Annotated in this window: 101 protein-coding genes, 1 tRNA gene and 1 pseudogene (1 of these 103 cut by a window edge); 61 read left to right on the top strand and 42 right to left on the bottom strand. The window is 66.7% G+C overall.

The window, feature by feature from the left end; translation table 11 throughout:
* On the bottom strand, positions 1–1055 hold the 5' portion of the coding sequence (locus tag CLG96_RS10340) for a DUF885 domain-containing protein (protein ID WP_107967807.1). 778 nt of this gene lie to the left of the window's left edge; the window shows 1055 of its 1833 coding nt (coding positions 1–1055); it begins with the start codon at positions 1053–1055; its stop codon lies beyond the left edge, outside the window.
* A gap of 74 nt (positions 1056–1129) precedes the next feature.
* Between CLG96_RS10340 and CLG96_RS10335 the strand changes: the two genes are divergently transcribed.
* The 3 genes from CLG96_RS10335 (at position 1130) to CLG96_RS10325 (ending at position 5826) form a co-directional block, all read left to right on the top strand.
* Positions 1130–2188 carry a quinone-dependent dihydroorotate dehydrogenase gene (locus CLG96_RS10335; RefSeq protein WP_107967806.1) on the top strand — a complete coding sequence of 353 codons (1059 nt, stop codon included), beginning with the start codon at positions 1130–1132 and terminating at the stop codon, positions 2186–2188.
* A gap of 73 nt (positions 2189–2261) precedes the next feature.
* Positions 2262–3932, top strand: a complete 1671-nt coding sequence (ggt, locus tag CLG96_RS10330) for a gamma-glutamyltransferase (RefSeq protein ID WP_107967805.1) — start codon at positions 2262–2264, stop codon at positions 3930–3932.
* Between the two features lie 115 nt (positions 3933–4047).
* A complete protein-coding gene (locus CLG96_RS10325) occupies positions 4048–5826 on the top strand; it encodes an AMP-dependent synthetase/ligase (RefSeq protein ID WP_107968079.1) in 1779 nt (592 codons plus the stop codon).
* Here CLG96_RS10325 and CLG96_RS10320 read toward each other — a convergent pair whose 3' ends face one another.
* The 6 genes from CLG96_RS10320 to CLG96_RS18750 form a co-directional block, all read right to left on the bottom strand.
* Positions 5827–6222, bottom strand: a complete 396-nt coding sequence (locus tag CLG96_RS10320; protein ID WP_107967804.1) for a hypothetical protein — start codon at positions 6220–6222, stop codon at positions 5827–5829.
* Between the two features lie 32 nt (positions 6223–6254).
* A complete protein-coding gene (locus tag CLG96_RS10315) occupies positions 6255–6680 on the bottom strand; it encodes a hypothetical protein (protein ID WP_107967803.1) in 426 nt (141 codons plus the stop codon).
* Positions 6681–6725: 45 nt separating this feature from the next.
* Positions 6726–7454, bottom strand: coding sequence for a hydroxyacylglutathione hydrolase (gene gloB / locus CLG96_RS10310; RefSeq protein WP_107967802.1), 729 nt, complete (start codon positions 7452–7454; stop codon positions 6726–6728).
* Position 7455: 1 nt separating this feature from the next.
* A complete protein-coding gene (locus CLG96_RS10305) occupies positions 7456–7872 on the bottom strand; it encodes a VOC family protein (RefSeq protein ID WP_107967801.1) in 417 nt (138 codons plus the stop codon).
* 86 nt (positions 7873–7958) lie between these two features.
* A complete protein-coding gene (locus CLG96_RS10300; protein WP_107967800.1) occupies positions 7959–9230 on the bottom strand; it encodes a peroxiredoxin family protein in 1272 nt (423 codons plus the stop codon).
* A 194-nt stretch (positions 9231–9424) separates the two neighbouring features.
* Entirely contained in the window at positions 9425–9586 is a 162-nt protein-coding gene (locus tag CLG96_RS18750; RefSeq protein WP_165799618.1) for a hypothetical protein, read from the bottom strand.
* 227 nt (positions 9587–9813) lie between these two features.
* On the opposite strand from CLG96_RS18750, the gene CLG96_RS10290 reads away from it, so the two are divergent.
* Complete coding sequence (locus tag CLG96_RS10290; RefSeq protein WP_107967798.1) at positions 9814–10395, top strand: ANTAR domain-containing response regulator; 582 nt, start codon at positions 9814–9816, stop codon at positions 10393–10395.
* Positions 10392–11603 carry a CmpA/NrtA family ABC transporter substrate-binding protein gene (locus CLG96_RS10285; protein WP_107967797.1) on the top strand — a complete coding sequence of 404 codons (1212 nt, stop codon included), beginning with the start codon at positions 10392–10394 and terminating at the stop codon, positions 11601–11603. The genes CLG96_RS10290 and CLG96_RS10285 overlap by 4 nt, the downstream gene beginning before the upstream one ends.
* A gap of 295 nt (positions 11604–11898) precedes the next feature.
* Here the strand turns inward: CLG96_RS10285 and CLG96_RS10280 are convergent, their stop codons facing one another.
* A complete protein-coding gene (locus CLG96_RS10280) occupies positions 11899–13596 on the bottom strand; it encodes a bifunctional protein-serine/threonine kinase/phosphatase (RefSeq protein ID WP_107967796.1) in 1698 nt (565 codons plus the stop codon).
* A 71-nt stretch (positions 13597–13667) separates the two neighbouring features.
* Between CLG96_RS10280 and CLG96_RS10275 the strand changes: the two genes are divergently transcribed.
* The 5 genes from CLG96_RS10275 to cobA all read left to right on the top strand — a co-directional run bounded on the left by CLG96_RS10275 (position 13668) and on the right by cobA (position 21454).
* On the top strand, positions 13668–14876 hold the full coding sequence (locus CLG96_RS10275) for a nitrate/nitrite transporter (RefSeq protein WP_107967795.1): 1209 nt from the start codon (positions 13668–13670) through the stop codon (positions 14874–14876).
* A 382-nt stretch (positions 14877–15258) separates the two neighbouring features.
* Positions 15259–17724 (top strand): nitrite reductase large subunit NirB, encoded by a 2466-nt coding sequence (gene nirB, locus CLG96_RS10270; RefSeq protein WP_207796667.1) that lies wholly within the window; start codon positions 15259–15261, stop codon positions 17722–17724.
* Positions 17725–17735: 11 nt separating this feature from the next.
* Positions 17736–18071 (top strand): nitrite reductase small subunit NirD, encoded by a 336-nt coding sequence (gene nirD, locus CLG96_RS10265; RefSeq protein ID WP_107968077.1) that lies wholly within the window; start codon positions 17736–17738, stop codon positions 18069–18071.
* Positions 18072–18075: 4 nt separating this feature from the next.
* Positions 18076–20661: a nitrate reductase gene (locus CLG96_RS10260; RefSeq protein WP_107968073.1), complete on the top strand. Its 2586-nt coding sequence runs from the start codon at positions 18076–18078 to the stop codon at positions 20659–20661.
* Positions 20648–21454 carry a uroporphyrinogen-III C-methyltransferase gene (cobA, locus tag CLG96_RS10255; protein ID WP_107967794.1) on the top strand — a complete coding sequence of 269 codons (807 nt, stop codon included), beginning with the start codon at positions 20648–20650 and terminating at the stop codon, positions 21452–21454. Before CLG96_RS10260 ends, cobA begins: the two co-directional genes overlap by 14 nt.
* A 327-nt stretch (positions 21455–21781) precedes the next feature.
* Here the strand turns inward: cobA and CLG96_RS10250 are convergent, their stop codons facing one another.
* From CLG96_RS10250 to CLG96_RS10230, 5 genes are all read right to left on the bottom strand, one after another.
* Positions 21782–23191 carry an ammonium transporter gene (locus tag CLG96_RS10250; protein ID WP_107967793.1) on the bottom strand — a complete coding sequence of 470 codons (1410 nt, stop codon included), beginning with the start codon at positions 23189–23191 and terminating at the stop codon, positions 21782–21784.
* Between the two features lie 17 nt (positions 23192–23208).
* Entirely contained in the window at positions 23209–23547 is a 339-nt protein-coding gene (locus CLG96_RS10245) for a P-II family nitrogen regulator (RefSeq protein ID WP_107967792.1), read from the bottom strand.
* A gap of 148 nt (positions 23548–23695) precedes the next feature.
* Complete coding sequence (locus CLG96_RS10240) at positions 23696–24592, bottom strand: patatin-like phospholipase family protein (RefSeq protein ID WP_107967791.1); 897 nt, start codon at positions 24590–24592, stop codon at positions 23696–23698.
* 5 nt (positions 24593–24597) lie between these two features.
* Positions 24598–26028, bottom strand: coding sequence for a metalloprotease TldD (gene tldD, locus CLG96_RS10235; RefSeq protein WP_107967790.1), 1431 nt, complete (start codon positions 26026–26028; stop codon positions 24598–24600).
* Between the two features lie 18 nt (positions 26029–26046).
* Entirely contained in the window at positions 26047–26262 is a 216-nt protein-coding gene (locus tag CLG96_RS10230; protein WP_107967789.1) for a zinc-finger domain-containing protein, read from the bottom strand.
* 103 nt (positions 26263–26365) lie between these two features.
* Between CLG96_RS10230 and CLG96_RS10225 the strand changes: the two genes are divergently transcribed.
* Together CLG96_RS10225 and nadB are read left to right on the top strand one after the other, a co-directional pair.
* Complete coding sequence (locus CLG96_RS10225; RefSeq protein WP_107967788.1) at positions 26366–27304, top strand: ABC transporter ATP-binding protein; 939 nt, start codon at positions 26366–26368, stop codon at positions 27302–27304.
* On the top strand, positions 27297–28886 hold the full coding sequence (gene nadB, locus CLG96_RS10220) for an L-aspartate oxidase (RefSeq protein WP_107967787.1): 1590 nt from the start codon (positions 27297–27299) through the stop codon (positions 28884–28886). The genes CLG96_RS10225 and nadB overlap by 8 nt, the downstream gene beginning before the upstream one ends.
* A gap of 42 nt (positions 28887–28928) precedes the next feature.
* Here nadB and CLG96_RS10215 read toward each other — a convergent pair whose 3' ends face one another.
* Entirely contained in the window at positions 28929–29810 is an 882-nt protein-coding gene (locus tag CLG96_RS10215) for an alpha/beta fold hydrolase (protein WP_107967786.1), read from the bottom strand.
* Positions 29811–29892: 82 nt separating this feature from the next.
* Between CLG96_RS10215 and polA the strand changes: the two genes are divergently transcribed.
* Genes polA through CLG96_RS10200 form a run of 3 tightly spaced genes read left to right on the top strand, consistent with a single transcriptional unit; the run spans position 29893 to position 35433 of the window.
* A complete protein-coding gene (polA, locus tag CLG96_RS10210) occupies positions 29893–32640 on the top strand; it encodes a DNA polymerase I (RefSeq protein WP_107967785.1) in 2748 nt (915 codons plus the stop codon).
* On the top strand, positions 32637–34172 hold the full coding sequence (locus CLG96_RS10205) for a lipopolysaccharide biosynthesis protein (RefSeq protein WP_107967784.1): 1536 nt from the start codon (positions 32637–32639) through the stop codon (positions 34170–34172). The genes polA and CLG96_RS10205 overlap by 4 nt, the downstream gene beginning before the upstream one ends.
* Before the next feature lie 43 nt (positions 34173–34215).
* A complete protein-coding gene (locus CLG96_RS10200) occupies positions 34216–35433 on the top strand; it encodes a UbiH/UbiF/VisC/COQ6 family ubiquinone biosynthesis hydroxylase (RefSeq protein ID WP_107967783.1) in 1218 nt (405 codons plus the stop codon).
* Positions 35434–35469: 36 nt separating this feature from the next.
* Here the strand turns inward: CLG96_RS10200 and CLG96_RS10195 are convergent, their stop codons facing one another.
* From CLG96_RS10195 to CLG96_RS10150, 10 genes are all read right to left on the bottom strand, one after another.
* Positions 35470–35649 (bottom strand): Trm112 family protein, encoded by a 180-nt coding sequence (locus tag CLG96_RS10195; protein WP_107967782.1) that lies wholly within the window; start codon positions 35647–35649, stop codon positions 35470–35472.
* Positions 35646–36269, bottom strand: coding sequence for an LON peptidase substrate-binding domain-containing protein (locus CLG96_RS10190; protein ID WP_107967781.1), 624 nt, complete (start codon positions 36267–36269; stop codon positions 35646–35648). Before CLG96_RS10190 ends, CLG96_RS10195 begins: the two co-directional genes overlap by 4 nt.
* Complete coding sequence (locus CLG96_RS10185; RefSeq protein WP_107967780.1) at positions 36269–37165, bottom strand: tetratricopeptide repeat protein; 897 nt, start codon at positions 37163–37165, stop codon at positions 36269–36271. The genes CLG96_RS10190 and CLG96_RS10185 overlap by 1 nt, the downstream gene beginning before the upstream one ends.
* Positions 37166–37249: 84 nt before the next feature.
* Positions 37250–38281, bottom strand: coding sequence for a Holliday junction branch migration DNA helicase RuvB (gene ruvB, locus CLG96_RS10180; protein ID WP_107967779.1), 1032 nt, complete (start codon positions 38279–38281; stop codon positions 37250–37252).
* Between the two features lie 64 nt (positions 38282–38345).
* A complete protein-coding gene (ruvA, locus tag CLG96_RS10175) occupies positions 38346–38942 on the bottom strand; it encodes a Holliday junction branch migration protein RuvA (protein ID WP_107967778.1) in 597 nt (198 codons plus the stop codon).
* A complete protein-coding gene (gene ruvC, locus CLG96_RS10170; RefSeq protein ID WP_107967777.1) occupies positions 38939–39436 on the bottom strand; it encodes a crossover junction endodeoxyribonuclease RuvC in 498 nt (165 codons plus the stop codon). Before ruvC ends, ruvA begins: the two co-directional genes overlap by 4 nt.
* A gap of 34 nt (positions 39437–39470) precedes the next feature.
* Positions 39471–40214 carry a YebC/PmpR family DNA-binding transcriptional regulator gene (locus CLG96_RS10165; RefSeq protein ID WP_107967776.1) on the bottom strand — a complete coding sequence of 248 codons (744 nt, stop codon included), beginning with the start codon at positions 40212–40214 and terminating at the stop codon, positions 39471–39473.
* An 84-nt stretch (positions 40215–40298) separates the two neighbouring features.
* On the bottom strand, positions 40299–40619 hold the full coding sequence (locus CLG96_RS10160; protein ID WP_107967775.1) for a heavy metal-binding domain-containing protein: 321 nt from the start codon (positions 40617–40619) through the stop codon (positions 40299–40301).
* Positions 40620–40709: 90 nt separating this feature from the next.
* On the bottom strand, positions 40710–40952 hold the full coding sequence (locus CLG96_RS10155) for a DUF2312 domain-containing protein (RefSeq protein ID WP_107967774.1): 243 nt from the start codon (positions 40950–40952) through the stop codon (positions 40710–40712).
* Positions 40953–41055: 103 nt separating this feature from the next.
* Positions 41056–41364 (bottom strand): DUF1244 domain-containing protein, encoded by a 309-nt coding sequence (locus CLG96_RS10150; protein WP_107967773.1) that lies wholly within the window; start codon positions 41362–41364, stop codon positions 41056–41058.
* An 82-nt stretch (positions 41365–41446) separates the two neighbouring features.
* On the opposite strand from CLG96_RS10150, the gene pyk reads away from it, so the two are divergent.
* Entirely contained in the window at positions 41447–42904 is a 1458-nt protein-coding gene (gene pyk, locus CLG96_RS10145) for a pyruvate kinase (protein ID WP_107967772.1), read from the top strand.
* Between the two features lie 170 nt (positions 42905–43074).
* On the opposite strand, the gene ykgO is transcribed toward pyk, so the two are convergent.
* On the bottom strand, positions 43075–43200 hold the full coding sequence (ykgO, locus tag CLG96_RS10140) for a type B 50S ribosomal protein L36 (protein ID WP_004210176.1): 126 nt from the start codon (positions 43198–43200) through the stop codon (positions 43075–43077).
* Between the two features lie 173 nt (positions 43201–43373).
* Between ykgO and CLG96_RS10135 the strand changes: the two genes are divergently transcribed.
* From CLG96_RS10135 to CLG96_RS10115, 5 genes are all read left to right on the top strand, one after another.
* Positions 43374–43970, top strand: a complete 597-nt coding sequence (locus CLG96_RS10135; protein ID WP_107967771.1) for a DUF4136 domain-containing protein — start codon at positions 43374–43376, stop codon at positions 43968–43970.
* The gene (locus tag CLG96_RS10130; RefSeq protein ID WP_107967770.1) at positions 43967–45091 is read left to right on the top strand and encodes a M14 family metallopeptidase; all 1125 of its coding nucleotides are present in this window, start codon (positions 43967–43969) and stop codon (positions 45089–45091) included. Before CLG96_RS10135 ends, CLG96_RS10130 begins: the two co-directional genes overlap by 4 nt.
* 167 nt (positions 45092–45258) lie before the next feature.
* Positions 45259–45945 carry a 2,3-diphosphoglycerate-dependent phosphoglycerate mutase gene (gene gpmA, locus CLG96_RS10125; protein ID WP_107967769.1) on the top strand — a complete coding sequence of 229 codons (687 nt, stop codon included), beginning with the start codon at positions 45259–45261 and terminating at the stop codon, positions 45943–45945.
* Between the two features lie 33 nt (positions 45946–45978).
* The gene (gene purE / locus CLG96_RS10120) at positions 45979–46434 is read left to right on the top strand and encodes a 5-(carboxyamino)imidazole ribonucleotide mutase (protein WP_107968072.1); all 456 of its coding nucleotides are present in this window, start codon (positions 45979–45981) and stop codon (positions 46432–46434) included.
* The gene (locus CLG96_RS10115) at positions 46431–47513 is read left to right on the top strand and encodes a 5-(carboxyamino)imidazole ribonucleotide synthase (protein ID WP_107967768.1); all 1083 of its coding nucleotides are present in this window, start codon (positions 46431–46433) and stop codon (positions 47511–47513) included. The genes purE and CLG96_RS10115 overlap by 4 nt, the downstream gene beginning before the upstream one ends.
* Before the next feature lie 36 nt (positions 47514–47549).
* On the opposite strand, the gene CLG96_RS10110 is transcribed toward CLG96_RS10115, so the two are convergent.
* The 3 genes from CLG96_RS10110 to CLG96_RS19325 all read right to left on the bottom strand — a co-directional run bounded on the left by CLG96_RS10110 (position 47550) and on the right by CLG96_RS19325 (position 51839).
* Positions 47550–47858, bottom strand: coding sequence for a hypothetical protein (locus CLG96_RS10110; protein ID WP_341476949.1), 309 nt, complete (start codon positions 47856–47858; stop codon positions 47550–47552).
* A complete protein-coding gene (locus CLG96_RS10105; protein ID WP_107967766.1) occupies positions 47855–50701 on the bottom strand; it encodes a M16 family metallopeptidase in 2847 nt (948 codons plus the stop codon). Before CLG96_RS10105 ends, CLG96_RS10110 begins: the two co-directional genes overlap by 4 nt.
* Positions 50702–51050: 349 nt before the next feature.
* Positions 51051–51839: a cold-shock protein gene (locus CLG96_RS19325; protein ID WP_107967765.1), complete on the bottom strand. Its 789-nt coding sequence runs from the start codon at positions 51837–51839 to the stop codon at positions 51051–51053.
* 279 nt (positions 51840–52118) lie between these two features.
* On the opposite strand from CLG96_RS19325, the gene CLG96_RS10095 reads away from it, so the two are divergent.
* From CLG96_RS10095 to CLG96_RS10060, 7 genes are all read left to right on the top strand, one after another.
* On the top strand, positions 52119–52928 hold the full coding sequence (locus CLG96_RS10095; RefSeq protein WP_107967764.1) for a TerC family protein: 810 nt from the start codon (positions 52119–52121) through the stop codon (positions 52926–52928).
* A 102-nt stretch (positions 52929–53030) separates the two neighbouring features.
* Complete coding sequence (locus CLG96_RS10090) at positions 53031–53648, top strand: ribonuclease D (RefSeq protein ID WP_107967763.1); 618 nt, start codon at positions 53031–53033, stop codon at positions 53646–53648.
* Between the two features lie 23 nt (positions 53649–53671).
* Entirely contained in the window at positions 53672–54319 is a 648-nt protein-coding gene (locus tag CLG96_RS10085; protein ID WP_107967762.1) for an LPS export ABC transporter periplasmic protein LptC, read from the top strand.
* Positions 54316–54855 carry an LptA/OstA family protein gene (locus CLG96_RS10080; RefSeq protein ID WP_107967761.1) on the top strand — a complete coding sequence of 180 codons (540 nt, stop codon included), beginning with the start codon at positions 54316–54318 and terminating at the stop codon, positions 54853–54855. Before CLG96_RS10085 ends, CLG96_RS10080 begins: the two co-directional genes overlap by 4 nt.
* A 106-nt stretch (positions 54856–54961) precedes the next feature.
* Positions 54962–55735, top strand: a complete 774-nt coding sequence (gene lptB / locus CLG96_RS10075; RefSeq protein WP_107968070.1) for an LPS export ABC transporter ATP-binding protein — start codon at positions 54962–54964, stop codon at positions 55733–55735.
* A gap of 91 nt (positions 55736–55826) precedes the next feature.
* Positions 55827–57341 (top strand): RNA polymerase factor sigma-54, encoded by a 1515-nt coding sequence (gene rpoN, locus CLG96_RS10070; protein WP_107967760.1) that lies wholly within the window; start codon positions 55827–55829, stop codon positions 57339–57341.
* Between the two features lie 320 nt (positions 57342–57661).
* Positions 57662–58843 (top strand): hypothetical protein, encoded by a 1182-nt coding sequence (locus CLG96_RS10060; protein ID WP_207796659.1) that lies wholly within the window; start codon positions 57662–57664, stop codon positions 58841–58843.
* Positions 58844–59119: 276 nt separating this feature from the next.
* Here the strand turns inward: CLG96_RS10060 and CLG96_RS10055 are convergent, their stop codons facing one another.
* Entirely contained in the window at positions 59120–60532 is a 1413-nt protein-coding gene (locus CLG96_RS10055; protein ID WP_107967758.1) for a helix-turn-helix domain-containing protein, read from the bottom strand.
* 100 nt (positions 60533–60632) lie between these two features.
* Here CLG96_RS10055 and CLG96_RS10050 point away from each other — a divergent pair, with 100 nt between their 5' ends.
* The 5 genes from CLG96_RS10050 to CLG96_RS10030 are packed head-to-tail and all read left to right on the top strand — an operon-like array spanning position 60633 to position 67721.
* Positions 60633–62165, top strand: coding sequence for an acyl-CoA carboxylase subunit beta (locus tag CLG96_RS10050; RefSeq protein ID WP_107967757.1), 1533 nt, complete (start codon positions 60633–60635; stop codon positions 62163–62165).
* Positions 62166–62210: 45 nt separating this feature from the next.
* Positions 62211–62630 carry a methylmalonyl-CoA epimerase gene (mce, locus tag CLG96_RS10045; RefSeq protein WP_107967756.1) on the top strand — a complete coding sequence of 140 codons (420 nt, stop codon included), beginning with the start codon at positions 62211–62213 and terminating at the stop codon, positions 62628–62630.
* Positions 62617–64755, top strand: a complete 2139-nt coding sequence (gene scpA, locus CLG96_RS10040) for a methylmalonyl-CoA mutase (RefSeq protein ID WP_107967755.1) — start codon at positions 62617–62619, stop codon at positions 64753–64755. Before mce ends, scpA begins: the two co-directional genes overlap by 14 nt.
* Positions 64752–65747 carry a biotin synthase BioB gene (gene bioB, locus CLG96_RS10035; protein WP_107967754.1) on the top strand — a complete coding sequence of 332 codons (996 nt, stop codon included), beginning with the start codon at positions 64752–64754 and terminating at the stop codon, positions 65745–65747. The genes scpA and bioB overlap by 4 nt, the downstream gene beginning before the upstream one ends.
* 3 nt (positions 65748–65750) lie before the next feature.
* Complete coding sequence (locus CLG96_RS10030) at positions 65751–67721, top strand: acetyl-CoA carboxylase biotin carboxylase subunit (protein ID WP_107967753.1); 1971 nt, start codon at positions 65751–65753, stop codon at positions 67719–67721.
* A 22-nt stretch (positions 67722–67743) separates the two neighbouring features.
* Here the strand turns inward: CLG96_RS10030 and CLG96_RS10025 are convergent, their stop codons facing one another.
* Together CLG96_RS10025 and CLG96_RS10020 are read right to left on the bottom strand one after the other, a co-directional pair.
* On the bottom strand, positions 67744–68478 hold the full coding sequence (locus tag CLG96_RS10025) for a tetratricopeptide repeat protein (protein ID WP_107967752.1): 735 nt from the start codon (positions 68476–68478) through the stop codon (positions 67744–67746).
* Positions 68475–69209, bottom strand: coding sequence for an alpha/beta fold hydrolase (locus tag CLG96_RS10020; protein WP_107967751.1), 735 nt, complete (start codon positions 69207–69209; stop codon positions 68475–68477). Before CLG96_RS10020 ends, CLG96_RS10025 begins: the two co-directional genes overlap by 4 nt.
* Positions 69210–69322: 113 nt before the next feature.
* Between CLG96_RS10020 and CLG96_RS10015 the strand changes: the two genes are divergently transcribed.
* A complete protein-coding gene (locus CLG96_RS10015; protein ID WP_107967750.1) occupies positions 69323–70237 on the top strand; it encodes a sulfite exporter TauE/SafE family protein in 915 nt (304 codons plus the stop codon).
* Complete coding sequence (locus CLG96_RS10010; protein WP_107967749.1) at positions 70234–70989, top strand: TIGR02186 family protein; 756 nt, start codon at positions 70234–70236, stop codon at positions 70987–70989. Before CLG96_RS10015 ends, CLG96_RS10010 begins: the two co-directional genes overlap by 4 nt.
* Positions 70990–71048: 59 nt before the next feature.
* On the opposite strand, the gene CLG96_RS10005 is transcribed toward CLG96_RS10010, so the two are convergent.
* Complete coding sequence (locus CLG96_RS10005) at positions 71049–72590, bottom strand: M23 family metallopeptidase (protein WP_107967748.1); 1542 nt, start codon at positions 72588–72590, stop codon at positions 71049–71051.
* A gap of 193 nt (positions 72591–72783) precedes the next feature.
* Here CLG96_RS10005 and CLG96_RS10000 point away from each other — a divergent pair, with 193 nt between their 5' ends.
* The 5 genes from CLG96_RS10000 to CLG96_RS09980 all read left to right on the top strand — a co-directional run bounded on the left by CLG96_RS10000 (position 72784) and on the right by CLG96_RS09980 (position 77723).
* Positions 72784–75303 (top strand): helicase-related protein, encoded by a 2520-nt coding sequence (locus CLG96_RS10000; protein ID WP_107967747.1) that lies wholly within the window; start codon positions 72784–72786, stop codon positions 75301–75303.
* Positions 75303–75620: an RNA-binding S4 domain-containing protein gene (locus CLG96_RS09995; RefSeq protein WP_107967746.1), complete on the top strand. Its 318-nt coding sequence runs from the start codon at positions 75303–75305 to the stop codon at positions 75618–75620. The genes CLG96_RS10000 and CLG96_RS09995 overlap by 1 nt, the downstream gene beginning before the upstream one ends.
* A gap of 60 nt (positions 75621–75680) precedes the next feature.
* Complete coding sequence (fdxA, locus tag CLG96_RS09990) at positions 75681–76019, top strand: ferredoxin FdxA (protein WP_107967745.1); 339 nt, start codon at positions 75681–75683, stop codon at positions 76017–76019.
* A 318-nt stretch (positions 76020–76337) separates the two neighbouring features.
* On the top strand, positions 76338–76856 hold the full coding sequence (locus CLG96_RS09985; protein ID WP_107967744.1) for a CarD family transcriptional regulator: 519 nt from the start codon (positions 76338–76340) through the stop codon (positions 76854–76856).
* Between the two features lie 162 nt (positions 76857–77018).
* Entirely contained in the window at positions 77019–77723 is a 705-nt protein-coding gene (locus CLG96_RS09980; RefSeq protein WP_107967743.1) for a head GIN domain-containing protein, read from the top strand.
* A gap of 7 nt (positions 77724–77730) precedes the next feature.
* Here CLG96_RS09980 and CLG96_RS09975 read toward each other — a convergent pair whose 3' ends face one another.
* Positions 77731–78135 carry a DUF1489 family protein gene (locus CLG96_RS09975; RefSeq protein WP_107968068.1) on the bottom strand — a complete coding sequence of 135 codons (405 nt, stop codon included), beginning with the start codon at positions 78133–78135 and terminating at the stop codon, positions 77731–77733.
* Between the two features lie 37 nt (positions 78136–78172).
* The gene (mgtE, locus tag CLG96_RS09970; protein ID WP_107967742.1) at positions 78173–79579 is read right to left on the bottom strand and encodes a magnesium transporter; all 1407 of its coding nucleotides are present in this window, start codon (positions 79577–79579) and stop codon (positions 78173–78175) included.
* A 202-nt stretch (positions 79580–79781) separates the two neighbouring features.
* On the opposite strand from mgtE, the gene CLG96_RS09965 reads away from it, so the two are divergent.
* Entirely contained in the window at positions 79782–80249 is a 468-nt protein-coding gene (locus tag CLG96_RS09965) for a peptidylprolyl isomerase (protein WP_107967741.1), read from the top strand.
* Positions 80250–80286: 37 nt separating this feature from the next.
* Here CLG96_RS09965 and CLG96_RS09960 read toward each other — a convergent pair whose 3' ends face one another.
* On the bottom strand, positions 80287–81168 hold the full coding sequence (locus tag CLG96_RS09960) for a LysR substrate-binding domain-containing protein (RefSeq protein WP_207796658.1): 882 nt from the start codon (positions 81166–81168) through the stop codon (positions 80287–80289).
* A gap of 297 nt (positions 81169–81465) precedes the next feature.
* Here CLG96_RS09960 and CLG96_RS09955 point away from each other — a divergent pair, with 297 nt between their 5' ends.
* Positions 81466–83757 (top strand): CDC48 family AAA ATPase, encoded by a 2292-nt coding sequence (locus tag CLG96_RS09955; RefSeq protein ID WP_107968064.1) that lies wholly within the window; start codon positions 81466–81468, stop codon positions 83755–83757.
* Positions 83758–84009: 252 nt separating this feature from the next.
* Positions 84010–84633 (top strand): class I SAM-dependent methyltransferase, encoded by a 624-nt coding sequence (locus tag CLG96_RS09950; protein WP_107967740.1) that lies wholly within the window; start codon positions 84010–84012, stop codon positions 84631–84633.
* 28 nt (positions 84634–84661) lie between these two features.
* On the opposite strand, the gene CLG96_RS09945 is transcribed toward CLG96_RS09950, so the two are convergent.
* Complete coding sequence (locus tag CLG96_RS09945) at positions 84662–85849, bottom strand: phospholipase D-like domain-containing protein (protein ID WP_107967739.1); 1188 nt, start codon at positions 85847–85849, stop codon at positions 84662–84664.
* Positions 85850–85986: 137 nt separating this feature from the next.
* On the opposite strand from CLG96_RS09945, the gene rpoZ reads away from it, so the two are divergent.
* The 3 genes from rpoZ (at position 85987) to CLG96_RS09930 (ending at position 90486) form a co-directional block, all read left to right on the top strand.
* A complete protein-coding gene (gene rpoZ / locus CLG96_RS09940) occupies positions 85987–86328 on the top strand; it encodes a DNA-directed RNA polymerase subunit omega (protein WP_107967738.1) in 342 nt (113 codons plus the stop codon).
* A gap of 91 nt (positions 86329–86419) precedes the next feature.
* Positions 86420–88525 (top strand): RelA/SpoT family protein, encoded by a 2106-nt coding sequence (locus tag CLG96_RS09935; RefSeq protein ID WP_107967737.1) that lies wholly within the window; start codon positions 86420–86422, stop codon positions 88523–88525.
* 224 nt (positions 88526–88749) lie between these two features.
* The gene (locus CLG96_RS09930) at positions 88750–90486 is read left to right on the top strand and encodes a sensor domain-containing diguanylate cyclase (RefSeq protein ID WP_165799617.1); all 1737 of its coding nucleotides are present in this window, start codon (positions 88750–88752) and stop codon (positions 90484–90486) included.
* Here CLG96_RS09930 and CLG96_RS09925 read toward each other — a convergent pair.
* From CLG96_RS09925 to CLG96_RS09915, 3 genes are all read right to left on the bottom strand, one after another.
* Positions 90480–94670 (bottom strand): translocation/assembly module TamB domain-containing protein, encoded by a 4191-nt coding sequence (locus CLG96_RS09925; protein WP_107967735.1) that lies wholly within the window; start codon positions 94668–94670, stop codon positions 90480–90482. The genes CLG96_RS09930 and CLG96_RS09925 overlap by 7 nt on opposite strands.
* Positions 94670–96703, bottom strand: coding sequence for an autotransporter assembly complex protein TamA (locus CLG96_RS09920; protein WP_107967734.1), 2034 nt, complete (start codon positions 96701–96703; stop codon positions 94670–94672). The genes CLG96_RS09925 and CLG96_RS09920 overlap by 1 nt, the downstream gene beginning before the upstream one ends.
* 191 nt (positions 96704–96894) lie before the next feature.
* Positions 96895–97584, bottom strand: a complete 690-nt coding sequence (locus CLG96_RS09915; protein ID WP_133175389.1) for a hypothetical protein — start codon at positions 97582–97584, stop codon at positions 96895–96897.
* 246 nt (positions 97585–97830) lie between these two features.
* On the opposite strand from CLG96_RS09915, the gene CLG96_RS09910 reads away from it, so the two are divergent.
* From CLG96_RS09910 to CLG96_RS09895, 4 genes are all read left to right on the top strand, one after another.
* On the top strand, positions 97831–98538 hold the full coding sequence (locus CLG96_RS09910; RefSeq protein WP_107967732.1) for a response regulator transcription factor: 708 nt from the start codon (positions 97831–97833) through the stop codon (positions 98536–98538).
* Positions 98538–99893: an ATP-binding protein gene (locus CLG96_RS09905; protein ID WP_341476948.1), complete on the top strand. Its 1356-nt coding sequence runs from the start codon at positions 98538–98540 to the stop codon at positions 99891–99893. The genes CLG96_RS09910 and CLG96_RS09905 overlap by 1 nt, the downstream gene beginning before the upstream one ends.
* Positions 99894–99959: 66 nt before the next feature.
* Positions 99960–100652 (top strand): carbonic anhydrase, encoded by a 693-nt coding sequence (locus CLG96_RS09900; protein ID WP_107967731.1) that lies wholly within the window; start codon positions 99960–99962, stop codon positions 100650–100652.
* Positions 100649–102169 carry a SulP family inorganic anion transporter gene (locus CLG96_RS09895; RefSeq protein ID WP_107967730.1) on the top strand — a complete coding sequence of 507 codons (1521 nt, stop codon included), beginning with the start codon at positions 100649–100651 and terminating at the stop codon, positions 102167–102169. The genes CLG96_RS09900 and CLG96_RS09895 overlap by 4 nt, the downstream gene beginning before the upstream one ends.
* On the opposite strand, the gene pdeM is transcribed toward CLG96_RS09895, so the two are convergent.
* Complete coding sequence (gene pdeM, locus CLG96_RS09890) at positions 102170–102832, bottom strand: ligase-associated DNA damage response endonuclease PdeM (protein ID WP_107968061.1); 663 nt, start codon at positions 102830–102832, stop codon at positions 102170–102172.
* A gap of 172 nt (positions 102833–103004) precedes the next feature.
* On the opposite strand from pdeM, the gene infA reads away from it, so the two are divergent.
* The 11 genes from infA to CLG96_RS18500 all read left to right on the top strand — a co-directional run bounded on the left by infA (position 103005) and on the right by CLG96_RS18500 (position 111770).
* Positions 103005–103223 (top strand): translation initiation factor IF-1, encoded by a 219-nt coding sequence (gene infA, locus CLG96_RS09885; RefSeq protein WP_107967729.1) that lies wholly within the window; start codon positions 103005–103007, stop codon positions 103221–103223.
* A 16-nt stretch (positions 103224–103239) separates the two neighbouring features.
* Complete coding sequence (locus CLG96_RS09880; RefSeq protein WP_107967728.1) at positions 103240–103812, top strand: Maf family protein; 573 nt, start codon at positions 103240–103242, stop codon at positions 103810–103812.
* The gene (locus tag CLG96_RS09875; protein ID WP_107967727.1) at positions 103805–104809 is read left to right on the top strand and encodes an Rne/Rng family ribonuclease; all 1005 of its coding nucleotides are present in this window, start codon (positions 103805–103807) and stop codon (positions 104807–104809) included. Before CLG96_RS09880 ends, CLG96_RS09875 begins: the two co-directional genes overlap by 8 nt.
* Positions 104781–104996, top strand: a complete 216-nt coding sequence (locus CLG96_RS09870; RefSeq protein ID WP_107967726.1) for a DNA gyrase inhibitor YacG — start codon at positions 104781–104783, stop codon at positions 104994–104996. The genes CLG96_RS09875 and CLG96_RS09870 overlap by 29 nt, the downstream gene beginning before the upstream one ends.
* Before the next feature lie 22 nt (positions 104997–105018).
* Positions 105019–105094 (top strand) — tRNA-Phe (locus tag CLG96_RS09865).
* 294 nt (positions 105095–105388) lie between these two features.
* The gene (locus CLG96_RS09860; protein WP_107967725.1) at positions 105389–106402 is read left to right on the top strand and encodes a phytanoyl-CoA dioxygenase family protein; all 1014 of its coding nucleotides are present in this window, start codon (positions 105389–105391) and stop codon (positions 106400–106402) included.
* A gap of 131 nt (positions 106403–106533) precedes the next feature.
* Entirely contained in the window at positions 106534–107142 is a 609-nt protein-coding gene (locus CLG96_RS09855; RefSeq protein ID WP_107967724.1) for a hypothetical protein, read from the top strand.
* A 141-nt stretch (positions 107143–107283) separates the two neighbouring features.
* Positions 107284–108912, top strand: coding sequence for a capsular polysaccharide export protein, LipB/KpsS family (locus tag CLG96_RS09850; RefSeq protein WP_243395730.1), 1629 nt, complete (start codon positions 107284–107286; stop codon positions 108910–108912).
* Complete coding sequence (locus tag CLG96_RS09845) at positions 108909–110147, top strand: capsule biosynthesis protein (RefSeq protein WP_107967722.1); 1239 nt, start codon at positions 108909–108911, stop codon at positions 110145–110147. The genes CLG96_RS09850 and CLG96_RS09845 overlap by 4 nt, the downstream gene beginning before the upstream one ends.
* 26 nt (positions 110148–110173) lie before the next feature.
* On the top strand, positions 110174–111403 hold the full coding sequence (locus CLG96_RS09840; protein ID WP_243395729.1) for a glycosyltransferase family 4 protein: 1230 nt from the start codon (positions 110174–110176) through the stop codon (positions 111401–111403).
* Positions 111404–111557: 154 nt separating this feature from the next.
* Positions 111558–111770 carry a hypothetical protein gene (locus CLG96_RS18500; RefSeq protein WP_133175388.1) on the top strand — a complete coding sequence of 71 codons (213 nt, stop codon included), beginning with the start codon at positions 111558–111560 and terminating at the stop codon, positions 111768–111770.
* Positions 111771–112404: 634 nt separating this feature from the next.
* Here CLG96_RS18500 and CLG96_RS09830 read toward each other — a convergent pair.
* Together CLG96_RS09830 and CLG96_RS09825 are read right to left on the bottom strand one after the other, a co-directional pair.
* A pseudogene (locus CLG96_RS09830) lies at positions 112405–113370 on the bottom strand (IS481 family transposase).
* A 49-nt stretch (positions 113371–113419) separates the two neighbouring features.
* Positions 113420–113698: transposase (locus CLG96_RS09825; protein WP_133175387.1), on the bottom strand; the 279-nt coding region annotated here is incomplete at its 5' end.

The raw sequence follows: 113698 nt of genomic DNA, 5'->3' as shown, positions 1-113698 counted from the left end.
TTGGAGACGTAGAAGCCCTTGTCATCCCGCATATGCGCGAAAAAGGCCTGGAGATCGCCCTTGAAGCCGACCCGCTTCATGATCTCGCGCATCTCGCCATGGATGCGCGCGACATTGTCGAGCCCGACCTGGTGGATCTGGTCCGGCGTCATCGCGGTGGTGGTATAATTGGCCAGCCGCTCGGCATAATAGTCCGCGCCCCTGGGGAAGCGCCACACGCCGTCGTCGCTGCCGGCAAGCTTCTCCTGCCGCTCCATCTCGGCGATCAGCCGCACATAAGCAGGCTTCACCGATTTCAGCAGAGCATCGGTCCCTGCCGCCAGCAGCGCATCCTTCTCCGCCTGCGACATTGCGAGCTTGCCGACCTTCGCCTTCAGATCGGCATAGAGCGGTGCCTCGGTCGCGATCCGGGTGAAGGGAAAGCCCGAAATCACATTCTTCGCGTCGGAGAGGATATAGGGATAGACCCATTTGGGCGGCATCAGCCTCTGATCCGCGCGCTTGGCCGATTCCGCGACAAGCTGGTCGATGGCGGGGCCGAGGCCGTTCAGCCGGCTCACATAGGCTTCGGCATCGCTCTTGCTGTCGACCCGATGGATGTTGATGAGGAAGGCCGGGAACTGGCTCTGCGCGCCGTTCATCTGGTCGAAGACATAGTCGTAATCGCGAAATTGATAGGCTTTCGCGCTGCGCTCGATCTTCTTTTCGAACAGGCTGTAGGAAAGCCGTCCCTCCGCATCGAGCGTCGCCGGATCGAAGCGCGCATGCAGATCCTTCAGCGCCGCCCGATCGGCCTGATAGTCGCGCTCCTCGGCAGCGTCGCTGAACTCGTCCCACTTGCCATAATCGCCATCCTTGATGCCGCGATAGGATTTGGCGAGCGGCGAACGGGCGAGCTGGGCATCGTCATAGGCCTGGAAGAAAGCGGCGAGCGCCGCCTTCTGGTCGGCGGGCGCCACATGTGGCGCGGCGGTTTCGGGCGCCGCGACGGGCGCGGCAACGGTCGTGCAGCCCGCGACGAGCACCGTCGTCGCCAGCAGGAATGGGCGCAGCATCGAATATCCCCCTTTGATCAGGACGTTGCGCGCGACCCTAGCGGCCTCGCCCGGCCGGTGCCATAGGCGAGGCCATGTCGCTCTATCCGCTCCTCCGCCCGCTCATCTTCCGCCTCGATGCCGAACGCGCGCATCGCCTGACGATCAATGCGCTGAAGATCCTGCCCGCGGGCGCTCCGCCGGCGACCGATCCGGTGCTGGGCATCCGTGTGGCGGGGATCGACTTTCCCAATCCGGTCGGGCTGGCCGCGGGCTTCGACAAGGATGCCGAGGTGCCCGATCAGATGCTGGGCCTGGGCTTCGGCTTCGTCGAGGTGGGCACGCTCACCCCGCTTCCCCAGGCGGGCAACCCCAAGCCCCGCCTGTTCCGGCTGGCGGAGGACCGGGCAGTGATCAACCGCATGGGATTCAACAATGGCGGGCAGGCGGACGCGCTGGCCCGGCTCGACGCGCGGGGTGACCGGCCGGGCATCGTCGGCGTCAATATCGGCGCGAACAAGGATGCCGCCGATCGCATCGCAGATTATGCGGCGGGCGTGCGGGCGATGGCAGGCGTGGCCAGCTATCTGACGGTCAACATCTCCTCCCCCAACACGCCGGGCCTGCGCGCGCTGCAGGACAGGCAGGCGCTCGATGCGCTGCTCGTCGCGGTGGCCGAGGCGCGGGGGGCGGGCGGCCCGCCCGTCTTCCTGAAGGTAGCGCCCGATCTCACGCCGGCGGATGTGGACGATATCGCGCAGGTGGCGATCGAACGCGGCATAGACGCGCTGATTGTGTCCAACACGACCATCGCCCGCCCGCCGCTGAAATCGGCGCATGCGGGCGAGAGCGGCGGACTTTCCGGCGCGCCGCTCGCGGATGCCGCGCTCGAACGGCTGCGCGATTTCCGCCGCGCGACGGGCGGGCGGCTGCCGCTGATCGCGGCGGGCGGGATCGGCGATGGAGCGGCCGCCTATGCCCGCATCCGCGCGGGCGCGAGCCTGATCCAGCTCTATTCGGCGCTCGTCTATGAAGGGCCCGGGCTCGCCCGCCGCATCGCGCGCGAGCTCAAGACGCGGCTCCTGCGCGACGGCTTCGCGACGCTCGCCGATGCGGTCGGCAGCGAGGAACAGGATCGATCGGCGGCAGCGTGACCGCCAGCCGCCGGAATATTTTCGTAGGTGAAACGGCTTGCCGCACGGGCAAAGCTGGCTAGTCTGCGGCTTCATGCTGAAGCGTATCCTGATCCTCCTCGCCGCAGCCCTGCTGCCTACCGCCGCGATCGCAGAAGGGGGCGTCGTCGCCGCCGCCGATCCCAGAGCCTCCGACGCCGGCCGCGAAATATTGCGTGCGGGCGGCAGCGCCACCGACGCGGCAATGGCGATGATGCTGGCACTGACGGTGGTCGAGCCGCAATCTTCCGGCATTGGCGGCGGCGGCCTGCTGCTTCATCATGACGGCAAGACCGGCCTGATCGGCACGATCGACGGGCGCGAGACCGCGCCCGCCGCCGCCCGGCCCGATCGCTTCATGGGGCCGGACGGCAAGCCGCTGCCCTTCGTGGAGGCCTTTCCCGGCGGCAAATCGGTAGGCGTGCCCGGCAATATCCGGCTAATGGCGCGCGCGCATCAGCGCTGGGGCAAGCTACCCTGGGCCCGGCTGTTCGAGCCCGCGATCCGCCTGGCCGAGAACGGCTTCGAGGCATCCACCTATACCAGCAAGGCGAGCGGCCCCGTCTCCAAGCTATGGGGCGATTTCCCGGAGATCGCGGCGCTCTATAGCGATAATGGCACCCCCAAGGCGGCCGGCACGAAGATCAGCAATCCCGCGCTCGCTACATTGCTGCGCCGCATCGCCGCCGAAGGACCCGAAGCCTTTTACAGCGGCGCCAATGCCGATGCGATCATCGCCGCGACCGCCAATGCGAAGCGCAATCCCGCGCCCATCACCGCCGCAGACCTCGCCGGCTATCAGGCGAAGGAGCGGCCGGCGGTGTGCGGCCATTATCGCGGCTACAAGATTTGCGGCATGGGGCCGCCCTCCTCGGGTGCCACCACCATCCTCCAGATGCTGGGCATGCTCGAACGCTTCGACATGAAGAAGCTCGGCAAGGATTCGCCCGTCGCCTGGCATCTGATCGCGGAGGCGATGCAGCTCGCTTATGCCGATCGCGAAAAATATCTGGGCGATCGCGATTTCGTGTCCGTGCCGCTCGCCGGCCTGATCGATCCGGCCTATCTGCGTCAGCGCTCGAAGCTGATCTCGCCGGTGCGCTCGCTTAAAAAATATGAGGCAGGCACGCCGCCCGGCGCCGAGCCCCGCACCGCCGCCATTTCGGGCGAGGTGTCCGGCACCACCCATTTCGTCGCGGTCGACGGCAATGGCGACGTCGTGTCGATGACGTCCACGGTGGAAGGGCCGTTCGGCAGTCAGCTCATCGCAAATGGCATGGTGCTCAACAACGAGCTCACCGACTTCACCTTCGCGCCCGAGAAGGACGGCGCCCCCGTCGCCAACCGGGTCGAGCCCGGCAAGCGTCCGCTCTCCTCCATGGCGCCGACGATCGTTTATGACCCTGAGGGCCGGGCGGTGCTGGCGATCGGATCGGCGGGCGGCAAGCGCATCATCATGCATGTGATGAAGTCGCTGGTCGGCGTGATCGACTGGGGCCTGCCCGCGGGCGAGGCAATCGCGCTTCCCAACATCTTCTTCGGCGGCGGCGCGGTGCTGGTCGAAAAGGGCACGGCGCTGGAGGCGATGGCGCCCGCGATCGAGAAGCTCGGCCAGACGGTGACGCCTTCGGAACTGGTCTCCAAGCTCGCCACGGTCCAGCGCACGCCCAGCGGCTGGGTCGGCGCGGCAGACCCGCATTTCGGCGGCGTCGCGCTGGTGGAGTAAGCTTCCTCCCTCATCCCTGCCTTCGCAGGGATGAGGATGCGATTCCCTTCCCGCCAGCCGAAGGCTAAAACTTCCACTCGGGCGACGCGGCGAAGCCCGCGCGGCAGGAGTGGATATGCGGACGTTCGGGCCCTTCCCCAATCTCGTGGAGATGTTCTTCGCCCGCGCGGCCGAGCGGGGCGACGCGCCATTCCTCTGGTCCAAGCAGGACGGGAAATGGGCCGCGACGAGCTGGGCCGAGGCCGCGCGCAAGGTGGCGGCGCTCGCCGAGGGGCTGAAATCGATCGGTCTCGAGCGCGGCGACCGGGTAATGCTCGTCTCCGAGAACCGGCCCGAATGGTGCTTGTCCGATCTCGCGATCATGACCGCCGGCTGCGTGACGGTGCCGACCTATGTCACCAATACCGAGCGCGACCATGCCCATATCTTCGAGAATAGCGGCGCCCGCGCGCTGATCCTTTCCACCGCCAAGCTCGCCAGGACGGTGCTGCCGGCGGCGATGCGATCGGCCTGCGAGCATGTGATCGGGATCGAGCCGATGCGCATCGGCCAGAATGGTACGCTGCGCGTCCATGACTGGGCCGATCTGATCGCCGGCCAGCCAGGCGACGTCGCCGCCGCCCGCGCTGGCGCGGCCTTCACGCGCGACGATCTCGCCTGCATCATCTATACCAGCGGCACGGGCGGCGCACCGCGCGGCGTGTGCCAGCATCATGGCGCGATCCTCCATAATGTCGCCGCCTGCATCGAGATCATCGAACAGGATTTCGGCTGGGGCGAGGAGATATTTCTGAGCCTGCTGCCGCTCAGCCATTCCTATGAGCATAGCGGCGGCCAATTCCTGCCGATCGGGCTGGGTGGGCAGATCTATTATGCCGAAAGCCTGGAAAAGCTCGCCGCCAATATCGAGGAAGTGGGCCCGACGATCATGGTGGTCGTCCCCCGCCTGTTCGAGCTGCTGCGCCAGCGCATCCTGAAGGCGGTGGAGAAGCAGGGCGCGCTGCCCCGCTGGCTGATGGCGGGCGCGATCGGCCTAGGCGCCAAGAACAAGGTCGGGCTGGCGGACATGCCGCTCGATTTCCTTCTCTCGCGCACGCTCCGGCCGAAGATCGCCAGGCGGTTCGGCGGGCGGCTGAAGGCGATGGTCTCGGGCGGCGCGCCGCTCAATCCGGAGGTCGGCAATTTCTTCCGCGCGCTCGGCATCACCTTACTGCAAGGCTATGGCCAGACGGAGGCGGCGCCCGTCATTTCCTGCAACCGGCCGCGCGCGGGCATAGCGCTGGAAACGGTCGGCCCCCCGCTCAAGGACACGGAAGTGCGCATCGCCGAGGATGGCGAGATATTGGTACGCGGCGAAAATGTGATGCACGGCTATTGGCGCAATCCGGAGGAGACGGCGCGCGTGCTGGTCGACGGATGGCTCCACACGGGCGACATTGGCCATCTCGACAATGCCGGCCGGCTGATGATCACCGATCGCAAGAAGGATCTGATCGTCAACGACAAGGGCGACAATATCGCGCCCCAGCGGATCGAAGGCATGCTTACGCTCGAGCCCGAAATATTGCAGGCGATGGTGGCAGGCGACCGGCGGCCCTATCTGGTCGGGCTGATCGTGCCCGATCCCGAATGGGCGGCGACATGGGCGAAGGCAGAGGGCGTATCGGCCGATCCCGCGACGCTCGCCGCCAATCCCGCCTTTCAGCGCGCGCTGTCGGCGGCGGTCGACCGGGTCAATGCCGGGCTGTCGGTGATCGAGAAGCTGCGCCGCTTCCTGATCGCCGACGAGCCCTTCAGCATCGCCAATGAGGAGCTGACGCCTTCGCTCAAGATCCGCCGCCACATATTGCGCAAGCGCTATGGCGAGCGGCTGGACGCGCTCTACCGGAAATAATCACTTCACCTTGCGATAGGGCACGAAGTCGCCCAGCACGCAGCTTCCGAACTCCATTGGGCTCGGCGGATCGATCACGCGCACGATATCGCCGCGGCAGAGCTGGTTGGTCGGCGTGCGCGTGACGATCGCGCGATCGCGACGCAGCGACGTGCAGCTGCCATGGTCCGGCCGGTTGACATACCAGAGCCGCGACGTGTCCTCATAGATGATCGCCGTTTCATCGATGATCTGCGAACGCAGCGTGGGCCGGAGCGTGATGCAGCTCCTCGGCTTTTCGGCGACCCGGCCCTTCAGCGCTTCCGTGAGTTTCGCGGAGGGCGGCGGTACCTTCTCGGCCGCCATGGCGGGAACGGCAAGGGCGAGCAGCAGCGGCAGGGTGAACAGGATGCGCATGGATTTGGCTCCTCTCGATCTTCGGCCGGAGCCTACTGCTTTTCCGCCTGCCCGCCATCCGGCTTCACCTTGCGATAGGGAGTGAAGTCGCCGAGGATGCAGTAGCCGAATGGGATACTGCCCGACGGCTCGACCATCTCGACGAGATCGCCCCGGCAGAGCTGGCTCGAAAAGGCGCGCGTGACGAGGATGCGATAGTGGCGCAGCGACGGACAACGCCCCTCGCTCGGGCGGTTGACATACCAGAGCCGGCTCGATTCCTGATAGATGATCGCCGTCCCGTCGATGATCCGCGTGCCCGTCTGGGGGTTCATCGAGATGCAGCTTTGCGGCTTTTCCGCGACACGGTCCTTCAGCGCCTCATCCAGCTCGGGCGAGGGCGGCGGCGCTTTCTTGGCAGCGGGGGCCGCGCCTGCCGCGATCAGCAGCAGGGCGGGAAACAATAGCAGGCGGCGCATTACATGGACTCCTTATCTTTCCTCACGCCCCCGATTTCCCCTGCTTCACCCCCGAAACGCGTCCTTCGCGGCGCGGCGGCGGCCCAGCTCGGCGGCGCTGCCGGCGCGCATGAAGGGATTGGTGGCACGCTCCAGCGCGATCGTCGTCGGCACCGTCGCCTCGCCCGCCGCGCGCGCCCTATCCACGGCCTGCATCCGCTCAACGATCGCCCGATTGTCCGGCTCCGCCACCAGCGCGAAGCGGCCGTTCGATTGGGTATATTCATGCGCGCAATAGACGAGCGTCTCGGGCGGCAGCGCCGCGAGCCGGACCATATTCGCCCACATCTGCTCCGCCGTCCCCTCGAACAGCCGGCCGCAGCCCATGGCGAACAGCGTGTCGCCGACGAAGGCGATGCCCGCATCGGGCAGATGATAGGCGATATGCCCCGCCGTATGCGCGGGCACCTCCATCACCACGCCTTCATGCCGGCCGATCCTCACCCGGTCGCCCTCGCCGACCGACCGGTCGAGCCCCGGAATCCTGTCCGCCTCGGCGGCGGGACCGGTGACGGTGCAGCCCGTCGCCGCCTTGATCGCCAGATTGCCGCCGACATGGTCGCCATGCCAATGGCTGTTCCAGATCTGGCCGATCCGCCAGCCCCGCGCATCCGCCTCGGCAAGCACCGGCTCGGCCACGGCCGGATCGACCGCGACCGTGTCGCCACTCTCCATATCATGCGCCAGCCAGACATAATTGTCGCTGAGCACGGGGATGCGGACGACCTCGATCATCTCACCAGCTGCCTATGTTGGGCATCGACGCCCAGGGCTCGGCGGGGGCGAGATTGTCGCCCGCCTGGAGGAGCTCGATCGAGATATTGTCGGGCGTGCGGACGAAGGCCATGTGGCCGTCGCGCGGCGGCCGGTTGATGGTGACGCCAGCATCCATCAGCCGCTGGCAGGTCGCGTAGATATTGTCGACGCGATAGGCGATGTGGCCGAAATTGCGGCCGCCATCATAGCCCTTTTCATCCCAATTATGGGTAAGCTCGACCTGCGCATCCTCATCGCCGGGCGCGGCGAGGAAGATCAGCGTGAAGCGCCCCTGCTCATTGTCGAAGCGGCGCACTTCCTTCAGCCCGAGCAACTCGAAAAAGGCGACGGTCGCGTCCGGATCGGATATGCGGATCATGGTGTGGAGATATTTCATGGCTCCACAGTCTAGAGCCTGTTCGGCCCGAGTTGAACACCTCGTCATCCCTGCCTGCGCGGGGATGACGAGGGGATGAATTTCGCTCAGGCCTTCTCCGCCAGCAGCTCGCTCACCAGCGCGTCGAACTCTGCGGTCGCCTTCTTGTTGAGCTCGCCCGTCGCGGGGCCGGCATAGCCGGTGTGGATGGTGCGCAGCCGGCCCTTGCGGTCGATGAACAAAGTGGTCGGATAGACCCGCACGCCATCGAGCTGCGGCAGCGCCTTCTTGCTCCCCTCCGCCCCGGACTTGCCCGCGATCAGCAGCGGATATTCGATATTGTAGCGCTGGGCGAAGCGCCGCGACTGGGCGGCCGAGCGCGCCGGATCGTCGGTATATTCGAGCTGCAGGCCGATCACCTCCAGCCCCTCCGCCTTGCGCCGCTTGGCATAGGGCGCGAGGAACAGCGCCTCGTCATGGCAATTGGGGCACCAGGTGCCGCCGATCGCGACGACCACCACCTTGCCCTTATATTGCGGGTCGGAGAGCGAGACGGGCTTGCCGTTCGCGTCCGGGAAGGTGAAGTCGATCCGCTCGACGGGCGGCTTTTCCTCGCCGATCGCGACAACCTGATCGGCGGGCGCGGCGCTTTGCGGGTGCGCGATCCACTTGGTGGGCGTCTTGGCGGTCGCGCCGAAATTCTCGCCCCGAAGCGTGCCGTCGGCGAACCGCTTGCCGCGCCACACCGATCCCTGATTGCCGTCGAAGGTGGAGAGCGCGAATTCGTCGCCGGAAACCTGGCCGGCCAGATAGCGCACGTCGCCGGTGGGGAACTGGATCGTGCCTTCCAGCACGCCGTTCGTCTCCTTGACCAGCAACAGGCCCTTTTCCGGCTCGTCGCCCTGCGTCTCGAGCAGCCAGGTGCCGCCGATCGCCCCCGTCGCCGCAGCCGGCGTCTCGTAGAAGCGCCAGGCCTGACCCGGCACGGCGGCGAACTTCACCGGCACCGGCCCGTCCTTGCGCCGCAGCGTGGCGGTGCCGGAAAGGCTGCCGTCGGGCTGCGCCTCCGCCACCAGCGTCGAATCATAGGAAGGGAAAGCGAGCGTCAGGCGATTGCCCTCGACGGTCGTGCTCTCCGCCCGGGTGCGATTCCCGCCATTGACGAGATAGGCGGTGATCACGCCCCCTTCCTCGACCAGATCGAGGCCCACGGGTAGCTGGCCGACGGGGAAATCCAGCGTCAGCCGATATTGGCCCGGCTTCACCCCTTCGGCCTGCTTCGCGCCCGAACAGGCGGTGAGCAGCAGGAGCAACGCGGCAAGCGCCGCGGCCACGACGAGCAGCGTGAAGGGGCGTTGGCGGGCAAGCGATCGGTTCATGGATGAAACGACTCCGAAAATAGCGGCATGCGGCTAAAGCAAATCGGTAGAAAATACAAAAAGGGACCCGACCGGCGCTCAGGCGCGGGTCGGGTCCAGATGTAGGGAGTGATCGGAAAGCATGATCGGCCCCCAACTGGCCGGACCGAAAACGGGGAGTCTGCCGGCCAGGAACGGTGAATCTCAGGTGAAACTCAGCGGCCGGCGTCGAGCCGGGCCCAGAATTCGTCGAGCGAGAGGGGGCCGGGCGCAGCTGGGGCGCTTTCGGCACGGGCATCGGTGCGGGCCGGCCGGACCGCGCGGGACGGCGCGGCGGGGCGCTGATCGGCAGGCTGGATAGCATGGGCAGCCGACATCGGCATCTCCTTCGCAAACGGCATGGCAACGTCCATGCCTGTATTTCCTACTTAATGAGTAGAGATATGGCCGCGCCACAATAGTTTTCTTCATGCCGACATAGCCGGGCTGTTACCGATCGGTCCGTGCGGTTTGCCGCACATGCCGCGCCGCGCCCGCTTCATGCCATGTTGACGGCCCCCTTCTTGCGCAGCATTTTCGCCGCCGGGGCCGGCGGAGAGCGCATTTGCGAATTGCGATCGTAGATGAAAGCGGCCTGCGCGCGACGATCCTGGAGGAAGGCCTGCGCGAGGCGGGCTATGACGATATAGAGGTGGTGCCGCCGCGGGGGGCCTTCGTCGCCCGACTCGAACGACTCGCGCCCGATGTGGTGCTGATGGATCTCGGCACGCCCAGCCGCGATTCACTGGAAGAGATGCTCGCCGTCAGCCGGGCGCTGGCGCGGCCGATCGCGATGTTCGTCGATCAGTCGGACGAGGCGATGATCGGCGCCGCGATCGATGCAGGCGTATCGGCCTATGTCGTCGATGGCCTGCGCAAGGACAGGGTGAAGCCGATCCTCGATCTCGCCGTCCGCCGCTTCAACGCCTTCGCGACGCTCAAGGCGGAGCTGGACGAGGCGCGCACCGCGCTCGCCGATCGCAAGACGATCGATCGCGCCAAGACGATCCTGATGGACAGCCGCAATCTTACGGAAAGCGAGGCCTATGCATTGCTGCGTTCGACCGCGATGAATCAGGGGCGCAAGCTGGTCGACGTGGCCAATGCGCTGATCACCGCCAGCGCGCTTCTGGGAGGCACGAAATGACGACCCCGCTCGCCATCGCCTTCCTGCCCCTCACCGACAGCGCCGTGCTCGTCGCGGCGAAGGAGATGGGCTTTGCCGAGGCCGAGGGAATCGATCTCAGGCTGGTCCGCGATACGAGCTGGGCCACGGTGCGCGACCGGCTGGTCTATGGCCAGGTGCAGGCGGCGCATCTGCTGGCGCCGCTCGCCGTCGCGGTGACGCTCGGGCTCAGCCAGCATCCCGCCTCGATCGCCGCCCCCTTCAAGCTCAACGTCAACGGCAATGCGCTGACGCTCGCCGCCGAGTTCGCCGCGGCGCTCGATCCCCATCCGGCCAATCGCATCGCCGATCCGATCGCCACCGCGCATGATTTCGCGGGCGCGATCGGCCTTCACCGGCGCAAGCCCGTGATCGGCATCGTCCATCGCTTTTCCAGCCATGCGCTGATGCTGCGCTACTGGCTCGGCTATGCCGGCGTCGATCCGGATCGGGACCTGAACCTGCGCGTGCTGCCGCCCTCGCTGATGGTGGAGGCATTGCGCGCGGGCGAGCTGGACGGCTTCATCGCGGGCGAGCCATGGAGCAGCGTCGCCGTTGCCGAGGGGCTGGGCGAGATCGCGGCGGTCGGCTGCAACATCTGGCAGCGCGGGGTCGAGAAGGTCGTCGGCGTGCGCGAGGCATGGGCGGACGCCAATCCCGAGCTGCTCGACCGGCTGCTCCGCGCGCTCGACGCGGCTGCCCTCTGGTGCGACCATCCCGCCAACCGCGCGACGCTCGCCACGATGCTGGCGGACCCGGCCTATGTCGGCCAGCCTGCCGCCCTGATCGAGCAGGCGCTTGCCGGCCGCATGGTGCTGCGCCAGGGCGAGGCGCCGGTCGACATACCCGATTTCCTGCTGTTCCATCGCGAGGCCGCCAATTTTCCGTGGCGCAGCCAGGGCTTATGGATCTATTCGCAGCTCGTTCGCTGGAAGATGGTGGAACCGAGCGCCGCGGCCGAGCGGGCATCGGCCGGGGTGTTCCGGTCCGATCTCTATCGCCGGGCGCTGGCGGGCGGCACGACGCCGATGCCGGGCGCCAGCCTGAAACTCGAAGGCGCGCTCAGCCAGCCGCTCGGTGTCGGCACGAATCGCGGCGCGCTGACGCTCGGCGCGGATCGCTTCTTCGACGGACGGATCTTCGATCCCGACGCGATCGAGGCCTATCTTCAAGGATTTGGCCGGCGCTGACCGGCTTTTTCATTTTGCACTTGCGAAAAAGGCGCGAATCAGAAATCCTATAAGCGAAATCGGATGGCCGCCCGACGATGGGGCCGGCCCTCCACCGACAGACAGCAAAGCCGCTGTCCGGCCACCGCATCCAGGCGGGGGGCCGGAGGCGGCTTTTTTCGTGCCCGCGAAACATCGGGCAACGAGGGAAAGCGCTTTGGCGAAGGCCGTTGAATCCAGCTTCCATCGCCCCCGCGAAGGCAGGGGCCCATGTCTCTCGCCACTCGGGACAGCCGATGTGGAGGGAGATATGGGCCTATCGCATCGCCAGCGCGATGAACATGCCCAGCGCGAGGAGCAGGCTCACCCCCTGCCAGAAACGCACCGGATGCCGCTCGATCAGCGGTGCGCGCGGCCGGGGCGTGATCGCCCGGGCGTTGCCGCTTTCCAGCACATGCACCAGTTCGGTCACATCGCCGAAACGGTCGGCAGGATTGACTGCCACCGCGCGGAGCAGCGCCGCGCCGAGCCAGGCGGGCATGTCGCCGCGATGGCGCGATGCGGGCAGGGGCGGCCGATCGAAGCGCGGCCGGCTGAACGCCTCCGGCTCGCCATAAGGAAAGCGCCCGGTGAACATGCGATAGAGGGTGACGCCCAGCGCGAACTGGTCGCTCACCGCGTCGCCCGGCTGCCCGTCATACAGTTCGGGCGCCATATAGCCCGGCGTGCCGGGAATCTCCTCGGGCGCGAAATCGGGCAGGCGCGGCAGGCGCGCGACGCCCAGGTCGATCAGCTTCAGCCCGCCCTCGGCGGTCAGCATCACATTGTCCGGCTTGATGTCGCGATGGACGACCTCCAGCCGGTGGAGCGCCGCGACGCCCTTCGCCAGCCGGATCGCTATCTCCACACCCTGGCGGATGGTGACGGGCGCGCGCGTCAGCCGCGCCTCCAGCGTCTCGCCCGAGTGGAAGGGCATGGCGATGTAGAGCCGGCTCTGCCGCTCGGGCGCGATCGCGATCGTGCCGCCGACGAAGGGGCTTTCCACGCGCCGTCCGATCAGCGTCTCGCGCAGGAAGGCGCGCCGCGCGCCGCTTTCGGAAAGCAGCGCGGGCTTCGGGAATTTCAGCACCAGCGGATCGCCCCTCCCCTCATCGCGGGCGAGGAAGATACGGCTGTAGCGCCCGTCGGACAGCAATCGTTCGAGCGTGAACCCGTCCACCGCATCGCCCGTCTTGGGCGGCGGCTCGACCGGCAGCCGCTCCGCCTCCGCGCCGATCGCATCCTGGTCGATCGCGGGCAGCCGGATCAGGTCGATCAGCACCACGGTCGAATTGTCCTGCGTGCCCGCCGCGATCGCCGCATCGACGATCGCCGCCGCATCGGCCTCGGGCGAGCCATGTGCCGCGAGCAGCCGGGCGAGCGCCCGGTCGGACAGCGCATTATGCACACCATCGGTCGCCAGCAGCAACCGATCGTGCGGTTCCAACACGATCCGGCCGATATCGATCCGAAGCTCCGGCTCGATTCCAAGCGCGCGATAGAGCACATGGCGCAGCTCGGGCTGGGGCAGCACATGGTCCTGCGTCAGCCGGCGGACCATGCCGCCGCGATAGAGCCAAGCGCGGCTGTCGCCGACATGGAACAAGGTCGCCTCGCGTCCCCTCAGCACCAGCGCGGTGAAGGTGGTCGCCGCCCCCTCCATCGTGGAGTCGGTGCGCGCGCGATCGTTCAGCCAGCGATTATAGCTGGCGAGCGCGCGGATGCCGCCCGCCTCCACGCCGATCGTCGGGCTCTGCGCGGGATAGCCCTCGATGAAGCTGCGCACGGCGAGTTCGGCGGCGATGCGCCCGCCCTTGGCGCCGCCCACTCCATCCGCCACCGCGGCGATGATGCCATGGCTGAGTTCCTCGGCCGCGCTGCCGCGATGGACCGCGCCGAAATCCTGATTGTCGGGTCGCGGCCCCTGCGCCGTCGCGAATCCGGCCGCGATCTCAAGCCTGCCTTCGGGCCGCATGCCTCTCTTCTCCTCGGCGCGACTTGCGCTCCGGGGTCCTTTCACGTCAAGCCAGCAGCGGGAGTTGATCCATGAAATCGAGTTTCTGGAGCGCGGGCCACAGGCCGACGCTCATCGCCGCCTTCCTCTATTTCGACGTGGCCTTCATGTGCTGGGTGCTGCTCGGCCCGCTCGGGCCGGAAATCGCCCGCGATCTCGGCCTCTCGCCCGCTGAGAAGGGGCTGATGGTCGCGGTGCCGACGCTTGCGGGCGCGGTGCTGCGGATGGTGAACGGCCTGTTCGTGGATCGGATCGGGCCGAAGCGCACCGGCGCGATCAACCAGCTCATCGTCATATTCGGCCTCGCTGCCGCCTGGATCCTGGGCATCCACAGCTTCGGCGCGACGCTCCTCACCGGCGTCATCCTGGGCTTTGCGGGCGCCAGCTTCGCCATCGCGCTCCCGCTCGCCAGCCGCTGGTATCCGCCCGAGCATCAGGGCAAGGCGCTGGGCATTGCCGGCATGGGCAATTCGGGCACCGTCTTCGCAGCCCTATTCGCGCCGACGCTTGCCAAGCTGTTCGGCTGGAATGCGGTGCTGGGCCTTGCGGTGATTCCGCTCACCATCGTCTTCCTGGCCTATATGGCGCTCGCCAAGGATGCGCCCAACCCGCCCGCGCCCAAGCCGATCGTCGCCTATCTCGAGCCGTTGAAGATGGTCGATGCCTGGTGGTTCATGCTCTTCTACGGCGTCACCTTCGGCGGCTTCGTCGGCCTCTCCTCCTCGCTCACAATCTATTTCACCGATCAGTTCGCGCTAACGACGGTGATGGCGGGCTATTGCACCGCGGCCTGCGTCTTCGCCGGCTCGCTCGTCCGGCCGCTCGGCGGCGCGCTAGCGGACCGGATCGGCGGCATCCGTGCGCTCAGCATCGTCTATGCGGTGGCCGCAGTGGCGCTGGTGGGCGTCAGCACGGGGCCTGCCAATGTTTTCTCCGCGCTCGCCTTCTTCGTTGTCGCGATGCTCGCGCTCGGCACCGGCAATGGCGCGGTGTTCCAGCTCGTGCCGCAACGTTTCCGCGCCGAGATCGGGGTGATGACCGGGCTCGTCGGCATGGCCGGCGGCATTGGCGGCTTCTATCTCGCCTCCTCGCTCGGCCTCGCCAAGCAGATCACCGGCACTTATGAGCCGGGCTTCCTGATCTTCGCCGCGCTGGCGGGCCTCGCGCTGATCGGCCTCAACTTCGTCAAGCGCAAGTGGCGGACGACCTGGGGCGCCGCAATCCAGGGCGTGCGCATCTGATCCATTGCCGGCCCTCCCGCCGCGCTCAGGTCGAGCAGCGGCCAGGGGAAATCCTCTGGCCGCCGCTCGACTGGATGCTCCGATTCGCCGGGATTCCGCCTCGACCGCTGCTGCGCTGCAAAAAAAGCACTTGATGGCAGTCCCGATTCGGGACATGTTGATGTCGTTCAGGCGATGTAGCCGGAACGGGACATAGTCGCGCCTGCCAATGTTGGCAGATCCGCGGCGCATCGCACCGGAAGGGATCGGCCGAACGCCCCCGACCGGACATACGATGAATGGCAAGGCCGCCATGCAGGCGCTGGAAATCCAGCGTCCGCATGGCGGCCTTTTTCGTTTCGGAGCCGGGAAAATGGATAGATTCGTGACGGATTTGAGCAACATGGAGGATGGCGCGACCACCCCTCCCGCAGGACGTGAACGCCTGGTGGTGATCGGCAACGGCATGGCCGGCTGCCGCGCGGTGGAGGAGCTGCTGGCGCGCGATCCGGGCCGCTACTGGATCACCATCTTCGGCGCCGAGCCGCATGTGAACTATAATCGCATCATGCTCTCGCCCGTGCTCGCGGGCGAAAAGGCGTTCGACGATATCGTGATCAACGATCGCGCCTGGTATGACGATAATGGCATCCGCCTGATCGTCTCCGATCCGGTCGTCTCGATCGATCGCGCCAACCGGCTGGTGCAAAGCCGCTCGGGCCGCGTCGAAAGCTATGACCGGCTGCTGATCGCCACCGGCTCCGATCCCTTCATCATCCCCGTGCCGGGCCATAGGCTCGATGGCGTCATCAGCTTCCGCGACATGAACGATGTCGATCGCATGCTCACCGCGGCGGACAAGGGCGGCGATGCGGTGGTGATCGGCGGCGGCCTGCTCGGGCTCGAGGCCGCGCATGGCCTGACGCTGCGCGGCATGAAGGTCACGGTACTGCACCTCATGCCGACGCTGATGGAAAGGCAGCTCGACGAAGCCGCCGGCTGGCTCCTCAAATCCGCGCTCGAGGCGCGCGGCCAGACGATCCTCACCGGCGCCGACACCGCCGAGATCGTCGGCGAGGATCATGTCGAGGGCGTCCGCCTCAAGGATGGCCGCTTCATCCCGGCGAGCCTGGTGGTGATGGCGGTCGGCATTCGCCCCTCGGTGGCGCTCGCGCGCGAGGCCGGCCTTGCCGTCGGCCGCGGCATCCAGGTGGACGACCATATGGTCACCTCCGATCCCGCCATCCTCGCGGTCGGCGAATGCGTCGAGCATGACGGCCAGGTCTATGGCCTCGTCGCTCCGCTATGGGACATGTGCCGCGCGCTCGCCGACGGGCTCACCGATAGCCCCAGCGGCTATCGCGGCTCGGTCACCTCGACCAAGCTCAAGGTCTCCGGCATCGACGTCTTCTCCGCGGGCGATTTCTCGGGCGGGGAGGATGCGCAGGATATCGTGCTGCGCGATGCCGCGCGCGGCATCTACAAGCGCGTCGTCGTCAAGGAGGATCGCATCGTCGGCGCGGTGCTCTATGGCGATACCGCGGACGGCGCCTGGTATTTCGATCTTCTGAAGAAAGGCGAGGATATCGCCTCCATCCGCGATTATCTGATCTTCGGACAGGCTTTCGCCCAGGGAGGGGGCGCGACGGACCCTAAGGCGGCCGTTGCGGCGCTCTCGGACGATGCCGAGATTTGCGGCTGCAACGGCGTTTCCAAGGGCAAGGTGGTCGCCGCGATCGAAGGCGGGGCCTGCACGCTCGATGCGGTGCGCGCCTGCTCCAAGGCGTCGGCCTCCTGCGGCTCCTGCACCGGCCTCGTCGAAACGCTTCTCGCCATCACGCTCGGCGATGAATATGCCGGCGAGCGCACGGTCCGGACGATGTGTAAATGCACCAGCTTCGGCCATGACGATGTCCGCCGCGCGATCGTCGAAAAGGGGCTGAAGGCGATCCCGCAGGTGATGCAGGAACTGCACTGGTCCACGCCCGACGGCTGCTCCTCCTGCCGCCCCGCGCTCAACTATTATCTGCTCTGCGCCTGGCCCGGCGAATATGTCGACGATCAGCAGAGCCGCTTCGTCAATGAGCGGATGCACGCCAATATCCAGAAGGACGGCACCTATTCGGTCGTGCCGCGCATGTGGGGCGGGCTCACCAGCCCCAAGGAGCTGCGCGCCATCGCCGATGTGGTGGAAAAATATAACGCCCCGATGGTGAAGGTCACGGGCGGCCAGCGGCTCGATATCTTCGGCATCAAGAAGGAGGATCTGCCCGCCGTCTGGGCCGATCTCAACGCTGCCGGAATGGTTTCGGGCCATGCCTATGGCAAGTCGCTGCGCACGGTGAAGACCTGCGTCGGCTCCGAATGGTGCCGCTTCGGCACGCAGGATTCGACCGGGCTCGGCGTCAAGATCGAGCGCATGACCTGGGGCTCCTGGATGCCGCACAAGTTCAAGATCGCGGTTTCGGGATGTCCGCGAAACTGCGCGGAAGCGACGATCAAGGATTTCGGCGTGGTCTGCGTCGATTCGGGCTATGAGCTCCATGTCGGCGGCAATGGCGGCATCAAGGTCCGCGCGACCGACCTGCTCTGCAAGGTCGAGACGGAGGAGCAGGCGATGGAATATTGCGCCGCCTTCATCCAGCTCTACCGCGAGGAAGCCCGCTATCTGGAGCGGACCGCGCCCTGGATCGAGCGCGTCGGCCTTGCCCATGTCCAGCAGCGTGTCGTCGAGGATGCGGAGGGCCGTGCGGCGCTCGCCGACCGCTTCCGCGTCTCGCAGAGCTTCAGCCAGGAAGATCCCTGGGCCGCCCGCGCCGCGGGCCATGAAAGCCATCTCCACCAGCCCCTGGCCGTCGCGGCCGAATGAAGGATCCGATCATGACCCAGTGGATCGACGTGGGCGCCATCGCCGACATCCCCCGCCAGGGCGCGCGCACCGTGGCGCTGGGCGGGCACGACCCCATCGCCATCTTCCGCACGCTCGACGACCGGATCTTCGCGCTGGTCGATCGCTGCCCGCACAAGCATGGCCCGCTGAGCCAGGGCATCGTCCATGGCCATGCCGTTTCCTGCCCGCTCCATAATTGGAAGATCGCGCTGGCAACGGGCGAGGCGCAGGACGAGGATAAGGGCTGCACGCCCACCATCCCTCTCCGGCTGGAGGCCGATCGCATCCTGATCGGCGTCAATGCCGGGCTGGCGACGGCGGCCTGAGGCGATGGCCGCGATCCGCACCACCTGCCCCTATTGTGGCGTAGGCTGCGGCGTCGCCGCCACCGTCACAGGCGAGCGCGAGGTCACCATAAAGGGGGATGCCGCCCATCCCGCGAATGGCGGCCGGCTCTGCTCCAAGGGCACGAATCTGGGCGAAACCGTCCGGCTCACGGGCCGCCTGCTCCATCCGATGATCGGGGACAGGCGGGCCGGTTGGGACGAGGCGCTCGATCTGGTGGCGCGGCGCTTCGCCGAAACGATCGCCGAACATGGGCCGGAAAGCGTCGCTTTCTACGGCTCGGGCCAGCTCCTCACCGAAGATTATTACGCCTTCAACAAGCTGATGAAGGGCTATATCGGCGCGGCCAATATCGACACGAATTCGCGCCTGTGCATGGCGAGCGCGGTTGCCGCCCATATCCGCGCCTTTGGCGAGGATGCGGTGCCCGCCAGCTATGATGATCTGGACGAGGCCGATCTGATCGTGCTCGTCGGCTCGAACACCGCATGGTGCCATCCGATCGTCTGGCAGCGGATCGAGGCAGCGCGCGCCGCGCGTGGCACCAAGCTCGTTGTCATCGACCCCCGCCGCACCGAGACGGCCGAGGGCGCGGATCTGCATCTGCCGCTCCGCCCGGGAAGCGATGTCGCGCTGTTCACCGGGCTGCTGGCGCATCTTCACGCCATCGATGCGCTCGACCAGACCTTTCTCTCCGATCATGTCGCGGTGCCCACCGGCTTCTGGGATCGGCTGTCGGACGACCCCGCCGCGACCGCGCGGCTCTGCGACGTGACGCAAGCCGATCTCAGCGCCTTCTACACGCTCTTTGCCGCCACGCCGCGCACCGTCACCCTGTTCAGCATGGGCGTGAACCAGTCCGTGCAGGGCACGGACAAGGCCAATGCGATCATCAACTGCCATCTCGCCACGGGGCGGATCGGCAAGCCCGGCGCCGCGCCCTTCTCGCTCACCGGCCAGCCTAATGCGATGGGCGGGCGCGAGGTGGGCGGGCTCGCCAACACGCTCGCCGCGCATATGGATTTTTCCGCCCCGAACGTCGATCGGGTCGCCCGCTTCTGGGGATCGGATCGCGTCGCCGATCGTCCCGGGCTGAAGGCGGTCGACATGTTCCGGGCCGTTGCCGAAGGGCGGATCAAGGCGATCTGGATCGCGGGCACCAATCCCGCCGTCAGCATGCCCGATGCCGGCCGCGTCCGCGCGGCGCTCGCCAAATGCCCCTTCGTCGTCGTGTCGGACGTGATCGCCGATACCGACACCACGCGCTTCGCCCATATCCGCCTGCCCGCCGCTGCCTGGAGCGAAAAGAACGGCACCGTCACGAACAGCGAGCGCCGCATCAGCCGCCAGCGCCCCTTCTTCCCGCTCCCCGGCGAGGCGCGGCCGGACTGGTGGATCGTGGCTGAGGTCGCGCGCCGCATGGGCCATGGCGCCGCCTTCGCCTGGGAAACGCCCGCCGCCATCTTCCGCGAGCATGCGGCACTTACAGCTTTCGAAAATGGCGGCCAGCGCAAGCTCGACCTGTCCGATTGGGCCGATCTTTCCGACGCCGACTATGACGCGCTCGAACCCGTCCGCTGGGGCGGCGCGCGCCTCTTCGCCGACGGCCGCTTTCCTACAGCGGATGGCCGCGCCCGCCTGCTGGAAATCGTCCAAAGCCCCCTCGATCGCCATAATGGGATACTCAACACCGGCCGCTATCGCGACCAGTGGCACACCATGACCCGCACCGGCCTTTCGCCGCGCCTCTCCCAGCACCGCCGCGAACCCCTGCTCGAAATCCACCCCGAGGATGCGCTCGCCAACGGCCTCCGCGAGGGCGACCTCGCCCGCGTCACGACGCCGCAGGGGACGAGCCTCTTCCGCGTCGCCGTCACCGACGCGCAGCGCAGGCACGAATATTTCGTGCCGATGCACTGGACCGACCGGATGAGCAGCGGCGGTCGCACGGGGCTCCTTACCGACGATGCGGTCGATCCCGTCTCGGGCCAGCCCGGCTTCAAGCTGACCGCTGCCACGGTCGAGAAGGTCGCGACCGACTGGCGCGGCTTCCTTCTCTGCCGCGACGACATTGCCCTGCCGCCCGATTGCCTATGGGCCACGCGCATCACCGTCCCCGCCGGCACGCTCTACGAACTCGCCGGCAATGGCGATCCCGCCGCGCTGGAAGCCTGCCTGCCCGCCGGAGACCGGATCCAGGCCGAGGATCGCGCGCAAGGCACGCGCCGCATCGGCGTGATCGCGGACGGCCGCCTCGCCGCGGCGCTGCTCGTCACCCGCACCGGCATCTTGCCGCAGCGCGACTGGCTGATCGCCCAGCTTGCGCAAGCGGATGTCGTTCCCAATGTCCTGGCCGGCCGGGCGCCAGGCGCTGCGGTCGATCGCGGCGCGATCGTCTGTCTCTGCTTCGATGTCGGCGTCCGCACCATCGTCGCCGCCATCGCCGAACAGGGGCTGAGCGACGTCGCCGCGATCGGCAAGGCGCTCGGCGCGGGAACCAATTGCGGTTCCTGCCGTCCCGCCCTTGCGAAGCTCATCGCCGAAACGGAGATGCTCGATGCCGCAGAATGATCCGATCCGCCCCGGCGAGGTGTGGCTGGTGGGTGCCGGCCCCGGCGATCCCGATCTGCTGACCCGCAAGGCCGAGCGGCTGATCCGCGCGGCGGACATCGTCTTTTACGATGCGCTGGTGGGCCCGGCGGTGCTCGATCTGGTGCCGCCAAAGGCCGAGCGAATCGGCGTGGGCAAGCGATCCGGGCGCCATTCGAAGGATCAGGGCTCGATCAACGATCTGATGCTGGCGGCTGCCCAGGCCGGACGCCGCGTTGTACGCTTGAAGGGCGGCGATCCGTCCGTCTTCGGCCGTTCGACCGAGGAAATAGAGCATCTGCGGGCCCATGGCGTTCCGGTGCAGATCTGCCCGGGGATCACCGCCGCCAGCGCCGCCGCCGCCAATGCCGGCGTCTCGCTCACGCTGCGCGGCCTCGCACGCCGGCTCCAGTTCGTGACCGCCCATGCCCGGGCCGGCGAGGCGCTGGATCTGGACTGGGCGGCGCTCGCCGATCCTTCCGCCACGCTCGCAATCTATATGGGCCGCGCCGCCGCCCCTGAAATAGCACGCAAGCTTCTGGCGCATGGCATAGCAGCGGACACGCCCGTGCTGATCGCGGTCAATGTCAGCCTGCCGCAGGAAAGGCTGCTCTCGACCCGGCTCGACCTCCTGCCGCTCAGCGTCCGCGCGCTGGCCGAGGAGGATCCCGCACTGCTGCTGATCGGCGCGGCCGTCCGGCCGATCGCCGAAACGCCGTCGCAGGCGCTTGAAGCCCGGCCCGTCAGGCCCAAGGCCAAGCCCGCGGCAAAATGATCGGGAAGGGCCGCCAAGACGGCCAGGATGCTGCAGGGTAGGTCATTTTCCACCTGACAGCGCTCACCCCGAGCTGTCGAAGGGTGCCGAGACTCATGTCTCGCCAAAACTTAACGCGGGCTCCGACGACAGGCTCAGCCTCTGCGCGATGATTCACTCCGGTCGGAAGTCGGTCGAGCGCATCGGATGCCCTCCGCGGCCGCAATTTGCTGTGGCACGACATCATGAATCAAAAAAAGGCCGGCGAGTTGCCTCGCCGGCCAGTCGTTCGCAGGAGGAACCCCGTGGGGGAGGCGGCTTCTGCCGGCCGCCTCCCGAACCCTGAAATCAGTAGTTATAGGCCCGTTCGCCATGCTCGGAGAGGTCGAGGCCTTCGGTCTCCACTTCAGCCGAGGGACGCAGGCCGATGGTCTTGTCCACGATGAAGTAGAGGATCGCGGAGACCACGCCCGACCAGACGAGCGTCAGCAGCACCGCCTTGATCTGGGTGACGACCTGGCCAGCCATGTCATAGGTGCCGGGAACGGCGGGCATGACGGTATAGTCGAACCAGCCCTGACCGCCGAGCGCCGGATCCGCGACAATGCCCGTGGCGATCGCGCCGACGATGCCGCCGACGCAGTGGACGCCGAACACGTCGAGCGAGTCGTCATAACCGAGCTTGTTCTTCACCGTGGTGACGAAGAAGAAGCAGATGATCGCGGCGGCGAAGCCGAGCAGGATCGAGGTCATCGGCGCGGCGAAGCCGGCAGCCGGGGTGATCGCCACGAGGCCCGCGACGGCGCCGGTGGCGGCACCCAGCAGAGACGGCTTCTTGTGGATGATCTGTTCGATCACCGCCCAGGCCACGGCAGCGGCGGCGGTCGCAACATAGGTGTTGATGAAGGCGACCGCGGTCACGCCGTTCGATTCGAGGTTGGAGCCGGCGTTGAAGCCGAACCAGCCCACCCACAGCAGCGAGGCGCCGATCATCGTCATGGTCAGCGAGTGCGGCGGCATGGGCTCCTGCTTGTAGCCGATGCGCTTGCCGATCATGAGGCAGCCGACGAGGCCAGCGATGCCCGCATTGATGTGGACCACGGTGCCGCCCGCGAAATCGAGCGCCCCCCAGCCATAGAGCAGGCCAAAGTCGCCGGGCTGGTTCGGCAGGAAGTCCGGGCCCGCCCAATACCAGACCATGTGCGCCATCGGGAAATAGACCACCGTCAGCCACAGCACGACGAAGATGATCAGCGCGGAGAATTTCACGCGCTCGGCGAAGGCGCCGACGATCAGCGCCGGCGTGATGCAGGCGAAGGTCATCTGGAAGACGATATAGGCATATTCAGGGATGTAGACGCCGTTCGAGAAGGTCGCGGCGAGCGTCGTGGCGTCGACACCCTTGAGGAAGGCCTTGGAAAGGCCGCCAATATAAGGCGAGCCGCCGGTGAAGGCGAGGCTGTAGCCATAGGTCACCCAGATCAGCGAGGCGACCGCGACGATCGTCAGCACCTGCATCAGAATGGACAGCATATTCTTGGTGCGGACGAGGCCGCCATAGAAGAGCGCGAGGCCCGGCACCGACATCATCAGCACCAGCGCCGAGGAGATGAGCATCCAGGTAGTATCGCCCTTTTCGGGCGCGGGCGGCGCGGCGGGCGCGGCGGCGGCAGCCTCCTGCGCCCAGGCGGGCATGGCGGCGAAGGCAGCGACGCCCGCAGCCCCCAGCCCCGCCGCAATCTTGGTAGAAAGCTTCATGTTTCCCCCCTTGCTTGTCAGAGAGCCATATCGTCGGTTTCGCCGGTACGGATACGGACGACCTGAGACAGATCCAACACGAAGATCTTGCCGTCGCCGATCGCCCCCGTATTCGCCGACTGCTGGATCGCCTCCACCACGCGCGGCGCCAGATCCGAGGAGGTCGCGACCTCGACCTTGATCTTGGGCACCATGTTCGTGCTGTATTCGGCACCGCGATAGATTTCGGTCTGCCCCTTCTGCCGCCCGAAACCCTTGACCTCCGTGACGGTCATGCCCTGCACGCCAAGACCGGACAGGGCATCGCGCACCTCGTCCAGCTTGAACGGCTTGATGATGGCAATGACGAGTTTCATGTCGCCTCCCTGCTCTACCCCCATTTGCACCGTGCAAGGGGCGTGCCAGAACGACAAGGCAGGGAATCCCGGGGCGAAATTCTCGCCTTTCATAGAGAAATAGGCGTATAGACGCCTATGCTTTAGGCAATATCCGCAATCTGCCTAGTTATCGGGCAGTCATCAACGCCCGGATTTGAGGCAATGCCGCCTCGGCCGCATCACGGCCGATCGCGATCAATTCGTCGGCGCGGGTAAAGTTCCCGATGTCGATATGGCCGACGGGAAGCGACAGCTCGAGATCGGGTGGGCACAGCCTGAGCGACTGGCGCGCGAGATGCGCCATGGTGAGGCCGATCGCCGAACGGAGTACGCCGAACGAGCTGAGCAGCGGTGTGGTACCGCTCAGCCCCACCGCCTCCGAACGGCGCAGATAATCGCCCTGAAGATTGATCGCGACCACGGGGAGAGTGGAGGCGAGGCGGCGGGCGGCCTCCACGGGCACGGGCATCACCGCCCCGCCATCGATCAGGATGCGCCCCTCGCGAAACACTGGGTAGAAGATGCCGGGCAGCGCCATCGACGCGCGCACCGCCTCCGCCACGGGCCCATGATCGATCACCACCGCCTCGCCGGTCGCGAGATCGGTAGCGACCACCGCAACGGGAATGGGCAGATGCTCGAAGCGGAAGGCGCCGAGATGCCGCTCCAGCTCGCGCGCGATCGTCCGCCCGCCAAGCACCGCGCCACGGCCCATATGCGGATCGAGATAGCGCAGGATCGTGCGTAACGTGGCGGTGCGGGCTATCTCCTCCAGCACGTCCAGCCGATCGGCGGCGAAGCAGACGCCGGCCAGCGCACCGATCGAGGTGCCGGCGACCGCCCTTACCTCGACCTTCGCCTCGATGAGCGCGCGCAGCACGCCGATATGTGCCCAGCCAAGCGCCGCGCCGCCACCCAGCGCAAGGGCAATGGCCTGCCGTCCGCCTTCCGGCTCCGCCCCCCGCACATCGGACGGCCGGCCCGGACGACCTTCCGCGGACAGGAACGGAAGGCGGAAGGCCATAGTCGTCAGGCGGCCGTGCCGCCCACGGTGAGGCCGTCGATCAGGAGCGTGGGCTGGCCGACGCCCGCAGGCACGGACTGGCCACCCTTGCCGCAAATGCCGACGCCTTCGTCGAGCGCCATGTCGTTGCCGATCGCCGCCACCTTGGTCAGCACCGACGGGCCGTCGCCGATCAGGGTCGCCCCCTTGATCGGCGCGCCCAGCCGGCCATTCTCGATCTTGTAAGCCTCGGTGCAGGAGAAGACGAACTTGCCCGAGGTGATGTCCACCTGGCCGCCGCCAAAGCTCTTGGCATAGATGCCGTTCTTCACGCGCGACAGGATTTCGGCCGGATCGTCGTTGCCGCCGAGCATGAAGGTGTTGGTCATGCGCGGCATCGGCGCATGGGCGAAGCTTTCGCGCCGGCCATTGCCGGTGGGCGCGACGCCCATCAGCCGCGCGTTCAGCCGATCCTGCATATAGCCTTTGAGGATGCCATTCTCGATCAGGACATTGGCCTGGGTCGGCGTGCCTTCATCGTCGATGGTGAGCGACCCACGCCGCGCGCCGATCGATCCGTCGTCGACCACGGTTACGCCCGGCGCCGCCACCCGCTCGCCGATCCGGCCGGAGAAGGCGGAAGAGCCCTTGCGATTGAAATCGCCTTCCAGCCCATGGCCGACCGCTTCGTGCAGCAGCACGCCCGGCCAGCCGGGGCCGCACACCACCGTCATCTCGCCCGCCGGCGCAGCGACGGCCTCGAGATTGACGAGCGCCTGGCCCAGCGCCTCGTCGATCGCGCGATTCCAGCTCTCCGGCTCGAACAGCCGATCGTAGAGATAGCGGCCGCCCAGCCCGAAGAAGCCGCTCTCGCGCCGGCCATTCTGCTCGACGACGATGCTGACGTTGAGGCGGACGAGCGGGCGCACATCCTGCGCGATGAAGCCGTCGGGCCGCACGATCTCGACCACGCTCCACGATCCCGAAAGGCCGACCGTGACCTGCACGACGCGCGGATCGCGCGCACGGGCGGCAGCGTCGATCCGCTGGCAGAGATCGACCTTGCGGGCGAAGGGGATCAGGCCCAGCGGATCTTCCGCCGTATAGAGAGTGGCGTTGGTGCGGCGCGGCGGCGGCGCCTTGGCGCCCTTGGCCGGATCGAGCAGCGTCATCGTCTCGGCCGCGCGGCGAATCGCCTGCTCGCTCAGCTCATTGGCATGGGCGAAGGCGGTGGTCTCGCCCGATATGCCGCGCAGGCCAAAGCCCGCCTGGGTGTTGAAATCCGCCGTCTTCAGCCGGCCGTCATCGAAGCCGAAGCTCTCCGACGCGATATATTGAAGATAGAGCTCGCCATCGTCGCAGCCCTTCAGCGCCTCCGCGGTCAGGCGGAGCGCCCGGTCCGGATCGAGCGCATCGTCGCGATAGAGGAAGCGGCGGGGGTCGGTGATGATCGTCATGACCCCGATATAGGGCGTTCAGGCCGCCTTGGCATCCCCATCCGCAGCGACATCCGCCGGCCCGCCGACCAGGATGAAGCGGCGATCGCAATAACCGCAATCGACATAGCCCTTCTCGTCAATCTCCAGCCAGACGCGGGGATGGCCGAGCGCGGCCCCGCCGGGAATCTGGCTGGCGCCGTCACAGGCGACGCGCGGGCTGGTGACACGGGTGGTTTCGGGCGGTGCGATCATGGCGGCAAGAATTAGCAAGCTCCGCAGGCCCACGCAATTATGCTCGATACTGTCCGCGACTTGGCTTTGCGCGCGCCCCGCGCAACGGCTATGCGCTCAGGCCATGAACGACGTTGCGATCAGCATCCAGAATCTCTCCAAAACCTATAAGGGCGGCAAGCAGGCGCTTTCAGGCGTGACGCTGGATATTCCCCGGGGGCAGATATTCGGCCTGCTCGGGCCCAATGGCGCGGGCAAATCGACGATGATCAACATATTGGCCGGACTGGTCACCAAGAGCGGGGGCAGCGCCGCCATCTGGGGCTTCGACATCGATCGCCATCCGCGCAACGCGCGCGCCTCGATCGGCATCGTGCCGCAGGAAATATTGTTCGATCCCTTCTTCACGCCGTTCGAGACGCTGGAAATCTATGCCGGCCTCTATGGCGTGCCCAAGGCGAAGCGCCGCTCGATGGAACTGCTGCGCGCTGTCCATCTCGCCGATAAGGCCAATGCCCCCGCGCGCACGCTTTCGGGCGGCATGAAGCGGCGGCTGCTGGTGGCCAAGGCGCTGGTCCACGCGCCGCCCGTCCTCGTGCTCGACGAGCCGACCGCCGGCGTCGATATCGAGCTTCGCCAGCAGCTCTGGGCCTATGTGCGCGAATTGAATGCGCAGGGCACCACCGTCGTCCTCACCACCCATTATCTGGAGGAAGCGGAGGAGCTGTGCGATCGCATCGCGATCATCAACCATGGCCGCCTCATCGCCAATGAGCCGACCCGCGCGCTCGTCGGCATGGCGCAGGAAAAGGCGGTGGAAGTGACCGTCGACCGCGACCTGACCGAAGCGCCCACCGCCTCCTGCTTCGAGAAGATCGAGCTCAAGAGCCAGCGCACCGTGGTCATCACTTACTCCAAGGACAAGGTGAATGCGGGCGAGGTGCTGGCGGCGCTGCAATCCGCCGGGCTCGGCATCGTCGACGTCTCGACCCGCGAGGCGGACCTGGAGGATGTGTTCCTGAATCTCACGCGCGCGGGCGCGCCGGAACGCGCAAATGCCTGATCACTCCCATGACGTCGTCGTGATCGGTTCGGGCGCGGCGGGGCTTACCGCGGCGCTCAACCTGGCGGATCATCATCGCGTCGTCGTGCTTGCCAAGGCCGGCATTTCGGAAGGCTCCACCGCGCGCGCGCAGGGCGGGATCGCGGCGGTGCTGGAGCCGGGCGACACGTTCGAATCGCATATCGAGGACACGATGACGGCCGGCGCCGGCCTCAACGACCGACGCACCGTGGAATTCGTCGTCGAAAACGCCCCCGCCGCGATCGAGCGGCTGGCCGAGCTCGGCGTGCCCTTCAATCCGGGCGAGCAGCAGGAACGCTGGCACCTCACGCGTGAGGGCGGCCACAGCCATCGCCGTATCGTCCATGTCGACGACGCGACCGGCTGGGCGGTGCAGCAGGCGCTCGAACGGGCGGCGATCGCGCATCCGAACATCACGCTCGTGCCCGACATGGCGGCGATCGACCTCATCACCGGCCGGCATGGCGTGCGCTATTCGGGCGACGGCCATGTCTGGGGCGTCTATGCGCTCGATCGCGCGACGGGCCAGGTGGAACCCTTCACCGGCCGGGCGACGATCCTCGCGACCGGCGGGGCGAGCCGCGCCTATCTCTTCTCCACCTCCCCGCGTGGTGCCACGGGAGACGGGATCGCCATGGCCTGGCGGGCGGGCTGCCGCATCTCCAACATGGAGTTCAACCAGTTCCACCCGACCTGCCTGTTCCACCCGGAGGTCAAGAATTTCCTGATCACCGAGGCCATGCGCGGCGAGGGCGGGCAGCTCAAACTGCCCACCGACGGCCATCGCTTCATGCCGGATTTCGATCCCCGCGCCGAGCTCGCCCCGCGCGACATCGTCGCCCGCGCGATCGACCATGAGATCAAGCGGCTGGGCCTAGACTATGTCCATCTCGACATTAGCCATCGCCCGCCCGAATTCATCGAGGCGCATTTCCCGACCATCGCCAAGCGGCTGCTGGAAATCGGCATCGACATCAAGACGCAGCCGATCCCGGTCGTGCCCGCCGCCCATTATACCTGCGGCGGCATCGTCATCGATCGCCATGGGCGAACCGACCTGCCCGGCCTCTATGCGGCCGGCGAATGCACCCAGTCGGGCCTGCACGGCGCCAACCGGCTCGCCTCCAACTCGCTGCTCGAATGCTTCGTCTTCGGGCAGAGCGCTGCCGAGCATATCAAGGCCAATTGGACGGATCTGCCGCCCCCGCCGCTGATCCGCGCCTGGGACGAAAGCCGCGTGTCCGATTCGGACGAGGATGTCGTCGTCCAGCATAATTGGCGCGAGATCCGCCGCTTCATGTGGGACTATGTCGGCATTGTGCGCACCACCAAGCGGCTGGAGCGCGCGCAGCACCGCGTCGCGCTGCTCCGCCAGGAAGTAGCCGAATATTATGGCAATTATCGCGTCACGCCCGACCTGATCGAGCTGCGCAACCTCGTCGAGGTTGCCGACCTGATCGTGCGCTCGGCGCTCCACCGCAAGGAGAGCCGGGGGCTGCACTATACGCTCGACTATCCCGGTCTGCTGCCCGAGGCGGTCGACACGGTTCTGGTGCCCTGAATCCCGCTGCCCCTGCCCTGCGCAGGGGCGACGATCTTTCGCTTATTCCAAGAACGCCCGCATCTCGCTCCGGAAGCGCGCGGGATTGTCGAACATGATGAAATGCGCGCTGTCCGGCACGCGGACCAGCTTCGCGCCCTTCAGCCCCGCGAAGGAGAATTTGTAGAATCCGTCCACCTGCGCATCGCTCAGCGGCACACCGCCGGGCGTCACATAGAGTATCGTCGTCGGCACGGTGACATGGGGCAGTTCGGGGCGCAGATCGGTGACGATCAGCTCGCGGAAGCTGCGCGCGGCGACATCCGGGTCGCTCTTCACCCCCTCCTCCACCGCCGCCGGCCGTTCGCTCTCCGTGCGGATCATGCCCCCGATCGTCTGGACGATGCGGGCGCGGCGCGCATCGCCGGTCGAGGCCTTCAAGCCCGCCGCAATCTGGTCGGCAATCGGCCTGACGCTCTCGGCCGTAGTGCCGGGCGGGCCGAACAGCGCGCCCATGAAGGGCAGCATATCCACCACCATCAGCCGGGAGAGCGACGCCGGGTGGCGCGCGGCGATCATCATGCCGATCGTGCCGCCCATCGAATGGCCGATCACCGCCGGCCTCTTCAGCTTCGCATCATCGATATAGCGCGCAATCTCCTCCGCGACGCCCGCCGCCACGTCGCCGCGCGCATTGCCGCCCGCGGGCACGCCCGCAAAACCGCGCACATGCACCAGATGGTAGCGATAGCCGGGCAGCGCCGCCACGGTCGATTCCCACATTCGCGGCGCGGAGCTGAGCCCCGGGATCAGGATCACATCCGGCCCCTTGCCTCGTGCCTCGACGATGATGCGATCGGACGCGAAAGGCGCCCTGGCATAAGCCGGAACGGCCGAAAGCGTGGCGCAGGCGATACTCGCGGCCAGGAAAAATCTGCGGTTCATATCCTCTCCCCTTTATCCGTCTCGTTATGCCCTGCCTCGCCGCTGGCAAGCGGAGCGCGGCCTTGCTACATCGCGGGCCTTCATGACCACGAACCATCTCTATCTCGTCGACGGCTCGGGCTATATCTTCCGAGCCTATCATCGGCTGCCGCCGCTCACCAACCGGCATGGCGTGCCGGCTGGCGCCGTCTATGGCTTCACCACCATGCTCTGGAAGCTGGTCGACGATCTCCACAAGGCGGACGGGCCGACGCATCTGGCGGTGATCTTCGATGCCTCGTCCAAGACGTTCCGCAACGATCTCTACGACAAGTACAAGGCGCACCGGCCGCCGCCGCCTGAGGATCTCGTTCCCCAATTCCCGCTGATCCGCGATGCCACCCGCGCCTTTTCGGTGCCCTGCATCGAACAGCCGGGGCTGGAGGCGGACGACATCATCGCCTGCTATGCCAAGGCCGCACTCGCCAAGGGCTGGCAGGTGACGATCGTTTCCTCCGACAAGGATCTGATGCAGCTGATCGAGCCCGGGCTCGACATGCTCGACACGATGAACAACCGCCGCCTCGGCGCGGACTATGTGGTCGAGAAATTCGGCGTGCCGCCCGCGCAGCTCGGCGAGGTGCTGGCGCTGATGGGCGACAGCGTCGACAATGTTCCCGGCGTGCCGGGCATCGGGCCCAAGACCGCATCGCAGCTCATTCAGCAGTTCGGCGATGTCGAGGCGGTACTCGCCAATGCGGAGACGATCACCAAGCCCAAGCTGCGCCAGTCGCTGATCGACCATGCCGCCAATGCGCGGCTTTCGCGCGAGCTGGTGCGGCTCGTCTGCGATCAGCCGCTGCCCGAGCCGCTCGACGATCTGGCGCTGAAGGGCCTGCCGCCCGAGCCGCTACGCGCTTTCCTGGAGGAACAGGGCTTCCGCTCGCTGCTGCTCAAGGTCGGCGGTCCCTCGGCCGAGCCCGTGTCTGCGCCCGCCGCGATCGCGGAGGAGGCGGAGCCGCCCTTCGTCCATAAGGAGTATGAAACGGTTGTCACCGAGGAGGCGCTCGACCGCTGGATCGCGGACGGGTTCGCGGCCAGCATGATCGCGGTCGATACCGAAACGGACCATATCGACTGCATGCGCGCGCGGCTGGTGGGGGTGAGCCTCGCCACGGCGCCGGGCAAGGCCTGCTACATCCCCGTCGGCCACACCGGCGACGGGCTGCTCAGCGAAACGCCCGCGCAGCTTCCGCTCGATCTGGTGCTGACGAAGCTCAAGCCGCTGCTTGAGGATCCGGCGACGCTCAAGATCGGCCAGAATCTGAAATATGATCTGGTCATGCTGCGCCGCAACGGCGTCGATGTCGCGCCTTATGACGATACGATGCTGCTCAGCTATGATCTCGATGCCGGGCTCACCGCGCATGGCATGGACGATCTCGCGATGCGCCATCTCGACCATGCCTGCATCGAGTTCAAGACGGTGTGCGGCACGGGCAAGAATCAGATCAGCTTCGACAAGGTGCCGCTCGACCGGGCGACCGAATATGCCGCCGAGGATGCGGATGTGACGCTCCGCCTGTGGCGCAAGCTCAAGCCCCGCCTGTCGCCAGAGGCGGCGACGCGTGTCTATGAGCTGGTCGATCGCCCGCTCGTGCCCGTCGTGGCCGAAATGGAGCGCGCCGGCGTGCATGTCGATCGCGAGGAGCTGGCGCGCCTGTCGGGCGAGTTCGCGGGCGAGATCGCCCGGCTGGAGGCGGAAATCCACGCCCTCGCCGGCAGCCCCTTCACCATCGGCAGCCCCAAGCAGCTGGGCGAGATATTGTTCGATCGGCTCGGCCTGAAGGGCGGACGCAAGGGCAAGACCGGCGTCTATTCGACCGACGTGAACGAGCTTGAGCGGCTCGCCGGCGACGGCGCGGAGATCGCCGCCAAGGTGCTCGAATGGCGCCAGCTCGCCAAGCTCAAGAGCACCTATACCGACGCGCTCCAGGCGCAGATCAATCCGGCCACCAACCGCGTCCACACCAGCTTCAGCCTCGCCGTCGCGCAGACCGGGCGGCTTTCCTCCACCGATCCCAACCTGCAGAATATCCCGATCCGCACCGCGATCGGCCGCCGCATCCGCGACGCCTTCGTCGCCGCCCCCGGCAAGCTGATCCTGTCAGCGGACTATTCGCAGATCGAGCTCCGTCTCGCCGCGCACATGGCCGAGGTGCCCGCGCTCCGCGACGCCTTCGCCAGAGGTGAGGACATTCACAACCTCACCGCGATGGAGCTGTTCGGCGAGGTCAACCGCGAGACGCGCGGGCGCGCCAAGACGATCAATTTCGCGATCCTCTACGGCATCTCCTCCTGGGGGTTGGCCGGGCGGCTGGGGGTCGATCGCATCGAGGCGCAGGCGATGATCGACCGCTATTTCGATCGTTTCCCCGGCATCAACCGCTACATCGCCGAAACGCTCACCAAGGTGCGCGAGCAGGGCTATGTCACCACCCTTTTCGGCCGCAAGACGCATCTGCCCGGCATCCGTTCGTCCAAGCAGGGCGAGCGGCAGGCGGCCGAGCGCCAGGCGATCAACGCGCCGATCCAGGGGACGAGCGCCGACATCATCAAGCGCGCCATGGTCCGCATGGGGCCCGCGCTCGCCGAAGCCGGCCTGGCCGACGTGACAATGCTCCTCCAGGTCCATGACGAGCTCGTCTTCGAGCTGCCCGAGAGCGATGTTCCCGCCGCCAGCGCGGTGATCCGCCGCGTGATGGAGACGGCCGCCGAGCCCGCCATCCGCCTTTCGGTGCCGCTCGGCGTCGAAATCGGCACGGGCCATAGCTGGGGCGCCGCGCATTGACGGCGCATCCGGCGCGGGGTGCGCCGCCGCCGCTCAAGCCCGGGGAGGACATCGCCGTCCTCGCCAAGGGCGGCCGCACCAACTTCTTCGGCTTCCTGATCCGGCTGGCGGCGCGGCTGCCCTTCCTGTTCGTGGCGGGCCGCATCTATGGCGCGGACGCGCTGGGCCGTTTCGCCTATGCCGTGATCGTCGTCGAATTCGCCGCGCAGATCGCGACGCTCGGCCTCAAGCGCGGGCTGGCTGAGCAGCTTTCGGGCACCGAGCGGCCGCATGTCCATGTCGTATGGGATGCGATGCTGGTCGCCGCCCTCGCCTCCGCGATCGCGGCGGGCATACTCGCCCTCTTCCCGCAGATGATGTTCCCAAACAGCGACATGTTCGGGTCGGAAGCGCTGCTTCCGCTCACCATCTTCGCGCTCGCCTGGTCGGACATAGCGCTCTCCGCCCTCGCCTATCGGCGGGATATCGGCGCCACCGTCATGGCGCGCTCGATCGTCGAGCCCTGGACGATCAGCATCGGCGCGCTGGCGCTGAGTTGGTATTCGCTGCGCGACGGGCTGATCCTGTCCTATGTGCTTTCGGTGGTCGCGGCGCTCGCGGCCTCGATCTGGCCCTTGATGCGCAGCTACGGCCGCCCACGCGGCTGGCGGCCGCAGCCGAGCCGGCTGCTCGGCATCGCCAAGCGCAACGTGCCGCTCGCCGCCGCGGACGCGATCGAATGGGGCTCGCGCCGGCTCGACATCGCCATACTCGGCCTGTTCTTCTCGCCCGCCATTGTCGGCATCTATTATGTCGCGCAGCAGGTCGCCTCGCTGCCGCAGAAGCTCAAGACCAGCTTCGATCCGATATTGGGCCCCGTCATCACCCAGAATCTGGAGGCGGGGAACAAGGCCGCCGTCGCCAAGCAGGTGCGCCAGGTGGGCTTCTGGATTCTCGCCGCGCAGACCGGCATCGCGCTCGCGCTCGGCATTCCGGGCGAGGCGGTGATGGGCCTTGTCGGCCCCACCTTCGTCAGCGGCACGGGCGCGCTCGCCTTCCTGCTCGCGGCCGAGGTGGTGGCGGCCACCGCCGTCGTCTCGGAATCGGCGCTGATCTATGTGGCACGCAAGCGCAACCTGCTGATATCGCTCGGCATGATCGGCGTGCAGGCGGGGCTGAGCTTCGCGCTGGTACATGGCATCCATGCAGCACTGGACGGGCATGTGCCGATGCGCGACGACCTGTTCGCCGCCGCCGGCCCGGCGATCGCGATGATGCTCGCGCTCGGCCTCGCCTCGATCCTCAAGGCGCGCCTTCTCGCCCGACTGCTCGGCGCGCCGGTGCAGGGCTGGCGCTGGGCGCTGGTCCATGCCGCGATCGTGGGAGCGGCGGTCGGCGCGGCCGCGACACAGCTTCCGGAATGGGCCGAGCTGATCTTCGGCATCCCGCTCATCCTGCTGAGCTATGGCGCGGTGATCTGGTATCGCGGCTTCACGCATGAGGATCGCGTCCTTTTCCGCATGAAATCGCCGGGAAAACCTGCCTCCAGCTGAGGCGATGGTTCTCATCCGCGTCCGCCTGTCCTAGAGGTGGGCGATGGACAGAAGCGACGTCATCATCCTCGGCGGCGGGCTGGTCGGCCTGGCGCTCGCCACCGCGCTCGACGCGCATGGCCTTTCGAGCATCGTCATCGATCCGGCCGATCCGGTGGCGACGCTCGCCATCGGCTTCGACGGGCGCGCCTCGGCGGTTTCCAGCGCCTCCTGGCGCATGCTCGATGCGATTGGCGTGGGCGAGCGGCTGGCGCCCTTCGGCTGCCCGATCGAATCGATCCGGGTGAGCGACGGCCTCTCCCCCCAGGCGCTGATCTTCGACCCGAGCGCGGAGGAAGGCCCGCTCGGCCACATGTTCGAGAATCGTATCCTGCGCGGCATGCTGCGCGCCTCGGCGGAGGAAGCCGCCAATGTCACGCTGCTGATGCCCGCGCGCGCCGAGCGGGTGGAGCGCGACGGCACGGGCGTGACGGTGACGCTCACCGACGGCCGCATGCTTCATGCCCGATTGCTGGTCGGCGCGGAGGGGCGCAATTCGCCGACGCGCGACACCGCCGGAATCAATGTCGCGCGGTGGCGCTACGATCATGCCGCGATCATCGCCTCGATCGGCCATGAACGGCCGCACGGGCAGATCGCGTACGAAATATTCTACCCCGCCGGCCCCTTCGCCATGCTGCCACTGCCGGACGATGAGAGCGGACCCCGCTCGGCGATCGTCTGGACGGTGAAGGCGTCGGATGCGCATGCCATGCTGAACCTGCCCGACCGCGCCTTTCTGGCAGAGGCGGAGAAGCGGATGGGGCGCATGCTCGGCGCGCTCCGGGTGGCAAGCCCGCGCAGCGCCTATCCGCTCGGTTTCCATCATGCCGCGCGGATCACAGGCGAGCGGCTGGCGCTGGCCGGCGATGCGGCGCACGGCATCCATCCGATTGCGGGCCAGGGCGTCAATCTCGGCTTCCGCGACGCAGCGGCGCTGGTCGAGGTGCTGGTCGATGGCGCGCGGCTCGGCCTCGATCCGGGCGATGCGCAGCTCCTCGCGCGCTATGAACGCTGGCGGTCGCTCGACACCTTCATGGTTGCCGCCGCGACCGACGGGCTCACCCGGCTGTTCGGCATACCCGGCCCGGCGGCGGCCGCCGTCCGCCGCTTCGGGCTGGGAATGGTTCAGCGCCTGCCCCCGCTCAAGGCGCTGTTCATGGCGGAAGCACGCGGCGAATCGGGCGAGTTGCCCAGGCTGCTGCGCGGACAGCTGGTCTAATCGTTGCCCCTGCGGAGGCAGGGGCAACGGGGAAGTTTATGGCGCAACCTGCCTTGCTTCCTCCACCAGCATCACGGGCACGCCATCCCGGACCGGAAAGGCGAGTCCCGCCGCCTCGGAGATCAGCTCGCTCGCCTGCGCGTCATAGCGCAGCGGCCCGCGCGTGACGGGGCAGACGAGGATCGCAAGCAGATCGGGGTCGAGACCATCGTTCATTGGAGCGTCGTATCATCCTCGTCGCCGCGCGCGAAGAAATTGAGGAACTGGACGAGCAGGTCCGCCCGCTCCGCGATCGTCGGCGTCTCCAGCAGCGCCTGCTTGGCGGCGACATCGAAGGGCGCGATCTGGGCAATGCCGTTGACGAGCGCTTCATCGTCCAGCCGGCTCACCGCATCCCAATCGAGCACATAGCCGCGCGCTTCCGCGAACCGGCGCGATTCGCGCTCCAGCTCCGCGCGCAGCACGCTCGCCAGCGGCGGCGGCGGGACACTGTCGTCAAAGCCCTCGAAGCTCGCCTCGATCTGGCGGAAGGGGGTGGCGGCGTCGATCTCGCTCAGCAGACGGAAGCGGGTCAGCCCTTCCAGCACGATGTTGAACCGGCCGTCATCCAGCGCCTCGACCTTGGCGATCCGGCCGACGCAGCCGACATCGAACAGCGCGGGCGGCTCGTTCCGGTCGCGCGGCTGGATCATGCCGATCCGCCGATCGCGGGCGAGTGCGTCCGTCACCAGCGCGCGATAGCGCGGCTCGAATATGTGCAGCGGCAGATGCGAACGCGGAAACAGCAATGCCCCGCCCAGAGGGAAGATGGAAAGCCGGTTGCCGCTCGACGCCATCAGGTGAACAGCACGGCGGAAAGACGGCGGCGTTGCGCGCTGACCCAGGGATCCTCAAGCCCGACCGCGTTGAACAGCGTCAACAGCCGCTGACGCGCGGCGCCCTCGTTCCAGTTGCGATCACGCGCGATGCTGGCAAGCAGCACGTCCGCCGCCGCATCCCTGTCGCCGATCGCCATATAGCCGCCGGCCAGCCGATAGGCCGCCTCATGATCGTCCGGATCGGCCGCGACCTGCGCCGCCAGCCCGGCGAGATCGTCCACCGGCTGCGCTTCCTTCGCCAGCGCCAGCGCGGCACGCGCCTGGGCGAGCGCCGGATCCTTGGCCTTGTCCTCCGGCACCGCGTCGATCAGCGCCTGCGCCTCCTCCGCCCGCCCCGCGGCGAGCAGCGCGCGCGCATGGCCCGCGATCACCGCCGGCTCCTCCGGCGCCATCTCCGTGATCTGCGCGAAGATCGACACGGCGCGCGCCGCATCGCCCGCGGCGAGCACTTCCTCGCCCATCACGACCAGCGACGCGATGTCGGCCGCCTGCTCCTGCTCCGGCGCCTGGATCGGAAGCTGGCGCAATATCTGGTCGAGCATCCGGCCGAGCTGCGACTCGGTGCGCGCGGGCGTGAGATCGGCGACGAGCTGGCCCTGGAACACGGCATAGACTGTGGGGATGGATTGCACGCGAAACTGCGCGGCAATCATCTTATTCTCGTCGACATTGATCTTGGCGAGCTTGACGCCCTTGGCCGCATAATCGGCCGCGACCTTTTCCAGCACGGGCGTCAGCGTCTTGCACGGCCCGCACCATTCCGCCCAGAAATCGAGGATCACGAGCGACGTCATCGACGGCTCGATCACGTCGCGCTTGAAGGCCTCGATCGCATCACGGTCGGCCGCACTCATTCCCAACGTCGCCACGCATTGCTCCCTATATTCCTTATGCCCCTTATGTGGGCGTGCGCGCCGTGGTGCCAAGCCCCGGGGGGATCAAACCCCGTCGAACAGCCCGTCCTGCCCCGCCTCGGGCGGGGGATTGAGGCCGAGATGCTTCCATCCGCGCGCATTGAGGCAGCGTCCTCGCGCCGTCCGCGCGATCAGCCCGAGCTGGATCAAATAGGGTTCGATCACTTCCTCGACCGTGTCGCGCGGCTCGGAAAGCCCCGCCGCCAGCGTCTCCACGCCCACCGGTCCGCCGCGATAGATGTCGGCAATCATGTGGAGATAGCGCCGGTCCATTGCGTCGAGGCCGAGCCCGTCCACCTCCAGCCGGTTGAGCGCGGCATCGGCCACCTTCTCGTCGACGATCGCGGCACCCGCGAAATTGGCAAAGTCGCGCACGCGGCGCAGCAGCCGGCCGGCGATGCGCGGCGTGCCCCGCGCGCGCCGCCCGATCTCGCGCGCGCCATCGGGAGAGATTGGCAGGTCGAGCAGCCCGGCGGCGCGGCGCACCACCTGCTCCAGCTCGTCCACCGTATAGAATTGCAGCCGGACCGGAATGCCGAAACGGTCGCGCAGCGGCGTGGTGATCAGCCCCTGCCGCGTGGTGGCGCCTACCAAGGTGAAGCGCGGCAGGTCGATGCGCACCGAGCGCGCCGACGGCCCTTCGCCGATCATCAGATCGAGCGCGCGATCCTCCATCGCCGGATAGAGCACCTCCTCCACCGCCGGCTGGAGTCGGTGGATCTCGTCGATGAACAGCACGTCGCCATCCTCGAGATTGGTGAGCAACGCCGCCAGATCGCCCGACTTGGCGATCACCGGGCCCGACGTGGCGCGGAAGCCGACCCCCATCTCGCGCGCGATGATCTGCGCGAGCGTGGTCTTGCCGAGGCCGGGGGGCCCGAAGAACAGCACATGATCGAGCGCATCGCCGCGTTCGCGCGCCGCATGGATGAAGATGCGCAGATTCTCGCGCGCCGCCTTCTGGCCGACGAAATCCTCGAGCGACTTGGGCCGCAGCGCCGCGTCCACATCCTCGGGACGGCGGCTAGTAGTGAGCAGGCGATCGGTATCGGTCATGGAGAATCAATAGCCTAAAGCCCAGCATAAATCCCCCTCTCCCCTCGGGGGAGAGGGCTGATTATCACTTCGCCGCCTTGCGGAGCGCCAGCCGCACCAGCGCGTCGAGGCTGGCGCCGTCGCCCAACTCCTCCTCGGCCGCCGCTACCGCCGCCGATGCCTCGGCCGGGCGGAAGCCGAGATTAGCGAGCGCCGACAGCGCATCGGCCGAGGCTCCGCCGCGCGCCACGGGCACCGCACCCGCCGGCCCGAGTGCCACGCCACCCACCTTGTCCTTCAGCTCGTTGACGATGCGCTGGGCGAGCTTGGGACCTACGCCGTTAGCACGCGCGACCATCGCCCGGTCCCCGCCCGCCACCGCGCGCGAAAGCTCCAGCGGATCGAGCACCGAGAGAATGGCGAGCGCCAGCCGGCCACCGACACCCTGAACCGAGGTCAGCAGGCGGAACCAGTCCCGCTCGCTCGCCGATCCGAAGCCGAAGAGGGTGATCGCATCCTCGCGCACCTGCATCTCGGTGAAGATCGTCACCGATCCGCCGACGGGCCCGAGCGCGCCCAGCGTACGGGCGGAAAGATGGACGAGATAGCCAACGCCACCGACATCGACCACGGCATGGTCCGCCGCCGATTCGGCCAGCCGGCCGGCGAGACGCGCGATCATGCGACGATCCTCGCCCGGGCCTTTGCGGAAGCGAGATGATGCGCATGGGTGATTGCCACCGCCAGCGCATCCGCCGCGTCCGATCCGGCGATCTTCGCGCCGGGCAGCAGCCGGGCCACCATCGCATGCACCTGCGCCTTCTCCGCCGCTCCGGTTCCCACCACCGCCTTCTTCACCAGCCGCGAGGCATATTCGCCTACCCTTATCCCGCTCCGCGCGGCAGCGAGCAGGATCACGCCGCGCGCCTGGCCGAGCTTCAGCGTCGATTGCGGATTGGCGTTGACGAACACCTCCTCCACCGCCGCGCCATCGGGCCGATGCCTGAGCAGCATGTCCACCAGCGCGTCGTGCAGCGCGACCAGACGGTCGGGCAAGGGCGCCGCGGCGTCCGTCCTGATCTGGCCGTTGGCGATGTGGCCGAGGCGGTTGCCGTCCGCGGCGATCACGCCCCAGCCGGTGCAGGCCAGCCCCGGATCGAGGCCGATCAGGATCATGCCTCCCTCTCCTCCGGCGGAGAGGGGCGTGAGGTCAACCCAGCTTCTCCATCACCTCGTCCGGAACCTCATAATTGCCCCAGACGGTCTGGACGTCGTCATCATCGTCGAGCGCGTCGATCAGCTTGAAGAGCTGCGCCGCCTCGCCCTCGCCGATCGAAACCATCGTCTGCGGCCGCCAGGCGAGCTTCGCGCCCTCGGGCTCGCCGAGCACAGGCTCGAGCGCCTTGAGCACCTCATGGAGCGCATCCTGCGCGGTCCAGATCTCATGCCCCTCCTCGGTGGAGGTCACATCCTCGGCCCCCGCCTCCAGCGCGGCCTCGAACACCCTGTCGGCATCGCCCGCACTCGCCGGATAGTTGATCAGGCCCATCCGGTCGAAGCCATGGCTGACCGAGCCGCCCGCGCCGAGATTGCCGCCATTCTTGGAAACGGCGGTGCGCACATTGGTCGCCGTGCGGTTGCGGTTGTCGGTCAGCGTCTCAATGATGAGCGACACGCCACCCGGGCCGAAGCCCTCGTAGCGAACCTCCTCATAGGCATCGCCCTCGCCGCCCTCGGCCTTCTTGATCGATCGCTCGATATTGTCCTTGGGCATGCCGCCCGCGCGCGCGGCGAGCACGGCGGAACGCAGTCGCGCGTTCATCGCCGGATCGGGCAACCCCGATTTGGCCGCGACCGTGATCTCGCGGCTGAGCTTGGAGAAGAGCGCCGAGCGCTTCTTGTCCTGCGCACCCTTGCGGTGCATGATATTCTTGAATTTGGAATGGCCGGCCATGTGCCGTCGCTCGCCTCTTTTCGATAGTCCTTCGCCGGCGCTGCTCTAACCCCGGCAGCCGGAGGCTTCAACCGGGCCGCCGACTCATGCCAGCCGGACGGCCGTGCCCGAGACGGACACCATCAGCATCGATCCGTCCTTGCCGATCACCTCATAATCGATGTCGACGCCGACGACCGCGCCCGCGCCGAGCGCGGCGGCCTCCGCCTCCAGCTCGGCAAAAGCCTGTTCGCGCGCCCCGCGCAGGGCGTTTTCATAAGCGCCCGATCGGCCGCCGACGATGTCGCGTATCCCCGCGAAGAGATCGCGGAAGATGTTGGCGCCGACGATCACCTCGCCGGTGACAACACCCAGATAAGCGGTAATCTGCCGGCCCTCGACGCTCTGCGTGGTGGTGACGATCATCGGCGGCCTCCTTCTGCTTCCCGTCCGCACCCATGCTGGACCTGTCCGGGGGCGCTGTCACCCCGGCCCGGACGGGCCCGCCCCGAAGGATCAGTGCAGGCCGAGCGCGTTGCGATAGGTTTCGAGCAGCGCGTCCATCTCGTCGCGCGCATCCTTCTCCATCTTCCGCAGGCGAACGACGGAGCGCATGGTCTTGGGATCGAAGCCTTGGCTCTTGGCTTCGAGATAGACGTCCTTGATGTCGTCCATCATGCCCTTCTTTTCCTCCTCGAGCCGTTCGATCCGCTCGATGAACAGGCGCAGCTGATCCGCCGCGACATTGTCGTCCGACATGAAACCCCTTCCCGCATTGGTATGAAGGGGCCGCCTCTAAGGGACGGGACGGGACGGCTCAAGGATTCGATCGCCCGATCGAGCGGAAAAACCCACCGAATCGTCAGGGGCGGTTGCGCGCCACGCTCTCCGCCATGCGCCGGAGCTGCTCCTCGGTCGCCTCCTGCTGGTAACGCTCCTTCCATTCGGCATAGGGCATGCCATAGACGATATGCCGCGCGGCCTCCTTGTCGAGCCGGCCGCCGGACGCCTCGCTCACCCAGTCCGCCAGGCAGTTACGGCAGAAGCCGGCAAGCCCCATCAGATCGACATTCTGTGCGTCGCTGCGATGCCGCAGATGGGGGAGGAGCCGGCGAAAGGCGGCCGCCGCGGTCGCGTCGTCCAGCTCGGCGATATGATCGGATGTAAACATGGGGGCGAAACTCCGTGGTTGATCCTTACGAGCAATAGCCTAGTTGCATGCGCGACAACGCAGCCATTCTGAGAGGATTTTTGTGCCGATCCAGATCGCGCCCCGCAGCCGCAAGGTCCGTGTGCTCGCAACGCTCGGACCCGCCAGCAACTCGCCGGAAATGATCCGCAAGCTCTTCGTGGCCGGCGCCGATGCCTTCCGCATCAACATGAGCCATGGTGCCCATGCCGACAAGGCGCCCGTAATCGCGGCGATTCGCGCGCTGGAGAAGGAATTCAGCCGGCCGACGACCATCCTGTTCGACCTTCAGGGGCCGAAGCTGCGCGTCGGCAAGTTCGCGGACGGCGTGGTGACGCTGCGCACGGGCGACCGATTCATCCTCGACCGCGATTCCACGCCGGGCGACGCAACTCGCGTCGAGCTGCCGCATAGCGAAATTTTCGAGGCGTTGGAGGTGGGTGCGCGCCTGCTGCTGGACGATGGCAAGCTGGTGCTGCGCGTCACCGCCATGGAGGAGGGCCAGGTCGAGACCAAGGTCGAGGTCGGCGGCGCGCTTTCCAATCATAAGGGCCTGAACGTCCCCGACGTGGTGGTGCCGATGGCGGCGCTGACGCCGAAGGATCGCGCGGACCTCGATTTCGCGCTGGATCAGGGGGCCGACTGGATCGCGCTCTCCTTCGTCCAGCGGCCCGAGGACGTGGCGGAGGCGCGCCGCCTGATCGGCGGCAAGGCGGCGCTGCTTGCCAAGATCGAGAAGCCCGCGGCGGTCGATCGGCTGGAGGAGATATTGGAGCTGGCGGACGCGGTGATGGTCGCACGCGGCGATCTCGGCGTCGAGCTGCCGCCACAGAATGTCCCGCCGCTCCAGAAGCGCATCGTCGAGACGGCGCGCCGGCTCGGTCGGCCGGTGGTGGTCGCCACCCAAATGCTCGAATCGATGATCCAGGCGCCGACGCCGACGCGCGCCGAAGTGTCCGACGTCGCCACCGCAATCTATGACGGTGCGGACGCGATCATGCTGTCCGCCGAATCGGCTGCCGGTTCCTGGCCGGCCGAATCGGTCGCAATGATGGACAGCATCGCCGTCACGGTGGAAGGCGATCCCGGCTATGCGGCGCGCATCCATTTCACCGAGACGGTGCCCGACGCCACCACCGCGGACGCGCTCGCGGCCGCGGCCGGCGATATCGCGCGCACCGTGTCCGCGGCGGCGATTATCTGCTTCACCCTGTCCGGATCGACCGCGCGGCGGATCGCGCGCGAACGCCCCTCCGTGCCGCTGCTCGTGCTGACGCCGAAGGAGGAGACGGCGCGGCGCATGGGCCTGCTGTGGGGCGCGCATGCGGTGCGCACCGAGGATATCGCCAGTGTCGAGGAAATGGTCGCCAAGGCCAAGCGCATGGCGCTGCACCATGGCATCGCCAAGGCCGGCGAGCGGATCATCATCATGGCCGGCGTGCCCTTCGCCACGCCCGGATCGACCAACATGCTCCATGTCCAGCGGCTGACCGGGCAGGAGCTCGACGGCTATACGGGCTGAGCCGCAATCCCCTCCCCTCATCCGGCATCAGCGGGGATGAGGGGAGGAAGCGCCTGCCGATGGGTCACGGAAACCGGACATGACAAATCGCCGCCTGTGTCGATACACGGGCGGCGTTGCCATTTTCCGTCAGTTAAGCCGGCCGCCTCACAGGCGGCCGGGCCGGGGCATCAGCCCTGGCGCGCCTTGAAGCGACGGTTCGTCTTGTTAATGACGTAGGTGCGGCCGCGACGACGGATCACGCGATTGTCGCGATGACGTCCCTTGAGGGACTTCAGGGAATTGCGGATCTTCATGGCCGAAACGCCTGCCTGTTCTGGTCTGGATGTTGAAAAATGAGGCGCTCCCCTATGCGGCGGGGCGTAATGAGTCAAGTCACGCACCCAATTCTCGGCCGATGCAGCAAAATCCGTTGAACGCGCGTTCCGATCGGCACAGGAGAAATTCGTCCGTCCAAAGGAGAGGGAGAATGACCGTAACCCTGTTTCGTGCCGCCGCCTTCGGCGCCGCGCTGGCGCTGGCCGGCTGCGCGTCGAACGCGCCCGAAACGCGCGTGACCCGATTCCATCTGGGCCAGCCCATCGCCACCGCCCAGATCAGCGTCGAGCCGCGCGATCCCAAGGCTCGTTCCAGCCTGGAATTCGGCAACTATGCCGGCGCCGTCTCCGCCGAGCTCGCACAGCATGGCTTCGTCATCACGCCGGGCCTCGCCCGCTCGGAGCTGATCGCCATAATCGACATCACGCGCGGCACGCGCGAGGCGCTGGCCGAACGCTCGCCCGTCTCCGTCGGCATAGGCGGGGGGTCGTTCGGCGGAAATGTCGGCGTCAGCGGCGGGATCAGCTTCCCCCTCGGCCGGCCGCGTTCGCGCGAGATCGTCGCGACCGAGCTTGCCGTGCAGATCAAGCGCCGCTCGGAAGGCACGGTGATATGGGAAGGCCGTGCCCTGACCGAGGCGCAGGCCGGCAGCCCTGCGGCCGATCCGGCCGCGACCGCGCGCCGGCTGGCCGCGGCATTGTTCAAGGATTTTCCAGGTGAATCGGGCAGGACGGTAACGATAAAATGAGTGCAGCCATTTCCGCCGCCTTCGACAGCGGCAATATCCGGGTCGCGGGTCAGGAGGAGGACCGGTTCGATCTGGAGATCGTCGCCGATCATCTGTCCGATTTCTACCAATGGTTCCATTTCCGCCTGACCGGGGCGGCCGGCCGGCCGGTGACGCTGCGCATCCTGAATGCGGGCGAATCCGCCTATCCGGACGGCTGGCCCGGCTATTCGGCCTGCGTGTCGAGCGACCGCGACGCATGGACGCGCGTGCCGACCGACTATGCGGACGGCATTCTCACCATCCGTCACACGCCCGAGACGGACAATGTCTGGTTCGCCTATTTCGCGCCCTATTCGATGGAGCGGCACCATGATCTGGTCGCCACCATCGCCGGCCTTCCCGGCGTCGCCTATGAATCGCTCGGCCGCACGCTGGACGGCCAGGAGATGGACTATCTGCGAATCGGCGACGGGCCGCTCCAGATCTGGCTCTATGCCCGCCAGCATCCGGGCGAGACGATGGCCGAATGGTGGATGGAAGGCGCGCTCGAACGGCTGACCGATGAACATGATCCGGTCGCCCGCGCGCTGCGCGACAAGGCGACATTCCATATCGTGCCCAATATGAATCCGGACGGATCGCGGCGCGGCCATCTGCGCACCAATGCGGCGGGCGTGAACCTCAATCGCGAATGGCACGAGCCTTCGCCCGAGCGCAGCCCGGAAGTGCTTCATGTCCGCGCGAAGATGGACGAGACCGGCGTCGATTTCGCGATGGACGTGCATGGCGACGAGGCGATCCCCTATGTCTTCATCGCCGGTTTCGAGGGCATCCCCAACTGGACCGATCGCCAGGGCGCGCTCTACCATCGCTTCCGCGACACGCTCGCCCGCCGCTCGCCCGATTTCCAGACGGCCCGGGGCTATCAGGCGGCGGAGCCCGGCAAGGCCAATCTATCCATGTCCACCAACCAGCTCGCCAACCGCTTCGGAGCGGTCGCGATGACGCTGGAAATGCCGTTCAAGGACAATGAGGATCTGCCCGATGCCGTCCATGGCTGGTCGCCCGAACGCTCGATCCAGCTCGCCCGCGACTGCCTGGGCACGCTCTACGAGATGATCGACGATCTGAAACGCTAGGCCGACATCCCCCCTTCGAAGCGCCGTTCAGGAATTACCGCGCTCAGGGTGAGCGCACGCCGGTAGCGAGCGCGTCCCAGGACGGGCTTACGGTTGGGCAATGGCGGGGATGACGAACCCGCCATTGCCCGCTAAGGCGAGCCGAAATCTACGGGAGATCGCGCCTCATGCCCACGCTCGTCCTGATCCGCCACGGCCAGTCGGCCTGGAATCTCGAAAATCGCTTCACCGGCTGGTGGGACGTCAACCTGACCGAGCTGGGCATCGCCGAAGCCAAGGAAGCGGGCGAGCTGATGGCCTCCAAGGGGCTCGATTTCGATTATTGCTTCACCAGCCTGCAAACGCGCGCGATCAAGACGCTCAACATCGCGCTGGAAGCAATGGGCCGGCTGTGGCTGCCGGTGGAGAAGGACTGGCGGCTGAACGAGCGCCATTATGGCGGCCTCACCGGCCTCAACAAGGCCGAGACCGCCGCCCGCCATGGCGACGAGCAGGTCAAGATCTGGCGCCGCAGCTTCGATGTGCCGCCGCCCGTGCTCGAAGCCGGCAGCGAATGGGATCTCGGCCGCGACCGCCGCTATGCCGGCATCGCCATCCCCAACACCGAAAGCCTGAAGGACACGATCGCCCGCGTGCTGCCTTATTGGGAGCAGCGGATCGCGCCCGAGCTCAAGGCCGGCAAGCGTGTCGTCATCTCCGCGCACGGCAATTCGCTGCGCGCGCTGGTCAAGCATCTCTCGCACATCAGCGACGCCGAGATCACCGGCCTCGAAATCCCGACCGGCCAACCGATCGTCTATGAGCTGGACGAGGATCTGAACGCGCTCGACCGCTATTATCTCTCCGAGCGCTGAGGAGGCATCATCGTGGCGCGTATCGGCATCATCATGGGCAGCCGCTCCGATTGGGAGACGATGCGCCATGCCGCCGACATACTGACCGAGCTCGGCGTGGAGCATGAGACGAAGGTCGTCTCCGCGCATCGCACGCCCGAGCGGCTCTATGACTATGCCAAATCGGCGGTCGATCGCGGGCTGGTCGCGATCATCGCCGGTGCTGGCGGGGCGGCGCATCTGCCGGGCATGACCGCGTCGATGACGCGGCTGCCCGTGCTCGGCGTGCCCGTGGAATCAAAGGCGCTGAAGGGCATGGACAGCCTGCTGTCGATCGTCCAGATGCCCGGCGGCATTCCGGTGGGCACGCTCGCCATCGGCAAGCCCGGCGCGATCAATGCCGGCCTGCTCGCCGCCGCCATCGCCGCCACCGCCGATCCCGCGCTCGCCGCCCGGATCGACGCCTGGCGTGCGAAGCAGACCGAGAATGTGGCGATCGACCCCGAATGAAGCCTGTTCCGCCCGGCTCCACCATCGGCATTTTGGGCGGCGGCCAGCTCGGCCGGATGCTGGCGATGGCGGCGGCCAATCTCGGCTATCGCTGCCACATCTATGCGCCCGAGCCGAGCGGGCCCGCCTCCGAGGTTTCCGCCGCCTGGACGCAGGGCCGCTATGACGATGATGCGGCGCTCGCCGCCTTCGCCGCGCGGGTCGATGTCGTCACCTATGAGTTCGAGAATGTCGATGCGGCAGCACTCGTCCGGCTCGGGGCGGCCGGCGGCTGCACGCCCATTCATCCCACGCCGCGCGCGCTCGAAGTCGCGCAGGACCGGCTGAACGAAAAGGACTTCGTCACCGGCCTGGGCGGGCGCACCGCCCCCTATCGCGCCATCGACTCGCTCGATGGGCTGAAGGAGGCGCTGGCCGCGATCGGCACGCCCGCCATCCTCAAGACGCGCCGCATGGGCTATGATGGCAAGGGTCAGGCCCGCATCATGCACCCCGACGATGCTGGGGCCGCATGGGAAGCGATCGGCGGGGCTCCGGCCATCCTCGAAGGCTTCGTCGCCTTCGACCGCGAATATTCAATCCTCCTCGCGCGCGGCGCGGATGGCGAGACGGCGCTGTGGGATCCCGTCACCAACTTCCACGCCGCCGGCATCCTCGATCTGTCGACCGTGCCCTCCAGCGGCATCGTTCTCGATCAGCTCGGGGAAGCCTCGGCACTCGCGCGGCGCATCGCCGATGCGCTCGGCTATGTCGGCGTGATGGCATTCGAATTTTTCGCGGGCGCCGAGGGCCCGGTGTTCAACGAAATGGCGCCGCGCGTCCATAATAGCGGCCATTGGACGATCGAAGGCGCGATCACCTCGCAATTCGAGAATCATATCCGCGCCGTGTGCGGGCTTCCGCTCGGATCGACCGCGCTGGCGGCGAATCGCGTCGAGATGCGCAACCTGATCGGGGCTGCCGCCAATGACTGGCTGTCGATCCTCGCGGAACGCAGCGCGCATCTCCATCTCTACGGCAAGGGCGATCCCCGCCCCGGCCGCAAGATGGGCCATGTGACCCGGCTGTTCTTCGACTGATAATCCCCTGCCCGCCTCCGGGCGGCCATGGGAAGATCAGGCCGGCATCCGCACGCCCGTCACCGGGAAGGTGCCGAAAATCCCGGCGATCACATCGCCCTCGATCCGATCGCCCGACACGCTCGCCTGACAGCGCACCGTCGTCGGAAAAGGCGCCTTCACCGACATCGACCATTTGATCGTGTCGCCCTCGACCATCCCGTCGGGAATCTCCAGCGATCCCAGCGCGCCCGAAGCTGATCCGGAGAAGCGGTCGCCCGCGCTCTTCACGGTCAGCACGAATGGCTGGTCCCCCATTGGCGACTTCACCACGCAATCCCAGGCGCCATCCACGTTCGACATCATTCTTTCCCTTGTTTCGCGGCCGCGACCGTCTCGACCGGAAGCTTGAGCGCATCAAGCTGCGGCCGCACCGTCTTCGCATCCCCCACGACCACCCAGATGAGCCTGCCCGGATCGAAGGCGGCACGCGCCGCCCGGTCCAGATCCGCCGCACCGAGCGCCCGATAGCGATCGGCGAGGCCGTCATAATAATCGTCCGGCCGGTCATAGAGCATATTGTTCTGCATGCCCGAAAGAACGGCCGATGCCGTCTCGAAGCCGCCCGGAAGCTCGCGGACATTGCCCGTGATCGTGCGGTCGCGCTCCGCCTGGGTGACGCCCTTGCTGGTGACGAATTCGCCTATGTCCGCCACCATCGCCGCGATCGAGGCGCCCGTCCTGTCCGCCTGCACCGGAGCTGAGACGATGAAGGGCACGGTTTCCGCAACACGGCTGACAGAACTGCTCGCGCCATAGGCCCAGCCCTTGCTCTCGCGCAGGTCCATATTGAGCCGCGACAGGAAATCGCCGCCCAGCACCTCGTTCGCCGCAAGCAGCGGCAGAAGCTCGTCCCTGCCCTTCACCGGCAGCAGCGCGCCGCCCAGGATCAGCGACTGGGGCGATCCCGGCCGGTCGATCAGAAGGATGCGCGGCGTGACGGCGGGCGTCGCTACCGCGAAATCCTTGGTGCCGCGCGGCCCGCTCGCCGCCCAGTCGCCGAAATTGCGTTCGAGCAGCGGCACGAGATCCGCCAGCGGCGCGTCGCTCACCACCAGGATGGTGAGATTGTCCGGCCGCAGCCAGCGCCGATGGAAGGCGATCAGTTCGTCGCGCGTCAGCTTCGCCACCACCGCCGGATCGCCCGTGCCGGTGAAAGGCGCACCATAAGGATGCGCCTCGCCATAAAGCAGCGGCGGCAGCGCGCGCAGCGCAAGGCCCTGAGGCTGTGCCATTTCCTGCGCGATGCGGGCGAGCTGCTGGCCGCGCAACCGCTCCACCTCGGCAGGCGCGAAGGCGGGGTTGCGCGCGATATCGGCGAGCAGATCCAGCGACGGCGCGAGATTGGGCGTGAGCGCGGACAGGCCGATGCTCGTGCGGTCCATCGAGGCGCTCGCCCCGATCGATGCGCCCAGCCGCTCCTGCGCCTCGGCGATCTCGACCGAGCTGCGGCCTTTGGTCCCCTCGTCGAGCAGCGCCAGCATCAGCGACTGGGTGCCCAGCCGGTCCTTCGGATCGGCGGCATTGCCGGCATCGAAGCTCAATTGCACGCGCGTCATCGGCACGGCGGCGCGCCGGGCATAGATGATCCCTATGCCGTTGGAGAGCTTCGTCCGCTCGACATCCGGGAAATCGAAGTCGGGGATCTTACCTACTTCCGGCATCGTCACCTTGCGCGGCGCGGGCTTCGCCTGCGGCTGGTCCGGCACGGGCGGCGCGGCGGGCTTAGCCTCATCCGCCTTCTTCGCCTCCTCATAAGCGCCGCGCTCGCCGGGTGCGACGGTGAGCTGATAGGCCGGCCGGCCGATCCATTTGGCAAGCGCCGCCCTGGCTGCCGCGGGCGTTACCGCTGCATAGGCCGCAAGATCCTTCTTGTAGCGGCCCGGATCGTCGAAATAGAGCGCACCCTGCGCCAGCGCCACGGCCTTGCCGCCGAAGCCGCCGATCGCCTCCAGCCCGGCAATCTCGCCCGCGACCTGGCTCGTCACGACGCGCTGGACCTCATCCGCGGTCGGCCCCTCCTTGAGATATTGCGCGACAATCTCGTCCAGCCGGCGGGAGACAAACGCCGGATCGACGCCCGGCTTCACATCCGCCGATATCTGGAACAGGCCCACGCTCTCGAAGGGAGAGGTGCCCGCCGAGACGGCGACCGCGATCTTCTCCTGCCGCACGAGGATATTGTCGAGCCGCGAGCTGGAAAGGCCGCCCAGCACCGCCGCACCGACCGAGAGCGGCACCCGGTCCGGATCGGCCAGCCCCGGCACCGTCCAGGCACGATAGATTCGCGTAGTGGCGACGCGATCGTGCAGCGTCTCACTCTTCGGCGCGGCCAGAGTCGGCACCGGCGCCGGAATGCGCGGCACGGTCGGCCCGCTTGCTATATCCCCGAAATATTTCTCGACCAGCGGCTTGGCGGTTTCGACATCGATATCGCCGGCCAGCACCAGCACGGCATTGTTCGGCCCATATTTGGCGCGGAACCAGTTCTTCACATCATCCAGGCTGGCTGCGTCCAGATCGGCCATCGATCCGATCGTCGCATGGCGATAGGGATGATCTTCGGGAAACAGCCCCTCGAACAACGCATAGCGGACGAGACCATAGGGCTGGTTGTCGCCCTGCCTTTTCTCATTCTGGACGACGCCGCGCTGATTATCGAGAGTCTGCTGCGTCACCGCGCCGAGCAGATGGCCCATGCGGTCGCTTTCCAGGAACAAGGCGGTTTCGAGCGCGGGCGTCGGCACCGTTTCGAAATAATTGGTCCGGTCGAAGGAGGTGGTGCCGTTCAGATTGGTCGCGCCGATCCGCTTGAGCGGCTCGAAAAAGTCGCCTGGAGCATTTTCCGATCCGTTGAACATCAGATGCTCGAACAGATGGGCGAAGCCGGTCTTACCCTTCGGCTCATCCTTCGATCCGACATGATACCAGACGGAAACCGCCACGATCGGCGCCTTGCGATCGGTGTGCACCACCACGCGCAGCCCGTTCTTCAGCATGAACTGGCGATAGGGGATATCGACATGGGCGACGAGATCGGCGGTGGGAACGGCCTGCGTCGCCGCGAAGGACGGGGGCGCAGCAGCGATGGCGGAAATGCTGACGGCCGAAGCGAAAAACGGAAGCAGGACGAGAAAGGATCGGCGCATCTGAATTCCTTGGAACTTTGCTGGCCCGACCATAATGGGCCGGACCGGCGGAACAACCACCCGTCGCCCGGCCCTGATCGTCATCCCTGCGCAGGCAAAGCGGCAGGCAAAGCAATTGTGCAGCCCGTCGCACAATTGCTTCCGTCATGCCGAACTTGTTTCGGCATCCATGCCTCATCCGCACCGTCGCGTGGGTTGGAGGGTGGACCCTGAAACAAGTTCAGCGCGACGATGCTCATACGCCGGGGCAACGGAGTGGCCGGAAGCCCTCGCCTCCATCCCGCCAAAGAAAAAGGCCCGGCCCGCCATGTGACGGACCGGGCCCTTTGTCCCGGAGAAGTGACTTTCGTCAGATCCCGCTGAGGTTCACCGCCGCATATTTGCCGCGACGATCGACCTCGAGCTCGAACTCGAGCCGGTCGCCCTCGTTCAGGTTCGTCATCCCCGCACGCTCGACGGCGGAGATGTGGACGAACGCGTCCGGCTGGCCATCATCACGCTGGATGAAGCCGAAGCCCTTCATGGCGTTGAAGAACTTCACCGTGCCGGTGGCCTTCTCGCCGGTGAGCTGGCGCTGCGGGCCACGACCGCCGCCGGCAGCGGCGGCATCGCGCGGAGCACGCTCTTCCACCGGCAGCGGCTCACCCTCGATCTTGAGGTCGGTCGCCGAAATGCGGCCGCCGCGATCGACGAGCGTGAATGCCAGCGGCTGGCCGTCAGCCAGGCCGGTCAGGCCCGCCTGTTCGACCGCAGAGATGTGGACGAACACATCCTCGCCGCCATCATCACGAACGATGAAGCCGAAGCCCTTCTGCGCATTGAAGAATTTGACGACGCCCTTGCCCTCGCCGATGACCTGGGCGGGCATTCCGCGACCGCCGCCGCCACCGCCGCCGCGGAAACCACCGCCGCCGCCGCCATAGCCGCCGCCGCCGAAGCGATCGCCGCCGCCACCAAAGCGATCACCACCGCCATAGCCGCCACCGCCGAAACGATCGCCGCCACCATAGCCGCCACCGCCACCGCCATAGCCGCCGCCGTAACCACCGCCGCCGCTGAAGCCGCCGTAGTTATCGTCGCCGAAGCTGTCGCGCTTGTCCCTGCCGCGCTGACCGCGCCGCCCTCTATCGAAACTCATGCCTTCCAAATCTTCCCGAATATCGCCCCGACTCGTCGAAAGCTCCTCACGCCGGGCGCAGCGCGCGAATCCTTCAGCGCGCAAGCCAAGTCGCGCCAGTGGATGCGTGTAAACGAAAAAGCGAATGGCTGCGAGTGCTTTTGCCACAAGATGTTTTTATTGTGCGTCAAGCGTATCCTTGACGCCACGAAGCTTGCTCATCGCCCGATCGGGAAAGAGTGGGTGATTTACGGTTTCGACGCGGCAAGGGCCTCCGGAACCGAAACGACAGGGGACATCATGGCTGACATCCTCGCCCTCTTTCTGGATCCCGCCGTCTGGGCGGCGCTCGTCACGCTCATCGTGATGGAGGTGGTGCTGGGCATCGACAATCTCGTCTTCGTCTCGATCCTCTCGAACAAGCTGCCGCTGCATCAGCGGCAGAAGGCGCGTCGCCTGGGCATCGGCCTTGCGCTGGCGATGCGCCTCGTCCTGCTCTCCATGATCGCCTGGATCGTCGGGCTGACGGCGCCCGTCTTCAATCTTGGAATCGTCGGGCCACCCGACAGCCATGGCGAGCCGAGCTTCGAGACGATGTTTTCCTGGCGCGACCTGATCCTCTTCGCGGGCGGCCTCTTCCTGGTGTGGAAAGCAACCAGGGAGATTCACCAGACGGTGGATGTCGATCCCGCCCACGAGGGGCTCGGCGCGAAAGCGGCGCTCGGATTCGGCGCCGCGATCGTGCAGATCATCCTGCTCGATCTCGTCTTCTCGATCGATTCGATCCTGACGGCGGTCGGCATGACCGATCATCTGCCGGTGATGGTGGTGGCGGTGATCGTGGCGGTCATGGTGATGCTGCTCGCCGCCGATCCGCTCGCCGATTTCATCCACCACAATCCTTCCGTGGTGATGCTCGCGCTCGGCTTCCTGCTGATGATCGGCATGGTGCTGATCGCGGAAAGCTTCGGGGCGCATATCCCGAAGGGCTATATCTATGCGGCGATGGGTTTTTCGGCGGGAGTCGAGAGCCTCAACATCTGGTCTCGGCGCACCAGGGCACGGAAGGAAGCGGCGCTTCTCGCCCGGACGCGGTCGCCCGAGGCCTGAACGGCCGGCACCCGAGCGGAGGCGCGCCCGCCCCGGCGGCGGGACGAAATTCCCCACCTGCCAGCCATTGAGCGTTAAGCGCTGCGCGCCTATGCGGATCGGATGACTGTCCATCTGCATGAAGAAGATCTGCCGGCCGGCATCCTCGCCCCCGGCCCCGTCGCCGTCGATACCGAAACCATGGGGCTCATCACGCCGCGCGACCGGCTGTGCGTCGTCCAGATTTCCGACGGGCTGGGCGACGAGCACCTCATCCGCTTCCGCCCCGGCAGCGACTATGCCGCGCCCAATCTTCGCGCCGTTCTGGCCGATCCCGCCCGGCTCAAACTCTATCATTTCGCGCGGTTCGATCTCGCCGCGATCCGCCATTATATGGGCGTCGTCGCGGCCCCGGTCTATTGCACCAAGACGGCCTCGCGCCTGATCCGCACCTATACGGACCGGCACGGGCTGAAAGAGCTCGTACGCGAGCTGCTCGGCCAGGAAATCTCCAAACAGCAGCAATCCTCCGACTGGGGCGCGCCCGAGCTTTCCGACGCGCAGAAGGAATATGCCGCCTCGGACGTGCGCTATCTGCACGCGATGAAGGAAAAGCTCGACGAAAGGCTGATCCGCGAGGGCCGCATGGAACTGGCGCAAGCCTGCTTCGATTTCCTGCCGGCACGCGCCGAGCTCGATCTTGCGGGCTGGCCGGAAATCGACATTTTCGCCCACGTATAATCCGGGGGCGCACGGAGAGGAGCATGTCGGAACTCGCCGACAAGGTACGCACCAGACGACAGCTTTGGGCCGCCGCGGGCAGCAGCCATGATCGCGTGATCCGCACGGTGCGCATCCTGCTACCGCTGTCGATCGCGGGGCTTGCGACCGTGCTCGCATTGGCGCCGCTCACCATGGGCCGGGACATCAGCTTCGTCCTCGCCAAGGATCGGGTGGAGGTGGCGCGCGAACGCATGCGCGTGTCGCGCGCTGTCTATCGCGGCGAGGATGCCAAGGGCCAGCCCTTCCAGCTCAGCGCCGCCTCCGCCGTGCAGGTCACGTCGCGCGATCCGGTGGTGCGTCTCGACACGCTGTCCGCGCAGATCGCGCTCGCCGACGGCCCCGCCACGATCAACGCGCCCAAGGGCCGTTACGACATGTCGAGCGAGCGGGTGGCGGTCGATGGCCCCGTGCTGTTCAACGGGCCCGACGGATATCATGTGGAAACGCGCGACGTGACGGTCGATCTCAAAAGCCGCCGCGTCACCAGCAGTGGCGCGGTGGACGGCCGGATGCCGCTCGGTACCTTCAGCGCCAACCAGCTCCGCGCCGATCTCAACAACCGCATCGTAATTCTCGACGGGCGCGCGCGCTTGCATATCGTGCAAGGCCAGTCCAGAGGGGCGCGATGAACCGCTCGCCGTTCGCCCTGCTGCCCTTGCTCCTCTGCCTCGGCGCACCATTCGCTGCGCCGGCCGTCGCGCAAGATGCCGTCTCGGCATTGAGGGGGCATAACAGCAATGCGCCCGTCGACGTCGCCGCCGACCGGATCGAGCTGCAGGACCGCGCCGACCGGGCCATATTGTCCGGCAATGTGCAGGTCCGCCAGGCGGACCTCACCATGACGGCGCAGCGCCTGACCGTCGCCTATAGCCGTGCCGGCGGCACCCAGATCCAGCGACTCGACGCGAGCGGCGGGGTCACGGTGCGCAGCCCTTCGGAAACGGCGCGCGGCAATTTCGCCATTTACGATCTCAACCGCCGCCTGATCACGATGATCGGCAATGTCGTGCTGACGCGCGGGCCGCAGGAAGTGCGTGGCGGCCGGCTGGTGATCAATCTCACCACCGGCCGCGCGACCGTGGACGGCAGCACGGTGGGTGCCGGCGGCACGAGCAGCAGCGGCGGGCGTGTGACGGGCCGCTTCACCGTTCCCCAGCGCAACTGACCCGGACCCGTCCCTCCGGACGGCAAGAAAGGGATTCCAGCTTCGGCGGGAATGACGATAGACAGGCATGCACGAACCCTGCCAACCGGCAGGCCGCGAGGAGCCAATGAACGACACCGCCCTTCTCAAGCATCCCCGCCGTGTCACGGACGGCGCGATCCGGGGCCTTTCGATCGTCTCGATCGCCAAGGCCTATGACAAGCGCCAGGTGCTGTCGGACGTGTCGCTGGACGTGGCGCGCGGAGAGGTGGTGGGCCTGCTCGGCCCCAATGGCGCGGGCAAGACGACCTGCTTCTATTCGGTGATGGGCCTCGCCAAGCCCGATGCCGGCCGCATCCTGCTCGATGGCGACGATATCACCGGCCTGCCAATGTATCGCCGCGCGATCCTCGGCCTCGGCTATCTGCCGCAGGAAACTTCGATCTTCCGCGGGCTGACCGTCGCGCAGAATATCATGGCCGTGCTCGAAATGGCCGAACCCGACCATAAGGTCCGGCGCGAGCGGCTCGACGAGCTGCTCGGCGAATTCCATCTCGATCGCCTGCGCGATTCGCCCGCCATGGCGCTGTCGGGCGGCGAGCGGCGGCGCTGCGAGATTGCGCGGGCGCTGGCCGCCAATCCCTCGATCATGCTGCTCGACGAGCCCTTCGCCGGCATCGATCCCATTTCGATCGCCGACATTCGCGATCTGGTGAAGGACCTCAAGCGCCGCGACATCGGTGTGCTCATCACCGACCATAATGTCCGCGAGACGCTCGACATCGTCGATCGCGCCTGCATCATCTATGACGGCAAGGTGCTGTTCCAGGGCAGCCCCGAGGCGCTCGTCGCCGACGAGAATGTCCGCCGCCTCTATCTGGGCGAGGGCTTCTCGCTCTGATCCGATGCGGGACAGCGCCCTCCTTCCGTCCGCGCTGATCCTGTCGAGGCGCATCCGCCGCCGGGCGGAGGCATGCGAAAGGGGCTAGGCCATGTCGCTCGCCCCCCGCCTCGACCTGCGCCAGAGCCAGTCGCTGGTGATGACGCCGCAGCTCCAGCAGGCGATCAAGCTGCTGGCGCTCTCCAATCTCGAGATCGAGGCCTATATCGCCGAGGAGCTGGAGAAGAATCCGCTGCTCGAGGCGGGCGGCGAAGATCGCGATCCCGCCGATCCGCCGCCCGACATGGCCGATATGCAGGAAGGCGATGCCGACTTCGCCGACGAGCCCGTCACCGCCGATCGCCTGATCGCTGCGGGCGATGCGGATGCCGATGCCCCGCTCGACGTCGATTATGATGCCGAGACCTTCCATCATGACAGCCTCGCCGACAGCGGCCGGGCGCCCGATGGCGGGCTCGGCCTGGACGGCGGCAATGCCGGCGCGGCCCCGGAGGACGGCCCCGATTTCGAATCGATCGCGGCGGCCGATCTGTCGCTCCACGATCATCTTACCGCCCAGGCGGGCGCCGTCCTGTCCGGGCGCGACCTCCTGATCGCTACCTATATCATCGACCAGATCGACGAGGCGGGCTATCTCGAAGCGCCGCTCACCGAGATCGCACAACGGCTTGAAACGCCGCTCCATCATGTCGAACGGCTGCTCGCCATCATCCAGAATTTCGACCCCACCGGCGTCGGCGCGCGCAGCCTCGCCGAATGCCTCGCGCTGCAGGCGAAGGAGGCGGATCGCTACGATCCCTGCATGGCGCGGCTGATCGACAATCTCGATCTGCTCGCGCGCGGCGCGCTGCCTCAGCTCCGTCGGATGTGCGGCGTGGACGAGGAGGATTTCGTGGATATGATCCGCGAGCTGCGCGGCTATGATCCCAAGCCCGGCCTGCGTTTCGGCGGCGAGCGCATCCAGGCCGTGTCGCCCGACATCTTCGTCGCGCGGACGCGGACCGGCTGGTCCGTGGAGCTGAACGGCACGACGCTCCCCCGCCTGCTTGTCAACCAAAGCTATTATGTTGAGCTTTCGGCCGGCCAGCAGGATCGCGCGGGCAAGGCCTGGCTGTCCGATTGCCTCGCCAGCGCCAATTGGCTGGTGAAGGCGCTCGACCAGCGCGCGCGCACCATAATCAAGGTCGCGACCGAGCTGGTGAAGCAGCAGGAGGCCTTCTTCGCCCATGGCGTCGAGCATCTGAAGCCGATGACGCTGAAGGCGGTGGCGGATGCGATCGGCATGCATGAATCGACCGTCAGCCGCGTTACTTCCAACAAATATCTCGCCTGCGAGCGCGGTCTGTTCGAGCTCAAATATTTCTTCACCAGCGGCATCCAGACGGCGGACGGCGGCGAGGCCGCGTCGGCCGAGGCGGTGAAGAGCCATATCGCCCGGCTGATCGCGGCCGAAAGCCCCAAGGATATTTTATCCGACGACAGGCTGGTCGAGCTGCTCAAGGCCAAGGGCTTCGACATCGCGCGCCGCACCGTCGCAAAATATCGCGAGGCGATCGGCCTCGGCTCCTCCGTCCAGCGCCGCCGCCAAAAAGCGCTCGGCGGCTGAATCCGAGAGCATTTTCAAGTCAGGCGGAAACGCCTGACGACTCGGAAAATACGGGGAAACAAAGAAGAATTAGAACATGTGATTACGTCTAATCACATGTTCTAGAATCCTCGCCCCAAGGGGAAATCCCGGCCGGGCATATCCGCCGCCCTATCCTGCGCAAAGATAAGCAGAATATCCTCCAAGAGCGCCGGCTGGGCCGGCACGCCCCCGCGCAAGGGAGATAAGGGGTGGCGATCGGGAAGCTGCGTGCCCACATAGCGCCCGGACATCGAGACAGGGCCCGCTTCCGCCTTCGCCAGTCGCAGCTTGCATCCGCTATGGCCGCCGATACCGAGATCGCCTTCCTCTTCATTGGCGGCGCACATCAGGTCTTCCATCTGGCGCCGGTCGCAGCGGAACTCAGCCGGCTGCTGCCGGATACCCTGATCAACTGCTTCTTCCCGGACGAGGAGACGGGCGCCGCCCTCCTCCGGGTCAAGACGGTGATGAACGCCCGCGCCATGCGGCTGACCCGCATCGCCACGCCGCGCTGGGCGGCGGCGCTGGCACGGATCTTCCGGCATCATTCGCTGCTGAAGGGCCCCCTTCTGCTCAGGCTCGCGCCGCACCTCGCGCATGTGCAAGCAATCGTCACGCCCGAGCGCACCTCCGCCGCGCTGCGCTTCATAGGACTGCGCCACAAGCTGATGATCCATTTCCGCCATGGCGCGGGCGATCGCGCGCCGCATTCCGAGGCGCGGCTCAAGGCGTTCGACCTCATCGTGGTGCCCGGCGAGAAGGATCTGGCCCGCGCGGTCGAGGTGCAGCATGTCGATCCGGCGCGTCTCGGCCGCTGCGGCTATGTGAAGCTCGATTTCCTGAGCAAAATCTCCGCCTCGCCGCATCGCTATTTCGACAATGATCGGCCCGTCATCATCTATAATCCGCATTTCGATCCTGCCCTGTCCTCCTGGCCGATGGCACGCGCCGTGCTCGCGCTTTTCAGCCGGCAGGACCGCTACAACCTCATCTTCGCCCCGCATATCCGCCTGTCCGAAGACATGACGGCGGAGGAGATCGAAAGCTGGAATGCATTGGCGGAAAAGGACCATATCCTGATCGACCTGCATTCCCCCCGCCTGCTCGACATGAGCTATATCGCCGCCGCCGACATCTATCTCGGTGACATGTCGAGCCAGCTCTACGAGTTTCTCGCACGGCCACGGCCCGCCGTGTTCCTCAACACACACAAAGTGTCCTGGAGGGGCGATCCCCGCTATGCCGGATGGCAGCTCGGCGAAGTCGTCGACGATCTGGCCGACCTCATGGCAGCGATCGACCGCGCGGTGGCAAATCACCCCGCTTTGGCCAAGGAACAGGCCGCCGCCGTGCGCGCCGCCTTCGGCCCCTATGCCGGCGCCATCGGCTGCGGCGCCAGGCTCATCGCATCGGCGACCGGGCGGAGGACAAACCCGCCGTCCGACCGTCTCAAAAATTCGGGGATTCATTCGCCAGAATGACAATCTGCACAGGCCGCTGCTGGATCTTACACCCGGTCTTGTCAAAGGCGCTCCACGCACCTTGCCAGCGACAGACTTCGCCATGGCCCTCCGTGGAACGCCCGCCAAGAACCGTATTTCGCCTCAGACGATAAGCGGGCGTCGTTTTCCTACACCGCCTCGATCTGTCATCATTCCTTCAGAGACCGGCTTCGTCCGGCCCTCGGCGAAGCTCTTTCTCACTCTTCATTGGCATGACTTTCTGTGACCTTTCGCGCCATCGGACGCGTCATGCAGTCATAACACGCGATATGGCACCACGTCGCGCAAGTCAGGATCGATCGCAATGGCACGGTCGGCGGGCGGAAAAGCGCGCTGGTCGCAATCGGCACGCGGGCAGAGGCGGCAGGAAATGCCGATCGGCGTCGCAGCGGACGCATTCGCCACATCGAGCCCGTCGGCATAGATGAAGTCGCGCGCCTGCTCGACCTCGCAGCCGAGCGCCACCGCATAGCGGCGCGGCGCGCGCGCATAGCTGCCGGAGGGCTTAACCAGCCCCTTGGCCATCTGCACATAACGCACCCCGTCCGGCGTCTCGGCGAGCTGGACGAGGATGCGGTCGGGGATCGCCACCGCCTCATGCACGATCCATAACGGACAGGCGCCGCCGAAGCGGGCGAATTGCAGCCGCGTCGCCGAATGGCGCTTGGTGATGTTGCCCGCCATGTCGACCCGGCAAAAGAAGAAGGGGATGCCGCGCTGCCCCGCCCGCTGCAGTGTCGAAAGCCGGTGGCAGGCCTGCTCGAAGCTCACCCCGAAGCGCCGGCGCAGCCGGTCGATATCGTGGCGCAGCATCCGCGCCATCTCGCGAAACCGGCCATAGGGCATCAGGAGCGCGCCCGCCGCATAGTTGGCGAGGCCCACCGAGAGCAGCCTCCGCGCCTCGGCCGAGCGCAGATCCGCTCCCGCCGTCACACCTGCGATCGCATCGGCGAATTCGAGCAGCGCCAGTTGATGCGCTAGGAAGAAGCGCCGCGTCTCCGCCGGCATCGCCCGATCGAGCGTCAGCAGGCCCCGCGCCCGGTCGAAGCGCCGGAGCGGCGGGCTGCCCGCCTCCTCGCCCGCCGAGACAGTGTCCACGCCATGCACCATCTTGAGCCGCCCTTCGATCAGCGCCTCGGAAAGCGGCTCCGCGCCCAGCTCGGCGGCGAGCGCTTCCGCCGCCTCGTCGAGCGGACCGGCATAATTGCCGGCTTGGTGGAACCAGTCGCGCACCTCTTCCCAGGGCAGCCGTCCGCCGCCGGGTACGTCGCTGGCGATCGCGTCATCGGCGATCTGCCGCCGCTCCTCCGCCTGGCGATAGGCGGCATGGAGGCGGATGAAACGGTCCGCGAGCCCTGGCTGCTGCTCGACCGCGCGGTGCAGTCCCTCGGGAAAGTCGAGATCGGCGAACAGCGGATCGGCCATCACCTCGCGCATCGCCGCCAGCCGGAGCGCGCCCGCATCGACCTGCTCCGCGCTCCAGTCGAGCGGGAAGGTCCGCGCCAGCGCCTCCGACACCGCCGCCGTTATCGGCCGGTCGTCATTTTCGAGCTGCGAAAGATAGCTCACCGACAGACCGAGCCGTACCGCCATCGCCGCCTGCCCCAGCCCGACGCGGCGCCGCAGCGCCCTCAGCTCCGCGCCCGCGAACAGCCTGTGCCTGCCCATATTTGCAAACTTACCCTTCACAATTTCGCAAATTCACATTTGCACTCTTCGCCAAGGCTTGGAAGGGGGAGTTTTCGTAAGTCTCGACGGGCGAGGGCATATGCTGGCCATATTGCGGAAGCTGGAAGAAAAGCAGGCGCAGGCAAGGCTCGGCGGCGGCCAGGCGCGGATCGACGCGCAGCACCGCAAGGGCCGGCTTACGGCGCGCGAACGGCTGGACGTTCTGCTCGATCCCGGCTCGTTCGAGGAGATCGACGCCTATGTCGAGCATAATTGCGTCGATTTCGGCATGGCGGATCAGAAGATCCCCGGCGACGGGGTCGTCACCGGATCGGGCATGATCAACGGCCGCCTCGTCTTCGTCTTCAGCCAGGATTTCACCGTCTTCGGCGGATCACTGTCCGAACGGCACGCACAGAAGATCTGCAAGATCATGGACATGGCGCTGAAGGTGGGCGCGCCCGTGATCGGCCTCAACGACAGCGGCGGCGCGCGCATCCAGGAAGGCGTCGCCAGCCTCGGCGGCTATGCCGAGGTGTTCCAGCGCAACGTGCTCGCCTCCGGCGTCGTCCCGCAGATCAGCCTCATCATGGGCCCCTGCGCCGGCGGCGCGGTCTACAGCCCTGCGATGACCGACTTCATCTTCATGGTGAAGGACTCATCCTACATGTTCGTCACCGGCCCCGACGTGGTGAAGACCGTCACCAATGAAATGGTCTCACAAGAGGAACTCGGCGGGGCGGTGGCGCATGCCACGAAGTCGGGGGTCGCCGATCTAGCCTTCGAAAATGATATCGAAGCGCTGCTCGGCGCCCGCGACTTCGTGGACTTTTTGCCCTTGTCCAACCGGCACGATCTGCCCGTGCGCCCAACCAGCGATCCCTGGGATCGGCAGGAGCCCAGCCTCGACACGCTGATCCCCGACAGCGCGAACCGGCCCTATGACATGAAGGAGCTCATCCGGAAGGTCGTCGACGAGGGCGATTTCTTCGAGACGCAGCCGACGCACGCCGCCAATATACTCACTGGCTTCGGCCGGATCGAGGGGCGCCCCGTGGGCATCGTCGCCAATCAGCCGCTGGTGCTGGCGGGTGTGCTCGACATCAATTCAGCCAGGAAGGCCGGCCGCTTCGTCCGCTTCTGCGATGCCTTCGACATTCCGATCGTCACTTTCGTCGACGTGCCCGGCTTCCTGCCGGGCACCGCGCAGGAGCATAATGGCATCATCAAGCATGGCGCGAAGCTGCTCTTCGCCTATGCCGAGGCGACCGTGCCCAAGATCACCATCATCACGCGCAAGGCCTATGGCGGCGCCTATGACGTGATGAGCTCCAAGCATCTGCGCGGTGATTTCAACTATGCCTGGCCTACTGCCGAGATCGCGGTGATGGGCGCCCGGGGCGCGGTGGAGATCATCTTCCGCAAGGATATGGGCGATCCGGAGAAGATCACGCAGCGCACCGCCGAATATGAGGAACGCTTCGCCAACCCCTTCGTGGCGGCCTCCAAGGGCTTCATCGATGACGTGATCATGCCGCGCGACACGCGCCGGCGGATCGCGCTGGGCTTGCGCAAGCTACGCAATAAGCAGCTCGAAAATCCATGGAAAAAACACGGGAATATTCCCCTTTGACGAGCTCCGGCCAGTGGGAGAGAAACGAAGGGAGAGGATAAGACGATGACGATCGGCCGTCTCAATCATGTCGGCATCGCCACCCCCTCGATCGAGGCGTCGATCGCGCTCTACCGCGACCTGCTCGGCGCGACGAAGATTCACGAGCCGTTCGATCTGCCGCCGCAGGGCGTGCGTATCTGCTTCGTCGATACGCCGAACAGCCAGATCGAACTGATCGAACCCTATGGCGAGAACAGCCCGATCCATGGCTTCCTCGCCAGAAATCCGGCGGGCGGCCAACATCATCTCTGCTTCGAGGTGCCCGACATCCATGCGGCCGCGGCGGACATGAAAGCCAAGGGCGCAAAGGTGCTTGGCGAGCCACGCATCGGCGCGCACGGCACGCCCGTCATCTTCGTCCATCCCAAGGATATGGGCGGCGTACTAGTCGAACTAATGGAGACGCCCCTTGGCGAGCATTGAAGACTGGAAGAAGGCCGCCGACAAGGAGGTCAAGGGACGCAACCTTATCCGGCAAACACCCGAGGGCATAGCCGTCAAGCCGCTCTATACAGCGGAGGACGTGGCCGACATCGATCCTGGCCTGCCGGGCTTCGCACCCTTCACGCGTGGCGTGCGCGCGTCCATGTATGCCGGGCGGCCCTGGACGATCCGCCAATATGCCGGCTTCTCGACGGCCGAGGAGTCGAACGCCTTCTACCACCGCAACCTCGCCGCCGGACAAAAAGGCCTTTCGGTCGCCTTCGATCTGGCGACGCATCGCGGCTATGATTCCGATCATCCGCGCGTGACCGGCGATGTCGGCAAGGCGGGCGTCGCGATCGACACGGTCGAGGACATGAAGATCCTGTTCGACGGTATCCCGCTCGATCGGATGTCGGTGTCGATGACGATGAACGGGGCGGTGATCCCGATCCTCGCCTTCTTCATCGTCGCGGCGGAGGAACAGGGCGTAGATCAATCCCTGCTCGACGGGACCATCCAGAACGACATCCTCAAGGAGTTCATGGTCCGTAACACCTATATCTATCCGCCCGAATCCTCGATGCGGATCGTCTCGGACATCATCGGCCACACCTCGGCCCACATGCCCAAGTTCAACAGCATCTCGATCTCCGGCTATCATATGCAGGAGGCGGGGGCGACGCAGCTTCAGGAACTGGCCTTCACCATCGCCGACGGCAAGGAATATGCCCGCGCCGCGATGGCGACCGGGCTCGATCTGGACAAGTTCGCCGGTCGTCTCAGCTTCTTCTTCGCGATCGGCATGAACTTCTTCATGGAAGTCGCCAAGCTCCGCGCCGCGCGCAAGCTGTGGCACCGGGTGATGACCGATCTCGGCGCCAAGGACGAGCGCTCCAAGATGCTGCGCACCCATTGCCAGACGTCGGGCGTGTCGCTGACCGAGCAGGATCCGTACAACAATGTCATCCGCACGACCGTCGAGGCGATGGCGGCGGCGCTGGGCGGCACGCAGAGCCTGCATACCAACGCGCTGGACGAGGCAATCGCGCTTCCCACCGACTTTTCCGCCCGCATCGCGCGCAACACCCAGATCGTGCTGCAGGAAGAAACCGGGATCACCAAGGTCGTCGATCCCCTGGGCGGCTCTTATTATGTCGAGGCGCTGACGCAGGAGCTTTACGATAAGGCCTGGGAGATCATCGAGCGCATCGAGACCGAGGGCGGCATGGCGAAGGCGGTCGCGGCCGGCTGGCCCAAAGCAATGATTGAGGAAGCGTCTGCCGCCCGCGCCGCACGGGTCGACCGGGGCGAGGACGTGATCGTTGGCGTCAACAAATATAAGCTCACCGACGAGGATGCGATCGACATTCTCGACGTGGACAATGTCGCCGTGCGCGAGGCGCAGATCCGCCGTATCGAACAGGTGAAGGCGACGCGCGACGAGGTGGCTTGCCAAAAGGCGCTCGATACGTTGCGCGAAGGCGCGCGCGGCAAGGCGAATCTCCTTGCTCTCGCGATCGAAGCCGCGCGAAGGCGCGCGACGCTGGGCGAGATATCCGGCGCGATGGAGGATGTGTTCGGCCGCCACGGCACCGAACCGACGCCAGTCTCCGGAATCTATGGCGGCGCCCATATAGGAGATGCGCGCTGGTCCAGCCTCATCGAAGGCATAGCCTCGATCGAGCGCCGCAAGGGCCGCAAACCCCGCATGCTGGTCGCCAAGATGGGTCAGGACGGGCATGATCGCGGCGCGAACCTCGTCTCCTCGGCCTTCGGCGATCTCGGCTTCGAGGTGATCGCCGGCCCACTGTTCCAGACGCCGAAGGAGGTCGCCGATCTCGCGATCGGGGCGGATATCGACATCGTCGGCGTCTCCAGCCTCGCGGCGGGACATAGGACGCTGATCCCCGAATTGATCGCCCATCTGCGCGATGCCGGCCGTTCCGACATCAGGATCGTCGCCGGCGGCGTGATCCCCGCGCAGGATTATCCGTTCCTGCGCGATGCCGGCGTGCAGGGCATTTTCGGCCCGGGCACCAATCTGCTCGACGCGGCTGCCTCCATCCTCCAGTTGCTGGGCCATAATGTGCCACCCAAAGATATAGACGAGGCAGCAGAATGACCGTTCGCACCGACTGGACCCGCGAGGAGATAGCGGATCTTTTCGATCTTCCCTTCAACGATCTGCTGTGGCGGGCCCAGTCGGTCCACCGCCAGCATCATGATCCGAATGCCGTCCAGCTTTCCACGCTGCTGTCGATCAAGACGGGCGGCTGCGCGGAGGATTGCGGCTATTGCAGCCAGTCCGCCTTCGCCACGTCCGGGCTGAAGGCCGAGAAGCTGATGGCGGTCGATGATGTGCTCGCCGCCGCGCGCGAGGCCCGGGCCAAGGGATCGGACCGTTTCTGCATGGGTGCCGCCTGGCGCGAGCCCAAGGATCGCGACATGGATGCGATCGTCGCGATGATCGAAGGCGTGAAGGCCATGGGCCTCGAAACCTGCATGACGCTCGGCATGCTGAGCGAGGATCAGGCCGGCCGGCTCGCCGAGGCGGGGCTCGATTATTATAATCATAATCTCGATACCTCGCCCGAATATTATGGCGAGGTCATCACCACGCGGACCTATGATGATCGGCTCGACACGCTGGAAAAGGTCAGGAATGCAGGCATCAACGTCTGCTGCGGCGGCATCGTCGGCATGGGCGAGACGCGCGCCGATCGCATCGGCTTCCTCCATGCGCTCGCGACGCTTCCGGCGCATCCCGAAAGCGTGCCGATCAACGCGCTCGTGCCCGTCGCCGGTACGGTGCTGGGCGACATGCTGAAGGATGTAGCTGAAGCCCGGATCGACGATATCGAATTCGTCCGCACCGTTGCTGTCGCGCGCATCACCATGCCGCACGCGATCGTCCGGCTTTCGGCGGGGCGCGAGAGCATGTCGGATTCGACGCAGGCGCTCTGCTTCCTGGCGGGGGCCAATTCGATCTTCACCGGCGACAGGCTGCTGACCACGGGCAATGCCGGCGACGATGCCGATGCGCGGCTATTCGCCCGGCTCGGCCTTCATCCACTCCATTCGGGCAGCGAGCCCGTGCGCGAGGCGGCGGAATAAGGGATGTTCAGGAAAGTCCTGATCGCCAATCGCGGCGAGATCGCCTGTCGCGTGATCCGCACCGCACGATCCATGGGGATCAGGACCGTCGCCGTCTATTCGGATGCGGACGCGCGCGCCAAGCATGTCGAACTGGCCGACGAGAAGGTGCGGCTCGGGCCGCCGCCCGCATCCGAATCCTATCTGCTGGCGGATGCGATCCTGCTCGCCGCGCAGGAGACAGGCGCCGATGCCGTCCATCCCGGCTATGGCTTCCTTTCGGAACGGGCGGGCTTCGCGCAGCTGCTGGCGGATAATGGCATCGCCTTCATCGGCCCGCCGCCGCAAGCCATCGCCGCGATGGGCGACAAGATCGAATCGAAGCGGCTCGCCCAGGCCGCTGGAGTCTCGGTCGTCCCCGGCTTCATCGGCGAGATCCGCGACACCGACCATGCGGCCGAGATCGCGGGCGGAATCGGCTATCCGGTAATGATGAAGGCCTCGGCCGGCGGCGGCGGCAAGGGCATGCGGCTGGCCTATGGCGAGAAGGATGTCCACGAGGCCTTCGAATCCGTCCGCCGCGAAAGCCTGTCCAGCTTCGGCGACGACCGCGTCCTGATCGAGAAGTTCATCGAATCCCCGCGCCATATCGAGATCCAGTTGCTCGGCGACCGGCATGGCAACATCGTCTATCTGGGCGAGCGCGAATGTTCGGTGCAGCGCCGTCACCAGAAGGTGGTGGAGGAGGCGCCCTCCCCCTTCGTCACGCCGGAAATGCGCAGGGCAATGGGCGAGCAGGCCGTCCGCCTCGCCCGGGCGGTCGGCTATCATAGCGCGGGCACGGTGGAATTCATCGCGGGCGGGGATCGCAGCTTCTACTTTCTGGAGATGAACACCCGCCTCCAGGTAGAGCATCCCGTGACCGAATATGTCACCGGGCTCGATCTGGTGGAGCAGATGATCCGCATCGCGCATGGCGAGAGGCTGGCCTTCACGCAGGAGGATGTCCGGCTGGACGGATGGGCGATCGAGAGCCGCGTCTATGCCGAGGATCCCTATCGCGGTTTCCTGCCTTCCACGGGCCGGCTCGTCCGCTATCGCCCGCCTGCGCAGATCCCCGGCATCCGCGTCGACGATGGCGTGACCGAAGGATCGGACATCTCGATCTTCTATGATCCGATGATCGCCAAGCTCATCACCCATGGCGACACGCGCGAGGCGGCGATCGACCGGCAGATCGCCGCACTCGATCGTTTCGAGATCGACGGCATCGGCCATAATGTCGATTTCCTCTCCGCACTGATGCAGCATCCGCGCTTCCGCGAGGGCCGGCTCACCACCGGCTTCATCGCCGAGGAATATCCGGAGGGCTTTGCCGGCGCGCCCATGGCCGATGGCCTCACGGCGCGGCTTGCGGCGGTCGCCGGCATCGTCGCGAGCATCGATGCCGGGCGCGCGGCGCATATTGACGGCCGGCTCGACGGCCCGGGGCCGATCCCGGCCGAATGGATCGTCACCATGGACGGCGCCCGGCATCATGTCCTGATCGAGGCGGAAGCGGTGACGGTCGATGGCAGCACCATCGTGGCGGATGCGCCCTATCTGCCTGGCCAGCGGCTGATCGAGGCGACGATCGATGGCGAGCCGCTCGCAATCCGTGTCGAGCGCAAGCGCAGCGGCTGGCGTTTCACGACGCGCGGCGCCTCGCATGAGCTCAGCGTCCTGCCGCCGCATATCGCCGATCTCACGCGGCACATGATCGAGAAGGGACCGCCGGACCTGTCGCGCTTCCTGCTCTGCCCGATGCCGGGCCTGCTCAGCACGATCCATGTCGCGGCAGGCGACAGCGTGGAGGCGGGCCAGCCGCTCGCGGTGGTCGAGGCGATGAAGATGGAGAATATATTGCGCGCCGAAAAGGCGGGCAGGGTGAAGGCGGTCAAGGCCGTCGCCGGCGACAGCCTCTCCGTCGATGCGGTGATCCTCGAATTCGAATGAGGCGAGCCCCGAGGACGGGGCGTCAGGGCTTCCTATTTTCCGCGAGCGCGGCTGCGGCGGCCTTGCCCGCGGGGCTGTCCGGCGCGAGCTTCACCGCCTGCGCCCAGGCGACTTCGGCCGCCTCAGCAGATCCTGCAAGCGCGGCGATATTGCCCGCTTCAAAAGCGACCGCGCCATCATCCGGCGAGAGGCGGACGGCTTCGTCTATATCCTTGCGCGCGCGCGCCAGATCATTCTGCCGGCGCGCGAGCGTCGCGGACAGCAGCCAGGCCATGGGATCGGCGGGCACCAGCGCCAGCGCACGATCGAGATCGGCACGCGCACCCGCCATGTCGCGAAGCGCCACGGCGGCACGGGCGCGATCGAGATGCGCCTCGCCCCGCATCGGCCCGTTCAGCACCGGAAGCGCCAGCCCCCGATCGAGGAAGCCGCGCGCCTTGGCCGGATCGTCCCCCGCCAGCGCGGCATTGCCGGCCTGCACCCAGAGCTGCGCGGCGCGCCCGTCGCGCTGGATTTCGGCGTCGCGCGCCGCCTGCTCGAAGACGATCGCAGCCGGCGCCCAGCGCTCCTGCGCGACATAAGCGAGGCCCAGACATTGGCGCGCGGGCACGCCGCCGCTGCGCAGCCGCCAGTCATCCGCCTCGGCCGCGGCCTGTTTCGGATCGGCCGCGACGAGCTTGGTGCAGGCGTTGAATCGCGCCTCGTCCCCGCCCGGCAGGGTGGCGATGGAAGCGGCGAGGAGGAGCAAGGACGTCATTGCGTTTCCATAAGCTGCGCGACGGTGGCGATCAGGAGGGCGATGTCGCCCTCGCGCGAAAGACGATGATCCCCATTTTTGACGAGGATCGTCTGCACATCGGCTGAACGGAGCGCCCGGCCGAGCCGGAGCGCGATCGAGACGGGCACCACCCTGTCGCCCATGCCGTGCAGCAGGCGCACCGGCCCGTCGAAGGGAATGCCGATGTCGAGCAGCAGATTGGCCTGCCCGCTCTCCCAGAAACCCCGCAGCGTGACCTGCGGTGGGGCACCATCCTCCGCTTCCTCGACCAGCAGGCCGTCGCGCGACAATATTTCGCGCCGCTGCTCGTCGAAACCCCATTCGGTGAAGTCGGGTGCTGCGGCGATTCCGACCAGCGCCTTCACCCGATCCGGCCGGGCGAGCGCCACGAGCAGCATCAGCCAGCCGCCCATGGACGAGCCGACGAGGATCAGCGGCCCAGCGGTAAGCCGATCGATCAGCAGCAGCGCATCGTCGCGCCACCCGTCGATCGTACCTTCGGCAAAGACGCCTTCGCTGACGCCGCAACCGGCATAATCGAGCCGGAGCATCGCCCTGCCCTCACGCTCGGCCCAGGCGGCGACCGCGCTCGCCTTGCCGCCGCTCATGTCGGAGGCATAGCCGGGCAGGAAGACGATGGTCGGCCCCTCCCCCTCGACCAGTTCATAAGCAAGGCGAAGGCCATCCGGGCGGGCGAGGAAATTCGGCATGGGCGCCCTTTATCCCATCCCGCCGCCTGCGTCATTCCATCGCCAAGCCGATGGCGCGCATCATGCACGCCATGCCGCTTCAAACCGGCGCCGCCATGTTCTAGGCCAGGGCCATGGATCTCTATCTGCCGATCGCCGGCCTGTCCGTGAACATGCTCGTGATCGTCGGGCTGGGCGGGCTTGTCGGCGTACTTTCGGGCATGTTCGGCGTGGGCGGCGGATTCCTCACCACGCCGCTGCTGATCTTCTACGGCATCCCGCCTTCGGTCGCGGTCGCCTCCGCCGCGACGCAGATCACGGGGGCGAGCGTTTCGGGCGTGCTCGCACACACGCAGCGGCAGGGCGTGGATTTCCGCATGGGCTGGGTGCTGGTCGCGGGCGGCGCGGTCGGATCCTTCGCCGGCGGCTTCGCCTTCCGCGCGCTGCAGAAGAGCGGCCAGATCGATACGGTGGTCGGCATCCTCTATGTGCTGCTGCTGGGATCGATCGGCATATTGATGGCGCGCGAGGCGGCATCGAGCCTGCGCGCGATCCGCAGCGGCGAACCCGTGAAGGCGCGCGCCAGGCGCCATCTCGCCATCGTCGCGGCGCTTCCCTTTCGCTGGCGCTTCTATCGTTCCGGCCTCTATATCTCCCCCCTCGCCCCCTTGCTGCTCGGTGCGAGCACCGGCCTGCTGACGGTGTTGATGGGGGTCGGCGGCGGATTCCTGCTGGTGCCGGCGATGATCTATGGCCTTGGAATGTCCACCCGCGTGGTGGTCGGCACCTCGCTGTTCCAGATATTGTTCGTCACTGCCGCGACCACGCTCGTCCATGCGACGACCAGCCGGGCGGTGGACATAGTGCTCGCCTGCCTGCTGCTGATCGGCAGCGTCACCGGCGCGCAGTTCGGCGCCCGCTTCGCCCAGACGGTGCGGCCCGAATATCTGCGGCTCATCCTCGCGCTGATCGTGCTGCTCGTGGCGGGACGGATGGCGCTGGGCCTCGGCTGGCGGCCGGACGAGATCTATACGGTGCAGGCGCTTTGAGCCGATTGCTGCTCCTGATCCTCGCGCCGCTGCTGATCAGCGCCGCCAAGCCGAAGCTGGTGCCCGACGTGTCGCAGCGGCGGATCGACATCATCTACAGCTTCACCGGTGCCGAACTGCTGCTGTTCGGCGCGATCCTCTATCCAGGCGGCCGCGTGCCCGACGCGCATGCGGACATAGCGGTCGTGCTCAAGGGGCCGGCCGAACCGGTCGTGGTACGCGAGAAGGCGAAGGTCGCCGGGATCTGGATGAACGTGCGCAGCGCGCGCTTCCGCTCGGTTCCGTCCTTCTACGCGCTCGCGGCATCGCGGCCGATCGAGCGGCTCGTCGACAGGCGCACCGCCGCGATCTACGAGCTCGGCATCGACAATATCCAGCTCTCGCCGGCGAGCGGCGCACCACCCGAGGAGCAGCGCCGCTTCGAGGCGGGCCTGGTCGATCTCAAGCGCCGCTCAGGCCTCTATAGCGAAAGCGCGACCGGCGTGGAGATCACCGACGACGTTCTCTATCGCGCGCGGATCAGCATCCCCGCGCGCGTGCCGACGGGCCGCTATACGGCCGAGACCTTCCTGATCCAGGACGGCCGCGTGCTGGCGGGCGCCACGCGCGAGATCGAGATCGACAAGTCGGGCTTCGAGCGTTTCGTGGCGGTAGCGGCGGAACGCTGGTCGCTGACCTATGGCCTGGTAGCGGTCGCCATCTCGCTGCTGCTCGGCTGGATCGCGGGAATAGCCTTCCGGCGGCTCAAATGAGTTTTGGCTGAACGCACAGAGCCCCCCCTCTGCTCCTGCCTGGAGCGGAGGGAATAGGATCAGCCCTTCTTTTCCGGTTTGGCGTCCTTCGCCTCGGCGCTCTGCACCGCCGCACCCGCGCCGACCCGCACACCCATCAGCCGTGCGAGCGTCGCGCGGAACTTGCGCAGCTCGGCCCCGGCAAGCTGGGCGGCGGTGGTGAACTTGATCGTCCCCGGATTGATCGCGACGCCGTTCTTGTACACCTCATAATGAAGGTGCGGGCCGGTCGAGAGGCCGGTGGAGCCGACATAGCCGATCACCTGCCCCGCCGACACGCGCTGGCCGGCGCGCGCGGCAATTCGGCTCATATGGCCATAGGCGGTGGCGAGCCCGCCGGCATGGGTAAGCTTCACGAAATTGCCATGGCCGCCATGCCAGCCGGCGAAGGCGACCACCCCGTCCGTCGCGGCGACGATCGGCGCGCCGGTGGGGGCGCCATAATCCTGCCCCTTGTGAAAGCGCGAATAGCCGAGCAACGGATGGCGGCGCATGCCGAAGCTGGAGGTGAGCCGGCCGACGACGGGCACGCGCATCAAGCCGCGCGTCTCGCCCACGCCCGACGCCTCGAACCACTGGTCGCGCCCGCCGCTCGTCCATTTGAGCAGGCGCGTCTTGCGGCTGCCCTGATCGAGCCCGGCGAAGAGCAGCTGGCCGATCTCCACCTCGCCCGTCGCGGCACGGCGCTGCTCGACGATGATATCGAAACGATCGCCTGACTTCACGTCGCGGCGGACCGACATGCGCTGGCCCAGCGCGCGGAGATAGGCTTCCACCGCCCCCGCGGGGGCGCCGGCATTGCGCGCCGACTGGAACAGGCTGGAGCCGACCCGGCCCTGGATGCGCAGCGGCGTATTGTCGACCGCGATGGGGATGCGGACGAGGCGCAGCGCGCCGCCCACCCGCTCGACGACGAGCGACAGATCGAACTTGGCACGGAAGGCGAGCCGGTCGAGCGGGCGCGATTCCGATCGGCTGGCGCGACGGCCCAGCGTGAGATTCATGCGCGTGCCCGACTTGATCTCGCCGAGACCGACCGCGCCGGAGACGAGCGAAGCGGCTTCGGCCGCCTGCTTCGCGCCGACACCATTGCGTTCGAGCACCCGGGCGAATCCGTCGCCCCGGCCGAGCGTAGCGTTCACGTCGATCGAAGGGCGTTCGGGCGTATCGGCGAGGCGCTCGACAATGGCGGTAGAAGCCATGCGGCGTCCGCTGTCCGCGCCATAGGCAAGCGGCGAGATCGCCTGAGCACGCGCCTCCTGCCATTGCGCCTCGCGCAGCGGTGCTTCGGCCGGCACGGCGAAAGGCTCGAAGCCCGGTGCCAAGGCGATTGCGGACGCACAGAGCAGGCCGAAGGTGACGAGCCCGCGCAGCCATTCGCGGCTGCCGATGCGCGCGCCGAGATCGACGATGAGATCGAGATCCGAGAGACGATCCAGATGGCGGCGCAGCACGCCCGCGCGATCGACGGCGCGAAAAGAGCCCGTCGCCAGCGACGAATCCCGGCCCAGCGCGACGGCCCCGCCGCCGATGCCGAGCTCATGCTCGTTCCGCAAATACAATATGAGTCTTCCCCGTCCCTTCCGGCCGCGCGATGGCGACAGGCCAAATGACTGTGGATAAAGCGGATCAGAGTCAAACCGATACGGTGCCTTGGGCGAAAATGCTGCGATGAAACGTGGCTTTTGGCCGCTCGGGCGCGGAACCCCGCCAACCCTTGTGTTTCCGGCCAGATGCGCCGATCTTGGTGGCGAGATGTCCCGTTTCGCCGCCCGACCTCTTGTCGCCGTGCTCGGCCCCACCAATACGGGGAAGACCCATCTCGCGATCGAGCGGATGTGCGGCCATTCGAGCGGCATGATCGGCTTTCCGCTGCGCCTGCTGGCGCGCGAAGTCTATGACCGCGTCGTTGCGATCAAGGGGAAGGAATCGGTCGCGCTGATCACGGGCGAGGAGAAGATCCTGCCGGAAAAGGCGCGCTGGTTCCTCTGCACCGCCGAATCGATGCCGCTCGATCGCGAATTCGCCTTCGTCGCGCTGGACGAGGCGCAGCTCGGCGCCGATCCGGAACGCGGCCATGTCTTCACCGATCGGCTGCTGCGCGCCCGCGGCCGGGAGGAGACGATGATCCTCGGCTCCGAGGCGCTCCGCCCGATGCTGAAGACGCTCGCGCCGGACGCGGAGATCATCAACCGGCCGCGCTTCTCGACGCTCAGCTATGCCGGGCCGTCCAAGCTTTCGCGCCTGCCCCCACGCTCGGCAATCGTCGCCTTCTCGGCCGAGGAGGTCTATGCGGTGGCCGAGATGCTGCGCCGGCTGCGCGGCGGCGCGGCGGTGGTGATGGGCGCGCTCAGCCCGCGCACGCGCAACGCCCAGGTGGCGATGTTCCAGGCGGGCGAGGTCGATTATCTCGTCGCGACCGACGCGATCGGCATGGGCCTCAACATGGATGTTGCCCATGTCGCCTTCGCATCGCTCCGCAAGTTCGACGGACGGCGCCAGCGCCGGCTGACGGTGGCCGAAATGGCGCAGATTGCGGGCCGCGCCGGCCGGCATCAGCGCGACGGCAGCTTCGGCACGCTGGCGCTGGAAGGCGCGCGCGCCGCCGCCTTCGAGGAAGAGGAGGTGGAGGCGATCGAAAATCACCTCTTCCCCTCGCTCGACCATCTTCATTGGCGGGAAGGCAAGCCGGACCATGCCAGTATCGACCAGTTGATCGCCGATCTGGAGCGCCGGCCGGAATCGCCCGTGCTGCGCGCCGCACCCCAGGCCATCGATCTCGCCGTGCTCAAGCGGCTCGCCGCCGAGGATTGGGTGCGCGACCGGGCCCGGGAAAACGGGATGGTCCGCCGGCTCTGGGCCGCCTGCGGCCTGCCCGATTTCCGCAAGACCGGCGCGGAGCCGCACAGCCGCCTGGTCGGCCGCCTGTTCCGTCATTTGAGCGAGGGAACGGGCCATCTGCCGGTGCCCTGGTTCGCCGACGGGCTGGCGCGGCTCGATACGGTGCAGGGCGATGTGGAGACGCTCGCCGATCGCATCGCGGCGGTGCGCACATGGGCCTATATCGCGCATCGGCCGGATTGGCTGGCCGATCCCGCCGCCTGGGCCGAACGCACGCGCCTGATCGAGGAGAAGCTGTCCGACGCGCTTCACCAGCGGCTGACCCAACGCTTCGTCGATCGCCGCACTGCCGTGCTGATGCGCGAGATCGGCGCGAAGGGATCGGATGTGCTGCCGGTGAAGGTGGCCGAGGATGGGGTGGTGACGGTGGATGGCGAGCCGATCGGCCATCTGATCGGCTTCCGCTTCAAGGCCGATCCGCGCGCGCGCCATGGCGACATGAAGCGGCTGCTGGCAGCGGCCGAACGACGGCTGGGCACTGAACTTTCGCGGCGGGCGAAAGCGCTGGCGGCGGACGAGGATTCCGCCTTCACGCTTGCAACCGATGCGGATCGGCCGGTGGCCCTGTTCTGGCAAGGCGACGTGGTTGCGCGGCTGGAACGCGGCCGGACGCCGCTCACGCCCCGCATCCGGTTGCATCGTGCGCTGGACGCGCTTCATGCCGCCGATCGCGTCGCCGTGGAGGAACGATTGGCTGCCTGGCTCGAGGCCGGGATCGCCCGCAATCTCGGCCCACTCGTCGAGATTGCTGCGGCGGCGCGCGATCCGGACCGTCCACCGGCGCTCCGCGCGCTCTTCGCGCCGCTCGCCGAATCCGGCGGAGTGATCGAGCGCAAGCTGCTGGAAAGCGCGATCAGCGGGATCGACCGGCCGATGCGGCAGGCCGCGGCCAGGCTGGGGATCAAGATCGGGACGCTGGACCTATATTGCCCCGCCCTCCTCAAGCCCGAGCCGCTACGCTGGCGGCTTGCCCTTGCCGCCGTCCAGGAAGGCGCGGTCATGCCTGCCTTGCCCCCGTCAGGAGCAGCCGCGCTGCCGACGCCGGACGAAGCGCAAGCCTTCGCCGCCTTCCAGCGCGCCGGCTATCGCGCGCTGGGCGCGCAGATGCTGCGCATCGACCTCGTCGAGCGGCTGGCGCGCATCGCCCATGACGCGCGCAGCGGCCGGGCCGCCTTCGCGCCCGATCCCAAATTGGCCACCTCGCTCGGCCTGCGCCCTCCCAGCTTCGCGCAATTGATGCTGGCGCTCGGCTTCCGCCCTGCGGGCGCGGTGGAGGAACGTAGCTGGATATGGCGCGGCAAGAAGCCACAGCAGCGGGCGGCCGTGCCCCGGCCGGGCAACGCCTTCGGCGCGCTGGCCGCGCTGCGTCGCTGATGCGGCTCGACAAATATTTGTGGTTCGTGCGCCTCGCCAAGACGCGCACGCTTGCCCAGCAGATCGCCGAGGCCGGCCATATGCGGATCGACGGCCGGGTGATCGATCGGGCGCATGCCACCGTCCGCATCGGCAATGTGCTAAGCTTTCCCTTGCACGGCCATGTCCGCGTGATCCGGATCGAGGCGCTGCCGTCGCGGCGCGGCCCGGCATCGGAGGCGCAGGCCTGCTACACCGATCTTTCGCCGCCCCTCCCGAAAGCGCAAGCCGATCCCCATCTCGGTCCCGATGTTGACGTAGCGGACGGTGCGCCATAGACGGCGCCCCGCGCTAATCTTTGGAACGGGGCCGCAATCCCCTTCTGGGAGCTTCATTCCATGACCTACGTCGTCACTGATGCCTGCATCCGCTGCAAGTATATGGATTGCGTCGAAGTCTGTCCGGTGGACTGCTTCTACGAAGGCGAGAACATGCTCGTCATCAATCCCAGCGAATGTATCGACTGCGGCGTCTGCGAACCGGAATGCCCGGCCGAAGCCATCCTGCCCGACACGGAAAACGGGCTGGAGAAGTGGATCGAGCTCAACAACACCTTCGCCAACCAGTGGCCGAACATCACCCGCAAGCGCGAAGCGCCGGCGGATGCGGACGAGTGGAAGAATGTGAAGGACAAGTTCGACACGCATTTCTCGCCCGAACCCGGCCAGGGCGACTGATCCGATCGCGAGGCGGCGGCGGACAGTTTTTGCCGCGCTTCGGGTGGCCCGTGCCGCCGCCTCGACGAATCCGTAGATTTCGTGCTGGGCATGCTCGCACGGAAATGGCAGCATCCATGACAGGATCGGGATGTTGTGCGCCCGGAAAGCTGGCATTTGCGCCTGAAAACTGTTATATGACCCTGCATCGAAGCGGATGCCGGTCGCATCCGCCGTCAGGAATCGGAGAATCGGCCGCTGGGTTCCGCTGTCCGGCCACGCCTGCCTAGGTGCGGACCAGACAGGGTTCAGCGGCTTCTCGCAGAAAGGTGTGAATAAATGGCTGCAAAGGCGCTGAGCTTCGTTGTCGGCGATTACGTGGTTTATCCCAAGCATGGGGTAGGCAAGGTGATCGAACTGCAAAGCCAGGAAATCGCCGGGGCCAAACTCGAGCTTTATGTGCTGCGCTTCGAAAAGGAGCGGATGACGCTCCGCGTGCCGACCAACAAGGCTGAAGCCGTCGGCATGCGCAAGCTGTCCTCGAACGTGACGATGAGCGAAGCGCTCGCCACGCTCAAGGGCAAGCCCAAGGTGAAGCGCACCATGTGGTCGCGCCGCGCGCAGGAATATGAAGCGAAGATCAACAGCGGCGATCTCGTTTCCATCTCGGAAGTGGTCCGTGATCTTTTCCGCGCCGACGATCAGCCCGAGCAGAGCTATTCGGAACGGCAGATCTTCGAAGCCGCGACCAGCCGGCTCGCCCGCGAGCTTGCCGCGATGGAAGCGGTCGACGAGCCCACCGCACAGCAGAAGATCCTCGATATCCTCCGCGCCGCGGCGGCCATTCACAACAAGTGACGGCCCGATCCGGGTGACAGAAAGGGCGGTCCCGCCGGGGCCGCCCTTTCTCTTTGCGCCCATTTCCCTTTGCGGACGGAGCGATCGGGAGCCACGCCAAGGGATTGCAGCTGGCCCTTCGCAAGCGTATTATATAAATAATACAGCCAAGGAGAAACGCCCGTGCGTCCCCTCATCCTGTCCGTGCTCCTGCTCGCCGCCTGGTCGACCGGCGCCTCCGCCGCGACCCGAAGCTTCGCTCCGGCCTCCTTCGACAGAATAGAGGTGACCGGCCCTTTCACCGTGGACGTGCGCACCGGCCCCGCTCCTTCGGCTCATGCCATAGGCAGCGACAAGGCGCTGGATCGTCTCGTGGTGGAAGTACGTGGCAGGACGCTGCTGGTCAGCGCCAAGCGCGACGATTGGGGCAATTGGATCGGCCTGAACGGTGGAGATCTCGGCAAGGTCGTGGTCCATGTCACCACGCCGGCGCTGCATGCCGCAGCACTTACCGGATCGGGCGATCTCACGGTCGATCGCGTCAGGGCGCCCCGCTTCAATCTCTCGCTCACCGGATCGGGCGACGTCGCCATCGGGGCGCTCAATAGCGGAAGGCTGGATGTCAGCGTCACCGGATCGGGAAATGCGCGCGTTGCCGGGCGCGCCCAGAAGCTCCGTCTCGCGCTTCAGGGATCGGGCGATATCGATGCGGCGAAGCTTGCCGCCGCCGATGCCGAGGTGAATGTCGCGGGCTCCGGCGATGCCGTCCTCAACGCATCGCGCACCGCCACCGTATCGCTCATGGGATCGGGCGACGTGAGAATCGGCGGCAAGGCACGCTGCACCGTCAACAAGCACGGATCCGGCGACGTGACCTGCGGGGGCTAGATCCGCGTCAGATCAGCGCCAGCGCCGAAAGCTCGCTGATCAGGCGCGGCGGCATGACGGAAAGATCGTCCTCGCCGCCGTCCAGATCGGCGGGCGCATCCTCCCCCTTCAGATAGCGCCAACCCTGATGCGCGCGCTTGGGGCGAGCGCGGACGGGCATGAGCCGCGATTCGAGGCGGATGATGCAATGGCCGCCCTCATCCTCGGCAAAGCCGATGATCCGCTGCCGCACGACCAGCCGATGCTTGATGATCCAGTAGAGCGAGCCGCCGATCAGCTCGTCCGCGCGCTTGGGCTTGTATCGCGTATGGACGGGCGCCTCGCCATTGACGCTGCGCCCCTCGATGCGGGCGCGCAGCGCGTCGACGTCGGCACAGCCGACCGCCACCTTGGTGATGTGGAGCGGATGCATCGCCGCCGATTTGGGCACCGCGCGCCTCCCGTCAAGATCAGCCGGCGAGCCCCGCCAGCGTGGCTAGGCCGAGGAAGGCGAGAAAGCCCATCGAATCGGTCACCATCGTGACGAAGACGGAGGAGGAGACGGCCGGATCGACATCCATCCGATCGAGCGTCACGGGCACGAGCACGCCGGCCAGCCCCGCCACCAGGATGTTCGTCATCATCGCCGCCGCGATCACCGCGCCAAGCGCGCCATTGCCGAAAACGAGCGCAACGCCGGAGCCGATCACCGCGGCGATCGTCGATCCATTGAGCAGCGCGATACGGATCTCGCGCATGATGGAGCGGACGGTATTCGCCTGGGTGAGCTTGTTGGTCGCGATCGCGCGCACCGTGACGGCCATGGTCTGCGTGCCGGCATTGCCGCCCACGCCCGCAACGATCGGCATCAGCGTGGCGAGCGCCACCATGCGCGCGATCGTCCCTTCGAACAGGCCGATGATCGTGGAGGCGACGAGCGCCGTGCCGAGATTGGCGATCAACCAGCGCACGCGGCTGCGATAGCTGTCCAGCACCGGCTCGTTGATGTCGCCGTCGCCCGCACCGGAAAGGCGGAGGATATCCTCGCCGGCCTCTTCCTGGATGATGTGGACGATGTCGTCGACGGTGATCATGCCGACCAGCCGGCCGTTCGGATCGACCACTGCCGCCGAGATCAGCCCATATTTCTGGAAGCGGAGCGCCACTTCCTCCTGATCCATGTCGACCGGGATCAATGTCTGCTCACGCTGCATCACGTCGCTGACGGCGATGTTGCGCGGGGTGCGCAGGATCCAGCTCAGCTTGCAGGTGCCGACAGGATGATGGCCGGCATCGACGACGAAGATTTCCCAGAAGTCGGTGGTGAGATCCTCGTTACGACGCAGATAGTCGAGCACGTCGCCGACGGCCCAATGTTCGGGCACCGCGATCAGGTCGCGCTGCATCAGGCGGCCGGCGGATTCCTCCGGATAGGACAGCGCCTCCTCGATCGCGGCGCGATCGTCCGGCTCCATGGCGCGGAGCACGGCGCGCTGCTCGTCCTCCCCCATATCCTCGATGATCGCGACGGCGTCATCGGTATCGAGCTGGGTGGCGATTTCCGCGACCTCATGGGGCGCGAGCGCCTCCATCAGCTCCTCGCGCACCCAGTCGTTCATCTCGGCAAGCACGTCGCCGCCAAGCAGATCGGCCAGCGCCGCGGCAAGCGGGCGGCGCGATTCGGAGGGCGCCAGCTCGAACAGGACGGCAATATCGGCGGGGTGCAGCGGGGCGACCAGCGCGCGCGCCGCATCCGCCTCACCCCGCTCGACATGATCGATCACCGCGCGCACGAATTCGGGCGTCAGCCGGTCATCCTGGTCATGGCTCGGCTCGGCGGCGGCATCGGCGGGCGTATCGATCCTGATCTCGCTCATGCGCCTCCACCCCGGCCGGACATCATCCGGCCATTTTGAACCAAATCCCGCTTAGGCCGCCAATTGTCTCCTGTCAGCCCTTGCCGCCCGATCGCAGCGACAAGATAGGGCTGGCGGAGGCGATGGCCGCTGCCTAGTTACGCACCGAATTTCGTCACCCCCGGCCACCGCCGGAATGACGGCTCACCAGAGGAGATTTCGAATGGCCGACGATCCCGAAAACACGCTGATCCTGACCGTCGACAGCGGCGATGTCGTCATCCGCCTGCGGCCCGACCTGGCGCCCAACCATGTCGCGCGCATCAAGGAGCTGGCGCGCGAAGGCTTTTACGACGGCGTGGTCTTCCATCGCGTGATCGCGGGCTTCATGGCGCAGGGCGGCGATCCCACCGGCACCGGCATGGGCGGATCGAAGAAGCCCGACCTCAAGGCCGAATTCTCGTCCGAGCCGCACGTCCGCGGCGTCTGCTCGATGGCGCGCAGCTCCAACCCGAACAGCGCCAACAGCCAGTTCTTCATCTGCTTCGACGACGCCACATTCCTCGACCGCCAATATACGGTGTGGGGCCAGGTCGTCTCCGGCATGGAGCATATCGATGCGCTGCCCAAGGGCGAGCCGCCGCGCGTGCCGGGCAAGATCATCTCCGCGAAGGTCGCCGCGGACGCCTGATCCCTCGGGCGCCCGGCCCCGGGGCCGGGCGCCCTCCTCACATCGCGAGCGTGCTGAACAGCCAGTCGTGGAAGATGCGCACGGCGCGGTTGGACAAGGCGGTGCGGCGGCAGGCGAACCAATAGCTGTAGCTGCTGTCGACATCATAATCGAACAGGTTCACCAGCCTCGCATCCTGCGATCCGGTGATATGTTCGTCGAGCAGGAAGGCGACGCCGAGCCCCTGCGCCGCGGCATCCAGCATCAGATGCCCCGAATCGAAATGATCGACCGCCGCCGGCTCGAGATCCGGAAGGCCGATCGCCGTCTTCCAGTTGACGAACGTCTCCGGCATGTCGCGATGAAGGAAGATCGTCATCCGCTGGAGATGTTCCGGCTTCGTCACCGGAAAACGCCCCTCCAGCAACGAGCGCGCGCCGATCGCCGCGACGGTGCTCCGCGCCAGCCGGCGGGAATAGAGGCTGGTGTCGACATCGCGAGCGAGCACGATCGCGGCGTCGATCCCCTCCCCCAACCGGGCGAGGCCATGGGGCGCGGTATCGATATCGATATGCAGTTCGGGATGGGCGATGCGCAGATCGGGCATATGGCCCATCAGCCGCTGCGAGGCGAAAAGCGGAGGCACTTTGAGGCGCAGACGCAGATGTTCGCCTTCCCCCGTCGTCGCATCGATCGCAACCGCCAGCGCATCGAGCGCGGGCGCGATCCGGCCGAGCAGCAATTCCCCCTCGCTGTTCAGGATCATGGCCTGATGTCGCCGCTCGAACAGCGGCCGGCCGATGAAGCGTTCGAGCGCCTGGACCCGGCGGCTGAGCGCGGGCGACGAAAGGGCAAGTTCCTCGGCAGCGGCCTTCACCGAGCCGAGGCGCGCTACCTGCACAAAGGCCTCAACGGCCGTTAGCGGGGGCAGCCGACGCAAAATGCTTCTCCCTAGGCAGGCGCTTCTTTTGTGCGCCGCAACATATCCCATATTCCATAATGCCAAAGCACCATGCAGGCAAAAGGCTTAGCGCAAGATTGCACATTATGCAATCGCATGATTGCCGTTCGCAATTGCACAATCACTGCCCGAGAGCCAGAAGGATCGGGCCTTTCAGGCATCCTCTCCTAAGACTTCGGGTCGATCTTTCGGGATCGGCCCGTTTTTTTATACCTTGTTGGGATCGAAACCCGACGACCGCCCCTTATGTCTACTTCGTCGAAGCGGAGGACGATGATGGCGGACGGGGAAAATGGACGACGGCTGCAGGTAGCGAATGCCCGGCCGGATGATTCCGGACGGGGCCTGGCCCGACTTTCACGCGCGACGATGGGCGCGCTCGGCCTCAACGAAGGCGATGTCGTGGAGATTGTGGGCAAGCGTGCCACGCCGGCGCGCGCCGTCCTGCCCTATCCCGAGGACGAAGGGTTGGAGATATTGCGGCTCGACGGCCTGCAACGCGCCAATGCCGGCGTCGGATCGGGCGATTTCGTGGAGGTGCGCCGCGCCGCCTCGCAACCCGCGCAGCGCGTGATATTCGCGCCGGCACAGCAGAATCTGCGCCTGCAGGGATCGGGCGCGGCGCTGAAGCGCAGCTTCGGATTGCGGCCGCTGACCGCAGGCGACATCGTCGCGACGGCCGGGCAGCAGCGCGTCGACCATGGCGAAATGCCGCCGCAGCTTCGCCAGATGCTCAACGCGCCGGCCTATGCGCTGCAGGAAATCCGCCTGACCGTGGTGAGCACCACGCCCAAGGGCATCGTCCATATCGATGCCGACACCGAAGTGGAGCTGCGCCCCGAATATGTCGAGCCCAAGGAAGCGCGTCGCGCCGACGTCACCTATGACGACATAGGCGGGCTCGGATCGACGATCGACCAGGTGCGCGAGATGGTGGAGCTGCCGCTGCGCTATCCCGAACTGTTCCAGCGGCTGGGCGTCGATCCGCCCAAGGGCGTGCTGCTCCATGGCCCGCCCGGCACGGGCAAGACGCGGCTCGCCCGCGCCGTCGCGAATGAGAGCCATGCCGAATTCTTCCACATCGCCGGGCCGGAAATCATGGGATCGGCTTATGGCGAGAGCGAGAAGCGGCTGCGCGAGATATTCGAGGAGGCGGGCAAGGCCGCGCCCTCGATCATCTTCATCGACGAGATCGATTCGATCGCGCCGAAGCGCGGGCAAGTGACCGGCGAGGCGGAAAAGCGGCTGGTGGCGCAACTCCTGACGCTGATGGATGGGCTCGAATCGCGCCAGAATACCGTCGTCATCGCGGCGACCAACCGCCCCGAGGCGATCGACGAGGCGCTGCGCCGGCCGGGTCGCTTCGATCGGGAGATCGTGATCGGCGTGCCGGACGAGCGCGGCCGGCGCGAGATATTGGGCATTCACACGCGCGGCATGCCGCTCGGCGACAAGGTCGACCTCGCGGAACTCGCGCGGACCACCTACGGCTTTGTCGGCGCGGACCTCGCCGCGCTCACTCGCGAGGCAGCGATCGAGGCGGTGCGGCGGATCATGCCCAGGCTGAACCTGGAGGAGAAGACCATACCGCCCGACGTGCTCGACACGCTTTCGGTGACGCGCGAGGATTTTCTGGAAGCGCTCAAGCGCGTCCAGCCTTCCGCGATGCGCGAGGTGATGGTCCAGGCGCCCAATGTCCGCTGGGACGATGTGGGCGGGCTCGACGTCGCGCGCGAGCGGCTGCGCGAGGGAATCGAGCTGCCACTGAAGGATCCGGACGCGTTCCGCCGGCTGGGCATCCGCCCGGCCAAGGGCTTCCTGCTGTTCGGGCCGCCCGGCACGGGCAAGACGCTGCTGGCCAAGGCGGCGGCGCGCGAGGCGGAAGCCAATTTCATCGCCACCAAATCGAGCGACCTCCTGTCCAAATGGTATGGCGAGAGCGAGCAGCAGATCGCCCGGCTGTTCGCCCGCGCACGGCAGGTGGCGCCGACCGTGATCTTCATCGACGAGCTCGATTCGCTGGTGCCTGCCCGTGGTGGCGGCATGGGCGAGCCACAGGTGACCGAACGGGTGGTGAACACCATCCTCGCGGAGATGGACGGGCTGGAGGAGCTGCAGTCGGTGGTCGTGATCGGCGCGACCAACCGGCCCAATCTGATCGATCCGGCGCTGCTGAGGCCCGGCCGGTTCGACGAGCTGGTCTATGTTTCCGTGCCCGACATGGGCGGGCGGCGGCGGATCCTGGCGATCCACACCGAATCGATGCCGCTGGCAAGCGATGTCGATCTCGACCGGATGGCCGAGCTCACCGAGCGGTTCACCGGCGCGGACCTGGAGGATCTGGTCCGCCGCGCCGGCCTGTTCGCGCTGCGCGAGTCGCTTTCGGCCAAGCAGGTGACGGCTGCGCATTTCGAGCATGCGCTGGAGGAGACCCGCGCCAGCGTGACGCCCGAAATGGAGCGCGAATATGAGCAGATGGCGGCGAAGCTGAAGCAGGACGCGCTCGCGATCGAGCCGATCGGCTTCATCGCGCCCGGCATGCTCAATCCGCGCGGACCCAAGGGCTGAGCCCGGCCATATGAGAAATGCACCGGGGAAATGGCGTGGAAACGCGCCTTCGGGCGGACGGCCTGCCCGCTCATTCCCCCGTGGATCCGGTTCGTCCCGGCGCGAAGAAGGGAAGGATCGGGCCACCCGCCGCGTCATGGCGATGCGACATGCCATCGCGGTCCCGAACGCGTCGGAACGCCTGCGCGCTTGCCTTTGCCGCCCGCATTTGCGAACGGGAGGCTCGTTTTTTCAGCTCGATAGGGAGCCGACATGAGTTCATCTTCTGCGGACCGCGCACTGGAATCGGCGGACGCGCGCCGCCGCGCCGCCAATATCGGTCCGCTCGGAATGTTCTTCCGAGGTTTCCTCAAGCATCCGGTGATGGTCGGATCGGTGATCCCCTCCTCGGGCAAGCTGATCGATCGCATGCTTTCGCGGGTCGATTGGGCCAACACCAAGGTCTTCGTCGAATATGGCCCGGGCGTCGGCACCTTCTGCCAGCCGATACTGGACCGGATGGCGCCGGATGCGACGCTGATCGCGATCGATACCAATGCCGATTTCGTCGACTATCTGCGGCGGCGGATCGTCGATTCGCGTTTCCGGCCGGTCCATGGCTCGGCGGCGGACGTGGGTGCGATCCTCGCCGAACATGGCCATGAGGCGGCGGACTATATCCTGTCCGGTCTGCCCTTCTCGACGCTGCCACCGGGCGTAGGCCCGGCCATCGCGCGTGAGACGCAAGCCGCGCTCAAGACTGGCGGCGCCTTCCTGGTCTATCAATTCTCGCCGAAGGTGCGCGATTTCCTGGTGCCGCATTTCCCGCGGATCGACCATGAGTTCGAGCTGATCAACATCCCGCCCGCCCAGCTCTACTGGGCCTGGAAGGACTAAGAGTTCGTTTGAGCGACCGGGGCGCCGCTCAGCGCCCCTCCGCCTCGAAATTGAGCCGGCGGGTGATGTTCCCGTCGAGCACGGCGACGATGAAATAGGCGATCGCCCATTTGATCCGGGCGATCAGGTTGCTCGCCCGCCTATGGCTTTCGCGCGTGATCTCCACCGATCGCGCCAGCTCGCCCTCCACATAATCGCGCATCCGCCGGGCGAAGGCGGGATCCTCGACGCACAGCATCAGCTCGAGATTGAGATAGAGGCTGCGGACGTCGAAATTGGCCGAGCCGACATGCACCCTGTCGTCGATCACGAACAATTTGGTGTGCAGCTTGGTCGGCAGATATTCGAAGATGCGGACGCCGCGCTTCAGCAGCCGATGATAAGTGTGGCGTGCGGCCGCGATGGTGGCGCCATTGTCCGACTGCGCGGCGGTCAGCAGCCGCGCCTCCCCGTCCCGCCGCGCGATGCGCTCGATCCGCCTGAGCATCGCCGGATTGGGCGCGAAATAGGCGACGACCATGTCCAGCCGCATCGCCCGGGCGAGATCCTGCTTCACCGCGAGCGCCCAGGGACTGAGCCAGCGCGTCGGCCCGCCGAACAGCCAGCGCACCGCGCCTTCCCGCTCGCTATGCGCCTTGAGCACATAGCGCAGATCGCGCAGCCGCGCCCTCGGGCGATGGACCCAATCCGACAGCGCGTCGAAATAGGAGGCGAGCCGCGCCGCCGCCGGCCCCTCGACGATCAGGCCCAGATCGCGCCAGGCATGGTCCGAGACCAGGCCGAAATAATCCTTCTCGACATTGAACCCGCCGACGATCACGCGCCGCTCGTCCGCCAGCGCCAGCTTCTGATGGTTGCGCAACAGGTAGCGCCGGCCGAAGCGGGGCAGGAAGCGGCAGATATTGGCGCCGGCCTGCTCCAGCGGCCGGAAGAAGGCCTCGGTCGCATCGCTGCCGAAACCGTCCACGATCAGCGCGACGGAGACGCCCCGGCCCAGCGCATCGACCAGCGCCTGCAGCACCTGCCGCCCGACATCATCGTCGCGATAGATATAATAAAGGAGGCGCAGGCTGCTGCGCGCGCCGGCGATCAGATCGAGCAGCGCCGTCAGCCGCTCCGGCCCTTCCGCCAGCAGGGTGATGCTGTTCCCGGCGACGTCGAAGACGCCATCGGATACCGCTCCCTGCCTATCTCTCCGCCTTATCTTCGTGGCCATTGCACCGATCAACGCGCGAGCAGCAAAGAGGGCTCCGCAGTCCACCCCCTTGCGCTTTCCATTGACATTAGGCCCCCCCGCCGTTATCCGCCAGCACTTTCCCGAGCCTTATGTGCTAGCCAAGCGGAGCGTTTCACATGGCGCGCGTTACCGTCGAGGATTGCGTCGACAAGATTTCCAACCGATTCGACCTGGTGCTGTTCGCCGCGCAGCGCGCGCGGCAGATTTCCGGCGGCGCCGAGCTGACGCTCGATCGCGACCGCGACAAGAATCCGGTCGTGGCCCTGCGCGAGATCGCGGAGGAGACGATCACGCCGGACGATCTGCACGAGGCGCTCGTCGGCAGCATGCAGCGCGTGCAGATCGACGATGAGGATGTGCCGGACGAGATCGGTTCGCTCTCGGCCTCGGCCGAGGCGCTGCGGCTCACCGCCGCCGCCCCGCCGCGCAACCAGAATATCGGCCCCGATTACGAATAAGCCGGATCCCGGACGCGCGGATGCGATAAATCGCTGAAATCCGCGCGTTCGGAGGTTGCATCTTGGCATATTGCCGCCACATGGTGGCGGGGTGCTGAGACAATATGAACTTGTTGACAGGGTCCTGAGCTACGACCCCGACGCCGACGAGGCGCTGCTCAATCGCGCCTATGTCTTCTCGATGCAGGCGCATGGCTCCCAGAAGCGCGCCTCGGGCGATCCCTATTTCAGCCATCCGATCGAGGTGGCCGGCATCCTGACCGATCTGCGTCTCGACGACGAGACGATCGTCACCGCCATATTGCACGACACGATCGAGGATACGGTCGCCACGCCCGAGCAGATCGAGAAGAGCTTCGGGTCATCCGTGGCGCGGCTCGTCGACGGCGTCACCAAGCTTTCCAAGATCGAGGCGCAGACCGAGAATGAGCGCGCCGCCGAGAATCTCCGCAAATTCCTGCTGGCGATGTCGGACGACATCCGCGTGCTGCTGGTGAAGCTGGCCGACCGGCTGCACAATATGCGCACGCTCCATCATATCCCGAGCGAGGCCAAGCGCCGCCGCATCGCCAAGGAGACGATGGACATATATGCCCCGCTCGCCGAGCGGATCGGCATGTACGAGTTCATGAAGGAGATGCAGACGCTCGCCTTCCAGCAGCTCGAACCCGAAGCCTATGCCTCGATCACCAAGCGGCTGGAGCAGCTTCAGCAGGGCGGCGGCGACCAGATCGCCCGGATCGGATCGGGCTTCCGCCTGCTGCTGGGCCAGAAGGGCATCCAGGCCGAGGTGGAGGGGCGCGAGAAGCATCCCTATTCGATCTGGCGCAAGATGGCCGAACGGCACATCAGTTTCGAGCAGCTTTCCGACATCATGGCCTTCCGCCTGATCGTGAACAGCGTCGAGGAATGCTATCGCGCGCTGGGCATCATCCATCAGCGCTGGCCGATGGTGCCGGGCCGGTTCAAGGATTATATTTCGACGCCCAAACGCAACGGCTATCGCTCGCTGCACACGGCGGTGATCCATAGCGAGCGGATGCGCATCGAGATCCAGATCCGCACCAAGGAGATGCACGCCCAGGCCGAATATGGCGTGGCCGCGCACTGGGCCTATAAGCAGGGCATATCCTATCAGCCCGAGGGGCGGACGAGCTGGATCAAGGATCTGGTCGAGATTCTCGATCATGCGGAGAGCCCCGAGGAGCTGCTCGAGCATACCCGCATGGCGATGTACCAGGATCGCATCTTCGCCTTCACGCCGAAGGGCGAGCTGATTCAGCTTCCCAAGGGCGCGACGCCGGTGGACTTCGCCTATGCGCTCCATACCGATCTTGGCGACCAGACGGTGGGCGCCAAGATCAACGGCCGCGTCGTGCCGCTCCGGACGCCGATCGAAAATGGCGATCAGGTGCTGATCCTGCGTTCGAAGGCGCAGCAGCCGCAGCCCGGCTGGATGAACTTCGTCGCCACCGGCAAGGCACGTTCGGCCATACGCCGCTTCATCCGCCAGAAGGAACAGGGCGAGACGATCGCGCTCGGCCGCAAATTCTATGACGAGATTATCGGCCGCCTGCCCGCGCAGCTCGGACCCGACGCGATCGATCATGCGCTGAAGCGGCTCAACATGCCCAATCAGGACCGGCTGATGGAAGCGATCGCGCGGCGCCAGATCACCGATGCCGCCGTGATGGACGCGCTGATGCCCGGATCGGGCATCCATGCGGTGCCGGGCGGGGTCGCCAAGCCCGTGCCGGTGCAGCGCGAGGCGATATCGATGAAGGGGCTGACGCCGGGCGTGGCCTTCACGTTGGCGGCCTGCTGCAACCCGCTGCCGGGCGACCGCATCGTCGGCCTGCGCCGGCCGGGCGAGGCGGTGGAAGTGCATGTGATCGACTGTCCGGAACTGTCCGAGGCGGCGGATGCGGACTGGGTGGACCTCGCCTGGGGCGATGGCAGCGACGGCGGCACCGCGCGGCTTTCCGTGATCGTCAAGAACGAGGCAGGCTCGCTTGGCGTGATGGCGGGCATATTGGGCGCGCACGGGGCGAATATCGTCAACCTCGCGCTGTTCCACCGCGATTCGAGCTTCCACACCTTCCATCTTTCGATCGAGGTGCGCGACCTGCAGCATCTGATGCGCATCCTCGCGGCGTTGCGCGCCGCCGACGCCATCGCCCAGGCGGAACGGCTCTAGGCCAGGTTCCGCCTGTCTTGCATCCCCGCGCTCGGGCCGAGCGCGACCAGATGATCTCATGCATCCGCCAAGTCATCGAAAGTAAGGAACCGAAGCAGCGACGCCACAGCTCCTCCGCATTGGAGACTGTTGACGACAGGCAAAGCTTTTCGCGCCAGACCTAACCGGCTAGATGAACGGAACGCATACGAAATGGCATGAGAATCATCCGGCACAGAAGCATCTTGTCCCTCAATTTCCTGCTGCTGTTTCTGGCATTTACAGGATCGGCCGGGGCCGTCGTGCTGAAGCCGCATTTCTGCCATGCCGTGACATCTTCGAATCACTTGCCGGGCCCGAACGGCTATCGCTGCGATGGCACACCCCGTGGATATGAAAAACAATGGCTCTGGCTCAGGCATGAGCTGACGCCCGACGAACGCGCCCGGACGGACTGGTCGCTGACCATACGCCAGACGCGCTTCCGGCAGCTCAGCGTCATCTTCCACTATGTCGACGGGCGAACCAACATCCACACCGTTCGCGCGGGCGATTTCGGGGATCATTGGGCGCTGAATGCGCATCTGGCCTTTCCCGCACCGTCCAGGGATGTGGAGCTGGACTCGGTGACGATCGGCTTCCAGGATCTGGCGGCCTATGATCTGCTGCGCGTCCGCCTGCTGCCCGAGCCCATCCGCGCGCGCGAGGCAGGGATCGTGGCGCTGCTCGCCGGCTGCGCGCTCAGCCTGCTTTTCGCCAGCCTGATCTACAATCTCTTCCTATTCGGCGTGGCCAAGCAGCGGTCCGCGCTCTGGCACAGCCTGTGGGTCGCCTGCATGATCGGCTGGGGCGCCTTCTGGTCCCAACTGGCGCTGGCCGTGGTGCCTGCGGCGGCAGGCATTGCGAGCGTGCGCATCTGCGCCATGCTCGCCGCCTTTGCCGAGGCTGCCGCGACGATGCTGCTGCTATCCTCGATCGAGCCCGGCATGCTGCCTCGCTGGGGCCGCATATCGCTCCGCGCGCTGGCCGCGGCGGTCGTTGCGGCCGCGGCGCTGGCCATCATGCCGCCGGCGGGAACGCCGAGCCTGCTCGCGAACATTCTGACCATCGTCGTCCTCGCGTTGGTCATCGGCGTGATCATGGCAACCGGCGTCGCGTGGCGCAGGGGCAGCCGGTTCGCGCGGGACTTCGCGCTCGCCTGGTCATTGCCGATCGCCGCAGTGCTCTACTCCATAATCTCCGACATCGTCGTGACGGATACGCGCATCTTCAGCGGCGAGCTGCTGGTGCTGCTCGTCGGCGCGTTTCAGACGGTGTGGCTGTCGGTGCGCGCGACCTTCACGCTCGCCGCGATGCGCGTCGAGCGGGACCGGGAACGTTCGCAACGCGCGCGGTTCGAGCAGCTTGCCGAAACCGACGACCTGACCGGCGTCTACAACCGTCGCGGCTTCCTCGTCCGCGCACGGCAGGAGCTGGCGCGCACCGACGGCAAGCAACGGACGGTCGGCCTCATCCTTGCCGATGTCGATCATTTCAAGCGGATCAACGACACGCATGGCCATGATGTGGGCGATCTCGTGCTGCGGCGCATCGCCGATGCATTGCGCGCGCTGAGCGGGGATGTGGTGGTCGGCCGGCTCGGCGGAGAGGAATTCGGGCTGGTCGTCGCGGGCGGACTCGCGCTCGACATTTTCGTCGAACAGGTACGCGAGACGATCAGCGCGATCGACATGACGGACATAGCGGCGACGCTGCCGGGCGTGACCGCGAGCTTCGGCTATGTGCGGGCGAGCGATCATCCCGATGCCAGCTTCGAGCCATTGCTCCGCGCCGCCGATCAGGCGCTCTACCGGGCCAAGGCGCTCGGCCGGAACCGGGGGGTGGAGGGCCATCCGGCGGACGTGCAGCGCGGCGAGGAGGAGCCACGCATAGGTCATGACCGCCGGACCCACCGATCCTCGCCCCTCTCCTTCCGTCAATAATCCTTCTTGTAGCGCAGGCTGACGTTCGAGCCGCCGAAGGAGCCCGCCTGGGACAGCAGGCTGAGCGCCCTGGACAGCGAGATTTCGAGTTGCGTCGCAGTGAAGCCGCGCGCGTCGGTGATGATCTCCACATAGATGCGGTTGGAAATATATTGGCCCGCCGCAAGCGCGGTGCCGCGGCCGGCAGCCCTGTCCGCACCGAGCACGCGGAGTCTATCTATCCCTGTGGCGGAGCGCAGCTTGCCCAGCGGATTGAGGCCGCCGCCCGATCCGCGCAGCGAATTGAGCGCGGCAGCGAGCTGGATCGCCTGGGTGGGCGAAAGCGTGGTGACCGACGTTCCGAACAGCAGACGGGCGAGCACCTCATCCTGCGGCAAGGCGGGCGTGGAGGTGAAGCTGATCTGCGGATTAGTCGCGCGGCCGCCGATATTGATCGTGGCGGTCACGCCTTCCACGCTGGTGCTGGCGGCGATCGAGAGCGCCGGATCGGTGACCGGCCCGCCCTGAAAGGTGACGGTGCCATTGTCGAGATCGAAGCGCCGGCCGGCGAAACTGTAAGTGCCGCGCACCACCTCCATCTCGCCGATGATGCGCGGATCGCTTGCCGTGCCCGTGACGCGCAGATCGGTGCGCCATTCGGCTTCCAGCCCCATGCCGCTGACGAAGATCTGATTGTTCGCATGCACGCGCAGATCGAGCTTCCAGATGCTGGGCGCGGCGGAAGGCGGCTCGGGCGGGACGGCGGGCGCGCCCTTGCGGCGGACGCCGGTCAGTTCCGTCACCTCGGCGGCGCCCTGGCGGATGATGCGGTAGCGCGCCTCGGGAATGTTGAGATCGCCCCGGATCAGCGCGCCTTCGGCCTGGTTGTTGGTGATGGCGAGCGTGCCAGAAACCGTCGCGCCCAGCGCGTCGCTCCGCGCGAGTTGCGCGCCATCGAGCTGCGCCGTTAGGTCGATCGGGAAACCGCTCGCCGCATCGAGGCCGATCGTGCCGCGCGCCGTGACCGATCCGCGGCCCGCGCGCGCGGTGAGGCTCGTCAGATCGAGCCGCGACTGGGTGAAGCGGCCCGCGACCGCCATGTTGCTGAGGACGGTGCCATAGGCTTCATTCTCATAGCGCAGAGCATTGGCGCGGATCAGGCCGTTGAGCGTCGGCCGATCGAGCCGCCCGCCGAAATCGGCCGCGACCGCCACCGGGCCGGAAACGCTCTGCCCGGCAATGCCGGTGAGCGCCCACAGCATCTCGGCGGGGCCATTATAGCGGATGCCGCCGGATAGCGGGGCGGCGAACAATCGCTCACCGAGCCCCGCGCCTTTCCCAAGCGGCGCGAGGCGCGCCTGCAAGCGGCCGACTATCGCCGCGCCGCGCCGGATAAGCGCGCGCATGTCGCCACCCGCATCGGACAGCGTGCCGAGCAGAGCCACGTCCAGCGGATCGGAAATGGTGAGCGCGCTCGTGCGGGTAAAGCGGGCGATGTCGAGCCGGGCGCGCGCGACGGGCACGGTTTTGCCGGAGGGAAGCGCATAATCGATCGTGCCCGATGCCTTGCCGCCGAGGCCGAGGCCAGGCGCGAAAGCCTGCGCCAGCGCGAGATCGACATTACGGAGCCGGGCATGGAGCGTGGTGGCCGCACCATAATCGCCGGAAAGATCGACCTCGCCCTGCGGCAGCAGGATGGTGGCGGGCTGGAGCTGCCAGCCGCCGCCGATCTTCACGATCTCAGCCGGCCGGGCGAGGCGGAAGGCGATATCGTTCGCGGTGCCGCGGATATTGGCGCGGATCGCCGTCGGGGAGAGCGCCGCCTGGAGGGCGATGTCGAAAGGAAGACCGCTATTGCCCGAGGCGATGAGAGCCGCATTTCCCTGGCCGGCCCGATAGCGGACGCGACCCTGGAGGCGGCTGAGCAGATATTCGCCCTGCTGGATGTTGGCGAGGCTGACGGCGCCGACAATTTCCGGCGCGTCCGGATAGAGGATCGCCGTCGCCCGGATCGTGCCGCTGCCGATCGTAATCGGCACATCGCCGGGAATACGCGCAGAGGCGGCGCGCAGATCGAAATCAGCGCGCTGATGAGCGCCGGCGGCGGCAAGACGCATCGTGCCGGCAAGCCCCGAGCCACTAAGCCTGAGCGTGCCGTCGAAAGGGCCGGCGGCGGTCTGGACGATGCGGCCGCCGAAATCGATGCCGGCGAAGCGCGCGGTGCGGATATCGAGCGCGAGCGGGCCCGCATCGGAACGGATCAGCAGATCGGCGAGGAAAGGCCCATAGGTTGATCCGCCACGAGCACGCACTTCATAGCCCTGTGCGGTCCCGACCAGCTCCGCCTCCACGTCGCGGAGCTGCACGCCGACATAGGGGCGCGGCGCGCGCAGGCGGACGAGCGGCTGATCCGCCGTGCCGGAGATCGCGACGGCGAGCGCGCCATATTGGGTGGAGCTGCCGACTGCGCGGAAGGCAATCCGCCCGTCCGGCCGATAGCTGCCTTCCCCGCCCGTGATGCGGAAGCGGGGCGAGGCCATGCGCAGATTACGGATGGTGGCTACACCCTCCTGGGTGAAGCCGACGTCGGCAGTGATGACGGCATTGCCGCCGAGCTGATCGCGCAGGGAGGCATTGTCCAGCCGCCGGGTGGTGACGCGTACCCGGCCCCGGATGCCGAAGCCGCCGCCGGGCGCCGTCACCAGCTCCGCATCGGTGACGAGCGCGATGCGGCCGATGCCATCGACCTGATAGTCATTCACCCGGCCCTTGAGCGCACCGGTATAGGTGCCGCCCGCAATATCGGCGAAGAGGATGGCGGTGGCGTCGATCCGATCCGAGCGCAGGCGCAGATTGTCCGACAAGAGCTTGCCGTCGCCATAAGCGAGATCACCATTGATCGAGATGTTGGTGAGCAGGCCGCCCGCCGCCGCGTTGAGCCCGGCGACGCGCCGCGCAGTCGCCGAGACGGGGATGAGAATGCGATCGGCATCGACCCGCGCCCGCCCCCGCGCATCGAGCCCCTCGACGAGCGTCTCGCCGAAGCCGAGCGCGGCCGCCCTCAGCCGATATTCCACGATCGGCGTGGCAAAGGGACCGTCGAGCAGGGCCTGGAAGGCGACATCGCGGCCGCGCACATTATCCGCGATCGCGCCGGGCGTGAGCAGCCGACCATTCAAGCGGAAATTGCCGAAGCGGCTTTGGCCGAGATCGATCAGCCCCGCCGCATCCAGCGCCAGCGCGCCGGAACGGGCGACGAGCCGCGTATCGGCACGGCGCTCGTCCAGCCGCGCCAGAAGATCGAGATCGACGCGCGGTTCGGTGAGCCGCGCGGCCGGTCCGCCCAGCGCCAGTCCGGGTCGCAGCGCGCCCTTCACGCGGAAATCGCCGTCACGGCCGAGGATCGCGAGATTGGCGAGTGGGGCGCCGGCCAGCCGGCCCACCGCCCTGCCCCGCCAGTTCGCCCAGTCGCCCCGGCCGTTGACGGCGAAAGTCAGAGGCTTGCCGAGCTTCGCAAAACTGTCGACCAGCCCGCCGGCCGGCGCAGCGAGATTCGCATCGATCAGCAGGCGATTGGCATCGGGCGCCGCATCGAGCCGCAGTGCCAGCCGGTCGCCGCCGGCCACGCCGGATGCTGCGAGCGCCATGGCATCGGCGCTGATCCGCGCGCGCCGATCGGCGAGGTCCGCCATGCCGGCGAAACGGACGATGTGGAGCCGACCCGTGACCGCCGGCTCCACGACCAGCCGATCGACCCGCAGCCGCCCCAACGCGAGATCGATGTCGGGCAGGATCGGCGCATCGGGTTCCGACGGAACAGGCTTCAGTTCAGGCAATCGGATCAGCCGGGCCTGGGTGGCGGAAAGCTCCCTGATATCGATCTTCGACCGGGCATAGGCGAAGGGACGCCAATCGAGCGTCAGCGCCGGCACGGTGAGAAAGGCGCCCTTTGGATCACGGATTTCCACGTCGCGCAGCAACATGCGGCCATAGAGCGACCCATCGATCCGCCCCGCCCGGATATTGAGGCCGGAGGCCGTTTCATAGGCGGCGAGCTGGCGGCGGACGAGATCGCGGCCCGGCCCGCTGTTGAGGCCGAGCAGCAGGAGCGCCACCAGCGCGATCAGGCCGCCGAACAGGATCGCGATCCATTTCAGGACCGTGCGGCCGCGATGGCGTGCCGGCGAAGGGGTTTCTTCCGCCATCAGAAGGCCTGTCCGATCGAGATATAGAGCGCGATCCTCGATTCGCCCGGCCTGCGGTTGATCGGGGTCGCGACATCGACGCGCATCGGCCCGAAATTGGTATAGTAACGCCCGCCTATGCCGGCGCCGTAGCGCATGCCCGAAAGGCTGGGCGTCGAGCCTTCGCCCAGCCGACCCGCATCGATGAAGGGCACGATGCCGAAATTGCCGAAGCGATAACGCGCCTCGAGCGCGAATTCGGTGAGCGAGCGGCCGCCGACCGGATCGTCATTCGCATCCTTGGGCCCGAGCTGCTGATAGCCGAAGCCGCGCACCGATCCGCCGCCGCCGACATAAAGACGGCGGGAAGGCGCGATGCTGTCGCGCGCCGCACCGACGATCGAGCCGACCCGCACTCGGCCGGCGAGCACGAGCGCATCGCTCACGGAATAATAGCCGCTGCCTTCGAGCAGCATACGCGCATAGGCGTCCGTTCCGCCGCGCAATGAGGCTTCGGGACTGAACCGGCCGGTGATGCGAAAGCCCTTTGTGGGATCGAGCAGGCTGTCCGACGCGTCATAGCCGAGCTGGAGCGGGATGGCCCCGATGAAATAGGTGTTGCGCCGCCTGTCGCTGCGCGCGACATCGAAGCGGCTTTCGTCGGTCGCGATCAACTCCGCGCCGAGCGAATAGGTCCATCTTTTCTGCCAGATCGGCGTGGAAGCGCGCGAGATGCTGCCCGACAGGGTGAAGGTCCGCGCGCTGAACGCCGCGAAATCCTGGAGCAGCGCAGAGGCGCCGGCCTGGACGGTGCGATCGCGCTTGCCGGCATTGGAGCGGCGGAAGGTGGCGCTGAGCCCCTGCTGCTGCGTGCCGGCGATCGCATCCACGCTGAGCGCGCCTTCGGGCGGGAAGAGATTGCGGTGCGTCCAGCTCCCCTGAACCTTGATGCCTTCGCCCGTGCCATAGCCGGCGCTGGCGGCAAGCGTTCGCCACGGCCCCTTGGTCTGGCGGACGAGCAGATCGACCGTCTCGGTGCCGTCCGGCTGGACTTGGCCGGTGCGGACGGGCTCGACCGAGACGGCGGAGAAGAGGCTGGTGCCGATCAGCGCCTGGCGCAGATCATCCACCTCGCGGCTGTCATAGATCTCGCCCCGATCGAAACGGGAGAGGATCTCGATATGATGCGGGTCGAAGACGGGATCACCCGCCGTGCGGAAACCGCCGAAGCGGGACAGCGGGCCGGATGTGACCGGCAGGCTATAATCGCCGCGCGTCGTGACGGGATCGAGCAATATGTCGCGCTGGCCGAGCTCGACGAAAGGATAGCCCTGCTCGGGCAGGCGGAGCGCGACACTGGCCTCCGCCGTCTCGATCGCGGCGGCGACGATCGGATCGCCCACCCTTAGCCCCAATGCCTCCTCAGCGAGCCGGGTTGGTTCCGGCGCGGCGCCGGTGACGGCGATGCTGCCCAGCGCATAGCGCGGGCCGGGGACGGCGGCGATGGTGACGGTGATGACGCCGCTCCTGTCCGCCTGGGGCGAGACGGCGGCGGTGACACTGCCGTCATAATAGCCTTCCGAACGGAGCAGCCGCTCAGCAAGCTTCACATCCTCCGCGGCACGGGCGGAAATCTGCGCGGCACTGGCGGCCTCCCGGCCATTGCCGAGCAGCGCGGAAAGATCACGGAACCGATCCTCCAGGCCGACCTCGTCGAGGCCGCTCAACGCCAGCCGGTAGCGCAGCCGTGCCTGTTCCTCACCAGTGGCGGCCTGGGCCGGGCTTTCCGCCGGCGGGGTCGTGTCGAATGTGGTGATGGGCGGCAGGGGAGCGGCAAGATCCACCTCCACCGCCGGATCGGGTGCCGGAACAGCGGGGGGCGGTGCGGCGGGCTCGGACGCGGCAGGTGGGGCGGCGGTCTCCTCCAGCGGCGGGAGTGCGGCATCGAAGGCCGGATCCTCGGGCGGCTCGGCGACGGTCTGACCCCGGGCCGCGCACAAGGGCGCGAGCGCCAGCAGCGTCGCCAAGCCGATCCGCACAGACCTGTCGTCCAACCCCGAAGCCTCCCTGCGCCGGGCGGCCTATTCCACCCCCGAAACAGCAGAAAGGATGTCTCGCCCGATGGTTCCTGTCGACGGCACGCGTAGCGGATCGGCGCTGCCCCAGGACCGGCGCCTAAAGCATTTTCCGAGCGGATGGAATCATGCTCGAAAAATGCTCCGGGCACCGGCGGGCAAGGATCGGATCAGTCGGCGAGCGCGATGGCGCCGCCATCGCCCGCAGCGCCCGCGAGGCGATCGAGGCCCCGGTTGGCCTTGTAGCCGTCCACCGCCATCAGTAGCCCGGCAACCTCGGCGGGCACGATGCCGGCGCGCAGATCGTGGCCGCCCTCCTCCTTGAACTTGAAGTTCCAGCTTTCGCTGCCGCCCTGCCGATAGCTGGCGGCGATGGCGCGCAACAACGGCTCGTCGACGGCGAAGCTGAGCCGCTTGGTGAGCACGCAATCGCCGTTTGTCTCGACATTGGGGCAGATATCGGCGCCATGCTCGGCCTTCAGCATCTCCGCGCGCTGGAGGCCGGCGGGGGTGGCATAGTTCACCGACCGATAGGCCCGCCGGGGACCGGCATAGCGGATGAACTGGTGAACCTCATAGCGTGTGGCACCCGTGCGGCGATCGACGATGGCGCGCAGATGATTGTCGTTCCACACGATCCTGAGCAGCGATCGGCCAGCGGTGAAGCCCGGCTCGGTCGAGATCAGCGTGTCGAATTCCAGCTCGTCCTCCTCGACCAGGGCGGAAGACTGGAAGGCAGCCGGCGTCATCGCCAGCAGGCGGCCCGGCTGTTTCACCTCCGCCGCCGCGGGCCCGGACAGGAGGGTACCGGACAGGGCGACCACCGCCACGGCACAGAGAATGGACCTCGGATGTCGCATGATTGTCTCCTCAAGACTGTTCCTCAGGCGCGCCTTGCAGAGGCTGGATCGGCTGCTCTCCGGGGCCTGTGCGTGACAGGAGGATGACCGCGCCGCTTTTCCGGCGATGGACTTCATCGTGACAAATCGTTTCTGGCGCACGACGGAATGCGCGTGGCGCGCGCCGGGCGATTGACGCGGCGCAGCGAGCCCCTAATTCCTTCCATCCTGCATGATGTTCACCGTCCCCCTTCGCCGGAGCGCCCGATGAGCGCCCCCATGATCCTGCTGGTCGAGGACGATCCCGGCCTGCGCACGCTCGTTTCGCGAGCGTTGCAGGGCAATGGATTCGCCGTTCGCCCAGCCGCCTCCGCGCCGGAAATGTGGATCGCGTTCGAGGCCGGCCCGGTCGATCTCGTCCTGCTCGATATCATGCTGCCCGGAACCAACGGCATCGATCTGTGTCGGCAGCTCCGCCAGCGCAGCGATGTGCCAATCATCTTCGCCAGCGCCAGGAATGACGAGACCGACCGGGTGGTCGGCCTCGAGCTGGGCGCGGACGATTATATCGCCAAGCCGTTCAGCACGCGCGAGCTGGTGGCGCGCGTCCGCGCGGTGCTGCGCCGGGGCGGGCTCGACCGGCGGCATGGCGATGGTACGGCCAAGGCGCGGTTCGCCGGCTGGACGGTCGATTTTCCGCGGCGCGAGCTGCTGTCGCCGAGCGGTGCCGTGATCGAGCTGACCGGCGCCGAATTCGACCTTCTCGCCAGCTTCATCGACAATCCGCAGCGCGTGCTGGGCCGCGAGCGGCTGATCGAGCTTTCGCGCACCCGGCTCGCCGACGCGTCCGACCGCAGCATCGACGTGCTCGTCAGCCGCCTGCGCCGCAAGCTTTCGGTGGATGGCGCCACCGCCCCGATCGTGACGGTCAGGGGCGCAGGCTATATGCTGAACGTGGAAGTCGCACGCAGTTGATGATGCTCGGCCGCCCGTCATTCGGCTTGATCGGCCGGCTGTTCGCGATATTGCTGCTCACCGTCGTGATCGAATTCGGCGCGAGCACGCTGCTCTACGAACGGGCGAGCCGGCTCAACATCCGCGAGGACGAGGCGCGGCGCGTGGCCGAGCAGCTCGCCGTCTCGCACCGGCTGCTGGCCGAACGCCCCCGATCCGACCGGGCCGAGCTGGCCGATCAGCTTTCCACGGGTCATCTGCTGATCCGCTGGCATCCCGAAAAGATCGCATCGCCACCCATAGCACCCCCGCTGGACGAGATGCGCACGCATATGATCGCCTGGGAGCCCGCGCTCGCCAAGGCCGGGCTGAAGGTGAAGCTGGTCTCGCCGGGGCGCGACAATCGGGTGTCCGGCACGTTGCAACTGCCCGACGGGACGTGGCTGAGCTTCACCACCTTCGGACTGGTCGACGGAACCGCGCTCGCGCCCGACCGGATCGTGCTGGCGCTGGTGCCGGCGATCGCGCTGATCGCGATCGGCGGCCTGCTCGTCCGCATCGTGCTGATCCCGATGCGGATGCTGGCGCAGGCGGCGGGGCGGGTCGGCCATGGCGACAGCATCGCGCTGGCCGAGGCGGGATCGAGCGAGATGCGCCGCGTGATCCGCGCCTTCAACGACATGCAGGCGCGCATCCACCAGCTGATCGCCAACCGGACGCAGGCGCTGGCCGCCGTCAGCCACGATCTGCGAACCCCGCTCGCACGGCTGCGGCTGCGCGCGGAGGCGATCGAGGAGGAGGAGCTGCGCAAGGCGGTCGACGCGGACATTGCGGAAATGGACGCAATGATCGCCTCGCTCCTCGCCTTCTTCGGCGGGGAGAATGATCCGGAAAAGCCCGCGCGGATCGACATCGCCGTGCTCGCCGCCACCATCGCCGACGATGCCGCCGACCGGGGGCATGAGGCGCGCTATTCGGGCGTCGCCCATCTCGACGCCTTCGTCCGTCCGCTCAGCATCAAGCGCGCGATCGCGAACCTTGTCGAGAATGGCCTCCATTATGGCGACGCGGTCGAGATTTCGGCGGGCGTGGAGGAAGGGCGGATCTTCATCCGCATCGACGATCAGGGCCCGGGCATCCCGCCCGACGCGCTCGATCGCGTGATGCAGCCCTTCGAGCGGCTCGACCCCGCGCGCGCGCGCAACACCGACGGGCTGGGCCTGGGCCTGCCGATCGTCGCCCGCGCGGTCGAGCGCGAAGAAGGCACGCTTCGCCTCCTCAACCGGCCCGAAGGCGGCCTGCGCGCGGAGATCATCCTGCCCCGGCAAGCCTCAGCAACACTTTCTTACAAAGTCGCTGCGCCGCAGCAAAAGTGATGAAGCACATTCCTTGCTCAGAAATCCGGCCGTGTGGCCGGGCCAGGTTCAAGCAAGGAAAAAGCCATGAACGAGCTTATCGGTCGTGTCTTCAGCTTCGAGAAACAGGTGTTTCCGAACCAGAGCGCGCTCTACAGCCAGCTCGCCCATGACGGGCAGCGTCCCAAGGCGCTGATGATCTCCTGCGCCGATTCGCGGATCGTGCCCGAACTCATTATGCAGGCCGATCCGGGCGACCTGTTCGTCTGCCGTAATGCAGGCAACATCGTGCCGCCCTTCGCCCAGGCTAATGGCGGCGTCTCCTCCGCGGTGGAATATGCGGTCGTGGCGCTCGGCGTACGCGACATCATCGTCTGCGGCCATTCGGACTGCGGCGCGATGAAGGGATTGATGAACAAGGATGCGCTTGAGCGCATGCCCAATGTCGCGGCCTGGCTGCGCCATGCCCATGCGGCGCATGAGGTGGTCTCCGAATGCTATCCGCATCTGGAGGGAGCCGAGCGCGTCCGCGCGGTCTCGCTCGAAAATATCGTGGCGCAGATCAACCATCTGCGCACCCACCCCTCGGTCGCGGCCGGCATCGCCCGCGGCGATATCGCGCTGCACGGCTGGTTCGTCGACATCCATGCCGGCCTGATCCTGGGCCTGGACGGCGAGACCGGCCGCTTCCGCCCGCTGCGTGACGACCAGCCGCTGCCGGTGGCGCTGCCGCACGGCCGCCGCCTCGCCGCGGACGAGACGCTGGAGGCGGCGGAATGAGCAGCGCGTCGCTCCCCGCGTCGAAGAGCTTCACGCGGGACTTCACCGCCTCGATCGTCGTCTTCCTGGTAGCGATGCCGCTCTGCATGGGCATCGCCATCGCGTCCGGCGTGCCGCCCGAAAAGGGCCTCATCACCGGCATGATCGGCGGCATCGTCGTCGGCGCGCTTGCCGGATCGCCGCTCCAGGTGAGCGGCCCGGCCGCCGGTCTGGCCGTGATCGTGTTCGAGATCGTGCGCGATCAGGGCCTGTCCGCGCTGGGGCCGATCCTGATGCTCGCCGGGCTGCTGCAGGTCGTGGCGGGCATCTTCCGGCTGGGCGGCTGGTTTCGCGCCATATCGCCCGCGGTGGTGCACGGCATGCTTGCCGGCATCGGCGTGCTGATCGTCGCCGGCCAGTTCCATGTGCTGTTCAACGGCAAGCCGCTGCCCAACGGTCTCGAAAATCTCGCCGCCATGCCGGGCCAGCTGCTCGGCCTGTCACCGACCAGCATCGATGCCACCGAGCAGGCCTTCCTGATCGGCATCGTCACCATCCTCGGCATGCTGGGCTGGGAACGCTTCCGCCCGGCCGCGCTGCGCCTCGTGCCCGGCGCGCTGATCGGCGTGGTCGCCGGCACGCTGGTCGCCTGGACGCTAGGCCTTGCGGTCACGCGCGTGAACGTGCCCGAATCGATCTTCGCCAGCATCGCGCTGCCTGGACCCGATCTGCTCGGCCGGCTGATCGATCCGTCGATCCTCGCCACCGCGCTCGCCATCGCCTTCATCGCCAGCGCCGAGACGCTGCTTTCGGCCGCCGCGGTGGACCGGATGCATGACGGCGTGCGCACCGATTACAACAAGGAGCTGCGCGCGCAGGGCATCGGCAATCTCCTCTGCGGCATTGCCGGCGCGCTGCCGATGACGGGCGTGATCGTGCGCAGCTCCGCCAATGTGCAGGCGGGCGCGCTCACCCGCGCCTCGGCGATGCTGCATGGCGTGTGGATCCTGGGCTTCGTCATGCTGCTGCCCTGGCTGCTGAGCGAAATCCCAATGGCGGCGCTGGCGGGCATATTGGTCGTCACCGGCTGGCGTCTCGTCAGCCTCCATCATGCGCGCCACCTGTTCCACCATTATGGCCTGTTGCCGACGATCATCTGGGCGGCGACGCTGGTGATGGTGGTGGCGACGGACCTGTTGACCGGCGTGCTCGTCGGCCTCGGCATCTCGCTGCTCGAACTGGTGCCGCATGTCCGCAAGCTCCGGCTGCGCGTGGACGAGGCGCAGCGCGACGGCGGGGCCGAGATCAGCCTGGATGGTGCCGCGACCTTCGTGGCGCTGCCCAAGCTCTCCACCGCGCTCGACCGCGTGCCCGAGGGAAGCACCCTCAGGCTCAATGTCGAGCGGCTGGCCTATCTCGACCATAGCTGCGCCGAGATGCTGACCGACTGGCTGCAGCGCAAGCGCAGCGCGGGCATGCGGATCGAGGTGGCGGGCGCCACGGGCTCCTTCCGCCGCCTGGCCGAAGCCGCCGCCTGATCAGGCGGCGAGCGGGAAACGCAACAGCCGGTCCGCCACCGGCACCAGCGCCGCGCAGGGCGCACCCATGGCGCGGGCGATCGCAGGATCGCCCGCGTCGAGCCCACCCGTCAGCGCACCGAAGGCAGGCAGAATCAGCTTCGTGCCGCTCGCCACGAAACAACGGCGCGCGACATTGCGGCCCTTGAGCGTGAGGCGCAGCTTCGGGTGGAAATGGCCGGAAAGCTCGGGACGGGGATCGGCGGGATCCGCCTCATGGCGCAGCACCAGCCCGTCCACCTCCGCCTCTTCCACTATCTCTCCGCCGACATGGCCGACGAAGCCGGCATCATGATTGCCGATGATCCATGTCCAGCGCGTCCTATCGATCAGCGCATCCAGCATCCGCCGCGCGGGCGCGGGCAGCCGCTCACACCCTTCCCGATCATGGAAACTATCCCCCAGGCACCAGATTTCCCGCGCCCCGGTCGTCCGGACGAGGGCCGCGAGATCGGTCAGCGTCGCCAGCGAATCATAGGGCGGCAGCATCTGCCCACCCTGCGCATAACAGCTCGCTTTCTCCAGATGCAGGTCGGCCACCAGCAGCGCCGAGCGCGCGGGCCAGAAAAGCGCGCCCTGGGCGAGCGCGGACAGCGCGATCCCACAGAACGAATAGGGAACCATATCATCCTGATAGACGGAAAATCGGCGGGAAGGCAACGCCTCTGGCCAAGCGGCCGAAGCGGCCCCATATCCGCCCGGTCGGCCCACATGAAGCGTGCGGCTTCCCTTTTTGCGGCTCAGACGCTAAGGCGGCGCGATTTTGCGGCCACCTGAATTTTAGACAAGAGGCTTGATGGCGAAGGAAGAACTGCTCGAAATGCGCGGCAGCGTTGTGGAACTGCTCCCCAACGCGATGTTCCGGGTGCGGCTCGAGAATGACCATGAGATTCTCGGCCACACGGCCGGCAAGATGCGCAAGAACCGCATCCGCGTCCTGGTGGGCGACGAGGTGCTGGTCGAGCTCACCCCTTATGATCTGACCAAGGGCCGGATCACCTACCGCTTCAAATAGGCGCCGTCGCGGCGCCATGAGCCTGATCCTTGCCTCCGCCAGCCCCCGGCGGCTGGAGCTGCTCGCGCGTCTGGGCGTCGTGCCCGATGCGGTCGATCCCGCCCATATCGACGAGACGCCGGACAAGAGCGAGCTTCCCGCCCCCCATGCCGCGCGCATGGCGGCGGAAAAGGCGGCCGTGGTCGCCCCGCGTCATCAAGGCGCGATCATCCTTTCCGCCGATACGGTCGTCGCGGCCGGGCGGCGCATCCTGCCCAAGGCCGAGGAGGAGGGCCAGGCGCGCGCTTGCCTGGAGCTTCTCTCCGGCCGGCGGCACCGCGTGCACAGCGCGGTCACGCTGATCGACGGGGCGGGCCAGGCGCGGCATCGCCTTTCCACCAGCATCGTCGCCTTCAAGCGGCTGAGTACGGCCGAGATCGATGCCTATCTCGCCAGCGGCGAATGGCATGGCAAGGCGGGCGGCTATGCCATTCAGGGCCGCGCCGAAAGCTTCGTGCGCTTCCTGTCGGGCAGCCATTCGGGCGTCGTCGGCCTGCCTCTGTTCGAAACGCGCGCGCTGCTCGAGGCAGCCGGGATCGGCCTTGGCTGAATGGCTCTACGAGGCCGGGATCGGCGAGGCGCGCGCCGCGCTCGTCGATCACGGCCGGATCGTGGAGATGGCGATCGAGCGCGAAGATGGCGCGTTGCGCGCCGGCACGCTGATCGAGGCGAAGCTGGTCCGCAAGGCGGATGCGACGGGGCGCGGCCTCGTCTCCTTTGCCGGCGGCGAGGCGCTGCTCTCGCCCGTGCCCGCGGGACTGACCGAAGGCGCGCGGCTGATGATCGAGATCGTCCGCGAGGCGATCCGCGAGCCGGGAAATGTCAAGCTGCCCAAGGCGCGCGCGGCGGCGCCCGGCGCGCTCCCCTCCCCCGGCCCCGACCTTAAAGCGCGCATCGCCGCGACCGGAGTCCCCGTCACGTCCCTGCTGCCGCACCAGCCCGACCGGCTGGAGGAGGCCGGCTGGTCCGAGGCGATCGAGGAAGCGGCGAGCGGCATCGTCGCCAGCCCCGCCGCGATGCTGCGCATCTTCGCTACGCCGGCGATGACGCTGATCGACGTGGACGGGACGAGCAAGGCGGAGACGCTCGCCTGCGCGGGAGCGGCCATGGCTGGGGCTGCGATCCGCCGTTTCGACATAGGCGGATCGATCGGCATCGACCTGCCGACGCTCTCCTCCAAGGCGGAGCGGCAGGCCGCCGCAGCCGCGCTCGACGAGGTGCTGCCGCAGCCCTTCGAGCGTACTGCGGTCAACGGCTTCGGCTTTCTCCAGATCATCCGCCGCCGCATGCGCCCCTCGCTGATCGAACTGATCGGCCAGGACCGGGCGACCGCCGAGGCGCTCGCCTTGCTGCGCCGGGCGGAGCGGGCGCGGGGCGCCGGACGCCGCACGCTGGTGGCGGCGCCTCCGGTGATCGCACGGATCGAGCGCGCGCCGGGCTGGATCGACCAGCTTGCCGTGCGAATCGGTGCAGGCATCGGCTTGCGCACCGATCCCGCGCTCGCCATATCCGCCGGGCATGTCGAGACGGACCACATCCAGGCGTGAGGGCTGCCCCGTTTGCGGCGGGGCGGTATCCCCGGCGTACGCCCCCTTCTGCGGCCAAGGCTGCCGCGATCGCGATCTTCTGCAATGGCTGAACGAGGGCTATCGTATCCCCGGCCCGGCCGCTGACGCGGATAACCGAGAAATTGATGCGGATGGGCTGGACAGCAGCCACGACCGCCCTTTATAGGCGCCCCTCCAACGCTTGCCGTGCCCAGGTAGCTCAGTTGGTAGAGCACGTGACTGAAAATCACGGTGTCGGCGGTTCGATTCCGTCCCTGGGCACCATCTCCCTGTCCTGAAGCATCCCACGCCGCGTCGGCTGTCCGTTGGCAGTCAGTCGCGCCTTCATGTGCCGCATGAAAAAGGCGCGGAAGGCGCAGTCAAGGCTAGCGAACAAACCAAAAGGATGGGCGAGGCTGAAGTCGGGTATATTTGCCTGATCTTCCTCCGATGAAGCCGGATCATGGCTCCGACCCCCAATAGAATGGACCGATGTGATCTGAAAGCCGGGGGGAAGAGATTGATGTCGCGGGGCGAAGACAGCATAAGCGGGCCGACATCCCGGAACCCAAGCCTTTGATGAAGACCGCCCGCTATCTTCTTGCTCCCTGGTGGGCGTTGCAGCTCGCCACCGGCGGCAAGGCATTTTGCGACAATCCGCTGATCGGCTCGCGACGGCTCAACCGGCTGGGTCTGCATGAAGCGCGGGTGCGCTTCGCCCATTGGATCGCCGCGTCGCGCCGCCGCCGGCTCGCGGCCGCGATCGATCCGGCGGACCGGATCGCCTTCGACCGTGACGGCTTCGTCGAGAAGCGCGATTTCCTGCCCCCCGCGCTTTTCGAGCGGTTGCGGGATGCCCTGCTGCGCCATGCCGCACCGGCGCGCGAGATGGTGCAGGGCGACACGATCACGCGGCGGATCGCCTTCGATCCGGCGCTGCTCGCGGCCGTGCCCGAAGCGCGCGCGCTGCTTGCCGATCCGGCGTGGCGCGGGCTCATCCGCTATGCCGGCAGCTTCGACAGCGAGCCGCTGACCTATGTCCAGACGATCCTCAACGGCCGCGTCGAGGCGCCGCCCGATCCGCAGACCAAGCTGCACGCCGACACCTTCCACCCCACGGTGAAGGCATGGCTGTTCCTGACCGACGTAGCGGCGGACGAGGGCGCCTTCTCCTATGTCCCGGGATCGCATCGGCCAACGCCGCAGCGTCTTGCCTGGGAACGGGCCAAGAGCATCGACGCAGCGAGGCTCGATCGGCTGTCCTCACGCGGATCGCTCCGCATCGAGGCGGATGAGCTTCCCGGTCTCGGCCTGCCGCAGCCCCGAATCCTGGCAGTTCCGGCCAATACGCTGGTCGTGGCAGACACGTTCGGCTTTCACGCCCGCGGGCCTTCGGTGCGCCCTTCGACGCGTATCGAGATATGGGCCTATGGCCGGCGCAATCCCTTCCTGCCCTGGACGGGGCTCGATCCGCTGAGCTTGCCCGGGCTCGCCGAGCGGCGGATTCCCTGGCTGTGGGCGCTGCGCGACCGGCTGGCGCCTTGGCTGGGCCAGCCTTGGCGGGATGTGGGGCGGATAAGGCCGGACGCATAGTCGATTTGGTCGGCAGATGGTTCGCGCGAATGACGGGCCGTGCTACTTCGCCCGTTCGAGAGATGATTTGCCGGAATAGCGGCATCGGCTAAGAGCCGGACAAAGGGGATAATAATGATGAGCAGCGGCAAATGGATTTCACGGGGCTAGCGCTTGGCGCGCTCACGATCCCCATGGTCCTGCTCAGCGCGGGCGCGGGGATTGCGGGGTTCTGGCTCATCATCCACGGCGATTGGCCCAAGCTGCTGACCGGCATCGTCGCCCTCGGCGTCGGCGCGGTCCTGGCGCCGATCCTGCCCAAGACGGGCGGCGGCCTCGCGGACGTCGCACGCTCGGCGACCATGGGAGGGCGTCGTGCGCTCGGCTATTTCGCCGGCTTCGTCCATAGCGCCCTGCCGGTGGCCATCATCATCATCTGGGAGGTGACCTCCTTTCACCTGCTTCAGCAGCGCGACACGCAGGAGGGCGGCATCGCCGACTGGCTATGGTCCTACGGCGTTGCGACGGGCGTGTGGAGCTGGCGCGCGCATCGCGCCGAGGGGCAGGACCGGACGTCGAGCGGGATCCAGGCCTATTCGGCCCATCTCGCCTATATGATCTTCTCGGCCGGCATGATCTTTCTGGGCTGGCCGATGCCGCTTGCGATCGCGGTCATGCTCCTGCCGATGCTCCTGCCGCTCACCGTCAGCACGCTTCTTGCCATCGCCGATCGCGACGCGTTGCGCGACGTCCAGATCTGAGCGATGCGTTCGCGGCAGTGCGTGTTGCGGTCCCCGCCCTTTCCAGGCGTGAAGCCTGACACGGGTGCACTCAGCGCACCCGGGGCGGTGCCCCTCGATGCGATCCTGACGGCCTGTTCGCAGACGGTTCTGGCCCCTGCCATGATCGATCGGGCCACGGCCTTGCAGCGCGCCATGGTGGAGCAGCGTGTCGGCGGAAGCTTTTGGGATCCGTACGTCGCGCATGAAATCATCTCGCCCATAGTCCTTCGGCCGGCGGACATGGGGCAGGCGCAGGCAATGCTGGCGGCATCGGCGGAGATCGGGTCGCGCCGATGCCTTGCCGTCCTGCCCGCTACGCGATGGGCCAAGGGCGCGGCCATGCTCTTCGAGCGAGAGGGCGTAGAGGTGCATGTCGGCCCCACCGATCCATGGTCTCTGCTGTCGGGGGCAGACAGCCTTCATGCCGATGGCAACGATGAACTCATCTTCTTGGCGCTTCTTGCGGGCATCCGGGTACGCACCGTTTCATCGGGGCTTTTCGCCGGCTGGGGATTGACCGAGGATGCGCCCGGCGTCGCGACCAAGGGAAAGCTCGATCTGCTCCGTCTGATCCATGCTATGCTGATCGAGGGCGCGACCTACCGTAACTGCTTTACGAGCGAGGCGATGACCGCCGAGGAGACGATTGCGCAGCTCGGCTTCTGGCGACAGGGCATCGACGCCAATCGCGGAATCGCCGCCGCCTGCGGGATCGCATGGTGGAAGCGTCGCGAAATCCGGGCCTTTCTGTGGGACGGAAGCGATAGCCCGCTGCACTTTCACCGGCGCGCCCGGCCCGCGGTTCGCACAGCGGCCATGAGGCGGGCCGATATCGCGGTCTGGCCGTCGCGCGCGCCGGCGGGGCTGGATGCGGCTGCGGCCGAAGCGCAAGTGCCCGTCCGGCAGGTCGAGGATGGCTTCATCCGCTCGGTAGGGCTGGGCAGCGCGCTCCACCCTCCCCTCTCGATCGTCGTCGACCGCAAGGGCATTTATTATGACCCGACCCGGCCGAGCGATCTCGAGACGCTGCTTTCCGAAACCCGCTTTTCGCAGGAGCTCCTCGACCGCGCCGAGCGGCTGATTTCGGTGATCGTCGCCGCAGGCATCAGCAAATATGCCAGTGGCCGCGGGCGTTTCACCGACATCCCCGCCGAGGGCCGGCGCGTGCTGGTGACGGGCCAGGTCGAGGATGACCGCTCGGTGCTGCTCGGAGGCGGCGGGGTCGCGGGCAATCTCGACCTCGTCCGCCGGGCCCGCGCCGCGGAACCGGACGCATATATTATCTTCAAGCCGCATCCGGACGTGGAAGCAGGACATCGCAAGGGCGCGGTGGCGGATGCCGTAATCCTGCGCTTCGCCGACAGGATCGTGCGCGACGCGGCGATGCCCGCCCTGCTCGACGCCGTCGATGCCGTGCATGTCTGGACGTCGCTGGCCGGATTCGAGGCGCTGTTGCGCGGGCGCGAGGTGTTCACCCATGGCCAGCCCTTCTTCGCCGGATGGGGGCTTACCACAGATTTGGGGCCTCCCGTCGCACGACGGACCCGGCGGCTATCGGTCACGGAGCTTGTTACGGGTGCGTTGATCCTCTATCCGCGCTATCTGGATCCGATGACCCTCCTCCCATGCGCACCCGAAATCCTTATCGCGCGACTGGCGCAGTCTGGCGGCGCGCAGCGCACGCTCCTTACCGAGCTGCGCCGTCTGCAAGGACGGATGCGGGTCAGGCTGGCAGGCCGGGCGGTATGAAATATCAGCCTCGCCTGCGGCGAAACTATCTGTTCCTGCAGGGGCCGCATGGCTCCTTCTTCCCGAAGCTCGGCGCGGCGCTCGTCGGGGCGGGCCATCGCACATGCCGGATCAACTTCAACGGCGGCGACCGCGCGACCTGGCCCGATGGGATAAGCTATCATGGCCGGGAGAAGCATTGGGAAGCCTTCATCAAGGCATTTTTTCGGCGCGAAGGCGTGACCGACCTCGTCCTGTTCGGCGATGGACGGCCAAAGCATGCGGTCGCGATCGCCGCCGCCCGGCGCGCTGGCATCCGCGTCCATGTCTTCGAGGAAGGCTATATCCGCCCCGACTGGGTCACGCTCGAGCGCGACGGCGTCAACGGCCATTCCAGCCTGCCGAGCGATCCCGACTGGTATCTGGCGGAGGCCCGGCGCCTGCCGCCGGTGCCAGTCCATCCGCCGCTGCCATCCTATTCGAGCGTACGTGGCTGGGCCGCCTTCTTTTATTATGCCGAGGTCGTGCTTCAATTTTGGCGCTTTCCCTTTCACCAGACCCACAGGGCGCATGACCCTGTGGGCGAAGGCGTTAGCTGGCTGAGGCGTTTCGCCGTCAGGAAAGGGGAATATACGCGCGCGGCCGAAACGCTGCGCAATTTGGAGGGCGCGGACTATGTCTTGTTTCCGCTCCAGCTCGATTCCGATTATCAGATCCGGCTGCACTCGCCCTTCGCCAATATACGCGCGGCGATCGCGCGGGTGATCGAAAGCTTCGCTGCCCACGCGCCCGCATCCTTGCGGCTTGCGATCAAGGAGCATCCGCTGGACAGCGGCCTGATCAACTGGCGGCGGGTCGTCGATGAGGAAGCGGCGCGCTTCGGCGTCGCCGATCGCGTCGATTTCCTGGAACATGGCGATGTCATCGCGCTCGTCCGCAATTCGCGCGGGCTCGTCACCGTGAACAGCACGACGGGCACTCTCGCGCTCGCCGAGAATGTTCCGGTCGTCGTGCTCGGCAGCGCGATCTACAATATTCGGGGAATCACGCATCAGACAGGCCTGGACAGCTTCTGGCGAACGCCGCAGCCGCCGGTTCCTGAGATTTACGATGCCTTTTATCGCGTGCTGGTGGAACGTTGCCTGCTGCACGGCGCATTCCTCAGTGAATCGGGCATCGAACTATTGATCGAGGGGGCGGTACGATCGCTGACCCGGGAAGGCGTGGATGCAGCGATGCTGGTGCAAGGGCCGTGAACTTCGCTGCTCTACCAAGCCAGGATGTGACGAGCCGGACAACGCGGCCTTCCGCGACCTCCGACCCCGAGGTCGTGCTCGATCTGTCGCGTCTGCTCTCCCGCGTGCTGCATGCGACCCCGACCGGCGTCGACCGGGTCGAGATGGCCTATGCGCGCGGCCTGATGGCCGTGATCCCAGATCGGCTTCGGTTCGCGGCCGTCCATCCCGGCGGGGTCTATGGGCGCCTGCCTCGCTCCGCCGTGCTGCGATTTCTCGATCGTACCGAGGCCCGTTGGGAGAATGATGGCCATATCAGTCAGTCGGCATTACGGCGCTTTGCGGCCGAGACATTGCTCTCGCTCCGTCCTCGGCCGGTATCCGGCAGGTCTTCGGACGCTACGGTCTATGTTCAGTCATCGCCCCATCATCTGACCCGGCCGAAGCTGGTAGGAAGGATATTGCAGCGGGAGCGCGCCCGTTTCATCTGCCTGGTGCATGATCTGATACCGCTCGAATATCCCGAATATGCCCGTCCGGACGGGGCGGCGCAGCATCGCAAACGCGTCGATACGATCGTCCGACATGCGGATGGAATCATCGCCAATTCCAATGCCACGCTTCGCGCGTTGGAGGCCTATCTAACGGAGGCGGGCCGCACGCCGCATGTCCGCGTTGCGCATCTTGGTACCTATGATGCGCCGAAGCCCGTGCCGCCCCTGTCCGATCGCCCCTATTTCGTCTGCATCGGGACGATCGAGCCTCGTAAGAACCACCTTCTCCTGCTCAACATCTGGCGGCGGCTATCCGAAATCCACGGCCCCCGGTCGATCCCCAAGCTGATCCTGATCGGACGCCGCGGCTGGGAAAATGAGCAGATCGTCGACATGCTCGATCGCTGTCCGGCCCTCAATAGCTGCGTGGAGGAATATTCCGGCCTACCCGACCGCCAAGTCCGCACGCTGCTGGCCGGCGCGCGCGCGCTTCTCCTGCCTTCGTTCGCCGAAGGATATGGCATGCCGGTTACCGAAGCGCTGGACATGGGTGTACCGGTCATCTGCAGCGATCTGCCGGCACTTCGTGAAGCCGGAGGCGATGCGCCGGACTATGTTGATCCGCTCGATGGCCCGGAATGGATCCGGCTATTGCAGAGCTATGCCCTAGAGGCCTCGCCCGAGCGTGCCGCGCAAATCGATCGGCTGTCGGCTTGGGTCCGTCCAACCTGGCAAAAGCATATTCAATATGTGCGCGAGATGATAGAGGACATCGTCGCATGACTATGACCAACGCAACCAAGCCCTCAGGGAGGCAGGTTTTTTTCGTGCGCTGGCCGTCCAGATGCGTGTCATCGGCGCATTACTGATGCGCGAACTGCATACGCACTACGGACGCGAGAATATCGGATATTTGTGGCTTATCGGCTAACCCTTGATGCTGGGCAGCGTCATCGCCCTTCTCCATAGCGGACAGAAATCACATGAGGGCGATATCGACCCAGTTGCCTTCACGGTTATTGGCCACCCGATCTTCATCATGTTTCGTGAAATAGTGAACCGCTCGGAGGGGCACTGGAAGGCAACCTTCCCCTGCTTTTCCATTGCATGGTCACGGTTTCGATATCGTGATATCGCGCGTGCCCCTTGAAGTCGCAAAAACATTTCTGTCATTATTATATTATTATTCATTAATTTCTTCGTTTGGATATGCTCAATTCCCTGTCCGTCCCTGATGATGCTGGCAGCTATCGGCCACGTCTTCGGGTTCTCCTTTGGAACTTCTCTCATCATTATGGGAGGAACGCATGAGAACCGCTTGCTTGAGCGCCTAAAGCATTGGGCCCGAAGTTGGAATCAGGGACGATTCCCAGGAGCGGAAAAATGTGATCCACCCTCATTGGAAGTGGATCATGGGGAAAGCCTATTTGCGAGATCTTCGGGATCGGATATCGTCGCATGTGGCAGCGGATCATTCACAGCGAGCCGCAACATTTTGGGGTGAGCGCGGTCAAGCTGCTCCAGAGAGTAGAGCGAACGGGATCGGTTGTTCCTGCCCCGCAGGCGCGCTCCTGCGGTGCCGGCAAACTGGTGCCGTATATGGCCAGGCCGATCAGGTGGGTGGACACGCAGCCCGACATCGCGATGGCGGAGTTGTCGAGGAAGCTTGAGGCTGCTGGCTCCTCATGCCCAAGCGAGGTTAGGAGCCGATCTGCTCTACGAGAGCCTAACGTCTAACCCTTGGAATGGCAGGGAATAAAGTGATCACCGCAACAGGTAGCTATCTAGGTGTTTAGTCCCGCGGAGTGATGATACGGGTCGATTTTGAATCGCTCGGGCTCTTCTGTCCAGATGCGGGCGACATATTCGTAGGGGGTGAGACCGCGCAGCGTCTTGAGCCTGCGGGCATGATTGTAGGCGTCGATGAATAGCTGGATGTGCTGCCGAAGCTGGTCATGGCTGTCGTAATGGTAACGCTTGACGGTGGCGTCCTTGATGGTGCGGTTCATCCGCTCGACCTGGCCGTTGATCCATGGATGGTTCGGCTTGGTGAGGCGATGTTCGATATCGTGGCGCCAACAGGCGCGGTCGAAGGGATGACCGCGCCAGCGGGCAGTCGGGCCGTTGCGGTTCTTGAGCAGGTCGGCGAACTGGATGCCATTGTCGGTGAGCACGGTGTGGATGTCTTAGGGCACGGCCTCGACCAGTTTGTCGAGAAAAGCGGTGGCCGTGACGGTGTTGGCTCTGTCGACCAGCCTCGCGAAGGCGAGCTTCGAGGTGCGATCGATCGCGACGAAGAGATAGAGCTTGCCTTCCCCGGTGCGGACTTCGGCGATGTCGATGTGGAAGTAGCCGATCGGGTAGGCCTTGAACTTCTTCTTCGCCGGCTTGTCGCCTTCCATCTCCGGCAACCGGTTGATGCCATGGCGCTGCAAACAGCGGTGGAGCGCCGAGCGGGTGAGGTGCGGGATCGTCGGCTGCAAGCTGTAGAGGCAGTCGTCCAGCGGCAACAGCGTGTGCCGCCGGAAGGCCACGATCATCGCCTCTTCTTCGATCGTCAGCACCGTGGAATGAATGGCCTTCGGCCCCATGGGCGCGTCCGCAACGCTCGTCCGTTTACGCCATTTCTGGACCGTGGTCGGGCTGATGCCGTGGCGCTTGGCCAGCGCCCTTATGCTCTCTTCACTCCGCTGTATCGCTCGACGGACCGCCTCAGTCGTGCGGGCGCTGCCGTGTAAAACCTGCCCCATAGCTCCTCCCGCCAGACGTGATGATTAGCCGTATCATCACTCCGCGGGACTAAACATCATCGGGCGGGAAGCGGTGGAGGAGTTCGCCGATGCGGTCGCAGACGGCATCGAAGGAGCGTTCGCCTGCCTTGCGGAGCAGCGTCTTGAGTTTGGCGAACACCTGCTCGATTGGGTTCAGGTCCGGGCTGTAGGGTGGGAGGAAGAGCAGCCTGGCGCCGGTGGAACGGATGGCGCGGCGCACGGCCTCCCCCTTGTGGCTGCCAAGATTGTCCATGATGACAACGTCGCCGGGCTTGAGCGTTGGGACGAGGAACTGCTCGACGTAGGC

The sequence above is a fragment of the Sphingomonas oleivorans genome (assembly GCF_003050615.1).
Taxonomy (GTDB): domain Bacteria; phylum Pseudomonadota; class Alphaproteobacteria; order Sphingomonadales; family Sphingomonadaceae; genus Sphingomonas_H; species Sphingomonas_H oleivorans.
The sequence above is the reverse complement of the archived record's forward strand: the minus strand, read 5'-3'. Positions and strand labels throughout refer to the sequence as shown.

Excerpts from the sequence above, each read along its gene's own strand:
- CLG96_RS10335 (WP_107967806.1), top strand. The coding sequence starts at position 1,130 with ATGTCGCTCTATCCGCTCCTCCGCCCGCTCATCTTCCGCCTCGATGCC.
- ggt (WP_107967805.1), top strand. The coding sequence starts at position 2,262 with ATGCTGAAGCGTATCCTGATCCTCCTCGCCGCAGCCCTGCTGCCTACC.
- CLG96_RS10325 (WP_107968079.1), top strand. The coding sequence starts at position 4,048 with ATGCGGACGTTCGGGCCCTTCCCCAATCTCGTGGAGATGTTCTTCGCC.
- CLG96_RS10320 (WP_107967804.1), bottom strand. The coding sequence starts at position 6,222 with ATGCGCATCCTGTTCACCCTGCCGCTGCTGCTCGCCCTTGCCGTTCCC.
- CLG96_RS10315 (WP_107967803.1), bottom strand. The coding sequence starts at position 6,680 with ATGCGCCGCCTGCTATTGTTTCCCGCCCTGCTGCTGATCGCGGCAGGC.
- gloB (WP_107967802.1), bottom strand. The coding sequence starts at position 7,454 with ATGATCGAGGTCGTCCGCATCCCCGTGCTCAGCGACAATTATGTCTGG.
- CLG96_RS10305 (WP_107967801.1), bottom strand. The coding sequence starts at position 7,872 with ATGAAATATCTCCACACCATGATCCGCATATCCGATCCGGACGCGACC.
- CLG96_RS10300 (WP_107967800.1), bottom strand. The coding sequence starts at position 9,230 with ATGAACCGATCGCTTGCCCGCCAACGCCCCTTCACGCTGCTCGTCGTG.
- CLG96_RS18750 (WP_165799618.1), bottom strand. The coding sequence starts at position 9,586 with ATGTCGGCTGCCCATGCTATCCAGCCTGCCGATCAGCGCCCCGCCGCG.
- CLG96_RS10285 (WP_107967797.1), top strand. The coding sequence starts at position 10,392 with ATGACGACCCCGCTCGCCATCGCCTTCCTGCCCCTCACCGACAGCGCC.
- CLG96_RS10280 (WP_107967796.1), bottom strand. The coding sequence starts at position 13,596 with ATGCGGCCCGAAGGCAGGCTTGAGATCGCGGCCGGATTCGCGACGGCG.
- CLG96_RS10275 (WP_107967795.1), top strand. The coding sequence starts at position 13,668 with ATGAAATCGAGTTTCTGGAGCGCGGGCCACAGGCCGACGCTCATCGCC.
- nirB (WP_207796667.1), top strand. The coding sequence starts at position 15,259 with ATGGAGGATGGCGCGACCACCCCTCCCGCAGGACGTGAACGCCTGGTG.
- nirD (WP_107968077.1), top strand. The coding sequence starts at position 17,736 with ATGACCCAGTGGATCGACGTGGGCGCCATCGCCGACATCCCCCGCCAG.
- CLG96_RS10260 (WP_107968073.1), top strand. The coding sequence starts at position 18,076 with ATGGCCGCGATCCGCACCACCTGCCCCTATTGTGGCGTAGGCTGCGGC.
- cobA (WP_107967794.1), top strand. The coding sequence starts at position 20,648 with ATGCCGCAGAATGATCCGATCCGCCCCGGCGAGGTGTGGCTGGTGGGT.
- CLG96_RS10250 (WP_107967793.1), bottom strand. The coding sequence starts at position 23,191 with ATGAAGCTTTCTACCAAGATTGCGGCGGGGCTGGGGGCTGCGGGCGTC.
- CLG96_RS10245 (WP_107967792.1), bottom strand. The coding sequence starts at position 23,547 with ATGAAACTCGTCATTGCCATCATCAAGCCGTTCAAGCTGGACGAGGTG.
- CLG96_RS10240 (WP_107967791.1), bottom strand. The coding sequence starts at position 24,592 with ATGGCCTTCCGCCTTCCGTTCCTGTCCGCGGAAGGTCGTCCGGGCCGG.
- tldD (WP_107967790.1), bottom strand. The coding sequence starts at position 26,028 with ATGACGATCATCACCGACCCCCGCCGCTTCCTCTATCGCGACGATGCG.
- CLG96_RS10230 (WP_107967789.1), bottom strand. The coding sequence starts at position 26,262 with ATGATCGCACCGCCCGAAACCACCCGTGTCACCAGCCCGCGCGTCGCC.
- CLG96_RS10225 (WP_107967788.1), top strand. The coding sequence starts at position 26,366 with ATGAACGACGTTGCGATCAGCATCCAGAATCTCTCCAAAACCTATAAG.
- nadB (WP_107967787.1), top strand. The coding sequence starts at position 27,297 with ATGCCTGATCACTCCCATGACGTCGTCGTGATCGGTTCGGGCGCGGCG.
- CLG96_RS10215 (WP_107967786.1), bottom strand. The coding sequence starts at position 29,810 with ATGAACCGCAGATTTTTCCTGGCCGCGAGTATCGCCTGCGCCACGCTT.
- polA (WP_107967785.1), top strand. The coding sequence starts at position 29,893 with ATGACCACGAACCATCTCTATCTCGTCGACGGCTCGGGCTATATCTTC.
- CLG96_RS10200 (WP_107967783.1), top strand. The coding sequence starts at position 34,216 with ATGGACAGAAGCGACGTCATCATCCTCGGCGGCGGGCTGGTCGGCCTG.
- CLG96_RS10195 (WP_107967782.1), bottom strand. The coding sequence starts at position 35,649 with ATGAACGATGGTCTCGACCCCGATCTGCTTGCGATCCTCGTCTGCCCC.
- CLG96_RS10190 (WP_107967781.1), bottom strand. The coding sequence starts at position 36,269 with ATGGCGTCGAGCGGCAACCGGCTTTCCATCTTCCCTCTGGGCGGGGCA.
- CLG96_RS10185 (WP_107967780.1), bottom strand. The coding sequence starts at position 37,165 with ATGAGTGCGGCCGACCGTGATGCGATCGAGGCCTTCAAGCGCGACGTG.
- ruvB (WP_107967779.1), bottom strand. The coding sequence starts at position 38,281 with ATGACCGATACCGATCGCCTGCTCACTACTAGCCGCCGTCCCGAGGAT.
- ruvA (WP_107967778.1), bottom strand. The coding sequence starts at position 38,942 with ATGATCGCGCGTCTCGCCGGCCGGCTGGCCGAATCGGCGGCGGACCAT.
- ruvC (WP_107967777.1), bottom strand. The coding sequence starts at position 39,436 with ATGATCCTGATCGGCCTCGATCCGGGGCTGGCCTGCACCGGCTGGGGC.
- CLG96_RS10165 (WP_107967776.1), bottom strand. The coding sequence starts at position 40,214 with ATGGCCGGCCATTCCAAATTCAAGAATATCATGCACCGCAAGGGTGCG.
- CLG96_RS10160 (WP_107967775.1), bottom strand. The coding sequence starts at position 40,619 with ATGATCGTCACCACCACGCAGAGCGTCGAGGGCCGGCAGATTACCGCT.
- CLG96_RS10155 (WP_107967774.1), bottom strand. The coding sequence starts at position 40,952 with ATGTCGGACGACAATGTCGCGGCGGATCAGCTGCGCCTGTTCATCGAG.
- CLG96_RS10150 (WP_107967773.1), bottom strand. The coding sequence starts at position 41,364 with ATGTTTACATCCGATCATATCGCCGAGCTGGACGACGCGACCGCGGCG.
- ykgO (WP_004210176.1), bottom strand. The coding sequence starts at position 43,200 with ATGAAGATCCGCAATTCCCTGAAGTCCCTCAAGGGACGTCATCGCGAC.
- CLG96_RS10135 (WP_107967771.1), top strand. The coding sequence starts at position 43,374 with ATGACCGTAACCCTGTTTCGTGCCGCCGCCTTCGGCGCCGCGCTGGCG.
- CLG96_RS10130 (WP_107967770.1), top strand. The coding sequence starts at position 43,967 with ATGAGTGCAGCCATTTCCGCCGCCTTCGACAGCGGCAATATCCGGGTC.
- gpmA (WP_107967769.1), top strand. The coding sequence starts at position 45,259 with ATGCCCACGCTCGTCCTGATCCGCCACGGCCAGTCGGCCTGGAATCTC.
- purE (WP_107968072.1), top strand. The coding sequence starts at position 45,979 with ATGGGCAGCCGCTCCGATTGGGAGACGATGCGCCATGCCGCCGACATA.
- CLG96_RS10115 (WP_107967768.1), top strand. The coding sequence starts at position 46,431 with ATGAAGCCTGTTCCGCCCGGCTCCACCATCGGCATTTTGGGCGGCGGC.
- CLG96_RS10110 (WP_341476949.1), bottom strand. The coding sequence starts at position 47,858 with ATGATGTCGAACGTGGATGGCGCCTGGGATTGCGTGGTGAAGTCGCCA.
- CLG96_RS10105 (WP_107967766.1), bottom strand. The coding sequence starts at position 50,701 with ATGCGCCGATCCTTTCTCGTCCTGCTTCCGTTTTTCGCTTCGGCCGTC.
- CLG96_RS19325 (WP_107967765.1), bottom strand. The coding sequence starts at position 51,839 with ATGAGTTTCGATAGAGGGCGGCGCGGTCAGCGCGGCAGGGACAAGCGC.
- CLG96_RS10095 (WP_107967764.1), top strand. The coding sequence starts at position 52,119 with ATGGCTGACATCCTCGCCCTCTTTCTGGATCCCGCCGTCTGGGCGGCG.
- CLG96_RS10090 (WP_107967763.1), top strand. The coding sequence starts at position 53,031 with ATGACTGTCCATCTGCATGAAGAAGATCTGCCGGCCGGCATCCTCGCC.
- CLG96_RS10085 (WP_107967762.1), top strand. The coding sequence starts at position 53,672 with ATGTCGGAACTCGCCGACAAGGTACGCACCAGACGACAGCTTTGGGCC.
- CLG96_RS10080 (WP_107967761.1), top strand. The coding sequence starts at position 54,316 with ATGAACCGCTCGCCGTTCGCCCTGCTGCCCTTGCTCCTCTGCCTCGGC.
- lptB (WP_107968070.1), top strand. The coding sequence starts at position 54,962 with ATGAACGACACCGCCCTTCTCAAGCATCCCCGCCGTGTCACGGACGGC.
- rpoN (WP_107967760.1), top strand. The coding sequence starts at position 55,827 with ATGTCGCTCGCCCCCCGCCTCGACCTGCGCCAGAGCCAGTCGCTGGTG.
- CLG96_RS10060 (WP_207796659.1), top strand. The coding sequence starts at position 57,662 with ATGGCCGCCGATACCGAGATCGCCTTCCTCTTCATTGGCGGCGCACAT.
- CLG96_RS10055 (WP_107967758.1), bottom strand. The coding sequence starts at position 60,532 with ATGGGCAGGCACAGGCTGTTCGCGGGCGCGGAGCTGAGGGCGCTGCGG.
- CLG96_RS10050 (WP_107967757.1), top strand. The coding sequence starts at position 60,633 with ATGCTGGCCATATTGCGGAAGCTGGAAGAAAAGCAGGCGCAGGCAAGG.
- mce (WP_107967756.1), top strand. The coding sequence starts at position 62,211 with ATGACGATCGGCCGTCTCAATCATGTCGGCATCGCCACCCCCTCGATC.
- bioB (WP_107967754.1), top strand. The coding sequence starts at position 64,752 with ATGACCGTTCGCACCGACTGGACCCGCGAGGAGATAGCGGATCTTTTC.
- CLG96_RS10030 (WP_107967753.1), top strand. The coding sequence starts at position 65,751 with ATGTTCAGGAAAGTCCTGATCGCCAATCGCGGCGAGATCGCCTGTCGC.
- CLG96_RS10025 (WP_107967752.1), bottom strand. The coding sequence starts at position 68,478 with ATGACGTCCTTGCTCCTCCTCGCCGCTTCCATCGCCACCCTGCCGGGC.
- CLG96_RS10020 (WP_107967751.1), bottom strand. The coding sequence starts at position 69,209 with ATGCCGAATTTCCTCGCCCGCCCGGATGGCCTTCGCCTTGCTTATGAA.
- CLG96_RS10015 (WP_107967750.1), top strand. The coding sequence starts at position 69,323 with ATGGATCTCTATCTGCCGATCGCCGGCCTGTCCGTGAACATGCTCGTG.
- CLG96_RS10000 (WP_107967747.1), top strand. The coding sequence starts at position 72,784 with ATGTCCCGTTTCGCCGCCCGACCTCTTGTCGCCGTGCTCGGCCCCACC.
- CLG96_RS09995 (WP_107967746.1), top strand. The coding sequence starts at position 75,303 with ATGCGGCTCGACAAATATTTGTGGTTCGTGCGCCTCGCCAAGACGCGC.
- fdxA (WP_107967745.1), top strand. The coding sequence starts at position 75,681 with ATGACCTACGTCGTCACTGATGCCTGCATCCGCTGCAAGTATATGGAT.
- CLG96_RS09985 (WP_107967744.1), top strand. The coding sequence starts at position 76,338 with ATGGCTGCAAAGGCGCTGAGCTTCGTTGTCGGCGATTACGTGGTTTAT.
- CLG96_RS09975 (WP_107968068.1), bottom strand. The coding sequence starts at position 78,135 with ATGCATCCGCTCCACATCACCAAGGTGGCGGTCGGCTGTGCCGACGTC.
- mgtE (WP_107967742.1), bottom strand. The coding sequence starts at position 79,579 with ATGAGCGAGATCAGGATCGATACGCCCGCCGATGCCGCCGCCGAGCCG.
- CLG96_RS09965 (WP_107967741.1), top strand. The coding sequence starts at position 79,782 with ATGGCCGACGATCCCGAAAACACGCTGATCCTGACCGTCGACAGCGGC.
- CLG96_RS09955 (WP_107968064.1), top strand. The coding sequence starts at position 81,466 with ATGGCGGACGGGGAAAATGGACGACGGCTGCAGGTAGCGAATGCCCGG.
- CLG96_RS09950 (WP_107967740.1), top strand. The coding sequence starts at position 84,010 with ATGAGTTCATCTTCTGCGGACCGCGCACTGGAATCGGCGGACGCGCGC.
- CLG96_RS09945 (WP_107967739.1), bottom strand. The coding sequence starts at position 85,849 with ATGGCCACGAAGATAAGGCGGAGAGATAGGCAGGGAGCGGTATCCGAT.
- rpoZ (WP_107967738.1), top strand. The coding sequence starts at position 85,987 with ATGGCGCGCGTTACCGTCGAGGATTGCGTCGACAAGATTTCCAACCGA.
- CLG96_RS09925 (WP_107967735.1), bottom strand. The coding sequence starts at position 94,670 with ATGGCGGAAGAAACCCCTTCGCCGGCACGCCATCGCGGCCGCACGGTC.
- CLG96_RS09915 (WP_133175389.1), bottom strand. The coding sequence starts at position 97,584 with ATGCGACATCCGAGGTCCATTCTCTGTGCCGTGGCGGTGGTCGCCCTG.
- CLG96_RS09910 (WP_107967732.1), top strand. The coding sequence starts at position 97,831 with ATGAGCGCCCCCATGATCCTGCTGGTCGAGGACGATCCCGGCCTGCGC.
- CLG96_RS09905 (WP_341476948.1), top strand. The coding sequence starts at position 98,538 with ATGATGCTCGGCCGCCCGTCATTCGGCTTGATCGGCCGGCTGTTCGCG.
- CLG96_RS09900 (WP_107967731.1), top strand. The coding sequence starts at position 99,960 with ATGAACGAGCTTATCGGTCGTGTCTTCAGCTTCGAGAAACAGGTGTTT.
- CLG96_RS09895 (WP_107967730.1), top strand. The coding sequence starts at position 100,649 with ATGAGCAGCGCGTCGCTCCCCGCGTCGAAGAGCTTCACGCGGGACTTC.
- pdeM (WP_107968061.1), bottom strand. The coding sequence starts at position 102,832 with ATGGTTCCCTATTCGTTCTGTGGGATCGCGCTGTCCGCGCTCGCCCAG.
- infA (WP_107967729.1), top strand. The coding sequence starts at position 103,005 with ATGGCGAAGGAAGAACTGCTCGAAATGCGCGGCAGCGTTGTGGAACTG.
- CLG96_RS09880 (WP_107967728.1), top strand. The coding sequence starts at position 103,240 with ATGAGCCTGATCCTTGCCTCCGCCAGCCCCCGGCGGCTGGAGCTGCTC.
- CLG96_RS09870 (WP_107967726.1), top strand. The coding sequence starts at position 104,781 with ATGTCGAGACGGACCACATCCAGGCGTGAGGGCTGCCCCGTTTGCGGC.
- CLG96_RS09860 (WP_107967725.1), top strand. The coding sequence starts at position 105,389 with ATGAAGACCGCCCGCTATCTTCTTGCTCCCTGGTGGGCGTTGCAGCTC.
- CLG96_RS09855 (WP_107967724.1), top strand. The coding sequence starts at position 106,534 with ATGGATTTCACGGGGCTAGCGCTTGGCGCGCTCACGATCCCCATGGTC.
- CLG96_RS09850 (WP_243395730.1), top strand. The coding sequence starts at position 107,284 with ATGATCGATCGGGCCACGGCCTTGCAGCGCGCCATGGTGGAGCAGCGT.
- CLG96_RS09845 (WP_107967722.1), top strand. The coding sequence starts at position 108,909 with ATGAAATATCAGCCTCGCCTGCGGCGAAACTATCTGTTCCTGCAGGGG.
- CLG96_RS18500 (WP_133175388.1), top strand. The coding sequence starts at position 111,558 with ATGCTGGGCAGCGTCATCGCCCTTCTCCATAGCGGACAGAAATCACAT.